A 114,924-nucleotide genomic window follows, 5' to 3' on the forward strand; every position below is an offset into this window, starting at 1 on the left:
TCGACGCCCACCTCGACACCTGGGACACCTACTTCGGCGCCGAGTACACGCACGGCACCCCGTTCCGCCGTGCGGTCGAGGAGGGCGTCCTCGACACCGAGGCGCTCTCCCACGTCGGCATCCGAGGCCCGCTGTACGGCAAGCAGGACCTCACGGACGACGAGAAGATGGGCTTCGGCATCGTCACCTCCGCGGACGTGTACCGCCGCGGCGCCGACGAGGTCGCCGACCAGCTGCGGCAGCGCATCGGCGACCGTCCGCTGTACATCTCCATCGACATCGACTGCCTCGACCCGGCGCACGCGCCCGGCACCGGCACCCCAGAGGCGGGCGGCATGACCTCCCGCGAACTCCTGGAGATCCTGCGCGGCCTGGCGTCCTGCAACCTGGTCTCGGCGGACGTCGTCGAGGTGGCGCCCGCGTACGATCACGCGGAGATCACGTCGGTGGCCGCGTCCCACACGGCGTACGAACTGACCACGATCATGTCCCGCCAGATTGCAGAGGCCCGCGCGAAGTGACTCACGACCACGACCTGGTGCTCCGCCCGACGCCGGCCCAGACGGAGGCCGCGTTGAACCCTCCGCCGGGCCGCCGCGGCGGGGACCTGGTCGTGGAGACCCTGGCCGCGCTCGGCGCGACGACCGTCTTCGGTCTGCCCGGCCAGCACGCCCTCGGCGTGTTCGACGCGCTGCGCCGCTCCGACCTGCGGTACATCGGCCTGCGGGTGGAGAACAACGCGGGGTTCGCGGCGGACGCGTACGGCCGGATCACCGGTGAGGCGGCGCCGCTGCTGCTGTCGACCGGCCCGGGCGCGCTGACCTCGCTCGCCGCGCTCCAGGAGGCGGCCGCGGCGAGCGCCCCCGTGCTGGCCGTCAGCAGCCAGGTCCCGACCGCGGGACTGGGCGGCGGCCGCCACGGCTACCTGCACGAACTCCCCGACCAGGCGGCCTCGTTCCGGGGCGTGGTGAAGTCGGTTCACACGGTCCGTACGCAGTCCCAGATCCCGTCCGCGATCGAGGCGGCCTGGAAGTCGGCGCTGTCGGCCCCGCACGGCCCGGTGTGGGTGGAGATCCCGCAGGACGTCCTGCTCGCCGAGACCTCGATCCCGGTGGTGACCGGGGGCGACGCCTTCCCCGACGAGCTGCCCCCGCGCCCCGAACTGACCGCCGTGGCAGCCCACTTGCTGTCCCGTGCCGCCCGTCCGGCGATCATCGCGGGCGGGGGAGTGGTACGGGCGGACGCGTCGAAGAAGCTGCGCCGGCTGGCGGAGACGCTTCAGGCACCGGTCGTCACCACCCCCGGCGGCAAGGGCGCCTTCCCCTGGACGCACCCCCTCTCGCTCCAGTCCTGGATGGAGGACCGCCACACCACGGACTTCCTGGAGGACGCCGACGTCCTGCTGGTGGTCGGCTCCGGCCTCGGCGAACTCTCCTCGAATTACCACACGTTCAAGCCGCGCGGCCGCGTCATCCAGATCGAGGCCGACCTCGGCAAGCTGGAGTCCAACCACCCGGCCCTCGGCATCCACGCGGACGCCCGCCTCGCGTTGCAGGCCCTGCTGGAGACGGTCTCCGAGCGCCGGGACCCGACGGCGCCGGAGCGCGTCCGCGCGCTCCTCGCGAAGGTCGCCGACCGGATCGCCGCCCAGGAACTCACCCTGGAACAGCAGGTACTGGCGTCGGTGCGCAAGGCGCTCCCCGCCGACTCGCCGTCCTTCTGGGACATGACGATCCTCGCCTACTGGGCCTGGTCGGCGTTCGACGCCAAGGGCCCCAACCACATGCACTCCGCCCAGGGCGCCGGTGGCCTCGGCTACGGCTTCCCCGCGGCGCTGGGCGCGGCCGCCGCCGACCCGACCCGCCCGGTGCTGGCGGTGTCGGGCGACGGAGGGGCCCTGTACTCGATCGCCGAGCTGGCGACGGCCCGGCAGTACGAGCTGAACGTCACCTGGCTGATTGTCGACGACGGCGGCTACGGCATCCTGCGCGCGTACATGGACGACACCTTCGGCGAGACCACCGGTACCGAGCTGACCCGTCCCGACTACGTGGCGCTGGCCGAGTCGTTCGGTGTGCCCGGCGTACGGACCTCCCCGGAGGCCCTGCAGGCGGACCTGGCGAAGGCGCTGGCCGCTCCCGGGCCCTCGGTCGTCGTCCTCCCGGCGGTGCTGCGGATGTTCGCGCCGACGCACCTGGGCTGACCAGCGTCAAAGGCGGCAGGCCCCGGAACGCTGGCCGAAAGACACTTGTCCCGGCAAAGAAAGTCCCATACGTTCACCCCCACCACTGCTTCACAGCATGGCCACATCAATTTCCTTGGCCACTTCAAATTTCATAAAGAGCTCTGGGGAGAGCTCAGGGGGAGAACAAGGGCATGACCAACCCTTGGTTCCGGCGGGCGCGTGCTGCCCGGACGTTCGGCGTGCTGCTCGGCAGCGCCGTCGTCCTGGGCACCCTGCCCGCCGTCACCAGCGCGGCCGAGGCCGCCCAGACCAGACAGACATCCGCCGAGGCGACCGCGTTCGCCCGGGCCGCGGCCACCGGGGACCCGGTGGAGATCCTTCAGCGACGCACCGAGGACGAGCTCGTCTTCGCCAATCCCGACGGCTCGCTCACCAGTGAGACCAGTGTCCAGCCGCAGCGGGTCCGGCGGGCCGACGGCGGCTGGGACGCGGCCGACGCGACCCTGGAGCGGCGCGCCGACGGAACCGTCGGCCCGAAGGCCGCCGTCGTCGACCTGACCTTCGCCGCCGGTGGCTCGCAGGACTTCGTCACCCTCGGCGAGGACGGGAAGTCCTTCACCCTGCGCTGGCCGAAACCGCTGCCCGAGCCCGTCCTGGACGGCGACACCGCCGAGTACCGCGAGGTGCTGCCCGGCGTGGACCTGCTGGCCAGCGCCTCGGTCACCGGCTACTCGTACGTCCTGGAGGTGAAGACCCCCGAGGCGGCCCGCAACCCCGAACTCGCGCGGCTGCGCCTGCCCGTGCGGACGAAGGGGCTCGACCTCGGCGCCGGTGCGGCCGGCGGCCTGGAGGCGGTGGACGCCTCCGGTGAGCGCGTCTTCGGCGGCCAGGCACCAAAAATGTGGGACTCCGCCAACACCGCCGCTCGGCTCCCGGCCGACGCGGTCGCCGCCTCCGGCACGGTAGCCCCGGCCCAGGACGCGCCCGACGCCGCCGCGAAGGTCGCCGACATGGGCCTCGACGTCTCCGCCGACGCGGTCACCGTCGTACCCGACCCCGCCGTGCTGACGTCCGCCGACACCGACTTCCCGGTCTACCTCGACCCGGAGGCCGGCATGTCCAAGAGCGAGTGGCTGTACGTCTCCAGCTCCCACCCGAGCACGGAGTACCACAAGTTCAAGGACGACGAGGGCGTCGGCCGCTGCTCGTACGACACCATCGGCGGCACGTACTACGTGTGCAGCACCTCGCCGTACACCAACCGCATGTACTTCCAGTTCTCCACCTCCGGGTGGCAGAACCGCACCATCTCCAAGGCGGTCTTCGAGGTCTACGAGACCTTCTCCTTCTCGTGCACCAAGAGCACCGTCAACCTGCACCTGGTGGACTCCGCCGGCGTCGACTCGGCCACCAACTGGAACAACAAGCCCAAGGACGGCGACCTGATGGTCGACCGCACGGTGGCCTACGGACGCGGCGACAGCTGCAGCCCCGACGCCCCGCCCAGCTGGGTCGACTTCCAGGACAGCAGCAAGGAGGACAACGAGAACCTCACCTCCACCGTGCGCAAGAAGGCCGCCGCCGGTGACCCGCTGGCCTTCTCGCTGCGGGCCGCCGACGAGGGCGACCCGAACTCCTGGAAGCGGTTCCGCGGTGACAACGCCAAGCTCGTCGTCACCTACAACACCACGCCGAGCAAGCCGTCCAAGGAGCGCCTGACCAACCCTGAGGAGAAGGCCTGCACCACGGACAACACCAAGCGTCCGTGGATCCGCGACGCCACCCCGACCATGGCGGTCAACGGCACCGACGCCGACTCCTACAGCGACGGCACCGGGCAGAACCTCACCGCCACCTTCCGCGTCTGGGACCAGGTCGCCGACCGGCCCATGGTCTACGAGGGCAAGGACGGACCGCAGAACGAGGGCGTGTTCGAGGAGAACATCCCCGTCCGTGAACTCGCGCACGGCCACGGCTACAAGTGGCACGCCCAGCTCTACGACGGCTCCACCGGCAAGCTGAAGGACTCCGGGTACTCCGAGTGGTCCGACTGGTGCGAGTTCGTCGTCGACGTGGAGCGGCCCGACACCAAACCGCAGGTGGAGCCGGTCGCCGGTGAGGAGAACCTCCCCGTGGGCGCCAAGCGGCACTTCACCGTCTCGGCCAACGGCAACTCCGACTCGATCTTCAAGAACGATGTCGAGTTCTACGAGTGGGACCTCGGCAACGACACCCCCGGCCGCAAGGCCACCCCGGCGAGCCTCGGCGGCAACGCCACCATCGAGGTGCCCACGTCCACCTTCGGGCCGAACGTCCTCTACGTGCGCAGCGTCGACCGGGCCGGCAACCGCGGCCCGCTGGAGAAGTACATCTTCATCGCCGACCGCGCCTGTGAGGACGCCCTCGCCGACTCCTGCGCCGCCGCGGTCTACGGCCTCGACCAGACCTCCGGCACCACCGCCCCCGACACCTCCGGCCACGACCGCACCCTGACGGTCAAGGGCGCCGACTGGGTCGCGGGCAACCACTCCGCCACCGACGCCGCCGACAAGGCCCTGCGCTTCAACGGCAGCAGCGACTACGCCACCGCGAACTCCGCCGTGCACACCGGGCAGGCGTTCACCGTCTCGGCGTGGGTGCGGCCCACCTCGCTCAGCGAGAACATCGCGGTGGTCAGCCAGGCCGGCAACAACGGCAACGGCTTCACCCTCTACTACTCGACCGCCTACAAGCGCTGGATCTTCGGCCGCCACATCTCCGACGCGGACGGCGCCAACGACGTCATCCGCGCCATGGCCTCCAGCGAGCGGCCGCCCACCGTCGGCAAGTGGACCCACCTGGCGGGCAGTTACGACCCGGCCGCCCGGAAGTTCACCCTCTACGTCGACGGCGAGGAGCAGGGCAGCGCCACCGTCACCGACGTCTGGAACGCCACCAAGGGCCTCAACATCGGCCGCGCCCAGTTCGGCGGCGTCTGGAACGACTTCTTCGCCGGTGACATCGACGACGTACGCCTGGTCCCCGGCCTGCTCTCGGGCGCGGAGATCTTCCGGCTCGCGAACGACTGACGGCTGCTGACCACAGCCGCTTCCCCGGGCGCCCGTAGCAACACCCTTCGGGCGCCCGGGACTTCACATCACAACGGGAGGGGAGCGCGCATGCGCTCAACACGGAGACATCACGCCCGAAAATGGGCGAAACATCTGGCCGCCGCGGTGTCGGCGGCCCTGACCCTGACCCTGCTCCAGGCGGCCCCGGCGCTCGGTGACGACGACGCCCGTGAGCAGCGGAGGCCCAAGACGCAGGACGTGCCCTCCACCCCGGTGGTGGAGGAGAACGGCCAGGTCACCCCGCTCAAGCACCTCGCCGGCTACGGGAAGTCCCAGCAGGCCAAGGCCAGTTGGCCCGAGCCCGGCAGTGCCACGGTCAGCCTCGGCCAGACCCGGGCGGCCCTCAGCGGTGTCCGCGCCGGCGGCCTCCCCGTGCGGATCGCCGCCCCCAAGTCCCGCGCGGCCACCACACCGACCCGCGCCAAGGTCGACCTCCTCGGCCACACCGCCGCCCGCAAGGCAGGCATCGACGGCCTGCTGCTGAAGGTGACCAGCGCGGACAACGCCCGTACGGCCAAGGCCACGGCCGCGGCCAAGCCGGGCAAGGTCTCCGTCCAGGTCGACTACGCCTCCTTCGCCCAGGCCTACGGCGGCGACTGGGCGCAGCGGCTGCGCCTGGTGGAGCTGCCCGCCTGCGCGCTGACCACCCCGAAGGCGGCCGCCTGCCAGGGCGTCACCCCGATCAGCACCAGCAACGACGTCCGCGCCCAGAAGCTCACCGCCGACGTCCCGGCCGGCGTCGGCGCCAAGGCCCCGCTGCTCGCGGTGTCCGCCGCGCCCTCCGGCAGCTCCGGCTCCTACACCGCGACCTCCCTCGCGCCCTCCGCGTCCTGGCAGGTCGCGGCCCAGACCGGCGCCTTCACCTGGCAGTACCCGCTGCGCGTGCCGCCCGCCGTCGCGGGCCCGTCCCCGCAGCTGGGCCTGGCCTACAACTCGGCGTCCACCGACGGCCGTACCGCCTCCAGCAACAACCAGACCTCCTGGGTCGGCGAGGGCTTCGACCTCAGCGCCGGCTACATCGAGCGGTCGTACCGCTCCTGCACGGAGGACGGCCACGACGAGGCCGGGTCGCAGAAGTACGACCTGTGCTGGCACTCCGACAACGCCACCATGAACTTCGGCGGCCGGGCCGGTGAGCTGGTCAAGAAGGACAAGGACGAGTGGCGTCTGAAGCAGGACGACGGCACGATCGTCCAGCGCAGGACCGACGGCTTCAACAACGACGACAACAACGAGTACTGGGTCGTCACCACCACCGACGGCACCCGCTACTACTTCGGCAAGGGCAAGCGCGAGGCCGCCGACACCGAGTTCACCGGCTCCTCCTGGGAGGCCCCGGTCTTCGGCGACGACAAGGACGAGCCCTGCCACAAGGACACCTTCAAGGAGTCCCGCTGCCAGCAGACCTGGCGCTGGAACCTCGACTACGTCGTCGACGTGCACGGCAACACGATGACGTACTACTACGGCACGGAGACCAACAAGTACGACACCGTGCGCGGCGACAAGGTCGTCTCCTACGACCGCGGCGGCTGGCTCAAGCGGATCGAGTACGGCGAGCAGGAGGGCAAGGAGAACTCCACCGCCGCTCCCGCGCGGGTCGTCTTCGACACCGCCGAGCGCTGCAAGGGCGCCGCCGCCGACTGTGAGCCCGGTGACCTGAAGGAGTCCACCGCCACCCGCTGGCCGGACGTGCCGTTCGAGCAGATCTGCACCTCCGACACCGAGTGCAAGGACCAGTGGTCCCCGACCTTCTTCTCCCGCAAGCGCCTGACGAAGGTCACCACGCAGGTCCTGAAGTCCGACGGCAAGACCTACGACGACGTCGACGAGTGGGAGCTGGCGCACAAGTACCAGAGCGCCGACACCACCCACTCCCCGTCCATGTGGCTGGAGTCGGTCACCCACTCCGGCAAGGACGGCGCGAACAAGCTCCCGAAGGTCACCTTCTACGAGCGGCAGGACGCCAACCGCGTCGACACCGGCGCCGACGACCGCCTGCCGATGTACAAGTGGCGCATCCGGGCCATCCAGTCGGAGACCGGCGGCACCATCTCGGTCAACTACAAGCCGACCGAGTGCACCCCGTCCAACCTCCCCACCCCCGAGACCAACACCAAGCGCTGCATGCCGTCCTTCTGGTCGAAGGAGGGCACCGTCGGGGAGAAGGAGGACTGGTTCCACAAGTTCGTCGTCGACACGGTGACCGAGGACGAGGTCACCGTCACCGGCCCGAACAAGGTCACCTCCTACGACTACTCGGGCGCCGCCTGGGCCTTCGACGACAGCGAGCTCGTCAAGACCAAGAAGAAGACCTGGAACCAGTGGCGCGGCTTCCGCTCGGTCACCGTGAAGACGGGTGACGAGAACAGCAAGCAGCTCCGCACCGAGACCACCTACCTCCAGGGCATGGACGGCGACCGCGAGAAGGAGTCCGGCGGCACCAGGTCCGTCACGGTCACCGCCTCCGACGGCACCAAGGTCCGCGACGACGCCCGCCACCAGGGCTTCCAGCTGGAACAGCGCACCTTCAACGGCTCCGCCGAGGTCAGCGCCACCGTCAGCACCCCCTGGAAGTCGGCCGCCACGGCCACCGAGGGCAGCGACGAGGCGACGTACGCGGCGGTGAAGTCGACCAAGACCCGCACCGCCCTCGACGACGGCAAGGTCCGCCGCGCCTCCATCGAGCACTTCTACGACTCCTACGGCATGCTGGAGCGCTCGTCGGACTCGGGCGACCTGTCCGACCCCGACGACGACACCTGCACGACGAACAGCTACAACCGCAACACCAAGGCCAACCTGCTCACGCTCCTCAAGCGCGTGACGGTGGTCCCGGTGAACTGCGACGACGGCGCCCCCTCCTACAAGGGTGAGGCCATCTCCGACGTCCGCACCTGGTACGACGACCCCGACACCTACGGCACCACGCCCACCAAGGGCGACGTGGTGCGCAGCGAGAAGGTCAAGGGCTACGCGGACGACGGCACCCCGCAGTACGTGACGACGTCGACCGCGAAGTACGACGCCCACGGCCGGGTCACCGACTCCGCCGACCAGCAGGGCAACACGACCAAGACGACGTACACGCCGACGACCGGCGGCCCGGTCACCGGCATGAAGGTCACCGACCCGGCCGGCAACTCGACCACCTCCACGGTCGACCCCCGCTGGGGCCTGGTCACCGCCACGGTCGACGCCAACAAGCAGCGCACCGACCTGGACTACGACGCCCTCGGCCGTCTGCTGAAGGTCTGGCTCCCGGGCCGCGCGAAGTCCGGGGACACCCCGTCCCTGGAGTACGGCTACCTGGTCCGCAACAACCTGCCCGTCGTCACCACCACCAAGTCGCTCCTCCCGAACGGCTCTGTCGCGGTCAGCCACCAGCTGCAGGACGGCCTGCTGCGCCCGCGCCAGACCCAGACCCCGGCTGCCAACTCCGGCCGTGTCGTCACCACCACCGAGTACGACTCCCGCGGCCTCGCCGTCAACGAGATCGGCCCGTTCTACAACTCCGCCGCCGTCGGCACGACCTTCGTGGGCGTGGCGGACGCGTCCGAGGGGACGCCCCGGGAGACGGAGACGGTGTACGACGGGGCGGGACGGGCGACCGACGAGATCTTCCGCGTGGCCGGCACCGAGAAGTGGCGCACGAAGACCACGTACCACGGTGACCACACGACGGTCGACCCGCCGGCCGGCGGCACGCCCACCGCGACGTACACCAACGCGCAGGGGCAGAAGACCAAGATCCTCGAGTTCAAGGCATCGTCGCCGACGGGCGCGGCGGACACGACGACCTACGACTACGACGCCGCGGGCCATGTCGCCGAGGTCAAGGACGAGTCGGGCAACGTCTGGTCGTACGAGTACGACGTGCGCGGCCGTCAGACCCGGGCCGTCGACCCGGACGCCGGCACGACCTGGATGACGTACAACGACCTCGACCAGCTGAAGACGATCCGCAACCAGCGCGACACCACCCTCACCTTCAGCTACGACAAGCTGGGCCGTCAGCGGTCGCTCTACAACGGCGACAAGAAGCTGACGACCTGGGAGTACGACAGCGCCACCGTCCCCAACGGCAAGGGACGCCTGGCGTCGGCCACCAAGTGGGTGGGCGACGACGCCTACACGAGTTCGGTCGACGCCTATGACGCGGGCGGCCGCGCGACGAAGACCTCGGTGACGATCCCCGCCGCCGAGGGCAAGCTGGCCGGCACCTACACCTCGACGGCGTCGTACAAGCCGGACGGCTCGGTCGACGAGGTCGGTCTCCCGGCGGTCGGCGGTCTCCCGGCGGAGACGGTCACCACCGGCTACACGGCGACCGGACTGCCGTCCTTCACCCTGGGCGACACCACCGACTACGCCCGCGAGTCCCGCTACTCCAACTACGGCGAACTCCTCCAGCTCACGCTGGGCACCGCCAGCGCCGACAAGTACACCTGGCTCACCAACACCTACGAGGAGGGCACCAGGCGCCTGGAGCGCGCCCGCATCGACCGGGAGATCGTCAAGACCCCCGACTCCGACATCACCTACGGCTACGACCCCACCGGCAACATCCGCAAGGTCGCGGACACGCCCGAGGGCAAGACCGCCGACGTCCAGTGCTTCACGTACGACTATCTGCGCCGTCTGACCGAGGCGTGGACCCAGACCGCCACCGCCTGCGAGGCGAGCGCCGGTGAGGCGACCGTCGGCGGCCCGGCACCGTACTGGCACTCCTACGCGTATGACGCGGCGGGCAACCGCACCGGTGAGGTCCGCCACGCCACCGGCACGACCGGCGACGCGGCGATCACGCAGTCGACGACGTACGTGCCGAAGGCCCAGGACGCCAAGGGCGGCACGCACGCCCACGCCCTGAAGTCGGCCGAGGCCCGCACGGCCACGTCGGGCTCGTCGGCGCAGGAGGTGACGGCGGCCCAGTCCTTCGCGTACGACGAGGCGGGGAACACCATCCGCCGCACGAAGGCGGCGACGGACCTCTCCCCGGCGGTCGACCAGAAGCTGGACTGGGACGAGGAAGGCCGCCTGAGCGCCGTCACCCCGTACCTGTCCGGCGACGCACTGGACGAGGCGAACAAGACCTCGTTCGTGTACGGCGCCGACGGAAGCCGCCTGCTCCGCAAGGAGAAGGGCGCCGTCACGCTCTACCTGGGCAGCCAGGAGATCCGCCTCGACACAGCGAAGAACTCCGTGTCGGGCACGCGCTACTACTCCCACGGTGGCCGGCAGATCGCCGTGCGCACGTCCGCCGGTGTGACCTGGCTGGTCGGCGGGCAGAACGGCACCGCCGAGATCGCCGTCAGGGCGTCCGACTCGGCGATCGTCCAGCGCCGCACCCTCCCCTTCGGCGAGGTACGCGGCACCAAGCCGGCAGCGGGCGCGTGGCCCGGTGACAAGTCGTTCGTGGGCGGCACGGCCGACGCGACGACCGGCCTGATCCAGCTCGGCGCACGCGCGTACGACTCGGCCGCCGGCCGCTTCGTGTCCGTGGACCCCAAGCTCAACCTCGCGGACCCGCAGCACCTCAACGCCTACGCCTACGGCCGCAACAACCCGTTGGCCTTCCCGGACCCGACGGGCCTGTACTGGGGCGAGTCCTGGATCAGCCCGATCGGCCACGGAGCCCTCGACGTCGTCGGCCTGGTGCCCGGCTTCGGCGAGCCCGCCGACCTGATCAACGGCCTCTGGTACACGGCCGAGGGCAACTACATCGACGCGGGTCTGTCCTACGCCTCGGCGATCCCGATCGCCGGGTACGGCGCGAGCGCGGCGAAGGGCGCGCGGTACGTCGACAAGGCCGTGGACGCGGTGGACGCCGCGACGGACACCGTCAAGGCCGCCGAGAAGACGAAGGACGCGGTCAAGAACGCCGAGAACGTCACGCCGCCGTCCACCCCCAAGCCCAAGCCGCCGCCCAAGCCGGCCCCGCCGGCCAAGCCCAAGCCGGCTCCGCCGACCAAGAAGGCCGACGGCCCGAAGAAGAGCGAGAAGCCGGCCGCCGACAAGCCCGCGAGGCCGAAGAAGGACGACGATCCGGACAACGTCTACATCTACAAGGCTCCGTACAAGGGAAAGACCAAGAAGATCGAGGAGGAGGGCTTCAAGCCCGAGGACTACCCGGGCCGCAAGGGCCAGAACCCGGACGGCCACGCCTACTTCGGCCTGGGCGACAAGGGGCTGGACGTCGCGGAGGACTACGCGGGGCGTGGTCCCTACGATGGGACGGTCGTGGAGATCAAGATCCCCAGGGCCGACTTCGACCAGCACTTCGAGAAGTTCGTCGGTTCGCACAACGGCGTTCCTCGCGCCGAGGTCGGAATCCCCAAGGAGATGTTCGGTCTCCTCAACTCATATCCGCTGAGAGTGATGGACGAGCTATGACCGACCCTGAGGTACCCGAGGCCGAGATGCGCCTCGTGGGGAGCGTCGTCGAGGGAGAGGCCACGGCTGTCTTCCCCTGGGGGGTCATCGTGGACCTGGGCCTGTCACGGGACGGCCTCATCGATGTCCTCTACATCGACGACGACGACAACTACCAGGTGGGTGACCGCGTGTCCTGTTACCTGGACGCCTTCGACGAGATGAAGAACAAGTTCATCCTGAGGCCCCCGGGGCAGGTACCGCTCGCGGAACGCCTGCGCAGGCTCGAGGAGCAGCGAGGTCTCTCCTCCTGACCTTCCGGACAACTGCGATCGCCGGGGAGCGCGTGTGACGAGCTCCCCGGCGAGAGCGACGACGAGGTGGACTGCGGGTGGGTGAGGAGAAGCTCGCGCGGTTCCTGCTGTCGCTGGACCGGTTCCAGAAGCAGCTCGCCGAGTTCATGCTCGGCCGTTACCTGGAGTTCGACTTCAGCGGCGACTCCGGGGAGGAAGACGAGAGCGAGACGGCACTCCTCCCGCAGGTCCTCCTCGACGTCGTGGACGGCACACCAGAGGTGACGCTCCACCACGGCATCACCTGGATGGATCTCACCCGGGACCTCGAGCCGAACGAGTACCGCCTCGCCGTGACCCTCGCCTTCACCGAGGCGGGGATCACGGCGGAGGCGCTCGTCCGGCTCGACCTGGAGCGGGACATGGGCGAGTGGCCGGCCGGGGTCCACACCCCGTACCGGCGGCACGCCGAAGGCCTGGACCTCGACGAGGCCTTGGCCTTCGTCGAGGCCCGGGTCGGGGAACTGTGCCGACGGTACGACGACGCGGCCCGGTTGGGCCTCGTTCGCCGGTGACTGCGGAGGAAGCGATGGGGGCGTTCAACATGGCTGTCGTGCCGCGGCTGCACGGGTGTCCGGGGTGTGGTGACGAGGGTCCGATGACCCTGCAGTTCCACTTCGGGCACACGTTCCAGGACACGTACCGCATCGGCGAACGCCTGAGGTGGGGCGGCAACGACAAGGGGACCCCGGGGCAGGAGCGGGCGGAGGTCATCGGGTATCAGGAGGCCTGCGGCACGTGCGGGCTCGACGAGGACCGGGAGTACGTGCTCGTCTTCGCCTCCGACGTGTTGACCGGGGAGCACCGGTACGCGTTGCCCGAGGACCTCGCGCGTCTCGGGTGACCGGGATACCGGGATGGCGGAGGGGCCCTGTCGGATTCGTCCGGCAGGGCCCCTCCTTTTGTCGTCTCGTGCGCTACCAGATCGCCTCGACCCACTCCGGGTGGTCGATGAACGGGTTGCGGTTGTGCTGGTAGGTGTCGTAGATGACCTGGTTGCGCTTCTCCTCGAAGGCGCTCGGCGGGTCCTCGTCGTTCCACTGCTTGAGCACGGAGAGCTTGCCGATGTACGGGTTGCTGCCGTTGTTGACCTTCTCGTTGGGCTCGAGGTCGGCGAAGCCGTCGCCGCCGTCGTACCGCACGGCCATGTAGAGGATCATGCGGGCCACGTCGCCCTTGTCGGCGTCGCGGGGCTCGAAGGAGTCGGAGTCGACGAGGCTGCCGCCGCCGCCCGTGACCGTGCTGCCGCCGTTGTCGAAGTCCAGGTTGCCGCGGATGCTGTTGACCTTGACGTCCGCGGGACGCAGGTGGTGCAGGTCCGTGCCGGGACCGGTGACCTCGCCGAAGTCGCCGTGGGACTTGGCCCAGACGTGCTCGCGGTTCCAGTCGCCGACGTCGCCGCCGTTGAGAGACTTGCTGCGGGAGACACCGCTGTACAGCAGGATCACGTTGTTGCTGTTGTTCGGGTCCTGGTCGGTGACCTTGAGGGCGTTCCAGACCGCGGAGTACGAGATCTTCGTCTGGCTGCTGATGATGGTGTGCAGGGAGGACTTGAGGCTCGTGCCCGTCTTGCCGATCGCGTTCTTGTAGTACGTCGTGTCGTACGCGGTCGTCGTGGCCGCGGCGGGGGTCGCGGTCAGGGCGGGAGCGGCGAGGCCGACCAGCACGGCGGCGGTCGTCAGCGCGACCGGCTTCCAGCGGCGGCGGGTGCGTGTCGCCAGCATAAGTGGGGTCCCATCTACGCGGGTTGAATGGAGGCGGCAAACGGGAGAGTGGCATGGACATGCGGTCATGTCCATGGAGTCGACGTGTCCATTGGGTGACGGGAAACGGCAAATCGGGGCTTGTCTACGCGAGTTGACGCAGCGGAACGGCCCCTGACCGGGAGTCAGGGGCCGTTGGGGGGCGGCTTCACGCCGGTGTCAGCTGACGTCCGACGCGTCCAGGCGGTAGATCGTCGACTGGTTGGCCGTGCTCGACGACGAACTCCCGCTGTAGTCGCTCTCCTTCACCGCCGTACCGTTCTTCTGCACCCACGCCGTGACCTCGGAGCTGACGTTCGACCCGCCGCCGGGGCCCCCGCCCATGCCGCCGCCACCGACCTGGATGTAGTGCAGCTCGCCGTTCTTCACCAGTTCCTTCAACTTCGCCAGGGTCATCGCCTTGTCGCTGCCGGACCAGCCCCACATGGAGATCACCGGCTCACCGCTGCTGAGGACGAGCTGCGCGGCGCTCTGCGAACTGGACACCGCGAGCAGCCACTTGGCGCCGTCCTGGTGCTTCTTCAGGTACGCGATCAGCTCACTGCTCGCGCCGCCCATACCGCCCCCGGGGCCACCGCCCATGCCGCCGCCGGCGCCCCGGCCGGGCTGGGCGTTGGGCGCGGTACCGCCCGCTTCGGCCGTGCCGCCGGGCAACTCACCGTTGCCGCCGCCGGGCTGCTGACCGCCGGGGAACCCGCCCTGCTGGCCTTGTCCGTCCTGCTGCTGGCCCTGCTGGCCTTGCTGGCCCGGCTGACCTTGCTGCCCGCCAGGCCCGCCGCCGTTCCCGCCCCCGGGGAACCCGCCCCGGCCGCCGCCGCCCCCGCCCATGCCGCCGCCTGTCGAGGGCCCCGCCGTCGGGTTCGTACCGCCCATGCCGCCGCCGCCCGACCCCGCTCCGTACGGCACCGACCAGGCGTACGCCGCCGGTCCCGCGATCGCCGCGACGATCGCCGCGGTCACCGACGCGGCGAGGAGCCGCACGCGCTGACCGGAGCGGAAGACGAACAGCCCCACGATCGCCAGCGCCATCACGACCCCGATGGCCGGCCACAGCCAGGTGTTCCAGCCGGAGGCCCGGCGCAGCAGCACGATCGCCCAGGCGGCGGTGACGCCGAGGGCGAGCGGCAGCACCCACGCCCACCGCTTGTCCGCACGGAAGGCACGCAGCAGCATCAGGCCGCCGCCCCCGCACAGCGCGGCGATACCGGGGGCGAGCGCCGTCGTGTAGTAGGGGTGCATGGTGCCCTCGGCCATCGCGAAGGTCAGATAGTGCAGGGCGGTCCAGCCACCCCACATGAGCAGGGCCGCCCGCGTGAGGTCCGTACGCGGGGCGCGCCCGCACAGCACCAGCCCGCCGACGAGTGCGATCGCCGAGAAGGGGATGAGCCAGGAGATCTGGCCGCCGAGGATCTCGTTGAACATACGGCCGATGCCAGCGGCCCCGGAGAAGCCGCCGCCCCCGCCTCCGCCGCCCCCGCCGTTGCCCTCGCCACCGAAGATCCGGCCGAGGCCGTTGTAGCCCGTGATCAGGTTCCAGGCGGTGCCGTCGGTCGAGCCGCCGATGTACGGGCGGTCGTCCGCGGGCACCAGGGACACGGCCGCGGCCCACCAGAAGCTGGAGACGGCCAGAACCACGCCCGCCAGCAGCAGATTGACGATCCGCTTCACCAACGTCGGCTTGGCCGCGTACAGATAGACCAGGAAGACGGCGGGCAGCGCGATGTAGCCCTGCAGCATCTTCGTGTTGAAGGCCAGCCCGAAGCAGGCGGCGGAGCCCAGCAGTGGCAGCAGCCTGCCGTCCCGCGCGGCCCGCAGCGCGAGGGACGCGCCGGCCACCATCAGGAACACCAGCAGCGTGTCGGGGTTGTTGTCCCGGTTGATGGCGACGGTGATCGGCGTCAGCGCCAGCACCAGCGCGGCGACCGTGGCCGCGCCGTGCCCCCACACCCGCTTCACGGACGCGTGCAGGATCCAGATCGTCGCGACGGCGACCAGGACCATCGGCAGCATCATCTGCCAGGTGCCGAAGCCGAACACCCGGCACGACAGCCCCATGACCATCAGCGCGAACGGTGGCTTGTCGACGGTCATGAAGTTGCCCGCGTCCAGAGAGCCGAAGAACCACGCCTTCCAGCTCTCGGTACCGCTCAGCACGGCGGCACTGTAGAAGCTGTTGAGGCCGGCCCCCGACAGGTTCCAGGAGTACAGCGCCGCCGCCAGGGCCAGGATCGCGATCAGCGCGGGCAACGACCAGCGCGGCGCCTTGTCCGGTGGCTCCGTCGCGGAGGCCGTCGGCTTCGACCAGCCGGGGGACACAGTGGTGCGGGGGTCTGGATCAGTGGCAGAAGTCACCACTGCACCGTGCAGGCGGCCACTGAGCGGGGGCTGTGCTCAACCTTGGCTCAGGCTGTGGGCTCCTCCGCGATGGCCCTGACGAAACGTACCCAGCACGCCCGAGGGATGACGAGGGCGGGGCCATGCGGGTTCTTGGAGTCCCGGACGGGTACGCCTGAGGGGTGCCCGTCCAGGACTTCGAGGCAGCTGCCGCCCTGGTCGTTGCTGTAGGAAGACTTCCGCCAGCCCTCCAGCGTTGCCGCATTCGGGATGCCTCGGTCAGTCATGGCGTTCGTACTCCCTTGCTGTTGCTCTGAGTAGCGCCAGGGATTCCTTGAGTGGAAGGGCGTTGCCCAGCGCGAAATCGTAGCGATGCTGCAGGTCCTGGACCACGGATGGGGTGTCGTGGAGCTTCCCCATGTGAAGGCCTTCGCCGTATGCCGTGGGCGGCTGGTCCTCGAACCACATCAGGGTGAGCATGTTGCTCAGGAGTGGATGGACGCCCAAGGAGAATGGCATCACATGCACCTGGATCCGGCCGCTCTCGCCGAGCTGCACGAGATGACCGAGCTGCTGGGCCATGACGTCCGGTCCGCCGATCTGGCGAAGTAGTACCGCCTCGTCCAGGAGCGCCCACACTACCGGCGTCACCGGATCGTCCAGGATCTTCGCGCGCTCAAGGCGTGTGACAAGGCGCCTGTCACATTCCTCTTCACTCACCCGAGGGAACGCCGTCCCCAGAACCGCACGCGCATACGCCTTCGTCTGAAGAATCCCCGGTACGAACGACAGGGCGAACTCTCGGATCATCACCGCCTGTTGTTCGAGTTGGCGGGCCGTCTCGAAGTAGTCGGCGACCGCCACGTCCTCCGCCGGCAGGAAGCTGCTCAGTACATCGCCCGTGTTCAGGGCCCTGTCGAGGCGTCTGGCGTCCTCCTTGGACGGGATGCGGCGGCCCGCCTCGATGTGCGCGATGTGCGAACGCGTCATCACCGTCATGTCGGCGAGCTGCTGCTGTGTCAGCCCCGCCGTTTCCCGCTGCTGCTTCAGCCAGTCACCGTACGTGCTGGTCATGGCCACCCCTTTGTGACAAATGACTGGTCACACCCGACCCTCTGGCGAGCCTAGACCGCACCGTCTCACTCTGTGAGTGGATCGCTACAGAACGCGAGACCCCCGCGACCGACGCGACCGGTCCGGGGGCGTGGCCATCAACGAGCCTCACGGAGTTGACGACATGAGTCACCGTATCGCCCGCCTCTTCGAACCACTGCTGCAACTCGTGCTTCCGGGCACCGGACGCCGTCGCCGTGCGGCCACCGTCCCGGCCGGCGCGTGCGCGTGCCCCACCTGCTCGTGTGCCGACGAACGCCCCGCCCGCCCGGTCGGCCCGCCGCCCCTGCGGGGCGAGGACAACGCGATGATCCGCCCCTACCTCGTCGCCCACGAGCGACAGGAGGAGGCCCGGCGGCAGCGGGCCCGGGGTCGGGCCATGTGGCTCGCCGTGCACGGCATCGACATCGGTCCGCGCGTCATCCACGGTGTGGAGGTGACCGCGTGATCGGCAGTCAGAGCGGAGCGATGCGGCTGTTGCCGTGGGCCAGTCCGGAGGGCAAGCCGTGTTACCTCGTCGGTGACGGGACCGGGCGCCTCTCCCGGCTCGCCGACACGGTCGAGGCCGTCCAACTCGGCATGGCGGGTGAACTCCTCGCTCACGCCGCCGACATGCTCGCCGACCGCAAGGTCACGTCCGCGCAACTCCGCTTCCTCGCGGCCCGTATGGCCGAGGCGCTGCGTGACGTCCACCGCATCGCGGAGAGCCGTGGCGCCCGCCTCGACGCACCCGAGCGTCACGATCCCGGCGACGACGGCACACCCGTACCGGAAGCCTGACCAACAGCGTTCGGCCAACGCTCAGACGGTGTGCGGCACGAAGAGGCTCAGACGGTAGGTCGTCGGCTGCTTCAGACGGCCGCAGAGGATGTCCACCCGTACCGCCGGCCAGTCGATCCGCTGGTCCGACGTCCGCAGACGGTGGAGGTAAGCGTGCCATTCCGACTCGTCCTGGGTCGTGAAGAGCACTTCCCAGTGGCCCGCGTCGGGCGTGAAGCGGGCGGCGGCCCGCTGTGCCTCGTCGTACCGCTGACGCTTCCTCTTGCGCTGCCCCGGCATCGGCCCAGCATCGCCGCACCGGGCAACCGCGGCAAGGGGATTGCCCGCCGCGAACAGACGTACAACTATCGGACACTCAGGCGAGTCAAACCCGCATGACTCGCCGCAGCCCTCACCGCACCCGCCTCATCAGCACAGCGCTCACCGCCGGAGCGTTCATATCCTGTGTGGCCGTCGCCGCGCCCGCCGCCGCGGCGCCCGCGCCGACCGTCGCCTGTACGTCCACGAAGGCGGCCCTCGCCACCAAGTTGAAGACCGACATCACGGCGGCCCTCGCCAACCGCAAGGGCACCATCGCCGTAGGCCTCTACGACCGTACGACGAACACCAACTGCACCCTGCGCGCCTCCACCGCCTTCGACTCGGCCAGCACCGTCAAGGTGACCGTCCTGGCCACACTGCTGTGGGACGCGAAGAAGCACAACCGCTACCTCACCGACCGTGAGACCACCCTCGCCAAGGCCATGATCACGCAGTCGGACAACGACTCGACCTCCACCCTGTGGCGGCAGTTGGGCCTGACGAAGATCAACGGTTTCCTCACCGCCGCCGGGATGACACAGACCAAGCCGGGCGCTGACGGCTACTGGGGCCTGACCCAGATCAACGTCACCGACGAGCAGAAGCTGCTCAAGCTCATCACCGCCAAGAACACCGTCCTCAGCGACAACGCCCGCGCCTACATCCTGAAGCTGATGGGCCAGGTCGTCTCCTCCCAGCGCTGGGGCACGCCCGCCGGGGCGCCGTCCACCGTCGCCGTGCACGTCAAGAACGGCTGGCTGCAGCGCGCCACGCACGGCTGGCGGGTGCACAGCCTCGGCACCTTCAACGGCGCCGGCCACGACTACATGATCAGCGTGCTGACCCAGGACAACAGCACCATGGACTACGGCGTCACCACCATCCAGAACGTCGCCAAGGCCATCCACAAGGCCTTGGTGCCGACCGCGTCCAGCGCCACGCGCTACACCCCGACCAGCACGCCCCGCGAGGCGTTCGTGGCGGTTCCGGAACAGGGCTGACGCTTCACGAGGCGGTCTCCCGCCGGTCACCGGACCGTCCTACGGTGACGCCCATGCGCCTGCGAACCGTACTCGCCAGCCTCACCGCCGGCCTGGCGGCGGCCACCTGCCTCTCTGCCGCCGGGCCGGCCGCCGCCACCCCGGGCGACCACACCTGTTCCCCCTTCGTCTCCATCGACCGCTTCTCCGACGCGCTCGACAAGACGACGTACGACGGCACCTTCGTCGGCAACCTCTCCGCCCTCGCCCTCGACCGGAACGGCTCGCTCGCGGCCCTCTCCGACCGCTCCGCCCTGTTCGACCTGGACGCGCGAACGCTCGCCCCGCGATCGGTGGCCGCCCTCGCCGACGAGAACGGCACCGGCCTCGACTCCGAGGGACTCGTCGTCGACCGGGACGGCACGCGTCTGATCACCTCCGAGACGGAGCCGTCGATCCGCCGGTACTCCCGCGACGGCCGGATCCTCGACCGCCTCCCGGTACCCGACGCCCTCCGCGTCGCCCCGGCCGGCCGCGCCCAGTCCAACGGCACCTTCGAGGGCCTGACCCTGCTGCCCGGCGGCCACACCCTGCTCGCGTCCATGGAGTACGCCCTCTCCGGCGACACGGCGGGCATCGTCCGCTTCCAGACCTGGCGGCGGACGTACGACGGACATTTCCGGCTCGGCCCGCAGTACGCCTACCGCACCGACACCGGCCTCGGCGTCCCGGAGGTCCAGGCGACCCCCGACGGCCGCCTGCTCGTCCTGGAGCGCGGCTTCACGGCGGGCGTCGGCAACACGGTCCGCCTCTACCTGGCCGACCCCCGGCACGCGACCGACACGAGCGGGATCGAGAACCTGACGGGCCAGGCCGGCGTCCGCCTGATCAAGAAGACCCCGCTCGCCGACATCGCCGACTGCCCCACCCTGGGCGCCACGGCGAAGCAGCCCCAGCCGAACCCGCTCCTCGACAACATCGAGGGCATGGTGATCACCGGCCAGAGCCGGGGCCGCCTCAAGGTCCTCCTGGTCAGCGACGACAACCAGAACGCGGCACAGACGACGCGGTTCTACTACCTGCGAGTACGCGTCTGAACCCGGCTCGGAGTGTTGCGGAGGGATGAAATCCGCTCCCATCCGCGTTGGTGCCTTCCGGAAGATCAGGCCGAAAAATCGGAGGGCACCGGCGTGGCAGCGCAACCGGGGGACAAACAGGGCTGGGCACGCAGGCTGGCCGGGTACGCCTGGCGCTACCCCAAGGACGTGGTACTCGCCCTCGGCTCGTCCCTCGGCGGCATGGCCGTCATGGCCGTCGTCCCGCTGGTCACCAAGGTGATCATCGACGACGTCATCGGCGCCCACACCCGCGACATGGCGCCCTGGGCGGGCGCCCTGATCGGCGCCGCCCTCCTCGTCTACGTCCTCACCTACGTCCGCCGCTACTACGGCGGCCGTCTCGCCCTCGACGTCCAGCACGACCTGCGGACGGAGATGTTCGAGACGATCACCCGCCTCGACGGCCGCCGCCAGGACGAGCTGTCCACCGGCCAGGTGGTGGGCCGTGCCACCAGCGACCTCCAGCTGATCCAGGGCCTGCTCTTCATGCTCCCGATGACCATCGGGAACCTGCTGCTCTTCGTGATCTCCCTGATCGTGATGGCCTGGCTGTCGCTCCCGCTGACGCTGGTCGCCCTCGCCGTCGCTCCCGCGCTCGCCTACATCGCCAAGCGCAGCCGGAACAAGCTGCACCCCGCCACCTGGTACGCCCAGGCCCAGGCCGCCGCCGTCGCGGGTGTGGTCGACGGCGCGGTGAGCGGCGTACGCGTGGTGAAGGGCTTCGGGCAGGAGGACCAGGAGACGGGGAAGCTCAGGGAGGTCGGGCGCCGGCTGTTCGCCGGGCGGCTGCGCACCATCCGGCTGAACGCGGTGTACACCCCCGCCCTCCAGGCGGTCCCCGCCCTCGGCCAGGTCGCGATGCTGGCGCTGGGCGGCTGGCTCGCCGTGCGCGGGAACATCACCCTCGGTACGTTCGTCGCCTTCTCCACGTACCTCGCGCAGCTCGTCGGCCCGGTCCGCATGCTCGCGATGGTCCTCACGGTCGGCCAGCAGGCCCGCGCGGGCACCGAGCGCGTCCTGGAGCTGATCGACACCGAGCCGTCGATCAAGGAGGGCACGAAGGACCTGCCCGCGGACGCGCCCGCGACCGTCGAGTTCGACGACGTGTCCTTCGGATACGAAGGCGCCTCCGGCACGACCAGTCCCGTCCTCGACGGGCTCAGCTTCCAGATCCGGCCCGGCGAGACCCTCGCCGTCGTCGGCTCCTCCGGCTCGGGCAAGTCGACGGTCTCCCTCCTCCTCCCGCGCTTCTACGACGTGACGCGCGGCGCCGTACTGATCGGCGGCCACGACGTCCGGGAGCTCACCCTCGACTCCCTGCGGGCCGCGATCGGGCTGGTCCCCGAGGACTCCTTCCTCTTCTCCGACACGGTCCGCGACAACATCGCGTACGGGCGTCCGGACGCGACGCAGGAGGAGATCGAGAAGGCCGCCGTCGCCGCCCAGGCGGACCGTTTCATCCAGGAGCTCCCCGACGGCTACGACACCAAGGTCGGCGAGCACGGCCTGACCCTCTCCGGCGGCCAGCGCCAGCGCATCGCGCTCGCCCGCGCCCTGCTCACCGACCCGCGCCTGCTCGTCCTGGACGACGCCACCTCCGCCGTGGACGCCCGCGTGGAGCACGAGATCCACGAGGCGCTGGGGCACGTCATGGAGGGCCGTACGACCCTCCTGATCGCCCACCGCCGCTCCACCCTCAACCTCGCCGACCGCATCGCCGTCCTGGACGCCGGACGCCTCGCCGACGTCGGCACCCACGAGGAGCTCCAGGAACGTTCCGCCCTCTACCGGCGCCTGCTGACCGACCCCGACGAGCTGGGCGGTGTCTCCCCGGGCCACGCCCTGCCCGCCACGCCCCCGGAGGACACCTCCGTACGGGACGAGCTGGACGCGGAGTTCGACGCGGAGCGGGGGGTGACGCCCCGACTGTGGACGGGCGACCGCGAGCCGAAGGACACCGCGCTCTCCGGTATGCCGGCCACTCCGGAACTGCTGGAGAAGGTCGACGCGCTGCCCCCGGCCACCGACACCCCGGACGTCGACGAGGCCCGCGCGGTCGCGTCGGAGGACTCGTACGGCCTGCGCAGGCTGCTGCGCGGCTTCGGGCTGCCGCTCCTGATCAGCCTCGGCCTCGTCGCCGCGGACGCCGGCATGGGCCTCCTCCTGCCCGTCCTGATCCGGCACGGCATCGACCAGGGCGTCACGCAGGTCGCCCTCGGCGCGGTCTGGGCGGCGTCCCTGCTCGGGCTGCTCACGGTGCTCGTGCAGTGGGCGGCGCAGATCGGTGAGACCAGGATGACCGGACGCACCGGCGAGCGCGTCCTGTACTCCCTCCGTCTGAAGATCTTCGCCCAGCTCCAGCGGCTCGGCCTGGACTACTACGAGCGGGAGCTGACCGGCCGGATCATGACGAGGATGACGACGGACGTCGACGCCCTCTCCACGTTCCTCCAGACCGGTCTGGTCACCGCGTTCGTCTCGGTCGTCACCTTCTTCGGCATCATGGTCGCCCTGCTGGTGATCGACCTCCAGCTCGCCCTCGTCGTCTTCGCCACGCTGCCCCCGCTGATCGTCGCCACGTACTTCTTCCGCCGGGCGAGCGTGAAGGCGTACGAGCTGGCCCGCGAGCGGGTCTCGGTCGTCAACGCGGACCTCCAGGAGTCGGTGTCCGGGCTGCGGATCGTGCAGGCGTTCCGGCGCGAGCGGGACGGCGGGCGCAGGTTCGCGGAGCGCAGCGACAGCTACCGGCAGGCGCGCATCCGGGGCCAGTGGCTGATCTCGATCTACTTCCCGTTCGTGCAGCTGCTGTCGTCGGTCGCCGCGGCCGCCGTGCTGATCGCGGGCGCGGGCCGGGTCGACGCGGCCACGCTGACGACCGGTGCGCTGGTGGCGTACCTGCTGTACATCGACCTGTTCTTCGCGCCCGTCCAGCAGCTCTCCCAGGTCTTCGACGGCTACCAGCAGGCGACGGTCTCGCTGGGCCGCATCCAGGAACTGCTCCAGGAGCCCACGTCCACGAAGTCGGCCGACGAGCCCCTCGACGTCCTCTCGCTGCGCGGCGAGATCGCCTTCGAGGACGTGCACTTCAAGTACGGCGACGAGGAGGAGGCTCTCACCGGGATCGACCTGCGCATCCCCGCCGGTCAGACCGTCGCCTTCGTCGGCGAGACCGGCGCGGGCAAGTCCACCCTGGTCAAGCTGGTGGCCCGCTTCTACGACCCGACGGGCGGCCGGGTCACCGCCGACGGCACGGACCTGCGCGCCCTCGACATCACCTCGTACCGCCACCGCCTCGGCGTCGTCCCGCAGGAGGCGTACCTCTTCCAGGGCACCGTCCGCGACGCCATTGCCTACGGGCGTCCCGACGCCACCGACGCGGAGGTCGAGGCGGCGGCCCGGGCGGTCGGCGCGCACGAGATGATCGCCACGCTGGAGGGCGGCTACCTCCACGAGGTCGCCGAACGCGGCCGCAACCTCTCCGCCGGCCAGCGCCAGCTCATCGCCCTCGCCCGCGCCGAACTCGTCGACCCCGACATCCTCCTCCTCGACGAGGCCACCGCGGCCCTCGACCTGGCCACCGAGGCCCAGGTCAATCAGGCGACGGACCGCCTCGCCGGCCGCCGCACCACCCTCGTCGTCGCCCACCGCCTGACCACGGCGGCCCGCGCGGACCGGGTCGTGGTCATGGACCACGGGAGGGTCGCCGAGGACGGTACGCACGAGGAGCTGCTGGCGCGTGGAGGGCACTACGCCGCGCTGTGGCGGACGTTCATCGGCGCACCGGAGGCGGAGGAGCCGGTGGCGGCGCCTCGGTGAGGTCAGGTGGGCGCCTCGGTGAGGTGAGGTGAGAGGGCGGAAGCCGGGGGCCCGGTGACGGTCGTGCAACCATCCGACATGTGTCCTGCGTCCGTACGTCTGTACGGGAAGAGTGGCGGCACGGGAGGGGCGCGGACCGTGGACAGTGGTGCGATACGGCGGTGGCTGGCGCTCGGGACGTCCGTGCTCACCGCGTCCGTCCTCCTCGCCCTCGCGTCACCGGCGGCCGCCCAAGCCGCCCCCACCCAGTGCCAGGGCCGCAAGGTCAGGACGCTCACCTTCTCCACCGGCTCGGTCCAGATCTACAAGCGGGGCGGCTACCTCTGCGCCGTCACGGTCCCCAAGGCCCCGGGCACCCGGCGCACCATGACGGTCAGTGTGCATGCGCGCGGCCTCGTGCCGGTGGTGGACTCGGGACGGTACGCGTACCGGGCGGGACCGGTCACCGTGTACGTCGGGCACCGGCGCGCGCTGGTCAAGGGCGAAGTGGGGCGGGGGTCGGTGAGCTCCGGCTGGACCCGTTTCTGACCTCCTGATTCCAACCTCCCCTGGTGTGAAGCGAGTTGCTCCGATAGCTTCCGGCGCACATCTGTTTCACAGGGAGGGTGCATGCGCAAGGCGCTCAGATGGCTGCTGGCGCTCACGGTGCTCATAGGCACGTTGAGCACGGCCGGAGCGGCCACCGCCGCCGAGCCGGAGGCCACGGACATCAAGGACCAGCTGCTCGCGATACCGGGCATGAGCCTGGTCCAGGAGAAGCCCTACACCGGCTACCGCTACTTCGTACTCAACTACACCCAGCCGGTCGACCACCGGCACCCGTCCAAGGGCACGTTCCAGCAGCGCATCACCGTGCTGCACAAGGACGTCTCCCGCCCGACGGTGTTCTACACCGGCGGCTACAACGTCTCCACGACCCCCAGCCGCCGCGAGCCGACCCAGATCGTCGACGGCAACCAGGTCTCCATGGAGTACCGCTTCTTCAACCCGTCGCGCCCCGACCCGGCCGACTGGTCCAAGCTGGACATCTGGCAGGCCGCCAGCGACCAGCACCGCATCTTCAAGGCCCTGAAGAAGATCTACGCGAAGAACTGGATCTCGACCGGCGGCTCCAAGGGCGGCATGACGGCGACCTACTACGAGCGCTTCTACCCGAAGGACATGGACGGCGTCGTCGCCTACGTGGCCCCCAACGACGTCGTGAACAACGAGGACTCCGCCTACGACCGCTTCTTCGCCAAGGTCGGCACCAAGGAGTGCCGCGACCGTCTGAACGCGGTCCAGCGCGAGGCGCTCGTACGCCGTGAGCCGCTGGAGAAGAAGTACGCGGCGTACGCCGCCGACAACGGCTACACCTTCACCACCATCGGTGGCCTCGACCGCGCCTACGAAGCCGTAGTCCTCGACTACGTCTGGGGCTTCTGGCAGTACAGCCTGCTCTCCGACTGCGACTCGATCCCGGCGAACGCGAAGACCGCGACGGACGACGAGATCTGGGCCTCGGTCGACACGATCTCCGGCTTCTCCGCCTACGCCGACCAGGGCCTGGAGACGTACACCCCGTACTACTACCAGGCGGGCACCCAACTCGGCGCCCCCACCATCCACTTCCCGTACATCGAGAAGAAGTACATCCGCTACGGCTACCAGCCGCCCCGGAACTTCGTCCCCCGCTCCATCCCCATGAAGTTCCAGCCCTGGGCCATGCGTGACGTCGACACCTGGGTCAAGCACAACGCCCGCCACATGCTCTTCGTCTACGGCCAGAACGACCCCTGGGGCGCCGAACCCTTCCACCTCGGCCGAGGCGCGAAGGACTCCTACGTCTTCACGGCGCCCGGGTTGAACCACGGGGCGAACGTGGCGGGCCTGGTCCCCGACCAGAAGGCCCTCGCCACGGCCCGAATCCTGGACTGGGCGGGCGTCCCCGCCTCCGCCGTGGCCCAGGCCAAGCCGCTGGCGAAGTTCGACGCGAAGCTGGACGTGCGGAACGTGGAGCGCGAGCCGAGTCTGCGCCCGTAACTCACAGCCGCGTGGCGCAGCCCACCGGCTTCTCCGCGTTGCCGAGCTCTACGTACAGGGCCGTGGACACCGGGCACTTGGCGCGGGTGTCCACGGCCTTCGTCACCCTGTACTCCGGGGTGTGCCCGCCCCCGCCGTCGCACGCGGTCTCCCGCACCCGGCCGTCGGCGAGGCCGTAGACGCAGTCGCCGACGATGGTGCGGGGGCCGCCCCCGCCTCCCGGGTCGCCGGGGTGCGGGGGCACCAGCCCGCGCATGCAGGCGTAGCCCCGCGGGATCGCTCCGTCGCCGTCCTCGTCGGAGGCGGTGGACTGTTCGCTGATGTGCAGGACGAAGTCGGTGGTGGCGGGGCAGGCGGGGCCGTCGCCCACCGTGCCGTCGTACCGGGCGACGACCCGTGCCGCGGCCCGCTCGCCGTCGCAGGGCACCTCGGTGAAGCTGGTCGTGCCGAAGGAGCTGCACTCGTCGACGCCGAGGAAGACGGCCCCGTAGCCGGAGGGGGTGCTCGTCGCGGCCGCCCGCTCGCCGAGTTCACCTTCCTGCCGCGGCGCGACCTCCTGGCAGCCGGTCAGCAGGGCGGCTAGCAGCACCGGCAGTGCGCGGGCCGCGCCCACGCTCCGTCTCTCACGCATCGCCGTCCCCCCAGATCCCCGACCAGCGTGACCCGCGGCGGCGGGCGCACGCCAGCGGTCCGGGGTGCTTTGCGCCCGTTGTGGATCGTACGCCCGTCACGAGGCGTACGTCCGGATACGCCCAACCGGATACGTCTAGTACGTCAGCCCGAACCCGAGGGGGTACAGCACCCGCGCCGGGTCGTCCGCCCGCTGCACCGGCACCGGCAGCCGTCCCCGCGGGGCGACCCGCCCGGCGATCACGCGGGCGGCCGCGCGCAGTTCGACGTCGGTCCAGGAGTAGGTCGCCAAGCAGGCCTTGACTGAGGGCAGTTGGGCCACGTCGTACGGGTTGCGGACCGCGATCGCCACCACCGGCTTCCCCGTGGTCAGCAACCGCTCCACCAGCGTCCGCTGGGAGCCGGCCGCCGAGACGTTGTACGTCCCCACGACCACCGCGTCCGCGTCGGCGGCCGCCGTCACCGCGCGGGTGATGGTCTCCGGGGAGGGCGCCGTGCCGGTGGACAGGGCCGTCGCCGTGAACCCGAGCTCGGTGAGGGCGGTCGCGAGGACTCCCGTCGGTGGGCCCGTGGTGCCCGAGGGGGAGGCCGGGTCGGCGCCCACGACCAGGATCCTGCGGTGCGTACGGCGCGACAGCGGCAACAGCGGACCCTCGTTGACCAGCAGCGTCGTCGTCCGCTCGGCGATCCGGTCCGCCGTCGCGAGGTGGCCGCGGGTACCGACCGTGCGTCCGACGCCGGACTGGCTGACGTACGGCCGGTCGAAGAGTCCGAGTTTCGCCTTCAGGCGCAGGATCCGCAGGATCGACGCGTCGAGCCGTGCCTCGGTGAGCTCGCCGTCCTGTACGGCCTTCAGGACGGCGTTCCACGCCACGTCCAGCCGGGGCGGGTTGAGGAGCTGGTCCACGCCCGCCTTGAGCGCCAGCACCGGCACCCGGTCGTCTCCGTACTTCGTCCGTACGCCCGCCATGTCGAGCGCGTCGGTCACCACCACCCCGTCGTAGCCGAGGCGTTCGCGCAGGATGCCGGTGAGGATCGGGCGGGAGAGGGTGGCCGGGTCGCCCATGGGGGTCCCCCCGCTCGAGCGAAGCCGAGAGTGGGGGACGTCCAGCGCCGGGACCAGGATGTGCGCGGTCATGATCGAGTCGATGCCGGCCGCGATCGCCGCCCGGAACGGCACCGCGTCCAGCGTCTCCCACACCTCACGGCTGTGCGTGATGACCGGGAAGCCGTAGTGGCTGTCGACGGCCGTGTCGCCGTGCCCCGGGAAGTGCTTGGCCGTCGCCGCGACCCCGGACGCCTGATAGCCCCGCACCTCCGCCGCGACGAGGCGGGCCACCGCGGCGGGGTCGGCGCCGAACGACCGTACGCCGATGACCGGGTTGGCCGGGTTGACGTTCACGTCCGCCACGGGGGAGTAGTCCTGACGGATGCCGATCGCGCGCAACTCCTCGCCCGCGATCCGTCCGAGGGTCCGCGCGTCGGCCGTCGACCCGCCCGCCCCGACGGCCATCGCCCCCGGGAAGAGCGTGGCGGGCCTGCCCACCCGGCACACGATCCCGTGCTCCTGGTCGGTGGAGACCAGCACGGGCAGCCCGCGCGGCCGTGCCAGGGACGCCCGCTGGATGCCGTTGGACAGGTCCGCGATCTGGTGCGGGTCCCGGGTGTTGTGCGCCCAAGTGAAGTAGATGACCCCGCCCACGTGGTACTTCTCGATCAGCTCGGTGGCGCTGCGGACGCCGAGCTCCCTGAGGTTGGCGTCGACGTCCGACTGGTCGGGCGCGGTGGCCGAGTGGCCGTACACGCGCGTGACGAAGAGCTGGCCCACCTTCTCCTCGAGCGTCATCCGGGAGATCAGGGCGCGGAGCTTCCGGTCGTCGTGACCGGCGACGGCGTGCGCGGTGCCGCCGACCGTCAGACCTGCGGTGACACCTGCGGACGCGGCGAGAACGGTTCGTCTGGAGGGCACGTGTGCTCCTTCCGGAGGTCATCCACTGAAGGAAACTGCCGAGAAGTCAGCAATAACCGGGAAGTTTCTACCGGTCAAGGGAGCGCGCGGGCACCGGCTGAGGGGTCGTCATCGGCGCGACCCGAGGGGTCTCGGCCGACCGTGGCTCATTCCGTGGACTTCGCCGCGCCGGAGGGGGCCGTGGGGCGATCATGAGGGCATGGCCCTCGTCGACATCCCCGGTTCCAAGTCCATCACCGCCCGCGCCCTGTTCCTGGCGGCCGCGGCCGACGGCGTCACCACCCTCGTACGGCCACTGCGCTCCGACGACACCGAGGGCTTCGCCGAGGGCCTCGTACGGCTCGGCTACCGGGTCGGCCGTACCCCGGACGCCTGGCAGGTGGACGGCCGCCCGCAGGGGCCCGCGGTGCAAGAGGCCGATGTGTACTGCCGGGACGGCGCGACCACGGCCCGCTTCCTGCCCACCCTCGCCGCCGCGGGCCACGGCACCTACCGCTTCGACGCCTCCGCCCAGATGCGCCGCCGCCCCCTGCTTCCGCTCACCCGCGCCCTGCGCGACCTGGGCGTGGACCTGCGGCACGAGGAGGCGGAGGGCCACCACCCGCTGACGGTCCGGGCCGCCGGGGTCGAGGGCGGGAAGGTGACGCTCGACGCGGGCCAGTCCTCGCAGTACCTGACGGCCCTGCTCCTGCTGGGCCCACTGACCCGCGAGGGCCTGCGGATCGAGGTCACGGACCTGGTCTCGGCGCCGTACGTCGAGATCACGATCGCCATGATGCGGGCCTTCGGGGCGGAGGTGACCCGCGAGGGCGACACCTTCGTCGTCCCGCCGACCGGCTACCGCGCCACGACCTACGCCGTCGAACCCGACGCCTCCACCGCGAGCTACTTCTTCGCCGCCGCGGCCGTCACGGGCGGCGAGGTGACGGTCCCCGGGCTGGGCGAGGGGGCCCTGCAGGGCGACCTGGGCTTCGTGGACGTCCTGCGGCGGATGGGCGCGCGGGTGTCGGTGCGGCCGGACGGCACGACGGTGCAGGGCACGGGCGAGTTGCGCGGCCTCACGGTCAACATGCGGGACATCTCCGACACGATGCCCACGCTGGCGGCGATCGCCCCCTTCGCCTCCGGCCCGGTGCGGATCGAGGACGTGGCGAACACCCGCGTGAAGGAGTGCGACCGCCTGGAGGCCTGCGCGGAGAACCTGCGGCGCCTGGGGGTGGAGGTGGCCACCGGCCCGGACTGGATCGAGATCAGGCCGGGAGCGGGGGCTCCTGCCGGAGGCGCGGAAATCACGTCCTACGGCGACCACCGCATCGTCATGTCCTTCGCGGTCACGGGACTCCGGGTGCCGGGAATCTCGTTCGACGACCCGGGGTGCGTACGGAAGACTTTCCCGGACTTCCACGAGGTGTTCGGAGGACTGGGGCGGGTGTTGGGGACATGAGCTACAAGCTGGAGGGGCCGGTTCTCGAGGGCGCGCTGGTGCGCCTGGAGCCGCTCGAACACCGGCACACGGCCGATCTGGCGGTGGCGGCGGAGGAGAACCGGGGGACCTACGAGTTCACCTGGGTGCCGAGGGCCCACGAGATCGGCGCCTACGTCGACGCCCAGCTCGCCCGCGCGGCGACGGGCCGGCTCGCGCCGTACGCCCAGGTGTCCGTCGCCACGGGGAGGGCGGTGGGTGCGACGTCGTACTGGGAGCCGCGCTGCTGGCTGGACGAGGACCGACTGGACGCCGTCGAGGTCGGGTTCACCTGGCTCGGCGCCTCGGCCCAGGGCACGGGCGTGAACGCCGAGGCCAAGCTGCTGCTCTTCCGGCACGCCTTCGAGGAGCTGAACGTGCTCCGGGTGGACCTCAAGACGGACGCCCGCAACGCCCGCTCCCGCGCCGCCATACAGAGCGTGGGCGCCCGCTTCGAGGGCGTCCTGCGCAACTGGTCCCGCTCGTGGGCACCGGGCGAGGAGGGCCGCCTGCGTGACTCCGCGATCTTCTCGATCACGGCGGACGACTGGCCGGCGTGCCGGGGGCCGTTGGAGGAGCGGGTGGCCCGGTTCCGGTCGTCGCGGGGCTGAGGCGCGGCGGGCGCCGGCCGGATCGTCAGACCAGCCAGCGGCCGTCACGCATCAACTCACGGTCGGGCAACTCGTTCGCCTCGCGCCAGGCCTGGATGCGGCGCGGAGTGATACGGAACCAGCTGTACCGGGTGGCCGACACCCGCGGGTCGAAGCCGGCACGCGCGGCGAACCGGTCCCCGCGTTCCCGCTCCAGTGCGTCGATCGCGAGGACCTCGACGTCGCCTTCGACCATGGACACGTCCCGGGTGTGGCCCAGCCCCAGTCGGACCACCCGGGTGATGGCCAGGTTGCGGCCGGTGGGGCTGTCCGTCGGGGTGGCCGCCCACAGGGCCTCGCCGTCCCAGTCGAAGGACAGCGGCACCAGATACGGCACGCCGTCCGCCGAGGCACTGGCCACCCAGACGTCCTCGTCGTGGGTGAGCCGGTGCTCGGTGTCGTGACGACGCTGGGCGCGGGAGCGGGGTTCGGCGTTCATCGGATCTGCTTCGCCTCCTGTTGGTGGTGGGCACGGTCGGTCCATGCCCTGCCGGACCCGACCGCCGTGGGCACAGCCTCCCCCGGCCGGGGCACGGGCCGAATCCGTGCCGGCCACGGAAACCGCCACGGATAATGACCCGGTGTCCACTCCAGTGATCTCGGCCCGGGAAACCGACGTGCTCACGCTGCTCGGGGAGCACCTCAGCAACGCGGAGATCGCCGCGCGGTTGGTCATCTCCGTACGCACCGTCGAATCGCACGTCTCCTCGCTGCTGCGCAAGCTGCACCTGCCGGACCGCCGGGCGCTCGCCCGGCACGCCGCCGCGAGCGCCCGCGCCGAGCAGTCGCGGTCGGCACCCGCGCTGCCGGCGCCGTTGACGGCGTTCATAGGCCGGGTGCGGGAGCGCCGGGAGCTGGCCGAGGCGGTGCGGGCGCACCGGCTGGTGACCGTGCTCGGCCCGGGCGGGGTGGGCAAGACACGCCTCGCGCTGGCGGTGGCGGCGGACGCGGCCGGTGACTTCGCCGACGGCGTGTGGTTCGTCGACCTGGTCCCGGTCACCGAGCCGGGCCGGGTGGGCGCGGCCGTCGCGGCGGCCGTGGGCGTGGGCGAGCAACCCGGCCACGGCATCGACGACGCGGTCCTGGCCGCGCTGGCGGATCGCGGTGCGCTGCTGGTGCTGGACAACTGCGAGCAGGTGCGCGACGGGATGGCGCCCTTCCTGGAGCGGCTGCTCGCGGCGTGTCCGCGGTTGCGGGTGCTGGTGACGAGCCGGGCCCGGCTGATGGTGCCGTTCGAGCGGGTCTTCCTCCTCCCGCCGCTGTCGCGGGACGGCGGCGACGAGTCGGAGGCGGTGGCCCTGTTCACGGACCGGGCGGCGGCGGTCGGCCTGCCGCCGGGCCCGGCGGCGAGCGACGGGGTCGTGGCCATCTGCGAACGGCTCGGCGGCATGGCGCTGGCGATCGAACTGGCGGCGGCGCGGTGGTCCACGCTCGGACTGGACGGCCTCGAAGCCGGTCTCTCCGATCAGCTGCGCATCCTCACCGGCGGATCCCGCGCCGACGACCGGCACCGGTCGGTGCGGGCGGTACTGGACTGGAGCCACGACCTGCTGGACCCGCGGGACCAGGCGCTGCTGCGCCGGGTGTCGGTGTTCGTCGCGCCGTTCACGGCCGAGGCGGCCGCCGAGGTCGCCGGGTTCGACGCGCCGGACCGGATCACCGTGGTCGACGGTCTCGGCAGGCTCGCCGAACAGTCCCTGCTGGCCGTGACACCGTCCGAAACCGGCACCCGGTACCACGCGTTGGAGACGATCCGGCAGTACGGGACGGAACGGCTCACCGAGGCCGGCGAGCTGATCGACGTCCGCTCACGCCACCTCGACTGGTGCCTGACCGGCGCGAACCTACTCGAGGGAGCCCCCGGCCCGGACTGGCGCGCCCGGTTCGACGCCGTCGCGGACGACCTGCGGGCCGGCCTCACCTGGGCCGCCGGCCGGCCGGAGCGGCGCGCGGACGCCCACCGTCTCGCCCTGTCCCTGGCCGAACTGGCCTTCTCCCGCAACCTGCTGGGCGAGTCCCAGCAGCACTACGAGCAGGCGGCCGGGCTCGCCGATGCCGCCGCCGGCGCCGCGGCACTGCGGCAGGCCGCCGCGGTGGCCGGGTGCCGCAGGCTCGGCGACGACATGTTCCGGCTGCACCGTGCCGCCGGGGAAGCAGCGCGCCGGGCCGGGGACAGCGTCGGGGCCGGCCGCGACCTGGCGACGGCCGCCACCGTCGCGTACCGCTTCTCCACCTCGTTCACGCGGATTCCCCCCGTGGACGAGGTGACCGTCATGCTCAAGGAGGCCCGGAAGCTGGCCGGTGACTCCCCGGGCGCCGAGGCGGCCCTCGTGCTGGCCGAGGCGGCGGTGTTCGCGGACGCCTACGGCGCGCTTCAGGGAGAAACGGAGAACACCGTCGAGGAGACGGTCGATCGCGCCGAGCAAGCCGTCGGGCTCGCCCGTGGCGCGGGCGACCCGGTGGCGGAGTCCGCCGCCCTCGACGCGCTCTCCGGCGCCCGGAGCTGGGCCGGTGACGCCTTCGCCGCCGCGGCCGCCGCCCGGCGCCGGATCGACGTCCTGGCGTCTGTGCCGCCCGCCCCTGCCAGTGCGCACGAGCTGACGGACGCCCTCGCCATGGCGGCCGGAACCGCCCTCGGTGTGGGTGAGCTGCCGCAAGCCCGGCGGTGGGGCGGGCAGCTCGCCGAACACCCTCTGCTGGCCGAGGCGGGCCACCACGCCACGGCCTGGATCCTGACCGCGGACGCCTTCGCCGGTCATGCCGACGAGGTCCGCACCCGCAGCGTGAGGTTCCTCGACGCCTGGGAGCACAGTGGCCGCCCGCAGTCGCTCTCCCTCGGCGCCGCGGCGGCGTCGGTCGCCATGATCCACGGGCTGCGCGGCGATCACGGCGCCCGGTCGGACTGGCTCGCGATCGCCGACCGGGCGGACACGGCGCCGGAGCACCGCCATGGCTACGGCGCGGTCTTCGACACCACGGTCCTGCTCCACCACGGGGACGTGCACACGGCGCTGGAGCGGGTCGCGCCGAAGCCGGACCAGGTGTGGAAGTGGGTGTGCTGGATCTGGCTGCACTGGTACGTGGCGCTCCGGGCGGAGACGGCGGTGCTCGCCGGGCACCCGGACGCCCGGGCCAGGATCGACGCCGCCCGGACCGTGGTCGCCGGGAATCCCGTCGCCACCGCCCAACTGGACCGCGCAAAGGCGCTGCTCGACGGTGACCTGCCGGGTCAACTCGCCGCCGCGGCCGCGTTCGAGGCGGCCGGCTGCCCCTACCAGTCCGCGCGCACGCTGCTGCTCGCCGGGGGCGAGCACGCCACCGCCGGCACGGCCGCTCTCACCGGCCTCGGTCTGAGGCCCGTCCGGTAGCCACCGGACGGGCGGGCGCCGTCAGCTCACCGCCTGCTTCACCAGCGCGGCGATCCGCGCCTCCACCTCGTCCGTCACCTCGGTCAGGGCGAAAGCGGTCGCCCACATGCTGCCCTCGTCCAGCTTCGCCGCGTCGTTGAACCCGAGCGTCGCGTAGCGCGCCTTGAACTTCGCCGCGCTCTGGAAGAAGCAGACGACCCTGCCGTCCAGGGCGTAGGCGGGCATCCCGTACCAGAGCTTCGGCGCGAGGACCGGGGCGTTGGCCTTCACGACGGCATGCACGCGCTCGGCCATGATCCGGTCGGAGTCCTGCATCTCCGCGATCTTCGCGAGTACGTCCCGCTCCGCCTCCGCCGCCTTGTCCGCACGCGAGCCGCGGCGCGCCGCCTTCTTCTGCTCCTGGGCGTGCTCCTTCATCGCGGCCCGCTCCTCGGCCGTGAACCCCTCGTACGTGCTGTTTTCGGCGCTGGCCATGATCACTCCTGTGGTCGTCGTCTCTGGTCACAGCCTCCCCCGGCCGGGCACGGTCCGCCTCCGTGCCGACCACGGAAACCACCACTGAGCACGGTCACGGATCGGGCGTCACAGCCGTCTGCCGTCGACCGTCGGACCACGAGGCCGTCTTCGTCGGCCGGTTCGTCCTGAACCATCAGACCGGCCACACCCGGCTGCGGTCAGCGGTCTATGAGCGGCCGGAACGGTTCGAGGGAGAACGGTGCCTCCACCGGCAGCTCGAAGAACGCCGGTGCTCAGTGCTCGTCCCGGCCGTCCCCGCCCCGTAGCTCCGGTGTGCTCGTGCCGACGTAGGCGATCGCGAGGACGCAGAGCAGGCCACCCGTGACGAGGGAGGTCGCGCCGGAGGTCCAGCCGGCGATCAGGCCGGCGCGGAGGTTGCCGAAGTGGGGGCCCGCCTGGCCGACTATTTGTTCGGCGGCGGTGACGCGGCCCAGGAGGGCATCGGGGGTGCGGGTCTGGACGATGGTGCTGCGGGAGACCACGGAGGTGGCGTCCGCCGCACCGGCCACCACCAGGAGGCCGAGGCCCAGCCATGGGCTGGTCGTGAGGCCGAAGAGGGCCAGGGCGGCGCCCCAGGTGGCCGCGCCGCAGAGCATGACCAGGCCCGGCCGGGCGAGGCGGGTGACCGGGCCGGAGAAAGCCGTCGCCGTGACGCCGCCGATGGCCAGGGCGGAGAGGAAGAGGCCCAGCGTGCGCGGGTTGTCGTTGAAGCGTTCCGCGTTGACGAGGGGGAAGAGACTGACCGGCATGGCCAGGACGGTCGCCGCGAGGTCGGTGATGAGCGCACCCCGTACCACCCGATGGCCCGTCAGGAAGCGCAGGCCGTCCAGCACGCCGTGCAGCCCCGCCCGCGACGGCTCGCCCTCCGGCGGCAGCGCGGGCAGGCCGAAGGCGCCGTAGAAGGCGAGGCCGAAGCTCAGGGCGTCCAGGAGGTAGCAGACACCGATGCCGGTCCAGCCGAGCAGCAGGCCGCCCAGCGCCGGGCCCGCCAGCATCATCGCCTGGGCCGTGACCTGGTTGAGCGCCAGGCCCGCCGCCACCTGGTCCTTGGGCAGCAGACGGGGCACGAACACACCCGCCGCCGGGCCGCCCACCGCCCCGAAGCAGGACTGCGCGGCGACCAGCGCCAGCACCCCGACCACCGGTACGCCCCCGGTGAAGCCCTGCACCGCGAGGAGCACGGAGCAGGCCGCCTGGCCGACGGTCGCGACCAGGAAGATACGGCGCCGGTCCCCACGGTCCGCCCACGCACCCGCGAACAGGCCGAAGACCACCATGGGCAGCGCCTGCGCCAGCCCCACCGCGCCGCTCCACACCGTGCTGTGGGTCATGTCCCAGACCTGGTACATGACGGTGACCATGGTCATGAAGCCACCCAGCACGGACACCGTGCGCCCGATGAGCAGCCGCCGGAACACGGGGGAGGTGCGCAGGGGCCGGACGTCGATCAGGGTCCGGGAGAGGCTCATGAGGGCATGGCGGGGCGCGGCGGCGAGGGCGGGTTCACGGCGCGGAGGCTAACCCGCGCCGACAGCCCCCGGCCAGCGAATTACCGCAGGTGCGGGCCCCGTCCGCGATCCACCGCGGGGCAGCCCTGGCCGGCGATCCGAAGCAGGTGCGGGCCCCGGCCGGCGGTCTACCACAGGGCGTAGGTCCCGGCCGGCGGTCTACCACAGGGCGTAGTTCCCGGCCGGCGGTCTACCGCAGGGTGCAGGCCCCGCCCCCTACGCCGACTCGTTCAGCAAGCGCGCCAAGTGGTCCCGCCCCGCCCCCAGCAGATCCTGCAGCGGTGCCGCGTCCTCGTACCACCGCTTCTCGTACTCCCAGCACAGCCAGCCGTCCCAGCCGTGCCGGGAGAGGACTTCCACGGACTCGGCGAGGGGGAGGACACCGGCGCCCAGGGGGAGCGGGGTGGTGTCGGTGGCGGAGGCGATGTCCTTGACCTGGACGTAGCCGAGGTGGGGGGAGAGCGCCGCGTACGTCTCCGAGGGCTGCTCGCCGCCCAGCCAGGTGTGCATGACGTCCCACAGCGCGCCCACGTTCCGGTGGCCCACCAGGCCCAGGACGCGCATCGCGGCGGCGCCCGTGCGGTGCGAGTCGTGGGTCTCCAGCAGGATGCGTACGCCGAGGTCGGCCGCGTACTCGGCGGCCGTGCCCAGCCGCCGCGCGGCGACGGCGTCGGCCTCCTCGGAGGACTGTCCGGGGTCGGCGCCGGGGAAGACACGGATGTAGGGCGCGCCCAGGTCGCGGGCGAGGTCCAGGAGGCGGCGCACCTCCTCGATCACCGGGTTGTCGTCGCCGGGCGCGGCCACGCGCGCGTACCCCGCGATGCCGAGGACGTCCACCCCCGCCGCCTTGAACTCGGCGGCCACGTCGGTTCGTCGGGCGAGGTCGAGGCCGGGATGGACCGGCTCCTCCGGATGCGCGCGCAGTTCCACGCCGTGATAGCCGTGGGTGGTCGCGAGTCGCAGGACGTCGGAGAGGGGGAGGCCGGGTACGCCGAGGGTGGAGAACGCCAGTTTCATGGTCACTACTGTCACTCGGTTGTGCTGTGCAGGTCCAGCCGCCAGTCCTGGCCGTTCAGATCTTGACCGAAGGAGCGGTGCGGTTTCTCGGCGACGAGGACGAAGCCGTGGCGCTGGTAGATGCGGCGGGCGGCGCCGAGGATGTCGTTGGTCCACAGGACGATGTCACGGTAGCCCGCCACCCGCGCGAAGTCGACGAGCGCCCCGACCAGCCGGTCCCCGATGCCCAGGCCCCGTGCGTCCGGTTCGACGAGCAGGAGCCGCAGCCGCGCGGTGCCGGGGGCGTCGTCCCGGACGCACATCACGCAGCCGACGGCCCGCCCGCCGACCTCGGCGATCCAGGCCCGCTCCAGGTTCGGGTCGTGGTCCTCGGCGAAGTCGGCGACGATCCGGGCGACCAGTCCCTCGTAGTCGGCGTTGAAGCCGTACTCGGAGGCGTAGAGGGCCGCGTTCCGCTCGATGATCCAGCCGAGGTCGCCGGGGGCGGGCTCGCGCAGTACGACGTCCTCGGCGGTCGGTGGCCGGTGGCCGCCGCCGAGGATCGTACGAATCGTGCGCATCGCCTCCGCGAGCCGCGGCCGGTCGCCGGGGGCGACGCCTTCCAGCAGCTCGCCGACGCTCTCCCGGGCCCGCTCGTCGAGCAGCCCGGCGGCGTCGCGGCCCCGCTCGGTGAGGATGATCCGACGGCGTCTCGGGTCCTTCTCGGACGGGGCGCGCTCGACGAGGTCGTCCTCCTCGAACTTGTTGAGGATGCGGGTCAGGTAGCCCGAGTCGAGCAGCAGCGTGCTCCGCAGGTCGGCCGCGTCCGTACCGTCGCGAGGGGCGTGCGCGAGCTCGTACAGGACGCGGGACTCGGTGAGGGTGTAGGGGGCGTACAGGTGGCGGCCGTAGTCGAGGGCGCCGATGACGTTGGTGTAGAAGCGGTTGAAGGCGCGGATGTCCTGGACGGTCATGCTCAACCCCGATCCCCGATCCCCGGATCCCTGATCGCTGACTCAGTCAGAGATGTTGTCGGGGCCGAGCTTAGGCGCCCGGCCGCGCCCCGGCTACCCCTCGGCGCTCGCGCTGTCCGCGGCCGCCGGGCGGTAGACGCACACCTGGGTGCCCGTCTTGGCGGTCGCCGTCGAGACCAGCTCCAGCGGCTGCTTCGCCCCGTCCGCCGGGAAGATCGACTTTCCGCCGCCGAGCAGCACGGGCATCCGCATGAGGATCAGCTCGTCGACGAGACCTTCGTGCAGGAGGGTGCGTACGAGGCTGGGGCTGCCCATGACGAGCAGGTCCCCGCCCTCGGAGGCCCGCAGCTCACGCACCCGCGCGACGGCCGCGTCACCGGCGATGAGGGAGGTGTTCTCCCAGCTCAGGTCACCTTCCGTGAGGGTCCCGGACACGACGTACTTCCGGATCGAGTTCATCCGGTCCGCGAACGGGTCCCCGGCCCGCTCCGGCCACGCCCCCGCCATCGCCTGCCACGTCCGCCGCCCGAACAGCAGCGCGTCGGCCTTCCGCAACGCCCCGTCGAAGGCCCCGCCCACGACCTCCGGGTCGAAGAACGGATGGGTCCACCCGCCGTGCGCGAACCCGCCGTCGGTGTCCTCCTGGGGTCCGCCGGGCGCCTGCACGACCCCGTCGAGACTGATGAACGCACTCACCACAACGCGCATGCCACTCACTCCACTTTCAACAGTTCGTCCGGCTCCCGCCGCCGCTCGGGCGGCTACCGCAATGAAGACAGACGTACGGCCCGGAAGTCATCGGCGAACCGCGAGGAAACCCGACGAGTTTTCGTCACGCCGCGTCGGCGACCGTCTTCGGCGCCGACAGCGCGGGCGGCCTCCCCTCGGTCCACACCGGGCTGACCGTCACCCGGCCGAAGCGCCAGCCGGCCGGGGTGCGGTGGAGGTCGGCGGTGTAGTGGCCGCCGACGGTGAACAGGGTGCCGTCGGCGTGGAGGCCGGAGGATGTCACGTTCGCGGGTCCGGCGGTGTCTTCATGGCGAACAGGCAGCAGACAGGCAGCCGAACAGGCCAACACACCGCACGTACCGCACGCACAAGGAGATCACCATGGCGCCACGCGTCCCGAAGGCCGAGCTTCCCGCGGACCTCAAGGAGAACATGATCAAGCAGCTCGGCGAAGTGCCCGAGCCCGTCGAAGTGGTGTGGCACAGCCCCGACGTCGCCACGTCCAATCTGGAGTTCTCGGCCAGGCTGGCCGCGTGGGACGCGGCCGACGCGAGCCTCAAGTCGTTCGCGCACATGGCCGTGGCGTCGCAGGTGGGCTGCAGCTGGTGCCTCGACGTCGGCTACTTCCAGGCACAGAACGAGAACCTCGACCTCAGCAAGGCGAGCCAGGTGCCGCGCTGGCGGGAGTCGGAGGTGTTCACCCCGCTGGAGCGGGACGTCCTCGAGTACGCCGAGGCCATGACGAACACCCCGCCGACCGTCACCGACGAGCTGTACGCGGGCCTGCTCGACCGGCTCGGCCCCGCCGCGATGGTCGAACTCACCGCGTACATCGCCTTCGTCAACATGGCGACCAGAAACAACAACGCCAACGGCATCACGTCGCAGGGCTTCTCCGAGGCCTGCGAGATCCCGCTGGCCGAGCGCCCCCAGCCGTCCGGCGCGGCGACGACGGCATGACCCAGGACCCGTTCGTCACCCATCGCAGCCTGCTGTTCACGGTCGCCTACGAGATGCTCGGCTCGGCGGCCGACGCGGAGGACGTGCTGCAGGAGTCCTGGCTGCGGTGGGCCGACGTCGACCGGGCACAGGTGGGCGACCCGCGGTCGTACCTCGTCCGCACCGTCACGAGGCAGGCGCTCAACCGCCTGCGGACGCTGTCGCGCAGCCGTGAGGACTACGTGGGCGAATGGCTGCCGGAGCCGCTGCTGACCAGCCCTGATGTCGCCGAGGACGTCGAACTCGCGGAGAGCGTCTCGATCGCGGTGCTGACCGTGCTGGAAACGCTCGCGCCGACGGAGCGGGCGGTGTTCGTGCTCCGCGAGGTCTTCGAGATGCCCTACGGAGAGATCGCCGAGGCGGTCGGGAAGTCCGCGGTCACGGTGCGGCAGATCGCCCGGCGAGCCCGTGAGCACGTCGCGGCGCGGCGGCCCCGCATGGAGGTGAGCCGCTCGGAGCAGCAGGCCGTGGTGGAACGGTTCCTGGCCGCGCTGCGCACCGGGCAACTCCAGGAGCTGCTCGATGTCATGGCACCGGACGTCATCCTGATCGCCGACGGCGGCGGGTTCGCGGCCGCCGCTCCGACTCCGGTGCACGGCGCCGATCTCGTGGCGAAACTGCTCACGCGCGCGGGCCGGGCCGCGTTCCGGACCACGACGGTGTGGCTCAACGGCGCGCCCGCCGGCCGTATCGAGAGCGACGGCCGGCACGCCGCGGTGAGCCTCGTGGTGGACGACGGACGGGTCACCCGGATCTACGCGACGGCGAACCCGCAGAAGCTGACACGGCTGGAGGAACCGGCCGAGCTCTTGAGGTGAGCCCGCACGTCACCGTCGTTCGAAGCCGAAGGAGCAGGAGGAGCCATGCCGACAGCCAGGGCAGCAGCAACGGACAACAGCGCGGTACTCAGCCGCATGCACGACGCCGTGAATACCGGCGACTTGGAGGTCATCGCGAAGACCATCGACGAGATCGTCGCGCCGGACCTGCTCTTCCACGCGCCGGTACCGACCGGTGCGACAGGGGCGCAGGCACTCAAGCAGGTGTGGGTGACACTCCTTCGGGCGTTCCCCGACCTGCACGTCGCGGTCGAGGATGTGATCACCGAGGGGGACAAGATCGTCGCCAGGAACACGGTGACCGGGACCCATCTGGGCGCGTACGGGGACCTTCCGCCGACCGGCAGGTCCGTCAGGTACGGCGAGATCTTCGTCTTACGCTTCGCGGGCGGTCGGATCGCCGAGATCTGGGGGGTGGTGGACGTCATGTCACTGATGCGACAGCTCGGCGGGATTCCCGGAGGCTCTTCGTGACGGCCCCTGATTCCCGCCCGTCCGGCGCTTGAGGGCGAGGCCGTACAGGCCGAAGCGGGGCTGGGTTGTCCTGGGCGGCGACCCCCAGGACACCTCAGCCTCCACTCCCTCAGCCCCGAGGCCCCCCGGAAGACCCCCGAACCATCAACTCCCCCCGCACCACCGCGATCCCCCCGGGCGGCGGCTCCTCGCGCCCCATCGCGATCCGCCCGGCGCGGGCGCCCGCCTCCGCCAACGGCAGCCTGACCGTGGTGAGCGAAGGCACCGCGTCGATGCTGAACGGAAGGTCGTCGAAGCCGGCCACCGACACGTCCTCCGGGATCCGCAGCCCGGACTCCCGCAGCGCGGCGCACGCGCCCAGGGCGACGGAGTCGTTGGCGGCGACGACCGCCGTCAGGGTCGGGTCCCTGCGCAGCAGCTCCAGGGTCGCCTCGTAGCCGGACCGTCGGTCGTAACGGCCGTGGACCGTCCACCGGGGGTCCTCCTCGATGCCCGCCGCCGTCAGCGCGGCCCGGTGCCCCTCCAGCCGGTGTCGTGTCGTCGTCCGCTCCTCGGGGCCGGCGATGTAGCCGAGGCGCCGGTGGCCGAGTCCGATGAGGTGCTCGGTCAACTCCCGTCCGCCGCCGCGGTTGTCGAAGGTGATCGCGATCGCCCGGGTGTCCGGAGCGGGCGGCCGCCCGCACAGCACCACGCGGGTCCCGGCGTCCGCCAGTTTCCGCAGTTTGGACGTCATGGCCGCCGCGTGCGGCTCGTCCTCGATCGCGCCGCCGGTCAGCACCACGGCCGCCGCCCGCTGCCGCTGGAGCAGGGTCAGATAGGTCAGTTCGCGTTCCGGGGAGCCCCCGGTGTTGCAGACGACCGCGAGTCTCTCCCCGCCCGCGCGCCCGCCGGGACCGCCGATCTCCGACTGGATCGCGCCGGCCATGATCCCGAAGAACGGGTCGGCGATGTCGTTGACCAGGATGCCGACCAGGTCGGACGTGGCCGCGGCCAGCGAGCTCGCGGGGCCGTTCAGCACGTAGTCCAGCTCGTCCACCGCCCGCAGCACCCGCTCCCGGGTGGTCGCCGCCACGGGGTAGTTGCCGTTCAGTACGCGCGACACCGTCGCGGGGGAGACCTGGGCGCGGGCCGCCACGTCCGCCAGGGTCACCGTCATCTCGTCGTCCTCCGGTCGCGCATCTAGTCGTACGTCGTCGTACGCCCTCACACGCCCTCGTAGACAAGCCGCTTCGCGGGCATGGTTCCGGGCGTGTCAAGCAATGTCGAAGCAATGTCGAGCAGACCATACGGCCAAGAACCCCGGTTGTTCGCCCCCTCGAACAACTCGGAGTGGACACGGTCTTGTCTGGACCGCTGGTCAGAGGCTAGCTTCTCACTAGATAGAAAGCGCTTGCTGTAACGCTCATCAGTAGGGGCGTACGCGGCGCGCACATCCGCGTACGACGCTGCGTACGACACCTACGAAGGGACAGCCGTGACACGCAAGACGGTGCGTATCGCCATGAACGGTGTGACCGGGCGCATGGGCTACCGCCAGCACCTGGTCCGCTCCATCCTGGCCATGCGCGAGCAGGGCGGCCTCGATCTCGGCGACGGCACCGTGCTGTGGCCGGAACCGATCCTCGTCGGCCGCCGGGAGCACGTGCTGAAGGCGCTCGCCGAGCAGCACGGCCTGGAGCACGTCTCGACGGACGTGGACGCGGTCCTCGCCGACCCGACCGTCGACATCTACTTCGACGCCCAGGTCACCTCCGCGCGCGAGGAGGCGATCAAGAAGGCGATCGCGGCCGGAAAGCACATCTACACGGAGAAGCCGACGGCGACCGGTCTGGAGGGCGCCCTCGAACTCGCCCGCCTCGCCAACGAGGCCGGCATCAAGCACGGCGTCGTCCAGGACAAGCTCTTCCTCCCCGGCCTGCTCAAGCTGAAGCGCCTCATCGACGGCGGCTTCTTCGGCCGGATCCTCTCCGTCCGCGGCGAGTTCGGCTACTGGGTCTTCGAGGGCGACTGGCAGGCCGCCCAGCGCCCGTCCTGGAACTACCGCGCCGAGGACGGCGGCGGCATCGTCGTCGACATGTTCCCGCACTGGGAGTACGTCCTGCACGAGCTGTTCGGCCGGGTGAAGTCCGTCCAGGCCATCGCCACCACCCACATCCCGCAGCGCTGGGACGAGAACGGCAAGCCCTACGACGCCACCGCCGACGACGCCGCCTACGGCATCTTCGAGCTCGACGGCGGCGCCATCGCCCAGATCAACTCCTCCTGGGCCGTCCGCGTCAACCGCGACGAGCTGGTCGAGTTCCAGGTCGACGGCACGGAGGGCTCGGCCGTGGCGGGGCTCAGGAACTGCCGTGTCCAGCACAGGTCGGCGACCCCCAAGCCGGTCTGGAACCCGGACATCCCCGCCACCGAGGTCTTCCGCGACCAGTGGCAGGAAGTGCCCGACAACGCGGACTTCGACAACGGCTTCAAGGCCCAGTGGGAGCTGTTCCTCAAGCACGTCTACGCCGGCGCCGACTACCACTGGGACCTGCTCGCCGGCGCCCGCGGCGTCCAGCTCGCCGAGCTGGGCCTGAAGTCCTCGGCCGAGGGCCGCCGCCTCGACGTACCGGAGATCTCGCTGTGACCATCCAACTGCCCGACGGCAAGGGCGGCCTGCGGACCTACGAGCCCCGCACGGAGCCCCTCGCCGTCACCACCGGCGCCCCCTTCACCTCGCGTACGGTCTTCTCGGCGGCGCACGTCGTCGCCGACCCGTTCGCCGACACCACCCCCGACTCGCCCGCCGCCGTCGACTGGGACGCCACCCTCGCCTTCCGCCGCCACCTGTGGTCCCACGGACTCGGGGTCGCCGAGGCCATGGACACCGCCCAGCGCGGCATGGGCCTGGACTGGGCGGGCGCGGCCGAGCTGATCCGCCGCAGCGCCGCCGAGGCCAAGGCGGTCGGCGGTCTCATCGCGTGCGGTGTCGGCACCGACCAGCTCACCGGCCCGGCGACCCTCGCCGAGGTCCGCGCGGCCTACGAGGAACAGCTCGCCCTCGTCGAGGCCTCCGGCGCGCAGGCGATCCTGATGGCCTCCCGCGCCCTCGCGGCGGCCGCCCAGGGCCCCGAGGACTACCTGGAGGTCTACGGCCACCTGCTGCGCCAGTCCTCCGAGCCGGTGATCCTGCACTGGCTCGGCCCGATGTTCGACCCGGCGCTCGACGGCTACTGGGGCTCGTCCGACCTGGACGCGGCGACGGACACCTTCCTGGAGGTCATCGCCGCGCACCCGGACAAGGTCGACGGCATCAAGGTCTCGCTGCTGGACGCCCAGCGCGAGATCGACCTCAGGCGCAGGCTGCCGCAGGGCGTGCGCTGCTACACGGGCGACGACTTCAACTACCCCGAGCTGATCGCTGGCGACGAGAAGGGCTTCAGCCACGCCCTGCTCGGCATCTTCGACCCGCTGGGCCCGCTGGCGGCGGAGGCGGTACGGGTCCTGGACACGGGCAACGTGGCCGGCTTCCGGGACCTCCTCGACCCGACCGTCGACCTCTCCCGCCACCTCTTCCAGGCCCCCACCCGCTTCTACAAGACGGGCGTGGTCTTCCTGGCCTGGCTGGCGGGCCACCAGTCCCACTTCACCATGGTCGGCGGCCTCCAGTCGGCCCGCTCCCTCCCGCACTTCGCCCGCGCCTACGAACTCGCCGACGGACTGGGCCTCTTCCCGGACCCGAAGCTGGCGGAGGAGCGGATGAAGAACCTGCTCGCGCTGTACGGGGTGACCCAGTGACCGGTGACCTGACCCGCTTCTCCATCAACCAGATGACGGTGAAGCAGCTGTCGATGCCCGAGCTGGCCGCCGCGTGCCGGGAGCTGGGCATCGGCAACGTCGGCCTCTGGCGCGAGCCGGTGGCGGAGTACGGCCTGGAGGCGACGGCGAAGCTGGTCCGCGACGCGGGCCTGACGGTGACGACGCTCTGCCGGGGCGGCTTCTTCACGGCCATCGACCCGCAGGAGCGTGCCACCGCCCTGGCCGACAACCGCCGCGCCATCGAGGAGGCGGCGACGCTGGGCACGCAGGTGCTCGTGCTGGTCTCCGGCGGCCTGCCGGCCGGTTCGAAGGACCTGCGTGGCGCGCGGGAACGCATCGCGGACGCGCTGGCGGAGCTCGGCCCGTACGCGGAGCAGCACGGCGTACGGCTGGCCATCGAGCCGCTCCACCCGATGTACGCCTCCGACCGCTGTGTGGTCTCCACCCTCGCCCAGGCCCTGGACATCGCCGAGCGCTTCCCGGCGCACCAGGTGGGCGTGACGGTGGACACCTACCACATCTGGTGGGACGACACGGCCCCGGAGCAGATCGCGCGGGCGGGTGCGGGGGGCCGTATCCACACCTTCCAACTGGCCGACTGGACGACCCCGTTGCCCGAGGGCGTCCTCACCGGCCGAGGCCAGATCGGCGACGGCGCAATCGACATGCGGGAGTGGCAGCGCTACGTCGAGGCCGCGGGCTACACCGGTCCCATCGAGGTCGAGCTGTTCAACGACGGCCTGTGGGCCCGCGACGGCCGCGAGGTGCTGGCGGAGACAGCGGCGCGGTTCGTGGAGCACGTGGACCGCTGACGTCCGGGGTGGCCGGCCGTCCCCACACTGTGGACGGCCGGACCCCGCCGGCATCCGGTCAGCCGAACATGCCGGGCTCGTAGTCCCCGGCGGGCTGCTGGACGATGACGTTCACACGGTTGTACGCGTTGATGACGGCGATGAGGCACACCAGGGCGGCCAGCTGGTCCTCGTCGTAGTGCTTGGCGGCGTTCGCCCAGGCCTCCTCCGTGACGCCCCCGGCCGCGTCCGCGATCCGGGTGCCCTGCTCCGCCAGCTCCAGCGCGGCGCGCTCGGCGTCCGTGAACACCTTGGCCTCCCGCCAGGCCGCCACCAGATGGAGACGCTGCGCGGTCTCCCCGGCGGCCGTGGCGTCCTTGGTGTGCATGTCGGTGCAGAAACCGCAGCCGTTGATCTGGCTGGCCCGGATCTTCACGAGCTCCTGCGTGGCCGCGGGCAGTGTCGAATCGCCGATCACCTTGCCCGCCGAGTTGATGTGCCGGAAGACCTTGGCCGCGACCGGGTTGCCGAAGAGGTTCAGACGAGCGTCCATCGTGGGCTCCTGCGAAGTGGTGGTTGGTTACACCGCATTGACGGAGCAGCTCGCCGAGATGTGACATGCCGCCGCGAGATCTTTCCGGCGGACGTGACCGGGTGGAGCCGACAGCGGCCAGAAAAAGAAAAAGGGCAAGGAGAGTTCTCTCCTTACCTGTTTCAGGTTATAGCACACTGGGGGGCTTGCGGCAAGGCCCGGGTCACGACGCAGAATCGTCGGCCGAGGCCAGCGGAGGTAATCGCGAATGAGCGAGCAGTACGTGTTAAATCTTCAGGAGATCGACGAGACGCAGGTCGCGGTCGTCGGCGGCAAGGGCGCGCACCTCGGCGAGCTGTCGAGGATCGACGGAGTCCGTGTGCCGGGCGGCTTCTGCGTGACGACGGACGCCTTCCGACGGATCATGGCGCAGGCGCCGTCGATCGACGATCAGCTGGACCAGCTGTCGCGCCTGAACCCCGACGACCGGGAGGCCATCCGCACACTCAGCGCGCAGGTCCGCCGGACCATCGAAGAGATCGCCGTCCCGGACGATCTCGCGACGGCGATCACCCGCGAGCTCGCCCGGCTCGGCGAACAGGCCGCCTACGCCGTCCGGTCCAGCGCGACGGCGGAGGACCTGCCGACGGCCTCCTTCGCGGGCCAGCAGGACACCTACCTGAACGTCGTGGGGCCGACGGAGATCCTCCGGCACATCAGCCGGTGCTGGGCCTCGCTGTACACCGAGCGGGCCGTGACCTACCGCCGGCGCAACGGCATCGACCACCGTACGGTCCACATGGCCGTGGTCGTGCAGCAGATGGTCTTCCCGCACGCGTCCGGCATCCTGTTCACGGCCGACCCCGTCACGGGCAACCGGAAGGTCGCCACCGTCGACGCAGGCTTCGGCCTCGGCGAGGCCCTGGTCTCCGGCCTGGTGAACCCGGACGTATTCAAGGTGCGGGACGGCGAAGTCGTAGCCAAGACGATCGCCGCCAAACACCGTGCCGTGCACGCCCTGCCGGCCGGCGGCACGCGGGAAGTGGCGATCGACTCGCGGCGGCAGGAGGAGCCCGCGCTGACGGACGCGCAGGTCGTGCGGCTCGTGCGGCTCGGGCGGCGGATCGAGGCGCGTTTCGGCCGCCCGCAGGACATCGAATGGTGCCTGGTCGACGACGACTTCCGGATCGTTCAGAGCCGGCCGATCACCACGCTGTTCCCCGTCCCCGAGACCGGCGACCAGGAGAACCACGTCTACGTCTCCGTCGGTCATCAGCAGATGATGACCGACCCCATGAGGCCCCTGGGGCTCTCCATGTGGCAGCTGACGGCCATGGCGCCGATGCTCGAGGCCGGCGGGAGGCTGTTCGTCGACGTCACCCGGCGCCTGGCCTCGCCCGCGAGCCGCGCCGGCCTCCTGGACCTCATGGGGAAGGGCGACCCGCTGGTCAGGGACGCGCTGGAGACCGTCCTCGACCGCGACGACTTCGTCCCGTCCCTCCCGGACACGGGCCCCGGCGGGCCGCCGGCCGGTGCCGGGCCCGCCCCGATCGAGACCGATCCGGCCATCGTCACCGAGCTGATCGAGCGCAGCCAGGCGTCCGTCGCCGCCCTGGAGCGCGACATCCGGACGAAGACCGGACCGGCGCTGTTCGACTTCCTGCTGGAGGCCTTCGAGGAACACAAGCGGGTTCTCCGCGATCCCCTGAGCATTCAGGTGATCATGGCGGGGATGGAGGCCACGTGGTGGCTCAACGACAAGCTGCTGGAGTGGCTGGGCGAGAAGAACGCGGCTGACACGCTCACGCTGTCCGCCCCCGGCAACATCACGTCGGAGATGGGACTGGAGCTGCTCGACGTCGCGGACGTGATCCGCCCGCACGCGGAGGTGGTGGCGTTCCTCCAGGACGTCGAGGACGAGGACTTCCTGGACGAGCTGGCGAAGGTCACGGGCGGCGGAACCGCAGCGCGCGACGCCATAGAGGCCTACCTCGACCGGTACGGCATGCGCTGCGTCGGCGAGATCGACATCACGAGGCCGCGGTGGCGCGAGCGCCCCACCACACTCGTGCCCGCGATCCTCGACAACGTCAGGAACTTCGAGCCGGGCGCCGCCGAACGACGCTTCGAACAGGGGCGGCAGGAGGCGCTGAAGAAGGAACAGGACGTGCTGTCCCGCTTGCGGGTCCTGCCGGACGGGGAGCGGAAGGCCGACGAGGCCAAGCGGATGATCGACCGGGTCCGCACCTTCATCGGCTACCGGGAGTACCCGAAGTACGGCATCATCAGCCGCTACTTCGTCTACAAGCAGGCCCTGCTGGCGGAGGCCGAGCGCCTCGTCCAGGCCGACGTGCTCGCCGACAAGGAGGACATCTACTACCTCAGGTTCCAGGAACTCCACGACGTCGTGCGCTCGAACCAGGTGGACCACCGGCTCATCCAGCAGCGCAAGGACGCGTTCCGGTCGTACCACGCGCTCACACCGCCCCGGGTCCTCACCTCGGACGGCGAGGCCGTCACCGGGGCGTACCGGCGCGACGACGTGCCGGCCGGTGCCCTGGCGGGCCTACCGGTCTCCGCCGGGACCGTCGAGGGACGGGCCCGCGTCGTCCTCGACCTGGCGGACGCCGATCTCGAGGCGGGCGACATCCTGGTCACGGCCTTCACGGACCCCAGCTGGTCGCCGCTGTTCGTCGGGATCGCGGGCCTGGTGACCGAGGTGGGCGGCCTGATGACCCATGGCGCGGTGATCGCCCGGGAGTACGGCCTGCCGGCCGTCGTGGGCGTGGACCGGGCCACCCGGCTGATCCGGGACGGGCAGCGGATCCGCGTGCACGGAACCGACGGGTACGTGGAGATCCTGCCCTGAAAAAAATTCCGGCAAGAAACCGGAATGAAGGTGCAACCCTTTCCCCGTCGACGGTGTCATACATGGCGTCAGAACTTCTGGAGGGGGATCCGGGGGGATCGCGGGGGTTCTGATCGCGGAGGGGAAAGCAGAGGGGGCCCGGTCTACGGACGGGGCCCCCTCGAAGTTTCCACAGGCGTCGCTCAGAAGAAGACGCCACACCTCAGCAGCACGTTCGCGTACGGCCGAGCCTCCCCCGTCCGCACCACCAGCCGAGCCCGGGCCGACAGCTCCTTCAGCCGCTCGTGCGACACCAGCGCCAGGTCGGGAAAGTGCCCGTCCAGCAGTGCGGCCGCCCCGGGATTCGCCGCCCGTACCTCCTGCGCCGCCGTCGCGCCCTCCACCACCAGCTCGCTCAGCAGCCCCTCCAGCACCTCCGCGAAGGACGGCACCCCGGCCCGGAACGCCAGGTCCACCACTCGAGGGCCGTCCGGTATCGGCATGCCCGCGTCGCACACCAGCACCCCGTCCCCGTGGCCCAGTTCGGCCAGCGCACCGCAGAGGTGCCGGTTCAGGATTCCGCCCCGCTTCACAGCCCCTCGCCCTCCGCCGGCCCCTCGACCTCGGCCGCCGTGGGGAACGACTCCTGCGCACCCCGCCGCGTCACCGCCGCCGCGCCCACCCGCGCCGCGTAGGAAGCCGCCTCCGACAAGGAAGCCCCCGCACCCAACCGCCAGGCCAGCGCCGCCGTGAACGCGTCGCCCGCACCCGTCGTGTCCACGGCGTCCACCTTCACCGACGCCACCCGGGTGACACCCGCCGACGACGCCACGAGCGCCCCCTCCGCGCCCAGGGTCACGACCACCGAGCGCGGCCCCTTCGAGAGCAGCAGCCGCGCCCAGTCCTCGGGCCGGTCGCTCACGCGGGCCTCGCCCAGAATCACCCTCGCCTCGTGCTCGTTGACGATCAGCGGGTCGCAGGCCGCGAGGACCTCGGAGGGGAGCGGGCGCGGCGGGGAGGGGTTCAGGACGAAGCGGCTCCCCTCGGGCAGACTCTGTACGACCTCCACCACCGTCTCCAGCGGGATCTCCAGCTGCGTCGAGACGACGCGCGACGCGTGGAACAGGCCGGCCGCCGCCCGGACGTCCTCCGGCGTCAGCCGGCCGTTCGCGCCCGGCGACACCACAATGCTGTTGTCGCCCGACGGGTCCACCGTGATCAGCGCGACGCCGGTCGGCGCGCCGCCCACCAGGACGCCCACCGTGTCGACGCCGGCCTCCCGCTGGGAGTCCAGCAGCAGCCGGCCGTGCGCGTCGTCGCCGATCCGGGCCAGCAGGGCCGTACGGGCGCCCAGGCGGGCGGCGGCGACGGCCTGGTTGGCGCCCTTGCCGCCCGGGTGGACGGCCAGGTCGGAGCCGAGCACCGTCTCCCCGGCCCCGGGCCGCCGCTCGACTCCGATCACCAGGTCGGCGTTGGCCGACCCTACGACCAACAGGTCGTAGTCGTACATGAGTTGACTCCCCTGTGTACGTGCCTGTGTCCGCACCTGTGTACGTGACTGTCTGCGTGACGGAAGGCGGGCGGTCGTCGTGACCCGCCCGCCCCCGCGTCGATGTCAGCCGCTGAAGCCGGCCACGTTCTCCTTCGTGACCACCTTCACCGGCACCTTCACCGTCTGCTCGACCTTCTTGCCCTGGAGCGCGCGCAGCGCGTTGTCCACGGCGATCTTCCCCAACTGGCTCGGCTGCTGCGCAACCGACGCGTACAGCGTGCCTGCCCCGACCGCCTTCAGGCCGTCCGGCGTGCCGTCGAAGCCGACGACCTGGACGGACTTCCCGGCCTTGGAGCCGAGTGCCTTGACCGCGCCGAGGGCCATCTCGTCGTTGGCGGCGATGACGCCCTGGACGTCCGGGTGGGCCTGGAGCAGGTTCGACATCACGTCGAGGCCCTTGGTGCGGTCGAAGTCGGCGGGCTGCTGGGCCACGACCTGGATGCCCGGGTAGGCCTTCAGCCCCTTGGCGAAGCCCTCGGCGCGCTCCCGGGCGGCGGAGGTGCCCGCCTGGCCCTGGAGGATGACGATCCTGCCCTTGCCGCCGAGCTTCTCCGCGATGGACTTGGCGGCGAGCTCACCGCCCGCGATGTTGTCGGAGGCGACCAGCGCGTCCGTGGTGGCCTGGTTGACGCCACGGTCCACGGCGATGACCGGGATCTTCGCCTTGCCGGCGGCCCGTACCGACGGCGCGGCCGCGTCGGAGTCCACGGGGTTGACGACGATCGCGTCCAGTCCGGAACTGGTGAAGTTCTGGAGCTGGTTCGCCTGCTGTGAGGCGTCGTTCTGGGCGTCCGTGACGGTCAGGTCCACGCCCAGCTTCTTCGCCTCGGCCTGGGCGCCCGCCCGGATCTGCACGAAGAAGGGGTTGTTGAGGGTGGACAGGGACAGGCCGATCCTCGGGTTCGTCGCGGCCGAGGAGCCGCCGCTGTGCAGGAAGGAGGTCGCGCCCACGACGGCCACGGTGACCACGGCGGCCAGCGCGTACGTCGCCGCCTGCTTGCCCTTGCCGCCCGAGGAGGTGCCCGCGGCCATCGGGGTCGCCCCGGCCTTGCGGCGCAGGGTGTCGAGCAGCACCGCCAGCGCGATCACCACACCGATGACGACCTGCTGCCAGAACGCGGACACGTTCAGCAGGTTGAGGCCGTTGCGCAGCACCGCCAGGATCAGCGCGCCGATCAGCGTGCCCGACGCCTTGCCCGTACCGCCCGCGAGGGACGCCCCGCCGATGACGACGGCGGCGATCGCGTCCAGCTCGTAGCCCTGCGCGGCCTGCGGCTGCGCGGAGGACAAGCGGGAGGCGAGCACGATGCCCGCGGCGGCGGCGAACAGGCCGGACAGCGCGTAGATGGCGAGCTTCTGCTTCTTCACCCGCAGCCCGGACAGGCGGGCCGCCTCCTCGTTGCCGCCGATCGCGTACATCGAGCGTCCGATGTAGGTCCGCCCGAGCACGAACGCGGTGAGCAGGCCCATGACGACCATCACGAGCACCGGCACCGGCAGCCAGCCGCCGAGGGTGTCACCGAGGTGGGAGACCGAGTCCGGGAACGGGATCGGGGAGCCGTCGGAGATGACCAGCGACAGACCGCGGCCCACCGACAGCATGGCGAGCGTCGCGATGAACGGCGGCAGCTTCCCGTACGCGATGAGGAAGCCGTTGACCAGGCCGGCCGCGATGCCGGTGGCGACGGCCAGGAGCACGGCGAGGAAGACCGGCACGCCGTGTGAAGTGGCGCTCCAGGCCAGGACGGTGGCCGACAGGGCCGCCACCGAGCCGACCGACAGGTCGATGCCCGCCGAGACGATCACGAAGGTGACACCGAAGGCGAGGATGGCGGTCACGGCCGCCTGGACGCCGATGTTGAGCAGGTTGTCGGTGGTCAGGAAGTCCCCCGACAGCGCCGACAGCGCGATGACGAGGACGATCAGAGCGGTGAGCGCTCCGTTGTCGAGGAGCAGGCGGCGCACCGCCGCGGCGCCACCGGCGCCCGTGGTGCTCTTGAGCGTGTCAGCGGCCACGGCCGGCCTCCGGTTCAGTGGTGGTGGGTGTGCTTACGGCGAGCGCCATCACGGCGTCCTGAGTGGCCTCGGCGGCGGTGAGTTCGCCCGCGATGCGGCCCTGGGCCATCACCAGCACCCGGTCGCTCATGCCGAGCACCTCGGGAAGGTCGCTGGAGATCATCAGGACGGCGGCGCCCTGGGCGGTCAGCTCGTTGATCAGCTGGTAGATCTCGACCTTGGCGCCGACGTCGATGCCGCGCGTGGGCTCGTCGAGGATGAGGACCCTGGTGTCGGCGAGGAGCCACTTGCCGATGACGACCTTCTGCTGGTTGCCGCCGGACAGGGTGCGTACGTGCTGGCCGAGTCCTGCCATGCGGACGCCGAGCTGCTCGGCGATCCGGGCGGCCGCGTCACGCTGGCCCTTGAGGTCGACGAGTCCGCCGCGGGTGGCGGACCGCAGGGTGACGAGCCCGAGGTTCTCCTCGACGGAGGCGTCCAGGACGAGCCCCTGGCCCTTGCGGTCCTCGGGCACGAGCCCGATCCCGGCCGTCATGGCCGCGTTGACGTCGTGCCGCCGCACCTGGGCGCCGTCGACCTTCACGTCGCCCTTGTCGTAGGGGTCGGCGCCGAACACGGCCCGGACGACCTCGGTGCGGCCCGCTCCGACGAGCCCGGCGATGCCGACGACCTCACCGGCCCGCACCTCGAAGCTCACGTCGTGGAAGACACCGTCGCGGGTGAGTCCCTCCACGGTCAGCAACGCGGCTCCGGTGTCCGGCCGTTCGCGCGGGTACTGCTGCTCGATGGAGCGCCCCACCATGAGGCGTACGAGCTCGTCCTCGGGCGTGGTCGCGGGGACCTGTCCGACGCTTTTGCCGTCGCGGATGACGGTGACGCGGTCGCCGAGGGCGGCGATCTCCTCCAGGTGGTGCGTGATGAAGACGACTCCCACGCCGTCCTCGCGCAGCGTGCGCACGATGGCGAAGAGCTTCTCCACCTCCTCGGAGGTGAGCACGGCGGTCGGCTCGTCCATGATCAGCACGCGGGCGTTCAGGCTCAGCGCCTTCGCGATCTCCACCATCTGAAGCCGCGCGATACCCAGTTCACGCACCCGCGCGCGGGGCGACACGTTCACGCCGACGCGCTCCAGCAGCTCGGCGGCCTCGGCCTCCATCCGCTTGCGGTCGATCATCCCGAGGCGGCGGGGCTGCCGTCCCAGGAAGATGTTCTCGGCGACCGTCAGATCGGGAACCAGGTTGAACTCCTGGTAGATGGTGGCGATCCCGAGGCGTTCGGAATCCTGCGCTCCGGCGATGCGGACCTCTTCGCCGCCGACCAGGATGCGTCCGGCGTCCGGCGTGTACGCACCCGACAGCATCTTGATGAGCGTGCTCTTGCCGGCGCCGTTCTCACCGAGCAGCACATGCACCTCGCCGCGGCGCAGATCGAAGTCGACGCCGTCGAGCGCGACCACGCCGGGGAAGGACTTGCGTATGCCCTCGATGCGCAGCAACTCGTCCGGGTTGCTCACGACTTGCTCCTTCTTACGGGGGACTGCGCAGCGGGGGACTGCGCGGGGGACGACTCGGGGGGAGAGTCGAGGGGCGCCGGCTCGCCGCACGAGCGGCGTACGACGAGACGGGCGGGGAGGGTGACGGACTCGCCGGGCCGCCCCTCGATGCGGTCGACCAGCGCACGCACCGCGGCACGCCCCAGTTCGCCCGTGGGCTGGGCGATCGCGGTGATCGGCGGGTCGGTGTGCACGAACCACGGGATGTCGTCGAACGCGGCGAGCGCGATGTCGTCGGGAACACGCAGCCCACGCGCGCGTACGGCGTCCAGCGCGCCCAGCGCCATCAGGTTGTCCGCGGCGAAGACGACCTCGGGCGGCTCGGGCAGGTCGAGGAAGCCGTCGGTGACCCGGCGCCCGCTCTCGGCCTGGAAGTCGCCCTGGCCGATGTAGGCCTCCGGGAGCCCGAGACCGTACGCGGCCAGCGCCGCGCGGAAGGCCTCCACGCGCTCCCGCCCGGTCGTGGTCGCCGCGGGCCCCGCGATGATGGCGAGCCTGCGGTGCCCCAGGCCGTGCAGATGCGCGACCAGATCCCGTACGGCCGCCTGCCCGTCCGACCGGACGACCGGCACGTCCACGCCCGGGATCCACCGGTCCACGAAGACCATCGGCGTCCCCCCGCGCGCCGCGTCCAGCATCAACGGCGAGCCGCCGTCGGTGGGGGAGACGAGGAGACCGTCGATCCGGCGGTCCAGCAGGTTGCGTACGTGGTGGTCCTGGAGGTCGGGACGCTCGTCGGCGTTGCCGATGATGACGCTGTAACCGAGCGCGCGGGCCTCCTCCTCGACGGAGCGGGCCAGTTCCGTGAAGTACGGGTTCATGACGTCGCTGATGACCAGCCCGAGGGTGTGGGTCTGGTCGGTGCGCAGCGAACGGGCGACGGCGTTCGGGCGGTAGCCCAGCGTCTCGACGGCGGCCAGCACGCGTGCGCGTGCGTCGTCGCTGACGGACGGGTGGTCGTTCAGGACGCGCGACACCGTGGCGACCGATACACCGGCCGCGGCAGCGACGTCCTTGATGCTCGCCATCGCCTGTCCACCTCCTTGTGGAACTCGTGGAATCGTTTACATCGACGACATGGAGGATTGGAATCGATTACACGCCGGTAATCAACCCCTCCCTCCCATCCCGAGACCCGATCGTGATGCGCTCCCTGGCCCTCGGGCGGCGGCCCGGGACTGTCGGTGCCGGGCGGTACCGTCGGATCATGTCCAATCAGGCGGGGGGCTCCACGGGCGAGCCGCGACTGGCCGTGCTCGAAGGCGTCCTGGAGCGGATCACGTACGCCAACGAGGAGAACGGCTACACGGTCGCCCGTGTCGACACCGGCAGGGGCGGCGGCGACCTGCTCACGGTCGTCGGCGCGCTGCTCGGCGCCCAGGTCGGTGAGTCCCTGCGCATGGAGGGCCGCTGGGGCTCGCACGCGCAGTACGGAAAACAATTTCACGTGGAGAACTACACGACGGTCCTCCCGGCCACCGTCCAGGGCATCCGGCGCTACCTCGGCTCGGGCCTGGTCAAGGGCATCGGCCCGGTCTTCGCCGACCGCATCACCCAGCACTTCGGCCTGGACACCCTGACCATCATCGAGGAGGAGCCGAAGCGGCTCATCGAGGTCCCCGGGCTCGGCCCCAAGCGCACGAAGAAGATCGCCGACGCCTGGGAGGAACAGAAGGCGATCAAGGAGGTCATGCTCTTCCTCCAGACCGTCGAGGTGTCCACGTCCATCGCCGTGCGCATCTACAAGAAGTACGGCGACGCCTCGATCTCCGTGGTGAAGAACCAGCCGTACCGCCTGGCCTCCGACGTCTGGGGCATCGGCTTCCTCACCGCCGACAAGATCGCCCAGTCCGTCGGCATCCCGCACGACAGCCCGGAGCGCGTCAAAGCGGGCCTGCAGTACGCGCTGTCGCAGTCCGCCGACCAGGGCCACTGCTTCCTGCCCGAGGAGCGGCTGATCGCGGACGCCGTCAAACTGCTCCAGGTCGACACCGGCCTTGTCATCGAGTGCCTCGCCGAGCTGGCGCAGGTCCCCGAGGACGGCGGCGACCCCGGTGTCGTACGGGAGAAGGTGCCGGGCCCGGACGACGGCACCCCGGTCACCGCCATCTACCTCGTCCCCTTCCACCGCGCCGAACTCTCCCTCTCCGCCCAGCTGTTGCGCCTGCTGCGCACCGGGGAGGACCGGATGCCGGGCTTTGGGCAGGTGGCCTGGGACAAGGCGCTGACCTGGCTGAAGGGACGTACGGGCGCCGACCTCGCGCCCGAGCAGGAGGCCGCCGTCCGGCTCGCCCTCACCGAGAAGGTCGCCGTCCTCACCGGTGGCCCCGGCTGCGGCAAGTCCTTCACGGTCCGCTCGATCGTGGAGCTGGCCCGCGCCAAGAAGGCCAAGGTGCTGCTCGCCGCCCCCACCGGCCGGGCCGCCAAGCGCCTCGCCGAGCTCACCGGCGCCGAGGCGTCCACCGTCCACCGGCTGCTGGAGCTCAAGCCGGGCGGTGACGCGGCCTACGACAAGGACCGCCCGCTGGACGCCGACCTGGTGGTGGTCGACGAGGCGTCCATGCTGGACCTGCTCCTCGCCAACAAGCTGGTCAAGGCCGTCCCGCCGGGCGCCCATCTGCTCTTCGTCGGGGACGTCGACCAGCTGCCCAGCGTCGGCGCCGGCGAGGTCCTGCGCGACCTGCTGGCCGACGACAGCCCGATTCCCGCCGTGCGCCTGACCCGCGTGTTCCGCCAGGCCCAGCAGTCGGGCGTGGTGACCAACGCCCACCGGATCAACTCCGGGCAGCACCCGGTCACGGACGGCATGAAGGACTTCTTCCTCTTCGTCGAGGACGACACCGAGGAGGCCGGCCGGCTCACGGTCGACGTGGCCGCTCGTCGCATTCCGGCCAAGTTCGGCCTCGACCCGCGCCGGGACGTACAGGTCCTGGCCCCCATGCACCGGGGTCCCGCCGGCGCCGGCACCCTCAATGGCCTGCTCCAGCAGGCCATCACGCCCGGCCGGCCCGACCTGGCGGAGAAGCGGTTCGGCGGGCGGGTCTTCCGCGTCGGCGACAAGGTCACGCAGATTCGCAACAATTACGAGAAGGGCACCAACGGTGTCTTCAACGGCACCGTGGGCGTGGTCACCTCGCTCGACCCGGTCGAACAGCGCCTGACGGTGCTGACGGACGAGGACGAGGAGGTTCCGTACGAATTCGACGAACTGGACGAGCTGGCCCACGCGTACGCGGTGACCATTCACCGGTCGCAGGGAAGTGAATATCCCGCCGTGGTGATCCCCGTCACCACGGGCGCCTGGATGATGCTTCAGCGGAACCTGCTCTACACGGCGGTCACCCGGGCGAAGAAGCTGGTCGTCCTGGTCGGTTCGCGCAAGGCGATCGGGCAGGCCGTGCGCACGGTGTCGGCGGGACGGCGCTGCACGGCACTCGACTTCAGACTTTCCGGCGCCTGACCCCTTGCCACCTGCGCCCGGTGACGGCAAGGGTGAGGATCACAAAAAATGATCGATCAAATGAGTCACGAAGGTCACAGAGCACTTCCGGTTGGGGAACGGAGGGGGCAGGATGAGCGGGTTGGCGGCACTGAGTGCCGCCGATAAGCCCAATGGCCGACCCCGAGTGCACTCTCCTGCGCCAAATGGGGGATGGTAGAGACAGTCAGGGCAACCTCGAAGAAGAGGCACAACGTCGGTGAGGGATGACGTGAGCGACAACTCTGTAGTAGTGCGGTACGGCGATGGCGAGTACACCTACCCGGTGATCGACAGCACCGTCGGCGACAAGGGCTTCGACATCGGGAAGCTCCGCGCCCAGACCGGTCTGGTCACCCTGGACAGCGGCTACGGCAACACCGCCGCCTATAAATCCGCCATCACCTACCTCGACGGCGAGGCCGGCATCCTCCGGTACCGCGGCTACCCGATCGAGCAGTTGGCGGAGCGCTCCACCTTCCTGGAGGTCGCCTACCTGTTGATCAACGGCGAGCTGCCGACGGTCGACGAGCTCTCGTCCTTCCAGAACGACATCACACAGCACACGCTGCTGCACGAGGACGTCAAGAACTTCTATAAGGGCTTCCCCCGCGACGCCCACCCGATGGCCATGCTTTCCTCGGTCGTCTCCGCGCTGTCCACGTTCTACCAGGACAGCCACAACCCGTTCGACGAGAAGCAGCGCAACCTCTCGACGATCCGTCTGCTCGCCAAGCTTCCGACGATCGCCGCGTACGCGTACAAGAAGTCGATCGGTCACCCGTTCGTCTACCCGCGCAACGACCTCGGTTACGTCGAGAACTTCCTCCGTATGACCTTCTCGGTCCCGGCGCAGGACTACGAGCTCGACCCGGTCGTCGTGTCCGCCCTGGACAAGCTGCTCATCCTGCACGCGGACCACGAGCAGAACTGTTCGACCTCGACGGTCCGCCTGGTCGGTTCCTCGCAGGCGAACATGTTCGCCTCGATCTCCGCCGGCATCTCCGCCCTGTGGGGCCCGCTGCACGGTGGTGCCAACCAGTCGGTGCTGGAGATGCTCGAGGGCATCCAGGCCAGTGGCGGCGACGTCGACTCCTTCATCCGCAAGGTGAAGAACAAGGAGGACGGTGTCCGCCTGATGGGCTTCGGCCACCGGGTCTACAAGAACTTCGACCCGCGCGCCAAGATCATCAAGGCCGCCGCGCACGACGTCCTCTCGGCCCTCGGCAAGTCCGACGAGCTGCTGGACATCGCCCTGAAGCTGGAGGAGCACGCGCTCTCCGACGACTACTTCGTCTCGCGCAGCCTCTACCCCAACGTCGACTTCTACACCGGCCTGATCTACCGCGCCATGGGCTTCCCGACCGAGATGTTCACGGTCCTCTTCGCCCTCGGCCGCCTCCCGGGCTGGATCGCCCAGTGGCACGAGATGATCAAGGAGCCCGGCTCCCGCATCGGCCGCCCGCGCCAGATCTACACGGGTGTGGTGGAACGCGACTTCGTGCCGGTCGAGCAGCGCTGAGCGCATCTTTTCCAGGCCCCGTACCCGACTGTCGGGTGCGGGGCCTCCTCGTGCTCGATGCCGTGGGCATGCGCGCGCAGACATGCTTCATGTGCGCGGAGAACAGAAAGCGCCCTGGCGTCGGTCCCCCCACGGGCCGACGTCCAGGGCGCCTTCCCATGTCCCGGTGCGGATTCCCCCCACGGGATCCGGCCGGGCGTCTATGAGACCAGCGCCTGAATCGCTGTTTGAGCAGAACGAGCAAAACTCGCCGTACTGCTCGGTGTGCGGTCTGCCGGGACAGCGCACGCAGGGAGGGCCGCTCAAAGCTTCCCGGTGTACGTGTCCCGGCAACGCATCTCTGAGGAAGTCCCCCAAGACATCCCCAGATGCCAGTCGGCGCCCCCCAAGACGCTTCCTGACATCGCCAACTTAGACCTTCGAACCCCTTCGATGGTTACGTTCACATCACTGTGATCTGCGTCTCTTGCATTTGTCCCGTTAGATGCGCAAGAGGCTCGGTATGAAAATCGAGACCCCAGCGTAAGGATGATGCGCGAGCCTTGTGAAGAGCTTATGTGAGGCTCGCGCCGGACTCCAGGGGGCTGAGGCCCCCGGCTGCCCGAAACGCGGGGGTAACCGCAGGTAACGCTGGGTATGGCTCAACGAAACGTACGCAGACGGAGACTGTTCGTCACCACGAACACCGAAGAGAACGCCATCGCCGCCCCCGCGATCATCGGGTTCAGCAGTCCCGCCGCGGCCAGCGGCAGCGCGGCCACGTTGTATCCGAAGGCCCACACGAGGTTGCCCTTGATCGTGGAAAGCGTCCGCCGCGAGAGCCGGATCGCGTCCGCGGCCACCCGAAGGTCCCCGCGCACCAGCGTCAGATCGCTCGCCTCGATCGCCGCGTCCGTCCCGGTCCCCATCGCGAGCCCCAGGTCGGCGGTGGCGAGCGCGGCCGCGTCGTTGACGCCGTCGCCGACCATGGCCACGGTCCGCCCCTCGTCCTGCAGCCGCCGTACGACGTCGACCTTGTCCTCGGGCAGTACCTCGGCCACCACCCGCTCGATCCCCACGGCCTCCGCCACGGTCTCGGCCACCGTTCGGTTGTCGCCGGTCAGCAGCACCGGGGTGAGCCCGAGCGCGCGCAGCTCGCGGACCGCCTCGGCGCTGGTCTCCTTGACGGCGTCGGCGACCGCGAGGACTCCGCGGGCTTCTCCGTCCCAGCCGACCACGACGGCGGTACGGCCGCGCCGCTCGGCCTCGTCCCTCGCGCGGGCCAGCTCCCCGGGGAGCGCGTCGGTGTACTCGGCGAGCCGTCCCACGGCCACCTCGTGGCCCTCCACGCGGCCGCGTACGCCCCGCCCGGGCACGTTCTCGAAGTGCTCGGCGCCCGGCAGCGTTCCCGCGCGCTCCTCGGCGCCGGTGGCCACCGCCCGGGCGACGGGGTGCTCGGAGGCGTGCTCCAGGGCGCCCGCGAGCCGCAGCACCTGCTTCTCGTCGGCGCCCTCGGCCACGTACACCTCCTGGAGGGTCATACGGCCGGTCGTCACCGTGCCGGTCTTGTCGAGGACGACGGTGTCGACGCGACGCGTGGACTCCAGGACCTCGGGGCCCTTGATGAGGATGCCGAGCTGGGCGCCGCGTCCGGTGCCGACCATCAGGGCGGTCGGTGTGGCCAGCCCGAGGGCGCACGGGCAGGCGATGATCAGTACGGCGACGGCGGCGGTGAAGGCGGCGACCGTGTCGTGGGTGAGGCCGAGCCAGGCGCCGAAGGTGGCGGCGGTGATCAGCAGCACCACCGGCACGAAGACCGCGGAGATCCGGTCGGCGAGCCGCTGCACCTCGGCCTTGCCGTTCTGCGCGTCCTCGACCAGCTGCGCCATCCGCGCGAGCTGGGTGTCGGCGCCGACCCGGGTGGCCTCGACGACGAGACGCCCGCCGGCGTTCACGGTCGCGCCGGTGACGGCGGAGCCGACCGTCACGTCCACCGGCACCGACTCGCCGGTCAGCATGGAGGCGTCGACGGCGGAGATCCCCTCCGTGACGGTGCCGTCGGTGGCGATCTTCTCGCCGGGCCGTACGACGAAACGGTCCCCGACGGCCAGCCGGCTCACCGGGATCCGCACCTCGCGCCCGTCCCGCAGCACGGCCACGTCCTTCGCCCCGAGCTCCATCAGCGCCCGCAGCGCCGCGCCCGCGTGCCGCTTGGAGCGGGCCTCCAGGTAGCGGCCCAGCAGGATGAAGGCGGTGACTCCGGCGGCGACTTCGAGGTAGAGGGTCGAGGAGGCGTCCGTACGGGAGACGGTGAGGTCGAAGCCGTGCCGCATGCCGGGCATGCCCGCGTCGCCGAAGAACAGGGCCCACAGGGACCACAGGAAGGCCGCCAGCGTGCCGATGGACACGAGGGTGTCCATGGTCGCGGCGGCGTGCCGGGCGTTCGTCCAGGCGGCCTTGTGGAAGGGCAGGCCGCCCCAGACGACGACGGGCGCGGCGAGGGTGAGGGAGAGCCACTGCCAGTTGTCGAACTGGAGCGCGGGGACCATCGCCAGCACGACGACCGGGAGGGACAGCAGGGCGGACACCGCGAGGCGCCGGCGCAGGGCCCACAGTTCGGGATCCTCGTCGTGGCCCGCGGTGTGGCCCTGGTCTCCTGCCGGGGCTTCCTCGCGCGGCGGTTCGGGTTCCTCGGCCGTGTACCCCGTCTTCACCACCGTCGCGATCAGGTCGGCGACCTCGGTTCCCGGCGGGTAGCTGACCTTCGCCTTCTCCGTCGCGTAGTTCACCGTGGCGGTGACGCCCTCCATGCGGTTGAGCTTCTTCTCGACGCGGGCCGCGCAGGAGGCGCAGGTCATCCCGCCGATGTGCAGCTCGACCTCGGCGGCCGGGGCGGCTGTGGGGACCGTGGTGGTGGTGCTGGTCATGTCCGGACTCCAGGCGACGGACCGGATCGTGCGGAACCAGTATCAGCTGGTCGGCACGGTCCGGACGGGGCAGAGAGCGAGATTTCTCAGGCCTGTCCGACGAGTTCGAAGCCGGCCTCGTCGACCGCGGCACGCACGGCGGCCTCCTCGAGCGGCGCGGCGGAGACGACGGTGACCTCACCGGTGGAGGCGACGGCCTTCACCGAGCTGACACCGGGAAGCTCGGAGATCTCGCCGGAGACCGCGCCCTCGCAGTGGCCGCAGCTCATTCCGCTCACCTTGTAGACGGTGGTGACGGTTCCCTGGGTGTCGGTCTGGGCGGTCATGTCGTTACTCCTCATCGGGGCATATGGGGCCGACGAGGCCCACGAGGGGGCTCGCGCTCCTCACGTTATACCCCTAGGGGGTATTTCTCCAAGAAGTCAGGGGCGCGTCCGTGCCGCGCGGCCCAAGCGGTCGCCGACCAGCGGGCCCAGGTAGCGGATCAGTGCGTTCTTCAGCTCCTGGACGTACGCCTCGCGTTCGGCGCCCTCGTGCCCCAGTGCCAGTTCCAGGCCCGCCTTGTACAGCCCGAGACACATGTTCGCGGTGCGGACGAGGTCGGCCCGGGGTGCGTCGGGCAGGAACGACGAGAGGAGGCCCTCTATGCGGGCGAGCAGGGTCGCGTGCAGGGCGTCGTGCTCCTCGGTGATCCGGCCGGGGATGTCGGGGCCGTGCATCAGCGCGAAGAAAACGGGGTGTTCGCAGTTGAAGGCGATGAAGCGGTCGACGGCCGCCCCGACCGCCTCCTCCAGAGGGGTCGCGGGATCGACCGGGGCGAGTGCCTCGCCGTACGTGTCCCGCATCTCGTGCATGAGGCGGTCGCCGAGCTCGATGGCGATCGCTTCCTTGTTCGGGAAGAACTGGTACAGCGTGCCGGGTGAGACGCCCGCCTCGCGGGCGATGGCGTTGGTGCTGGCCGCCGTGTAGCCGGTGGTGGTGAAGACGGTCGCGGCGGCCTCGAGCAGCTGGGCGATCCGGCGCTCGCCGCGCGCCTGTCTGCGGCGCGGCTGTGTCTTCTCCTGACCGTCGGACACGTCGCCGGCCTTGTTGTCGGACACGTTGTCGGACACGCGTTATCCCCAGATCTCCGAACGTGATTGACAAATACGAGTGGACGCTCGCATTCTGGAGAAACGCGAGCGATCTCTCGTGTTTGCCAGTCTATGGCAACGGCGGATCCATGCCGCCTGCCCGCGGGGGCGCACGGGAGCACGGATCAGGTGAAGGGGACACCGCACAATGACCGAAGTCAACAGGCCGCCCCGCGTCGGAGGCTGGACGCGCCTCGTGACCGCCCGCCCCCGGTTGTCGCTGCTCGCGGCCCTGGTGCTCACCGTGCTCGCCGTGCTGGCCGGCAGCGGCGTCGCCGACCGGCTGGGCAGCGGCGGCTGGGAGGACCCCGACGCGGAGTCGACGTACGCCACCAAGGCGCTGGAGCGCGAGTTCCCCGACTCCCAGCCCAACCTCCTGCTGCTGCTCGACGCGGGCGGCGCCTCGGTGGACGATCCGGCGGTCGCCGCGGAGGCCGACCGCCTCACCGCGCGCCTGTCGGGGGAGAAGGGCGTCACGGGCGTCGGTTCCTACTGGCAGTCCAAGGCACCTGCCCTGCGCGCCCAGGACGGCCACGAGGCGCTGATCGCCGCCCGCATCACCGGTGACGAGAAGACCATGGGCGAGACCCTGGACCGCATCGCGCCGCAGTACCGCGGCACGCGGGGACCGGTGGACGTCAAGGTCGGCGGCATCGTCGCCGTGCGGCACGAGATGCAGACGATCATCCAGGAGGACCTCACCCGCGCCGAGATGATCGCGCTCCCGATCACGCTGGTGCTCCTGGTGATGGTCTTCGGCAGCGCGATCGCGGCCCTGCTCCCGCTCGCCGTAGGCATCGTCGCCATCCTCGGGACCAACGCGGTGCTGAGCGGTCTCGCGGAGTTCACCGACGTCTCGATCTTCGCGATGAACCTCACCACCGCCCTGGGCCTGGGTCTCGCCATCGACTACGCCCTGTTCATCGTCCGCCGCTTCCGCGAGGAACTCGCCACCGGCGCCGACACCCGGGCCGCCGTGGCCACCACCCTGCGCACGGCCGGCCGCACGGTCCTGTTCTCCGCGCTCACGGTCGCCGTCTCCCTGGCGGCGATGCTCGTCTTCCCGCAGTACTTCCTGCGGTCCTTCGCCTACGCCGGCACCGCGGTCGTCCTGCTGGCCGCCGGAGCCGCCCTGATCCTGCTCCCCGCGGCGCTGATGCTGCTCGGCGACCGGGTCAACTCCCTCGACCTGCGCCGCCTGCCGCGCCGCGGCAAGCCGAAGCCCGGCGACACCGGTGACACCGACGCCACCGCGGACACGCAGGGCACGGAGGGCACCGCCTGGGCGCGTGCGGCGAACCTGGTCATGCGCCGCGCCCCGTTCTTCGCGGTGGCCACCACCGCCGCCCTGATCGTCCTCGGACTGCCGTTCCTGGGTGTGAAGTTCGGCACCGCGGACGACCGCCAGCTGCCCTCCTCCGCCGAGTCCCACACCGTCCAGCAGCACATCAGGGACGGCTTCCCGGGCAGCCCCGGCGGCGGACTCGAAGTGCTCGCCGAGGGCAAGGCCACACCGGCGCAGTACGCCGCCTACAAGAAGCGGGTCGCCGCCCTTCCCGAGGTGGTGCGCGTCGACGGCCCCCTGGTGAAGGGCGACGCGGCGTACTTCACCGTGCTGCCCAAGGGCGAGTCCGTCGACGACGCGGCGCAGCGCCTGGTGGGCGACCTGCGCGAGACGAAGGCCCCCTTCGACACCAAGGTGACCGGGGCCGCGGCCGTCCTCGTCGACTCCAAGCACGCCATAGGCGGCCAACTGCCCTGGGCCGCCGCCTTCATCGCGATCGTCACGCTGCTGCTGGTCTTCCTGCTGACCGGCAGTGTGCTCATACCGATCCAGGCGGTGATCCTGAACGCGCTCAGCCTGACCGCGATGTTCGGCGCGGTGGTCTGGGTCTTCCAGGACGGCCATCTCTCCGGCCTGCTCGGCTTCACCAGCACCGGCTCCATAGAGACGACCCTGCCCGTCATCATGTTCTGCGTCGCCTTCGGCCTCTCCATGGACTACGGCGTGTTCCTGCTCTCCCGCATCAAGGAGGAGTACGACCACACCGGCGACCACGCCCGCGCGGTCCGCCTCGGCCTCCAGCGCACGGGCGGCCTGATCACCGCGGCCGCGGTCATCCTGGCGGTCGTCATGGTCGCCATCGGCACCTCACGCGTGACCAACACCAAGATGCTCGGCCTCGGTATCGCCCTGGCCGTCCTCATGGACGCCATGGTCGTCCGCAGCCTTCTCGTCCCCGCGATCATGCGGCTCACCGGCCGCGCCACCTGGTGGGCCCCGGCCCCCCTGCGCCGCTTCCACTCCCGCTTCGGCCTCAGCGAGGGCGAGTCCATACCGTCCACGGACGCCACCCCGGCCCGGGACAAGGTCACGGCACACGGCTAGGGCCTGTCCGGCGGAGCAGGTCGCAGGAAACCCACGGCGACCCATCAGCGCAGGTGAGCGGGGCCTGGGGTGTCCAGCTGCAAGGCGGAGGAGGGAGTCGACGCGGCGCGTCGGCGACCGACGACAACGCGGCAGATGGGCGTGCCAGGCCCCGCGTCTGCGGCATGATCCGCCGGACAGGCCCTAACGTTCCGCCGGAAGCGGCGATCTCCGGCCGACCGGAGGAACCGACGTCAAGCGGGGAGTGGAGGACGGGCGCATGCGGGCTGTGGTGTTCGAGCGGTACGGGGAACCGGCCGAGGTACGGGACGTGGCCGACCCCCGGCCCGCGGAGCACGGTGTCGTGGTCCGTGTCGAGGCGACCGGCCTGTGCCGCAGCGACTGGCACGGCTGGATGGGCCACGACCCGGACATCACCCTCCCGCACGTTCCCGGCCACGAACTCGCCGGTGTCGTGGAGGTGGTCGGCGACCGGGTCACCGGGTGGCACCCCGGCGACCGCGTGACCGTCCCCTTCGTCTGCGCCTGCGGCGGCTGCGGGGCATGCGCGGCGGGAGACCAGCAGGTGTGCGAACGCCAGACCCAGCCCGGTTTCACCCACTGGGGCTCCTTCGCCCAGTACGTGGCGCTCGACCATGCCGACGTGAACCTGGTGGCGATCCCCGACGACCTGTCCTACGCCACCGCCGCCTCGCTCGGCTGCCGGTTCGCCACGGCGTTCCGCGCGGTCGTGCAGCAGGGCCGGGTGGCGGCGGGGGAGTGGGTGGCCGTCCACGGCTGTGGCGGTGTCGGTCTCTCGGCGGTGATGATCGCGGCGGCATCGGGCGCGAGGGTCATCGCGGTGGACGTCTCACCCCGAGCCCTGGACCTGGCACGCCGGTTCGGCGCGGCGGAGTGCGTCGACGCGACGACCACCCCGGACACCGCACAGGCGGTCCGCGACCTGACCGGCGGCGGCGCCCACCTCTCCCTGGACGCCCTCGGCGCCCCCACCACCTGCGCCGCCTCGGTGAACGGCCTGCGCCGCCGAGGCCGCCACGTCCAGGTCGGTCTCCTCCCCTCACCCGACGGCCTGACCCCCGTCCCCATGGCCCGCGCGATCGCCCTGGAACTGGAACTCCTCGGCAGCCACGGCATGGCCGCCCACACCTACCCGGCCATGCTGGAACTCGTCCGCTCCGGCGTCCTGCGCCCCGACCTCCTGGTCACGTCCTCCATCCCCCTGCCCGCGGTACCCGCCGCACTGGCGGCGATGGGCACGGCACCGGGGACAGGGGTCACGGTCATCGAACCGTGGAGCTGAGGGCACGCCCGAGGGCGTCAGTCCTGTCTGCGCCCCCGGTTGCCCGGCCGGGACGCCACCCAGGCGCGGACGGTGTCGGCGTACCAATAGGGCTTGCCGTTCTCCACATGATCGGGCGGCGGCAACAGCCCGTGCTTGCGGTACGACCGCACGGTGTCCGGCTGCACCTTGATGTGCGCCGCGATCTCCTTGTACGACCACAGCCTTCGGTCGGTCATGAGGTGCACCTCCCTGCTGATCAGCAAGCCTGTGCACCGTTGAACGACAGGGGGTGAGGAGAGGGGAGGGCCTGTGGACGGTATGTGACAGAAACCGGACTTTTGTGACGTACGTGACGTCGGCGGAACCCCCGGAGGGCTACGCCCCGCACGACCTCAGAAACGCCCGGGTCCGCTGCGCGATCGGCAACGGCCTGTCCGGCTCGCACGGATACATGTCCTGCTCGACGATCGCGAACAGATCGACATCCAGCTTCGCCGCGGCCTCCAGCACCGGCCCCAACTCCGGCACCCCCGCCGGCGGCTCACACATCACGCCCCGCGCGACGGCCGGCCCGAACGGCACCTGGTTGGCCCGCACGTCCGCCAGGATCTCCGGGTCGACCTGCTTGAGGTGCAGGTAGCCGATGCGCTCACCGTAGGTCTCGATGAGCTTGACGCTGTCGCCGCCGCAGTAGGCGTAGTGCCCGGTGTCGAGACAGAGCGACACCAGGTCGGAGTCCGTGCCGTCCAGGAACCGGACGACGTTCTCCTCGCTGTCGATGTGGGTGTCGGCGTGCGGATGGACGACGATCCGCAGCCCGTACCGCTCCCGCACCTCCTTGCCCAGCCGCTCGGTCAGCGAAGTGAGATTGCGCCACTGCTCGGGCGTCAGCGTGTCCGGCTCCAGCACCTCGCCGGTCTTGTCGTCCCGCCAGAAGGACGGGATGACGACGAGGTGCTTGGCGCCCATCGCCTGCGCGAGGACCGCGTTGTCCGCGACGTGCGCCCAGGTCTTCTCCCAGACGGCCTCGCCGTGGTGCAGCCCGGTGAAGACCGTGCCGGCCGACACCTTCAGGCCACGCCTGGCCGTCTCCTCGGTGAGGACGGCGGGATCGGTCGGCAGATAGCCGTAGGGGCCCAGCTCGATCCACTCGTAGCCGGACTGCGCGACCTCGTCGAGGAAGCGCTGCCAGGGCACCTGGGCGGGGTCGTCCGGGAACCAGACACCCCAGCTGTCGGGGGCGGATCCGACGCGGATACGGGAAAGGCCGGAAACTGAGGACTGAGGTGACAACGACGTCATGGCCGCCAGAGTGCGGTCTCACGAGAGGGGTGTCAAGGGCTGGTCCGAATGTCTGGACAAAGGATTGACAGGGCGTACCGCGCCGGACTACAAAGCCGTGGAGAGCCGATACCGAGGCGCACCGGCCGGGCGGGACGAAGGGAAGTCGATGGCGTACGACCTGATCACCATGGGGCGGATCGGAGTGGACCTCTATCCGCTGCAGACGGGCGTGCCACTCCCGCAGGTCACGACCTTCGGGAAGTTCCTGGGCGGCTCGGCGAGCAACGTGGCGGTCGCCGCGGCCCGGCTCGGCCGGTCCACCGCGGTGATCACCCGCACCGGCGACGACCCCTTCGGCACCTACCTCCACGAGGCGCTGCGCGGCTTCGGCGTCGACGACCGCTGGGTCACCCCGGTCGCCGGACTGCCGACCCCGGTCACCTTCTGCGAGGTCTTCCCGCCGGACGACTTCCCGCTGTACTTCTACCGCAAGCCCAAGGCGCCCGACCTGGAGATCGACGCCCACGAGCTCGACCTCGACGCCATCCGCGAGACCCGGATCTTCTGGGTCACCGGCACCGGCCTGAGCGAGGAACCGAGCCGTACGGCGACGCTGGCGGCGCTCGCCCACCGCGCGAAGGCCGGCACGACGGTGTTCGACCTCGACTGGCGTCCCATGTTCTGGTCCGAGCCCGACGCCGCCCGCCCCTTCTACGCCGAGGCCCTGAAGCACACCACCGTGGCCGTCGGCAACCTCGACGAGGTGGAGGTCGCCACCGGGGTGCGCGAACCCCGGGCCGCCGCGCAGGCGCTGCTGGACGCCGGTGTCGAACTCGCCGTGGTCAAGCAGGGCCCCAAGGGCGTCCTGGCCGTCAACAGCAAGGGCGAGTCCGCCGAGGTTCCGCCGCTGCCGGTGAACGTCCTCAACGGACTCGGCGCCGGCGACGCCTTCGGCGGCTCCCTCTGCCACGGTCTGCTGGAGGGCTGGGACCTGGAGCGGATCATGCGGCACGCCAACGCGGCCGGCGCCATCGTCGCCTCCCGCCTGGAGTGCTCGTCCGCCATGCCGACCCCCGACGAGGTGGCGGCCGCGCTCACCGCGGGGGCGGTCCTGTGACCGTCGACGTCTCCGAACTCGTCCGCCTGCGCGCCCACCGCCCCGAGGCGATCGCCGAGGCGGCGGCCCGACGCCCCCGTCGGCCGCTGCTGGGCGACAACGGCCGCCTGATGATCGTCGCCGCCGACCACCCGGCCCGCGGCGCCCTGGGCATCGGCGACCGCAAGCTCGCCATGGCCAACCGCGCCGACCTGCTGCGGCGCCTCTGCCTGGCGCTGTCCCGCCCCGGCGTCGACGGCGTCCTCGCGACCGCCGACATCCTCGACGACCTGCTGCTGCTCGGCGCCCTCGACGGCAAGGTCGTCATGGGCTCGATGAACCGCGGCGGCCTCCAGGGCGCCGTCTTCGAGCTCGACGACCGCTTCACCGGCCACCGCGCCGAGGACATCGAGCGGCTCGGCTTCGACGCGGGCAAGCTGCTGCTGCGGATCGACTACGACGACCCGGGCTCCCTCACCACGCTGGAGACCACGGCCCGCGCGATCGACGACATGGCCGCGCGCCGGCTCCCCCTCTTCGTCGAGCCGTTCATCAGCCGCCGCACCCCCGAGGGCCGCCTCAGGAACGACCTGTCCGCCGAGGCCGTCACCAAGTCCATCGCCATCGCCTCGGGCCTGGGCGGAAGTTCCGCCTACACCTGGCTGAAGGTCCCGGTCACCGACAACCCCGACGACATGGCCGAGGTCATGGAGACGTCCACGCTGCCCGCCGTGCTGCTGGGCGGTGAGGTCGGCGGCACCGCTGAGGACCAGGACGGGGCGTACGAGAAGTGGCGCGGCGCGCTTCAGCTGCCCACCGTGCGGGGCCTGGTGGTCGGGCGCTCGCTGCTCTACCCGGCGGACGGGAACGTGGCCGCCGCCGTGGACACCGCCGTAGGACTGTTGTGAGGGCAGCATGAGCAACGACCTGTACATCGCGCGCGGGAGCACCGCGGACGCGAACCACGTCCTCGACATCGACCCCAAGCGGGCCGGGTGGGCGCACAGCAGCCTGCGGATCGTCGAGCTGGAGCCGGGCGGTACGCACACCTTCACCACCGGTGACAGTGAGTGGATCGTGCTTCCGCTGCAAGGCGGTTGTACCGTGCAAACAGGGGATGAAGAATTCCAACTCCTGGGCAGGGAAAGCGTGTTCGCGTCGGTCTCCGACTTCGCGTACGTGCCCCGTGACGCCCGGGCCCAGATCGCCTCCGGCGCGGGAGGCCGCTTCGCCCTGGCAGGAGCGAAGTGCGAGCGACGACTCCCCGCCCGCTACGGCCCCGCGCCGGAGGTCCCCGTCGAAGAGCGCGGCAGCGGCACCTGCGCCCGTCTGGTGCGCAACTTCGCCTCCGCCGACGCCTTCGACTGCGACAAGCTCATCGCCGTCGAGGTCATCACACCCGGCGGCAACTGGTCCTCGTACCCGCCGCACAAGCACGACGAGCACCGGCCGGGCGTGGAGGCGGAGCTGGAGGAGATCTACTACTTCGAGATCGACGGCCCGAACGGTTTCGGCTACCAGCGCGTGTCCCCCTCCCGGGAGGGCGGATCGGACGTCCTCGCCGAGGTCCGTTCCGGCGACGCCGTACTCGTCCCCGACGGATGGCACGGCCCGTCCATCGCCCAGCCCGGCCACGCCATGTACTACCTGAACGTCATGGCCGGGCCCGGCGAGACGCGGGAGTGGCGGATCTGCTTCCACCCGGACCACACGGAGGGTTACCGATGACGACCCGGCTGACCGTCGCGCAAGCGCTGGTTCGTTTCCTCGCCGCCCAGTACACGGAGCGCGACGACGTACGGCAGCGGCTGATCAGCGCCACCTGGGGCATCTTCGGCCACGGCAACGTGGCGGGCCTCGGCCAGGCGCTCATCGAGTACTCCGACGACATGCCGTACCACCAGGGCCGCAACGAGCAGTCCATGGTGCACGCGGCCGTCGGCTACGCCCGCCAGTCCAACCGCCTCTCCACCCACGCGGTGACGACGTCGATCGGCCCGGGCGCGACGAACCTGGTCACGGGTGCCGCCCTCGCCACGATCAACCACCTCCCGGTGCTGCTCCTCCCCGGCGACACCTTCGCCACCCGCCCCGCCGACCCGGTCCTCCAGCAGCTCGAAGTGCCGTACGCGGGCGACGTGTCGGTCAACGACACCCTGCGCCCCGTGTCGAAGTACTTCGACCGCGTCACCCGCCCGGAGGCCCTGATCCCGGCGGCCCTCCAGGCGATGCGGGTGCTCACCGACCCGGTGGAGACGGGCGCGGTCACCCTCGCCCTCCCGCAGGACGTCCAGGCGGAGGCGTACGACTGGCCCGACGAGTTCTTCGCCGAGCGCACCTGGGTCGTACGACGCCCCGGCGTCGACCCGACAGAACATGCCGAGGCGGTCCGCGCGATCCGCTCGGCGAAGCGGCCGCTGCTGATCGCGGGCGGCGGTGTCCACCACAGCCGTGCCGAGGAGGCCCTCGCCGAGTTCGCCGAGGCCACCGGCATCCCGGTCGCCTCCACGCAGGCCGGCAAGGGCTCCCTGCGCCACGACCATCCCCAGGACGTCGGCGGCATCGGCCACACCGGCACCGCCACGGCCGACGAACTCGCCCGCCTGGCGGACCTCGTGATCGGCGTCGGCACGCGCTACACCGACTTCACGACCGCCTCCGGGACGCTGTTCGAGAAGCCCGAGGTGCGCTTCCTCAACCTCAACATCGCCCCCTACGACGGCCACAAGCTCGGCGGCCTGCCCCTGGTCGCGGACGCCCGCAGCGGCCTCCAGGAGCTCACCGAGGCCCTCCAGATGCACGGCCACCGCGTCGCCGACTCGTACGTCGGCGAGTACACCCTCGACAAGGAGACCTGGGAGCAGCGCGTCGACGCCTGCTACGAGGCCGAGGAGCCCGACGTGCGCCCGACGCAGCCACAGGTGCTGGGCGCGTTGGACGCGATCGTCGACGAGACGGACGTGATCATCAACGCGGCCGGCTCGCTCCCCGGCGACCTGCACAAGCTGTGGCGGGCCCGCTCCCGCGACCAGTACCACCTGGAGTACGGCTACTCCTGCATGGGTTACGAGATCCCGGCGGCGATCGGCGTGAAGATGGCCGCCCCCGACCGGCCCGTGTGGGCGCTGGTCGGCGACGGCACGTACCTGATGATGCCGACGGAGATCGTCACGGCCGTGCAGGAGGGGATCGCGATCAAGCTCCTGCTCGTGCAGAACCACGGCTACGCCTCCATCGGCGGCCTGTCGGAGACGGTGGGCGGCGAGCGGTTCGGCACCGCGTACCGCTACACCTCGGAGGACGGTACGTACACGGGGGCGCCCCTGCCCGTCGACCTCGCCGCCAACGCGGCCAGCCTCGGCATGCGCGTGCTGCGCGCCAAGACCGTCCGCGAGCTGCGCGCCGCCCTGGCGGAGGCGCGCGACGCCGACACTCCCACTTGTGTCTACGTCGAGACCCAAACGGCAGACACAGTGTCGGGCGCGCCTCCGGCGCAGGCCTGGTGGGATGTACCTGTGGCCGAAACCGCGACCCGAGCGTCGGCGGTGAAGGCCCGTGAGCTGTACGAACGGCACGTCTCTACCCGACGCCGCCATCTGTGAAGGAGCACTCGGTCATGACGAAGATCGTCAACCACTGGATCGGCGGCAAGACCGTCGAAGGCGCGTCGGGTACGTTCGGGCCGGTCACCGACCCGGCGACCGGCGCGGTCACCACGAAGGTCGCGTTCGCCACGGTCGACGAGGTGGACGCCGCCGTCGCCGCCGCGAAGGACGCCTTCTCCACCTGGGGCCAGTCCTCGCTGGCCCAGCGCACGTCCATCCTCTTCAAGTTCCGTGCCCTGCTGGACGCCAACCGGGACGCGATCGCCGAGCTGATCACCGCCGAGCACGGCAAGGTGCACAGCGACGCGCTCGGTGAGGTCGCGCGCGGACTGGAGATCGTCGAGCTGGCGTGCGGGATCAACGTGCAGCTGAAGGGTGAGCTGTCGACGCAGGTCGCCAGCCGTGTGGACGTCTCCTCGATCCGCCAGCCGCTCGGTGTCGTCGCGGGCATCACGCCGTTCAACTTCCCGGCCATGGTGCCGATGTGGATGTTCCCCATCGCCATCGCGACCGGCAACACGTTCGTGCTGAAGCCGAGCGAGAAGGACCCGTCGGCGTCGATCAAGATCGCCGAACTGCTCGCGGAAGCCGGTCTGCCGGACGGTGTCTTCAACGTCGTCCACGGTGACAAGGTGGCCGTCGACCGCCTCCTGGAACACCCGGACGTCAAGGCGGTGTCGTTCGTCGGCTCGACGCCGATCGCCCGCTACATCCACACCACCGCCTCCACGAACGGCAAGCGCGTCCAGGCCCTGGGCGGCGCCAAGAACCACATGCTGGTCCTGCCGGACGCCGACCTCGACGCGGCGGCCGACGCGGCGGTCTCGGCCGCCTACGGCTCGGCGGGCGAGCGCTGCATGGCCATCTCGGCCGTGGTGGCGGTCGGCGCGATCGGCGACGAGCTGGTGGAGAAGATCCGCGAGCGCGCCGAGAAGATCAAGATCGGCCCCGGCAACGACCCGACCTCCGAGATGGGCCCGCTCATCACCAAGGTCCACCGCGACAAGGTGGCGTCCTACGTCGAGGGCGCGGCGGCCGAGGGCGCCGAGGTCGTGCTCGACGGCACCGGCTTCACGGTGGACGGCTTCGAGGACGGCCACTGGATCGGCATCTCGCTGCTCGACAAGGTGCCCACCACCGCGAAGGCGTACCAGGACGAGATCTTCGGCCCGGTGCTGACCGTGCTGCGCGTCGACACCTACGAGGAGGGCATCTCCCTCATCAACGCCTCGCCGTTCGGCAACGGCACCGCGATCTTCACCCGGGACGGCGGCGCGGCCCGCCGCTTCCAGCTGGAGGTCGAGGCCGGCATGGTCGGCGTCAACGTCCCGATCCCGGTCCCCGTCGGCTACCACAGCTTCGGCGGCTGGAAGGACTCGCTCTTCGGCGACCACCACATCTACGGCAACGACGGCACGCACTTCTACACCCGCGGCAAGGTCGTCACCACCCGCTGGCCCGACCCGGCCGACGCCCCCGCCGGCGTCGACCTCGGGTTCCCGCGCAACCACTGACGCGCACCCGCGGGCAGGGCGGGGGTCACCGGATCGGGCGGCGTACTCCCGCTGCTGTACACCGGGACACCCCCGTCCCCCCGGGGGATGGCGAAGTGTTCAGACCGGGGGCGGCATCCGTTGTCGATGGCGGCTCGTACCGTTGACGCATGGATCTTCGACTGCCCGCCCTGCGAGGGCTGCGGAAGCCGCGGCGGCTACTGGCCGCCGCGGCGGCCGTCGTCGTCCTCGCCGGTGCCGGGACCTGGACGGCCGTCGCCTCCGACGGGACGCCGCCGGTGCACCGCAGCGACCGGGTCATGGCGGTGAACGGGGTGCGCATCGACACCTCGTACTTCACCTCCGGCGCCGACGGCCGCCGTCCCGCCGTCATGCTGGGGCACGGCTTCGGCGGCAACAAGGACGACGTCCGCAAGCAGGCAGAGGACCTCGCCCGGGACGGGTACGCGGTCCTGACGTGGTCGGCGCGCGGCTTCGGCCGGTCGACCGGGAAGATCGGGATCAACGACCCGAAGGCCGAGGTCGCCGACGTCTCGAAGCTCATCGACTGGCTGGCGAAGCAGCCCGAGGTCCGCCTCGACAAGGCGGGCGACCCGCGCGTGGGCCTGGCGGGCGGCTCCTACGGCGGCGCGATCTCCCTGCTGGCCGCCGGGTACGACGACCGGGTGGACGCCATCGCCCCGTCGATCACGTACTGGAACCTCGCCGACGCGCTGTTCCCGAACGGCGTGTTCAAGAAGCTGTGGGCCGGGATCTTCTTCAACAACGGCGGCGGCTGCCAGAGGTTCGAGCCCGCGCTGTGCGCGATGTACGACCGGGTCGCCGAGTCCGGCACCCCGGACGCCGCCGCCCGCAAGCTGCTGGAGGAGCGCTCGCCGTCCGCCGTGGGCGACCGCATCAAGGTGCCCACGCTGCTGATGCAGGGCCAGACCGACTCACTCTTCCCGCTCGGCCAGGCCGACGCGGCCGCGAAGGCGATCCGCGCCAACGGAGCTCCCGTCGACGTCGACTGGATCGCGGGCGGACACGACGGCGGCGACATGGAGGCCGACCGCGTCCAGGCCCGCGTCACCGCCTGGTTCGACCGTTACCTCAAGGACGACAAGGGCGCCGACACCGGCCCGGCGTTCCGCATCACCCGCACCGGAGGCGTCGACTCCACCGACGGCCAGGCCCAGACGCGGGGCGCGAGCGACGACACCTACCCCGGCCTGGAGAGCGGCGAGCGGTCCATCGCCCTCACCGGCCGCGAGCAGCGCTTCGACAACCCGGCCGGCGCCGGCCCGCCCTCCGTCTCCGGCCTGCCCGGCCTCGGCGGCGCCGGCGGCCTCTCCCAGCTGTCGTCCCTCGGTGTCGGCATCTCCCTCGACTTCCCGGGCCAGTTCGCGGCCTTCCAGTCGGCGCCCGTCACCGACGACCTCCGCATCACCGGCTCCCCGACCGCCACCCTCCACGTGAAGTCGACGAGCGACGACGCCGTCCTCTTCGGCAAGGTCTACGACGTCGGCCCCGACGGCGCCCAGCAGGTGCTGCCCTCCCAGCTGGTCGCACCGGTCCGCGTCGAGGGCGCCAAGGCCGGCAAGGACGTGACGATCACGCTCCCGGCGATCGACCACGAGGTCGACAAGGGCCACCGCCTCCGCCTGGTCCTCGCTTCCACCGACCTCGGCTACGCCTCCCCGGCCGCCCCGGCGACGTACACCGTCTCCCTCAAGGGCGACCTGAACGTCCCGACCGCCCCCGGCGTGAGCACCGCGGCCGCCGCGCTCCCGGCCTGGGTGTGGTGGCTGCCCCTCGCGGGCGCCGTCGCCGCCCTCGCCCTGCTGCTGACCGGTCGCCGCCGCACCGCCACGCCCGTCCCCGACCCCGCGCTCGCCGAAGTCCCGCTGCAGATAACGGACCTGAGCAAGCGGTATGCCCGCTCGGCGGACCGGTACGCGGTGCGGGACCTGTCCTTCCGCGTGGAGAAGGGCCAGGTCCTCGGACTGCTCGGCCCCAACGGCGCCGGCAAGACCACGACCCTGCGCATGCTGATGGGCCTGATCGGGCCCGACGGCGGTGAGATCCGCGTCTTCGGCCACGCCATCCGGCCCGGCGCGCCCGTGCTGTCCAGGGTGGGCGCCTTCGTCGAGGGCGCGGGCTTCCTGCCGCACCTGTCCGGCCGGGAGAACCTGGAGCTGTACTGGCGGGCCACCGGCCGGCCGGCGCAGGACGCCCACCTCGACGAGGCCCTGGAGATCGCCGGCCTCGGCGACGCGCTCGCCCGCGCGGTGCGCACGTACTCACAGGGCATGCGCCAGCGACTGGCCATAGCCCAGGCCATGCTGGGCCTGCCGGACCTGCTCATCCTCGACGAGCCGACCAACGGCCTGGACCCGCCCCAGATCCGCGAGATGCGCGAGGTGATGATCCGCTACGCGGCCGCGGGCCGCACGGTGATCGTCTCCAGCCACCTGCTGGCGGAGGTCGAGCAGTCCTGCACCCACCTCGTGGTGATGGACCGCGGCCGCCTCGTGCAGGCCGGCCCGGTGCGTGAGATCGTCGGCTCCGGCGACACCCTGCTCGTCGGCACCGCCACGCCCGTGGAGGAGCCCCTCACCGAGAAGGTCGCCGCGCTGCCCGGCGTCGCCTCGGCCGTCCGCACCGACGACGGACTCCTGGTCCGGCTCGACGCCGACGGCAGCGCCCAGCGCCTGGTCGCCGAACTCGTCCGGCTCGAGGTGCCCGTGGAGTCGGTGGGCCCCCACCGCCGCCTGGAAGACGCCTTCCTCACCCTGATCGGAGGTTCCGCATGAGCACGCCCACCGTCGCCGACGTGGCCTCCGGCTACCGCGCGGCCCACACCCTGCCCCTGCGGGTCGAGCTGCTGCGCCAGCTGAAGCGGCGCCGCACCCTGGTCATGGGCGCGATCCTCGCCGCCCTGCCGTTCGTCCTGGTCGTCGCCTTCGCCATCGGCGGCGACCCGGGCGGGGGCAACGGCCGCATCACCCTCATGGACACCGCGACCGCGTCCGGCGCCAACTTCGCCGCGGTCAACCTGTTCGTCTCGGCGGGCTTCCTGCTCGTCATCCCCGTCGCCCTGTTCTGCGGCGACACCGTGGCCTCGGAGGCCGGCTGGTCCTCCCTGCGCTATCTGCTGGCCGCGCCCGTGCCGCGCGCCCGCCTGCTGTGGTCCAAGCTCGTCGTCGGACTCGGCCTGAGCCTCGCCGCGATGATCCTGCTGCCCGTGACGGCGCTCGCCGTCGGCACGGCCGCCTACGGTTGGGGCCCGCTCGAGATCCCCACCGGCGGCGCGCTGGACACCGGGACGGCCGCCCAGCGCCTCGCGGTGGTCGTGGCGTACATCTTCGTCTCCCAACTGGTCACCGCGGGTCTCGCGTTCTGGCTGTCGACGAAGACCGACGCACCGCTCGGCGCGGTCGGCGGCGCGGTGGGCCTCACCATCGTCGGCAACGTCCTGGACGCCGTGACGGCCCTCGACCAGTGGCGCGACTTCCTGCCCGCGCACTGGCAGTTCGCCTGGGCCGACGCCGTCCAGCCGCATCCCGAGTGGTCGGGCATGATCCAGGGCACCGCGATTTCCGTGACGTACGCGCTGGTGCTGTTCGCCCTGGCGTTCCGGGGTTTCGCCCGCAAGGACGTGGTGTCGTAGCCGGATCTCTCCTGATGGGGCGCAGTCCAACCGGGTGAAGCTGCGAAACCAATTCCCATGCGTCGGGTTTGCTGAAGCAGGACGGCAGCGACGCCATGGGAAAGGAACGTGCCGTGGACAAGAAGGCCATAGCCGCAGCGGCGGCCACCGCCCCCCTCGTCAGTACGCCGGCGACGGCCGCTCCCGCAGCGTCTGCTGTGGACTAGCGACAACGGACCCCGATTCCTCAGCCCGGGCCGTCAACGGTGACGCGTGAAGAAGAGCATTGCTTTTGTCACGGGCGCCATCCTGGCCCTGGGCATGACCGGCCCTGGACGTCTGTCTCCGTCAACAGGGCGGGTTTTCCCCATTCTTCGAGCAGGAAGGCAATCACCTTGCGAAAGACCCTGAGCAGGGGCGTGTTCGCGGCGGCCGCAGCCACCGGCATTCTGTCCCTGTACGGCAGCCCCGCCCTCGCCGACACGGACGCGTCGGCAGTCGCCAAGGATTCTCCCGGTGTGCTGTCCGGGAACGCCGTGCAGGTGCCGATCGAGGTGCCGGTGAACGCGTGCGGCAATAGCGTCGCCGTGATCGCGGCGTTCGACGCCGCGCTCGGCAACTCCTGCGAGAACACCTCGTACGGCTACGGTGACTACGGCGTCGAGGAGTACACGCCCCCGTCGCCCAGCGCGAGTCCGACGCCTCCGCCCACCAGCAAGCCCACTCCGCCGCCCACGCGCATCAGCGAGACGCATCGTCCCAAGCCCGCGCCCACGAAGAGCAGCGAGGCGCCGCCCATGACCAGCGTCGAGCAGCCCGTCGAGCCGCCCCAGCTGGCCGAGACCGGCAACGGTGCCCTGTGGGCGGCTTCGGCCGCCAGTGCCGCGCTGATCGGGGGCGGGGCGATGATGTACCGCCGCGGCCGCGCCAACTCCTGACCTGCTCCTTGGGGCCGGACGCAACCGGCCCGGCCCCCGGGCGGGCGGTGCATCCCGTCGTCGTCACCGCCTGCCCGGCCCGCGCCGGACGGGCGGTGACGACCGCCACCGGCGGCCGCACACGGGCGGGCCGCCGACGACTTCCTCGCCGTCAGCGGCCCTGGTCCGTCTCCCGGTTCCCCGTCAGGGGCGTACCGGCGCCGGCGACTCGTTCCGGCGGCTGCCTCCCGGTACGGGGACCGTTCCGCCCATCGGGGTCGTCCTGAGCCGACGGCGTACGCCTCGGACGAGTGTCGCCGCCGTGAAGGTCGCGCCGTGGACGAAGCGCATCGCCGGGCCGAAGCCCCCGGCGGTCACCAGACCCGCGAGGAACAGCCCCGGGTGGGAGGACTCGAAGTCCCGCCCGACCGCGGGGGAACCGTCGGGCAGGGCCGCCAGCGACCCGCGCAGCTCGGCGGAGAGCAGTCCGATCCGGTCGCAGCGCGGCCGGAACCCCGTGGCGGCGATGACGTGTTCGGTCTCCAGGGTGTGCAGGGCGCCCTCACGGCTCACCGTGTCCAGCCGTAGGCCGCCCGGCACGGCACTGGCCGCGGCGACCTCGTGACCGGGCAGCACCTCCACCACGCCTTCCACCCGGTCCCGCACCCACCACGCGCCCGCAGGGCCCAGCGCCGTGGTCGCGATGCGCGTCCGGGTCGGCTCCGGCAGACGCCGGAAGAGGTTGGGGCGCTCGGAGTAGAACCAGTTCTTCCACCCGGGGCCGAGGCCGCTGTGCGGGGAGCGGACCGACTGCCACACGGGGCGCTCCCAGGGCGGCGGCACATCGTTCCACACCAGCCGGTCCGCTCGCGCCAGCACCCGCACGCGGGTGCCCTGTTCGGCGAGCAGCGCCGCGGTCTCCAGGGCCGCCTGGCCACCGCCGATGACCGTGACGTCCTTGCCGCGGAACTGGTCGAGTTCGCTGTGGTGGCTGCTGTGCGTCACCAGGGAGGGGTGCAGTCCGCGCAGTGCCGACGGCACCTCGACGAACGGCATCACCCCGACCGCCAGCGCCACCGCCCGCGTGCGCAGCTCCTCCCCGTCCTCGGTGACCACGGCGAACCCGTCAGGGCCGGACGCCACCCGGGTCACCATGCGCTCGTCCACCCCCGGTACCGCGTGCCGCGCGAACCATAGGCCGTACGACGCGAACGCCTCGACCGGAATCGGCTTCGCGTGACGTGCGGTCAGGCCCTGCTCCGCGCAGTAGGCGCCCAGGTGCCAACGCCCGGCCGGGTCGGAGAGGTTGGACGCCCACGGTTCCGACTTCAGGAACATGCCACGGGGCATGTTGTCCCGCCAGCACGCCATGGGCCGGCCGAACACGCGCATGTTCAGCCCGGCGGCCGCGGCGTGGGAGGCGATCGACAGACCGTACGGGCCTGCACCCACCACCAGAAGGTCGTACATCATCAACTGCTCGCTTTCTCGTTGTCGACAGAGGAGGGCGAGGCCGCCCGCGGGATCGGCCGTGGCGTCGGCGCCACAGTCGTCGAGCCCAGCCGTTCACACACCCGCCGGGACACGTGACGGCACCACTGGGCCCACATCGCCCATCCGGGAACGCGGTCGTCCCGGGCGTACCAGGCCAGTTCGCGCCCGGCCGGCGCCGGACGCAGCGCGGCGAGCGGGGCGTAGTTCTCCACCACGAACTCCCGCCCGGCCAGGGGCGCCCCGGCCGGCAGCGGACGGCCCGTCAGGTCCAGGTGCAGGGCGCGTACGACGTCCAGCCCCGCGCTGTCCGCGAAGAGCCGGAACTGGGCGCCGGGGCGCGGGTTGAAGTCGAGCAGGTGATAGCCGCCCGTCGCGCCGCAGCGGCGGAAGTCGAGGTCGAAGATGCCGCGGTAGCCCAGCTCGCCGATGAGCCGCTCGGCCAGCTCCCGCACCTGCGGGTTGGGCGTCCAGCAGCCCACCGCGGTCAGCCCCGCCCCGCGCGGCCAGGCCAGTTGTTTGCGGCCCGGCCCGCCCGCGCGCACGGCACCCGAGCGGTCGGCGTAGCCGTGGAAGAACCAGTCCCGGTCCTTTCCCGGCGGCAGGTACGCCTGCAGCAGCAGCCGGCTGCCCGCCTCCTCGGTGCGCAGGTACAGCTCCCGGGCCTCCTGCTCGGAGCGGACCAGCACCGTGCTGCGCAGCCCGCTGCCGACAGGCAGCAGCCAGGGCCGGCTCCACTTCGCCACCAGGGGGAGTCCGAGCCGGCGCGCGTCGTCGGCGGCTCGCGCCGGACTGTCCGGGACCAGCGTCACCGGGTGCGGGATGTCCGCGGACGCGCACACGGCGGCCAGCTCCGCCTTGTCGGCGACGCGTTCGGGCAGCGTGCCCGGCATCGTCGGCAGCAGGTAGGAGGGCGTGAGTTCGTCCCGCATCCGTCCCGCGGCGATGGCGCTCGCGTCGTCCATCGGGATCAGGACGGCGGGACGCGCGATCCGCTCGGCCACCCGGCGCAGCGCGACGAGGATGTCGTCCGCGGACGCTCCCGGAAGGGGCGGGGGATGCATCCGCCGTACATAACGCGACGCGTGGACGGGACTTCTCGCCGAATCGGCGACGACATGCACCTCCACTCCCGCCCTTCCGAGCGAACGGACGGCCCCCAGAGTTCCGTGGTGAAAGGGGTTCCGGTCGATCCGCAGCAGGACGGCGGGGACGCGGGTGTCGAGAAGCGACACGAATTCTCTCTTTCTCGGATCGGCTCACCCGTGCGGGTGAGCGCAGTACTCGAAAGCCCCAACGGCAATGGCGTCATTGCCTTTTCTGTGCCTGACTTCATATGACTGCTCGTCAATAAGAAAACCGAGGCAAAAGGCCGATGACAGCGAAGAATGCAGACATGGCCCCACGGCACAAGCGGGTCCGGGTCCGCTGGCTGGCCGCGGGCGCGGTGGCGGTCGCCGTGTCGGCCGCCCTGGCGTACGGCCCCCCGGCGGGGGTGCGGGTGGTGCGAGCCGACGATCCTCGCCCTCCGGCGCCGACCCCGACGACCACCCCGGAGCCGGGCAGGGAGGCACCGCCCTTCGGCGCCTTCCTCAAGTCCGACGCCCGTGGTGTGGCCCGCATGGCACAGTTCAGCCACTGGCTGGGCGGTGCCGAACTCCGCGTCGGACACACCTACCTGCCCGGCAACCGCTGGAGTGACATCGAGGGCGACATCGGCTTCCTGGACGCGTGGGCGCACTGGCGCAACCAGAAGGCCGACCGGATGCTCGTCCTCAACGTCCCCATGCAGGCGCGCAACGAGGAAGGCGTCCCCGACGACGAGGTCCGGCAGCTGGTGCGCCAGGGCGCGGCCGGGGAGTTCGACCACCACTTCCGCGCCCTCGCCGAGCGGCTGGTCCGGCTGGACGTGCCGGACGCGGTCCTCGTGCTCGGCTGGGAGATGAACGGCACCACGTACACCCATCGCTGCGGGCCGGACCCGGAGGCCTGGAAGACGTACTGGAACAGGATCGTCACCACCATGCGCGCGGTGCCGGGCCAGAGGTTCAAGTTCGACTTCACGCCGACCCGCGGCCTCGACGACGTGCCCTGGACGCAGTGCTATCCGGGGGACGACACGGTCGACGTCATCGGTATGGACTCCTACGACCAGCCGACCGGGATGTCGTTCGACGAGCAGGTACGAGAGCCCTACGGCCTGCAGAGGCATGTGGATTTCGCGAAGGCCCACGGCAAACCGGTCTCGTATCCCGAATGGGGGCTCTTCCGCAACGGCGACAACGTGGAGTACATGCGGCGCATGCTCGCGTGGATGGACGAGCACAGGCCGCTCTACAACACGCTGACCGACTACTGCCCGCACGGCGTGTGGCAGTGCGACGCCAACCCCATGTCGTCCCACTTCTACCGGTCCGCCCTCTTCGGCCGTCCGGTCGAGGCGACCCCGACTCCCACACCCACGCCCACCCCGGAGCCGACCACGCCCACCGCACCCGACGCGCCGGCGCCCTCGGAGGACTGCACGGAGCTGGACCTGGGCGACTGGGTGGAGTACTGGATCGGCGGGAAGATCTGCCTCCCCGACTGGTGGTAGGGCATCGAAACCCCACCCGTCGGCGACGAGTTCGGGTGAGGGACCGGTCGGGGACACCGTCGTCACCGCTGTCCACGGGCATCGGCGGCGGCGGCCGGGCCGGGCACCGAGGCGGCGGGCGCGGGGTCGTCGTCCCGGCCGGTCCCCCGCGGCCGCGCCAGCAGGACCAGGCCGCACAGCAGTCCACCCGCACTCGCGCCCACCAGACCCGTCACCGCCGGCGACGCGGACGTCGGCTCGGTCGGTTTCACCGCCCGCGAGAACTGCACGAGCCGGACCTGGGTGCTGCTCTTGCTGTGCTCCGCGTGCCGGGTCAGCGCGCGGGAGACCGCGTCGGCCATGTCGACGGCGAGGTCGGATCGCGAGGAGGTGGCCGAGATGGCGACCATCGGCGCGTCCGGCGAGGTCGCCGAGCGCACGCTGTGCTGCAGCGTGCGCACCGGCACGCCCGCCCACACCTGCGCGTCTCCGAGCACCGCGAGCTGCGTGGCGACCCGGCCGTACGCCTGCGCGAAGCCGAGGGCGGAGTCCGGGGTGGACTTCGCGGTGGGTACGGCGATGACGTAGCTGGTGGCCGTGTACGTCGGGGGTTTGACCATGCCGTACGCGCCGCCGAGCAGACCCCCGACGAGGGTGCCGGTGGCGAGCACGGACCAGGACGGCAGCCTCCTGACACGGGCCAGGGACAGGCGGCGCTGACGGGTCGGAGTGTCGGTCATGACGGGCTGGCTCCCAGAGGTGAGCGGGACGACGAGGAACGGGACAGCGCTGCCGCGTACACGTCCATGAGGCGGGCTGCGCTGCGGGTGATGCTGTAGGGGTGCGCGACCTCCGGCGCCGTGCGCGGCCGAAGGCCGGCCGCGCGGACCTCGGCGATCGCGTCGGCGTACGCCTGGAGCCCGCCGCGCACCCGCCGGGCATCGGCGGTGGCCGACGGCGGCAGGTCCTCGAGCGCCGGACAGGAGGCGTAGAGCACGGGCAGGCCGGCCGCCAGCCCCTCCACGACGGCCAGACCGAAGGCCTCGTCCGTGGACGGGGACGCGAGCAGGTCCATGGCGGAGGTGAGCGAGGGCAGGTCGGGACCGTGCGAGTCGTCGGGGACGTAGGGGCGTTCGCCGGTGAACAGGACGCGGTCGGCCACGCCGGCCTCGTGCGCCGTGCGGCGCAGGACGTGCTCCTCGGGGCCGCCGCCCACCAGCATCAGCCAGTGGTCGTCCGGGAGCCGGGTGAGCGCGTGGACGAGGACGTCGAACCGCTTGCCCCGGGTGAGCCGTCCGACGCCCCCGACGACCCACGCGCCCTCCGGCAGGCCGAGGTGCCGACGGGTGCGTTCGCGCCGTTCCTCGTCGAAGCGGAAGCGGTCCAGGTCGATGCCGTTCGGGACGACCTCGATGCGGGGCGCGGGCACGCCCCAGCGCGTCAGGCGGTCGGCCACCGTCGGGGAGACGGCGACGGTCGCCGAGCCGAGCCGCTCGCTGGCCAGGTACAGCGCGCGCACCCCGGCGGTCAGCCTGCGGCCCTCCATCTGGGAGTCGCCCAGGGAGTGTTCGGTGGCGACGACCGCGCGGACCCCGGCGATGCGTGCGGCGAGCCGGCCGTAGACGCAGGCCCGGTACAGGTGCGTGTGCACCAGGTCGTAGCCCCCGGCGCGGATCAGGCGGACCAGGCGGGGGAGCGCGGCCAGGTCGCGGTTGCCGCCCATGCCGAGATGCGTGACGCGGACGCCGTCCGCGACGAGGCCCTCGGCGACCGCACCGGGGTTGGTGAGCGTCACGACGTCGCAGTCGACGGGCAGGTGACGCAGCAGCAGACGCAGCTGCTGCTCGGCCCCGCCGACGCCGAGGCCGGTGATGATGTGCAGAGCCCTCACGTCACACGCCCTCCACCTGACGTCGGCGCAGCCGGTGCAGCCGGTGCTTGAGGTACAGGCGCAGACCCTTGTCGTTCTGGCCGACGTGCACGCGCGGCAGGGCGTGCGGACCGGTCAGCGGGCCGGGGTCGATGGCACAGGCGTAGGTGTAACCCGCTTCCCGTACGGCCTCGACGGCGCGGGCGTCGACCGTGCCGTACGGGTAGCAGAAGCCGTCGACCCAGGCGCCGGTCAACTGCGTGAGCAACGCGCGGCTCTCGCCGACCTCGGCCCGGAGGGTGAGGTTGTCCGCCCGGGTGAGGTCGACGTGCGTCAGCCCGTGCGAGCCGATCTCCACGCCCTCGGCGGCCGCCTGCCGGATGCCGTCCGCGGTCAGCAGCGGCTTGCGTGGGCCGAGCGGGTCCCAGGCGTTCTCGCCGCCGAGCCGCCCGGGCAGCACGAAGAGGGTGGCGCTGCAGTCCCAACGGTGCAGCACCGGCAGGGCCTCGGTGACGAAGTCGGCGTACCCGTCGTCGAAGGTGAGTCCGACCAGGCCCCGCCCCAGCCCTCGGGCGCGGGCGGCGAGCAGCTCGGCCACGGACACGCCCCGCAGCCCGCGCCGGCGCAGCCACGCCAGCTGCCGGTCGAGCCGCTCGGGCGTGACCGTGATGCGGTACGGGTCGTCCGAGCAGTCGCCCACCGAGTGGTACATGGCCACCCAGGGGATCGGGGCCGGGCGTGCGGCGGGGAGTCTGCCGGTGTCGACGGATTCAACGGAAGCGACCATGTGTGAGCCTTCGTGTGACGGCGCTCGCGGAGCGCAGTGCGGATGCGAAGCCCTGGGCGCCCAGGGCCCAGGTGAGCGGGACGAAGACGGTGGTCACGGTGAGGCAGCCGGCCGCGAGACCCGCCACCGGCGACTCCGGCCGGCCGGCGACGAACGCCCCGGCGGCGGTGGCGACGACCGCGGCGCACACGGACCTGCTCAGCTCGGCCAGCACCTGCGGGAGGCGGATCGAGACGCCGTAGGGGCTGTTCTGCCGCGCCGTTCGCAGGCCGACGAGCATCAGGGCGGCCGTGACGGTGATGCCGAGGGCGTTGGCCGCGGCGATCCCCGCCACGCCCCAGACGCGCACGGTCGCGACGCCGATCACGGACGTCACGGCGATGCCCGCGGTCATCACGCAGACGGGATACCAGGTGGGCCGACCCGCCGAGAAGTACGAGCGGACCAGGGCGCCCACCAGCGTCTGGCCCAGCAGTCCGAGGGCGTACACCCGCATGACGTCCGCCGTCGCCGCGGTGTCACTCGCGGTGAACGCGCCCCGCTGGAAGAGCAGTTCGACCATCTGCGGGGCCGCGGCGATCACCGCGCACATGCCCAGCAGCACCAGGCAGGAGGCCAGCGCCAGATCCCGCTCCACGCGGCTGCGCGCCCGTTCGGTGTCGCCGTCCGCGAGTGCCCGTGCCACCACCGGGAAGGTGACCGTGCACACCATCAGCGACAGCGTCATCGGGATCTGGGCGACCTTCTGCGCGTAGTTGAGGTGGGAGATGGCACCGGCGGGCAGCGAGGAGGCCAGGAAGCGCTCGACGAGGACCTGCGACTGGCGGCACAGGGCGAAGAGGAGTACGGCGGCGACCAGGGCGACCTGCATCGGCCGCCCTTCGGCATCGGACCCGGTCCCGCAGGGGGTCGGCCCGCGCGACGCCAGTTGCCGCCACAGCGACGGCAGTTGCACCACCACCATCAGACAGCCGCCCGCCGCGACCCCGACCGCGGCGGACCGCACGCCCCAGCGGTCGCCGAACAGGAACATCGCGGCGACGATGCCGGTGTTGTAGGCGACGTAGATCGCCGCGGGCGCGAGGAAGCGGCGGTGTGCCCGCAGGGCGGCGCTGCAGTACCCGGCGAGCCCGAAGGCCAGCACACAGGTCGCCGTGAGCCGGGTGCAGTCGGCGGCGAGGCGGGGGTCGGGCAGCCCGGGCGCGAGGGCCCGGACCAGGTAGGGAGCGCTGCCGGCGACCAACGCGGCCACCGTGGCGAGGGCGAGGCAGAGGCGGGGCAGGGTGGCGGCGACCAGGGCGCGGACCGGGTCGCCCGGAGCGCCGCGGGCCCGGCGGGCCAGAGCCATGCTGAACGCCGGGATCAGCGCGATGGCCAGACCGTCCTCGATGAGCAGCGTGGCGGCGAACTCCGGGACGGTCCACGCGACCAGGAAGGCGTCCGTGTCGCTCCCGGCGCCGAACAGCCGCGCCAGCGCCTGGTCGCGCACCAGGCCGAGCAGTGAGCCGGCGATGGACAGCGACGCCGTGACGAGCGCGGCCCTGGCGAGGAACCTCCCGGAGGCCGGGGAGGTCGGGTCGGCGCCCTCCGCGGCCTTGGTGGCGGCACGCGCCGCGGGTACGGTCGCCGCGACCTCGGTTTCGGACCCCGGGGGTTGTGAAGGCACTACCGTCATCGCGCCACGGCCTCCTCGACGCGCTCCCGCACTCCGCACCGAGGCTCGTCCACCCGCTCGTGGCCGGCCAGCGCCCACCAGGTGACGAGCCCCAGGCCCACCGCGGTCAGCACGGTCGAGGGGCCGCCGATGTCCCCGTACACGAAGTCGGTCAGCAGCCAGACCAGCAGCCCGCAGGCGACGAGCGCGCAGTCCAGTCCCGGCCCCCGGGCGCGGACGCGCAGCAGCCTCCGCAGCCCGCACACCAGCAGCGCCAGCCAGCTGCCGGCCAGCCCCAGCAGCCCGATGAGGCCCTGCTCGCTCAGCACCAGCAGGTACATGTTGTGCGGCGACAGCAGTGGCTGCCTCGAGTACGTCACTCCCGCGCCCTCGATGTCGCTGGCCGACGACAGCGCCAGGGTGGCGTGCCCGTCCCGGTACTCGGGAAAGCTCTTCATCCCGACGCCGGTCAGGGGGTGTTGACGCCACATGTCGGTGGCGGACGCCCACAGGGTGTAGCGGTCGACGACGGACTGGTCGGGGGTGTCGGCGACCTGCGTGATGCTGTCGATCCGCTGCTGCAGCAGCTCCGAACCGACGCCGAGCCCGCCCACCAGGACCACCCCCGCGGCGGCCACGGCCGCGGCCACCTTCAGCGCGCGCCGCAGCCCGACCAGGGCCAGCTGTACGGCGCAGGTCAGGGCGGTCGCGATCCAGGCGCCCCGGCTGAAGGAGAGGGCGAGCGGCGACAGCAGCGCCAGAGCGCACCCGGCGGCGGTCGCCCGCTGCCGTACCGACGCCCGGCCCAGTGCGATCCCGACCGCGCACACCAGGCCGAGCGAGACGACCGTCGCCATGCCCATCACGTCATGCGGCCCGAAGGTGCCGACGGCCCGGATGTCCGCGCCCTGGTAGGAGGCGCCGGTCCGGGTGACGTACTGGTGGACGCCGAGGGCGCCCTGGCACAGCGCGAGTCCCACGAACGACCAGGCCACCAGGCGGAAGTCGGCCCGGTCACGGATCAGCAGGAGCACGGCCGCCGGGACGAGCACGAAGATCTGCAGATAGCGCCCCAGGCCGGCGAGCCCTGCCTGGGGCGAGGAGGCCCCCACGGCGGCGAGCGCGAGCCCCACGACCGGCAGGCACAGCACCACGGCCGCGGTGGGCGACAACGGGCCGCGCCGTTCGCGCAGGAGACGGATCACGCAGTACACCACCGCCAGCCCCGAGACCGCGTCGGCGGGCCCCGCGCCGTCCCGCGTCAACGGCAGGGCCAGCAGGACGGGCACGGCCACCACGGGCAGGACCGGCGTCAGCGCGGCGGCCCGGCGCGCGAGCGGTGTCAGGGCGTGGCTCACGGTTTTCAGCTCCCCGTCGGGCGCACCAGCGTGGCCGCGGTGCGCAGCAGGATGCAGACGTCCTGCCACAGCGACCAGTCGTCGATGTAGGCGTTGTCGAACCGGCAGCGGTCCTCGATCGAGGTGTCGCCGCGCAGGCCGTGGATCTGGGCGAGGCCGGTGATGCCGGTCCGCATGCGGTGGCGGGCCGAGTAACCGGGGTGGGTCTGGCTGAACTGCCCGACGAAATAGGGACGTTCGGGCCGCGGCCCGACCAGGCTCATGTCGCCTCGGAGCACGTTCCACAGCTGGAGCAACTCGTCGAGCGAGGTGCGCCGCAACATACGGCAGAACCAGCGCATCTCGTTCTCGTTGGCCACGCTCCACCGGGTCGCCGACTCGCGCTCGTCGACCGGGCGGTGCGTACGGAACTTCAGCAGCGTGAACGGCTTCCCGTTCCTGCCGATGCGCTCCTGCCGGAACACCACACCCGGCCCGTCGCTGACCCGAAGCATCACCGCGAACGCCAACAGCAGCGGACTGACCAGCAGCAACAGCGTCCCCGACACGAGGACGTCGAGCATCCGCTTGCCCGCGCTGTCGCGGCGCACCGGGGACAGGTCCAGACGCCGGCAGGTGAACCCCGCCAGCCGCTCCTTCGTCGTGTACGACGGGGAGACGGCGTCCACCTCCCAGACCACGCACCCCGACTCGGCCAACGTGCGCAGCAGCGCCCCCTGTTCGGCGCGCACGGAGGGGTGGACGGTCAGGACCGCCTGCACCCCGTTCTGGATGACCGCGCGCTCGACCTCCTCGCCGGTCGTCAGGACCGGCAGGCCCTCGGTGCCGTCCGGCTGCTCGGCGACGATCCCCACCGGCCGCACACCGCACCGCGGGTGGCGCAGCACGGCGGCGGCCACGCGCTGCGCGGTCGCCGTCGGACCGACGACGAGCGCGGTCTGCGGGTGGCGCAGCAACCTGGCGCGTCTTCGCCCGTGCACCACCGCGCGCAGCACACAGCCCGCCGCCGCCTGCACGGCGATGCCCGCCAGCACGGTGCGGACGGACAGGGCGTGCTCCGGCCGGTACGCCGCCGAGAGCACCGAGAGGGCCAGCCAGACCACCGCGATGCGGCCGCACACGGTGGGCAGTTCCTCCAGCAGCCCCGGCACCGGCGGCCGGCCGTCGCGGGGGCGCAGCAGCAGCGACGCGACGATCAGCAGGCTGACGAGCAGCGGATGACGCTCGGCCTCGGCGAGCGCCAACGTGCCCGACAGGGCGGCGACACCGTCCGCGAGGAGCAACGGGACCGGTGAGGCCGACCGGGCCGGGCGCCGCGGGGCGGGGAACCGGGAACCCGTGGTGGTCTCCCGTGGCGGCATGACCGAGACTGCTGAGAACCCGTGGTCCCGTGGCGGGACGCCGGGGGAGGGGACGGTATGTTCGGCGGTCACGAGTGGATCGACTCCCTGTCCTGGGTGGGCTCGACGCGCTGTGGCGTCTGGTTCGCCTCGGCGCCACAGCCTGTGTCGAGTGGTTGACCGTGGTCAGAGCCCGGGTCCGAACTCCGGACGGGCGCGCGCCACCCGGCACGCATGCTCGTCGCGTCGCCCGAAGCCCCTGGTAGCTCCGCTGCGAGGTCCTTCCGGCGCCTTGCGATCGCCCGGACCAGACGCCGCGCGCTGATCCGGCCGTGGTTCGGACCCGGGCTCGTGGCGCCGAGGGCCTCGGCGGGCTCGACCGCTCGGGACGGCCGCGCCCTTTCGGTTGTGGGCCACGTGCCGAGCAGGTCGCGGTAGAGGTCCGCGACCGCGTCTGCGGTGTGCCGCACGTCGTGGGTGGCCAGCACGTGCCGGCGGCCGCGGGTGCCGAGCGATGCGCGCAGCGGCGGGTCGAGCAGCAGCTCCGTGACGGCTTCGGCCAACACCGCCGGTTCCTCCGGCGGGACCAGGCACCGGGCGGTGAAGGAGGACGGCAGGCTCTCGTGGGCACCGTCGACGTCCGTGACCACCACGGGCCGCCCGCAGGCCATCGCCTCAAGCGGGGCCAGGGCCATGCCCTCCCAGCGGGACGGCAGGACGACGAGATCGGCAGCCTGGTACCAAGGGGCGGCGTCGGCGACGGCTCCCGCGAACAGCACGGACTCCGGGGCGTCTTCGCGAAGTCGCTCGCGGTCCGGCCCGTCGCCGACCAGGACGAGGCGGGCGTCGGGCACCCTGCGCACGACGGCTTCCCACGCCCGCAGCAGGACGTCCTGCCCCTTCTGCCGGCACAGCCGCCCCACGCACACGGCGAGCGGCACCGCCGGGTGGATGCCGGCGAGCGGTGCGAGCCCGGCCCGCACGGCGCCGGCGTCGGCGGGGTGGAAGCGCTCGGGGTCAATGCCGTTGGGGACGACGGTCCATCGGCCGTTGATGTCGGCGCGTACGCCGGTCGCCCGCTCCGCCTCGCTCACACACACCACCCGCGTGGCCCAACGCGCCCCCCATCGCTCCCATCTGAGCGCCAGAGCCGCGGTGCCCCCGTCGACCGCCTCGAACGACCAGGCATGCGGCTGGAAGACCGTCGGAATCCGTCCGCGCACCGCGAGCCTGCCGACGAGACCGGCCTTCGCGCTGTGCGCATGCACCAGATCGGGGCGTACCTCTTCGATCACCCGTGCCAGGTGCCGTACCTCCCGCATGAGCGACGGACCCGGCGACCGCGTCGCGGGCCAGTGCCGTACCTTCGCGCCGAGCGCCCGCAGTTCCGCGGTGAGCGCGCTGTCCGGGCAGGCCACGGTGACGTCCAGACCGGCCGCCAGCTGTGCCCGCACCAGGTCCGTCACGACGCGCGCGACCCCGCCGTCCACCGGTTGGGTGAGGTGCAGAACCCGCGGCCGAGAGGCGGTGGGTGACAGGTGCATATGCGCGGCTTTCTCGCTCACGAAGGTGCTCGGGGCGGGCGACAATGCGCTCACCGCTGGGCGTCGACGGCGACGAAGAGCACACCGGCCCACGCCGCGTCCTGCTGGGACTGGAGCCGGAAGGTCGCCTGGGCACCGGCCGTTTGCAGGCCTTTGTCGAGGTCGAACACGTCGGAGTCGTAGCCGAGGGTGTGGGTGTACGCGGGCACCCGTGCCGCATCCGCTCCGGGCTCACTGATGGTGGAGTTCAGGACGTCGTCCCGGGGGTTGGCGGAGTTGCTGAGGACGGTGGAGGCGGACGCCGTCGTCAGGGTGAGCGAGTCGCCGGTGGTGCCGCGGTCGCCGTTGTACGCCACCAGTCCCACGCGGCCCCCCGCGCCGGCGGGAAGGTCCAGGTCCTGCAGCCGGATCTCCTGCCCGCCGGACCGCAGCGGTGTGAAGCCGTCCCAGATCGAGAGGCGCCGCAGCGGCTCCGCCGCGTTCTCGTACGCCACCACCAGCGTCCAGCCGCCCCATGCCCCGGCCGCCGACTTGCCCATGGCGACGTTGACCTGCGCCACGGTGTACATGCCCGGCCCGGACTCCCGCACCATTTGCGTGACCTCCGCCGAGGCCTGGAAGGCGTCCGCGCCGTCCGCCACGCGGTGTCCGACGACCGTGTCCGCGAGGAGCTCCTTGTACTCCCCGCCGGGTTCGGCGATCAGCACCCGCCCGTTGTCCTCCGGGGGCTTCTGTTCGCCCACGCGCAGGTTGCCGCCCCAGTACAGGCGCGCGTACGTCACCCGGGAACCGGCGGGCAGGCGGACCTCCGCACGGGAGGAGTTGTAGGTGTTCGGGTCGTTGTCGACGTCGCTGTAGAACATGTCGAAGTCGCCGTTCACCCCGCGCCCGCCGCCCTGCACGTCCCGGCACGAAGGTGGCGAGCCCGGCACGCAGCTGATGGAGACGTTGGCCGCCCGCACGATGCCACCGTGCTGGTGCGCCCGGTACCGCTGGGTGAACGCGATGCTGTCCGCCTCCGGTGCGGGCGGTGCGACCCTCGCGGCAGCGGGGGAGCCGCCCGGTGCCCACATCGCGGCAAGGGCGAGGACGCCCACGGTTGCACGACGAAGCGGCGGACCCAGGGAATGGCGCATGACCGTCGGTGCCCTTTCGCAGCAGGTGGGGGGTGACAGCAGCGGCACGAGCGCGAGGTGTCCGCGCTGAGGAGTGCGCTACGCGGTTCGCACTCTAACCATCGACCGGATAAAGACGGCTATATTCGATGAAATCCGACAAGTGTGTCGGAATCGTGAAACCAGCGTCTTCCTCCCCGGAGTTCCGTGACGGAGGTCGGCCGGTTCCGTTCCCTCGAACGCGGGTCGCGGCGCAGCAGTCCTGACGTGACGTCTGGGCAGGCTGGACGCGGCAGCAGAGGGAAGCATCGGATCACTAAAAGCGTATGATCGGTTGCGGAAAGTGATGGGTGCTTGCACGGTGGGCTCAAGATCCAACGCCCGTCGAGAGGACCCACCATGCCCACTCTGCCCGCGTGGCGCGTCGCGTCCAGCGCACTGTGCGCCGCCCTTCTGGTCGGGATCACCGGCCCCGCCGCCGTGGCGGCCGACCCGGCTCGAGAGCACAGCCATGCGGCATCGCCCCACGTGCGGTTCTTGAGCACGGACGCGGTTCTCGCGCAGGCCAGAACAATCAACGGGGGCGAGCTCACCCCGGTCGCCGACCTGCTGCAGGCAGTATTTGGAGCGGACCACGGCCGACCGCCCGTCGCCGATGCCAGGAAACTGGGAGCTGCCGCGAAGGCCGCCCTCGCCAAGGCGGCCGCCAAGGCTCCGGCGGCCTTGGTCACGCCGAAAACACCTGCCCCGGGGATCGGCGTGCTGCTGCCGGCTCCCGCGGTGCCCGCCGCGCCCGCCGTCGCTCCCGCGAGCGACGACCCCGACACCGTGGAGAACGAACTGGACGCCGTGGACGAAGCGCTGGACACCGTGGAGGAGGCGCTGGACGACCTGGAGGACGCCGTCGACAGCCTCCTGGACGCGATCACCTCCGGTGACGAGGACGAGGTTCTTCCGACAGCGGACGACCTGCTGACCGAGCTGGCGGACCTCATCGACGCCCTGACCGGAGGCGGCCTGCCTCTGCTGCCGACGCTGTCCGGCACGTCGACACCGACGTCGTTGGCACCGACGTCGTTGGCACCGACGTTGTTGGCACCCACGTCGTCGACACCGGAATCGTCGACACCGGATTCGTCGACGGAGGTGTCGTCGACGCAGGTCACCTCCGTGTCGGGCGACGAGCTTCCCACGATCACGATGTCGAATTCGGTGCTGCTGCCGGCCTCGTGAGCGTCGTGCGGCAGGGCTTTCGCCCGCCCGGTCGTGGTGCCGCCTTCCAGGGCCGGCACCACGACCGCTTGCTGCTCCTCGGTCTGTCAGAGATCTCATATGAGGACTTGCAATCTTCGGCACCTCCGGTTTCCGCCCAGGCCGCGGCTCGTTAGGTACGACGACAGAAGCTCGCCTCCGGCGACCTGCGTCGCCGAAGAAAGGAACACGATGAAGTCCCTGAAGGCTGCCGCCGTCCTTGCCGGGTCCTTGATCGCTGCCGCCGGGGCTGCCACGCCCGCGTCCGCCCACAACGCCCCCGCCCTGGCGCCCACCGGCCAGAGCGCCCCCGACGTGGCGGCCACCGACCTCAGCGGCGCCGTGAACACCAGGCTCCCCCTCAGCCAGTCGGCCATGCTCGGGAGCAAGGAGTCGGTGGTCCGCGCGGCGAAGGAGGCCGCGACCGTGGTGAACGACGCCAAGCCGGTGCACGGCAACCTGTACCTGTAAGGCTGAGACCACGTCACACGGAGGCGGCCCTCGGTGGAGTTCGAGGGTCGCCCCTCCGTATGCCGGACGGTGACGCCGGCTCTGTTTCTGGACGCCCCACCCACGGCCCCCGACCCGCACGACTTCGCTCTGTCCACGCGGCGGTGACCGCGCGGGACGTTCGGCGGTTATCGCTACGACAACCGGACCGAACGAGGGGTGAAGCATGGGTGTTGGTATCGACGGGGTGCCGGTGGGTGCCGAGATCGGAGCGACGGGCCCGGTGCGGCCCGGACCGGCGGGGACAACACGGCGTGATGTGGCGCGCGGTCTGCGCGCCTGCGCGCTTGCGGCCGCCCTGGCCCCGGTGGCCGGAGCCCTCCCGACGCAGCCCCCCGGATCCGGGCCGGGGCGGGCCCCGGACGACACCGTCTTCGCCCAGACCTACCGCGGCCACCGCATCCGTGGTGCGTGGACCCCTGCGCACGGTGCAGGCGAGGACGGCTGGTGGCAGGTCACGGTCGACGGCCGCCCTCTGCATCTGATGCGCCGTGCCGACGGCACCTGGCTGAGCATGGTCGACCACTACTGCTCGTACCGGACACCGCTCGAGGCCGCCCGAGCCGCTGTCGACGAACTCGGCCCCGGCCGGCTGCTGCGCGACCTGGCCCCGGGAAACCCGCACAGGGGGGACCGGCATGGCGTACGTGCGTAGGGACGTCGGCACGCTCACCGGGGCCGAGAAGCGCCGGTTCGTCAACGCGTTGTTGGAGGTCAAACGGCGGGGCGAGTACGACGCGTTCGTGCGGACGCACATCGAGTACTTCTCGCCCGACGGCGAGCAGGGACTGCGCGTCGCGCACATGGCGCCCTCCTTCCTGCCGTGGCACCGCCGGTTCCTGCTGGATCTGGAGCGCGCGCTACGCCGGGTGGACTCGTCGGTGACCGTGCCGTACTGGGACTGGACGCGCGAGCGCACCACCACCTCCGCGCCCTGGACGGCCGACCTCCTCGGTGGCAACGGGCGCCGTTCCGACCACCAGGTGATGACCGGTCCGTTCGCCCATCGGGAGGGCAACTGGACCATCAAGGTGGGCGTGACCGACGAGGTGTTCCTCACCCGGGACCTCGGTCACCCCCGCGACCCGATCGATCTGCCCACGAAGGGCGACCTGGAGCAGGCGCTGGGGGACCCGGCCTACGATGTGGCGCCCTGGGACTCGACGGTCACGCGAGGCTTCCGCAACAAGCTGGAAGGCTGGGGAAGCGGCCGGGGCAGCACCTCCTGGCACAACCACAACCGGGTGCACCGCTGGGTCGGCGGGGCCATGCTCGGCGGCGCCTCCGTCAACGACCCCGTCTTCTGGCTGCACCACGCCTTCATCGACCTGCAGTGGTACCGCTGGCAGCGCCGGCACCGCGGGGCGCGCTACCTCCCCGCCACACCGCCGGGCCCCGACGATGAGCAACACGAGCGGATCGTGGCACGGCACCAGAAGCTGCCGCCGTGGGACGAGACGCCGAACGAACTGGAGGATGTCGGCCGGATCTACCGGTACGCATGAGGTGAGGCGGGTTCATGGGGAGAGCCCCGGCGCTCGAGGGCGCCGGGGCTCTTGGGTGAGGACGACTGATGTCCTCTCGGGTGAGGACGACAGATGTCAGTGACGGCTGCTGCGGCCGTAGTGGGCCTTCTTGTCGTCCTTCTTCTTGTCGCCGTTCTCGCAGAAGTTGCCGACGGCCGGGTTGAGAGCACCGATCACGGTGACGGTGTTGCCGCACACGTTGATCGGGGCGTGGATCGGAACCTGGACCACATTGCCGGACAGGACGCCGGGCGAACCGATCGCCGCGGCCTCGGCGCCGGCGTCCGCCGAGGCGAGACCAGCCCCACTGAGCACCACGGCACCCGTTCCGAGAGCGACAGCGCCAACCTTCGCGATGCGAGACATCACGTTCTCCTTAGTGACTCGGTAAGTGCGGCAGCAGAACACGCGGCCGCACTGCCCCTTCAACGCGAGGGCCTGGGATTGGTCACGACGGCCATCTCCGGATCACTCCTTTGCTGTGAGCCCTTGGCGGCGCTGCGATGGGATTTTTCAGGAAACTTACGACACCGGGCGTTTCGCATGGAAAAAGAGGTCTCCGCAGCCTACGTTTGCAACTGAAGGTGACCGGGCCGTCACGGCTTGTGTCCACTCGAGAAACGGAGAGGTAATGCGTAAGTACCAGAAGGCTGCGGTCGTCGCGGCCATGCTCGGCAGCGTCGGCTTCCTCGGCGCGGGCATCAGCCACGCCTCGGACGGCGACGGCAAGTTCAAGCTGGACAACAAGCAGAACCAGTCGTGCGAGCAGAACGACTCGACCACGGGCCTCGTCAACATCGACGACGTCAACGTCAACGTCGCCGCCCTCCTCGGCCTGGCCCAGCAGGACAACAGCGAGCGTGAGTCCCTGACCTGCTCGCAGAGCTTCACCCTCGGCAAGAAGTGATCACTGATCGCTGATCGGGTGATCTAGGCAGGTCCCGGAGCTCGCACCATGTCCGAGCTCCGGGGCCTGCCAGCTTGCGTTTTGCCGGGCCGTAACGGAAGGAAGGGGACGGATGTCCAGGTCGAAGAAGACCGCGTCTGTGGCGGCGGGAGCCCTCAGGGGCCTCACTCTGATCGGTGCAGGAGCCGTCCGGCCCTCGCCGAGGCCGGCCCCGGTGGGTGCGTCGACGACGGCGAGGGCCGGATTCACTGCATACAGGAGGTGGAGGGCGTTGACGCGCCCGATGTGTGCGTAGTGGCGCAGGTGTGCACTTTTCCAAAAAACTGACGTGGCTGGGCGTTTCGCGTGGCAATGGCCGTAAACGCAACCTACAGTTGGCAACCGTGAGTGACCGATCCATCACGGATCGTGTCGATTGAGAACGGAGCGGTAATGCGCAAGTACCAGAAGGCCGCAGTCGTCGTGACCATGCTCGGCAGCGTCAGCTTCCTCGGCGCCGGCCTCGGCCACGCCTCGGACGGGGGCGAGAAGGTCAAGCTCGACAACAAGCAGCACCAGACGTGCGAGCAGAACGACTCGACCACGGGGCTCATCAACATCGACGACATCAACGTCAACCTCGCCATCCTGGGCCTGGCTCAGCAGGACAACAGCGAGCGCGAGTCCCTGACCTGCGCCCAGAACTTCTCCCTCGGCAAGTGATCACTGATCAGGTGATCTAGGCAGGTCCCGGGGCTCGACCAGGTGTCCGAGCCCCGGGACCTGCCGCCTGGCATTTTTGCCGGCCCAAGCATCCGGAGCGACCCGCCGTCAGCCACGAGGGGTCGACCGCAAAGGAAAAGACAGATGCTCAATTCGAAGAAGATCACAGCGGCAGCGGCAGCCGGAGTCCTCGGGGGCTTCGCTCTGATCGGTGTCGGGGCCGTCCAGGCCTTCGGCCATGCCGGCCCCGGCTCGTGCGTCGACGACGGCAAGGGGCACGTTCGCTGCGTGGAAGTGAACGAGTACAAGGTCACCACCGACAAGCTCGGCAACGTCCACGTCGTCAACGAGTCGACGCAGAGCTGCCCGAGTTCACAGAGCCAGGTCACCTGCGTCAGCAACGTCGTCGTCCCCGGCAAGAAGTCCTGACGCGCCCCAGGCAGCCGCGGCGCCCCTGTTCACGCCGGCTACCCGTCACGTGAGCCAAGTCGCACAGAAGAGGATGGCCGGGACCCGAATTCGGGTCCCGGCCATCCTCTTCTGTCTTCTGGCTGTCAGAGCCGGTCACCAGCCGCTGCAAGCCGCCGTCGAAGCGCCGGCGCCCCCCGCCCCCTGCTCCCGGAGCAGGGGGCGGGTCACTCATCGGCGCCCTGTCGCACAGGCCAGGTCGGCATGGGGCGACTCCATGGGGTTGCAGTACGGCAGGTCGCCGATGGGGCGGTCGGTGCAGAACCGGCCGATCAGGTCCGACGCCTCCTGCATGCGTTCGACGGTGACCAGGTGATCGGCTTCCTTGATCGTCGTGAACCGTGCGGCGGGCATCGTCGCGGCCACCTCGCGGCCCATCTGAGGGGTGCACAAAGTGTCGTACTCCCCTGTGAACACCAGGGACGGCACATCGGGAAGGGGCAGAGGCTCGTAGCAACCGTGCGTCACGAGCCTCGTGTTGTGCTCGACCGCTTTCCTGATCTCCTCCGGCGTCTGGTTCATGAACTGCCGGTGGAGAAGGCGTGCCACGGCCGCGTGCTTGCGGACCTGGCCGGCAGCCGGGTTCGACATGAACAGCCGTACGAGTCCGTCCGCGGCCTCCGAGATCTCGCCCCGCTCGAGCGCGCGCGACAGACGCGGCACGGCGTCGGTGTAGATCTCGGGAAGACGCTTCGCCGCGCCGCAGAAGACGATGCGACTGACGAACTCGGGATAGAGCTGGGCGAAGCGGAGGCCGACGACTTCCCCGAAGCAGCCGCCGAAGAGATTGACTTGCGGCATGCCGGTCTCCACCAGCATGTGCTTGACCGCGGCGGCGAGGAAGTCGATGCCGTATGGGGCAGGCAGGAAGTCCGAGCTGCCGTAACCGGGTAGATCCACGGTGATCAACGTGCACAGTGGGGCCAGCCACTTCTCGTGTCGCTGCCATGAGTATCTGTCCTGGGACGAGCCTCCGAGCAGCAGCAACGGAGCCGTCTGCGGGTCGCTTTGGTGGACGATACGGCAGTCGTACGCGAAGCCCTCGAAGACGAGGCTCCGCTCCTCCGCCTGCTCCGATGCTGGAGGAACAGGCTCGCGACGACTCATGTTGGAGGAGTCCTGGGCGATGGCGACGGCAGTGCGCATGAGCGGCTCCGGGGTGGATGGAACTGCAATGAACCGTTCCAGAGTTACCAGAAAACCCGCCATCTGGATGTAATCACTGCTTTGTGGGCGATTCTGGTAAAACAACCCAGTGGTCGAAGTCGGCCAGGGGGAATCCCGTCCTGTGGGCCGGTTGAGGACCTCGTTGCGCAATGCCGCCTGGTCTGGGTGCGCCTGGGCGGGGGCTTCGCCGGAGTCGTCGGCGGGGGTGACGGCGGCCCACGGGCTGCAGCGCCCGCAGGGAGGCGCTTGGTCTGCGCGTGCCGTGCGACCGGGCCACGAAGAAGCCCCACCGGCATAGGTGCTGGTGAGGCTGGGTTTGCGCCCCCGGCAGGACTCGAACCTGCGGCCAAGCGCTTAGAAGGCGCTTTCCGGGTGGGGTGTCACACCCCTGCTGGCCTGCTTCTCTTCTCCTGCTCGGTGTCTCATTGACCTGACTTCGGCACGGATTCGACAGGCAGGGCAGGCCGGTTGGTACTGCCGCCCCTGGACGACTCGACAACCGTCGACCGAATTAACCCGAATGCCAACGCTGTCGGCCGGGCAGCTGCCGTGCCGACGGTAGCGGCCTGGTACAGCCAGTGTGCGCTGGTTGACCGAACAGGAGAGGCAGAAACTGCAGCAGATCGTGCGCGGGGGCAGCACCAGTTCGGTGCGCTACCGGCGCGCGTTGATGCTGCTGGCCTCGGCCGGCGGGAACCGGGTCCCTGTGATCGCGCAGCTGGTCCAGGCCGACGAGGACACCATCCGGGACGTAATCCACCGGTTCAACGAGATCGGCCTGGCCTGTCTGGACCCTCGTTGGGCGGGAGGCCGTCCCCGCCTTCTCAGCCCTGACGATGAGGACTTCGTCGTCGAAACGGCTACCACCCGCCCGACCAAGCTCGGCCAGCCCTTCACCCGCTGTTCCATTCGCAAACTCAGCGGCTACCTGCGGAAAGTACACGGCCGCGTGATCCGCATCGGACGCGAGGCATTACGGTGCCTGCTCGCCCGCCGCGGCATCACCTTCCAGCGGACCAAGACCTGGAAGGAGTCCCCCGACCCCGAGCGCGACGCCAAGCTCGACCGCATCGAGCACGTCCTGGAGCGCTTCACCGACCGCGTCTTCGCCTTCGACGAGTTCGGCCCACTCGGCATCCGCCCCACCGCCGGGGCCTGGGCCGAGCAAGGACACCCGGAGCGGCACCCCGCGACCTACCACCGCACCCACGGCGTCCGGTACTTCCACGGCTGCTACTCCGTCGGCGACGACACCCTGTGGGGCGTCAACCGCCGCAAGAAGGGCGCCGCGAACATCCTGGCCGCGCTGAAGTCGATCCGCGCGGCCCGCCCTGATGGCGCCCCGATCTAGGTCATCTTGGACTACCTATCCGCCCACAAGGGCGACACGATCCGGCGCTGGGCGAAGAGGAACCGGGTCGAGCTGTGCTTCCCCCCCGACTTACGCGTCTTGGGCCAACCCGATCGAGGCCCACTTCGGGCCACTGCGGCAGTTCACCGTCGCCAACTCCCACTACAGCAACCACACCGTCCAGACTCGCGCCCTGCACGCCTACCTGCGCTGGCGCAACACCAACGCCCGCCATCCAGATGTGCTCGCGGCCCAGCGCAGCGAGCGAGCCCGCATCCGCAGCGAGAAGGGCCTGCGCTGGGGCGGACGATCGGCGAAAGTCGAGTGACCCTACCAATGGCACCGGCGACGCTGACGCCATGACCAGTTCTGCACTGCCTCGACTGCTTCGACCGCGTGCTCTGAGGCCCGGAGATCTCGTTGTCATCGCATCGCTGTCCGGTCCGCTGCCAGCCGCCTACGGGCCCAACATCGAGCAGACGGTGGTCGTGCTCGAGCGGATGGGATTCCGCGTGCGCCGGGCTCCGCTACTCGAAGTAGGACGCCGCCATTGGTGGAGCGCGGCCACGCCGGCGGAGATCGCCGGGGAGCTCAATGGTCTTCTGCGGGATCCTGAAGTGCGCGCGATCGTCGCGAGTGACGGCGGCCAGACCGCGCTCGGCTACCTTGACCTGATCGACGTCGAGGCGATCAGGGCCGACCCCAAGCCGATCGTCGGCTACAGCGACATCTCGCTGCTGCATCTGGTGCTCTATTCGCGCACGGGTCTGGTCGGGTTCCATGCCGACATGGCCGTCCCTGGCTTCGGCGGACACTGGCAGTCTGCGCCCGTGGCGCGCCAAGCGGAACTCGAGAAGCTCTACTCCAGGTTGCTGACCGGTACCGAGGCGATTGGTGCGCTGCCTGCGAGCCCGTCGTGGGAGTGTTGGCGTCCTGGACGTGTCGAAGGTCGGCTGATCGGCGGGGTGATCAATCGCATCGTGCTGGCGCAGGCGACGCGTTTCGCGCTGCCGCTCGAATGGTTCGACGGTGCAGTGCTGTTCTGGGAGGAGATGGGCGGCTTGGCATCGCACGTGTGGAGCTATCTGCAGGTGATGCGACACTGCGGCATCCTCGATCGGATCTCCGGCATGGTCGTGGGCGTTCCGCGCGAGATCAGTGGACTCGAGCCCGGCGCGTCTCCTACTCTGCCCGAGATCGTCCTCGACGTCCTCTGCGACCGTGACATCCCGGTCCTGGGCAACGTCGAGTTCGGGCATGCCGGCCCGAATCTACCGATGCCAGTCGGCATCCGCGTCGGCCTCGATGCGCAGCAGCGGACGTTGTCGCTGCTCGAGCCGGCGGTAGAGCCGCACGCGATGACGGGACCGGTCAGCTGAGCACTGCGGATAGTGAGCCGACGGCCCCGGCAGCACCCTCTGGGGCCAACTCACGCCTTGGTGACCGCCGCTCTGGGTCGCTTGTCCGGCCTGTAGGGGGCCGAATACCTGGTGGCTCGTGTTGGATCAGAAGCTCAGCTCCTGACGTCAGGGATCACCAGCCCGGTGAACGTATGCGGTCAGAGCACTAGGCCGGGACGCGGGGGTGCCGGAGTGGTGCTCCGGCCTGGTGGAGACTGGCGAGGGCCAACCGGTAGGAGGCGATCAACCCGGTCTCCACGTACTCCACGCCCAGGTCCCCGCAATGGCGCCGGACGATGGGCCGGGCCTTGCGCAGGTTGGGGCTGGGCATGCTGGGGAACAGGTGGTGCTCGATCTGGTGGTTCAGCCCGCCCAGTGCGATGTCGGTGAACCTGCCGCCGCGCACGTTGCGTGAGGTGAGCACCTGGCGGCGCAGGAAGTCCGGGCGGTCCTCGCCTGTCAGGATCGGCATGCCCTTGTGGTTCGGAGCGAAGAGGGAGCCGAGGTAGACGCCGAACAGGCACTGGTGGACGGCGAGGAAAGCGATCGCCATACCGAGGGGCAGCAACCAGAACAGGACGGCCAGGTAGAGCGCGAAGTGCGCGAACAGCAGGGCGCCGTCGAGCGCTCGGTGCTTGAGCGAGCGATTGGCCAGCGCCCGCACGCTCGACACGTGCAGGTTGAAGCCCTCCAGCGTGAGGAGCCGGAAGAACAGGAACGCCTGCCAGTGGCCGATCAGGCGGGGGAGCCCGGTGGCGACCCGGGCCTGGTCCTGGGTCCAGACCAGCAGGTCGGGGTCGAGGTCGGGGTCGAGGTCCTCGTGGTTGGGGTTGGTGTGGTGGCGGGTGTGCTTGTCCTGCCACCACCCGTAGCTCATCCCGATGCCGGCGCCGGCGATCCGCCCGGATGCTTCGCTGGCCCGGCGGCGGCGGAACACCTGGCGGTGGGCCGCGTCATGAGCGAGCAGGGCGACCTGGCCGAAGACGACGGCCAGGAAGGCGGCGACGGTCAGGGTCCACCAGCTGTCACTGATGAGCGCGACGGCGGCCCACCCACCGACGTAGAGCCCGGCGACGACGGTGATCCGCAGTGCGTAATAGCCGGGACGGCGCCCCAGCAGGCCGGCATCAGCGATCTTCCTCGACAGCCGGGCGAAGTCACTGGCCGGGCGTCTCCGAGGGTGGGGGGCGTACCGCGGTGTTTGTGGTCATGTTGCTGAAACTCTCTCCGAAGGAGGCAGATGGTCAGACGCCGCCTTGGGAGTTGCTGAGACCGGCCCACAGGCAAGGGATGCGCTTCTGCCGTTGCGGATGTACATCCGCGACCGCGGAGCAAGGACGACGTCTGCTTCGTCTGTCGGCGGCAGCGCGGGCCCTTCGTCTGCATGCGGGTTCCCTGCCAGGCAGGTCTCACACCGTGGCAGGACAGGAATGTGGAGCGGTCCGCGCACTTTCAGGGAAGAGCCGGGGACGGCTGGTGAAGGGGGGCTGGCTGATCACTGAGGGGCACTCATCACGGTGACCGGAGAGGTCCGTCGCCAGGCCGCGGTTTCCGTGATGAGGACGGCGACGGTGACCGGGCCCGGGGTGCCAGTGGTGGCTGCCTCGGCCACCGCCTCCCGGACGGCGCGGGCGACTTGCAATGGATGGTGTCCGGGGCCCACCGCGAGGTGAACCTCGATGTGTCGGCCAGGTGGATCATCATGGTCCTCCACCCTGACCGGGCGGCTGCCCAGCACGGCGGTGAGGTGGGCGACGCCCGGCACACCCGCTGCGACGTCCGCCAGCTCCCCGACGAGTCCCCGCATGGACCCTGTTCCGGCCACCGGGGGCGAGCTCCGCGCGGCCGCAGCCTCCGGCGTGGGCCTCATGGCCGTCGCCGCGGTCCGAGACGCCACGCCTGCCTCCGGGACCTCACGGAGATCCATTACGCGCATGTCAGCCGTCACCGTGGCCAGCCCGAGCCGTTCCGTGGCCGTGCCCAGCAGTGTGCTCCGCAATTCGTCGGCGGTCTCCGGCAGCGGCCGCACGAGGGATGCGGTGAAGGCGGCCTCAATGGTGAGCGGGCCAGGCGGTAGCGCGCTGGCCGGCGGACGGACGGCCGGTTCGGACACGGGTTGGAGCGGTGCCGACCCGATGCGCAGGGACTCCAGTCGGACACCGGGGACCTCGGCGGCAGTGCGCCCGAGGGCCTGGACGGCCGCTTGCTCGGTGATCCACGTCCCGTCGTCGGGCCCGCCGAGCGGGAGCAGCCGGCCCAGGCCAAGCTGGCTTCGTACTGTCTGCGTCCACGCCTCGGACACTGGCCTCTCACCCTTCTTCTCCACGGCCGCGGTTCTCTTCCCGCGGCGCTCTGCCCGGAGTGTCCGCGAGAACTCGAGGCAGGCGCCTCAGGCCACTCGTCGGACCACCCCGTCTCACGCTCTACAGCCGGGCAAAAGGTACTAAAAGGACTATTATCCTAGTAATTGGTGCTCTGTGGCCTCGTGAGGGAGGAATATCCCGATGACTGAGAACACCGGCGTCAGGATCGGCGCTGCGCCCGGTTCTCGTGGCCGGACGACCATCGCCGATGTGGTGGTGGAGAAGATCGCCGGAATGGTGGCACGGGACGTACGCGGCGTCTATGCCCTGGGCAGCGGATTCGCCCGCTCGATGGGATCCATGCGGGAGCGGATGCCCGGCGCCGGCAGCGGCAAATCCGCCACGCGCGGGGTCAGTGTCGAGGTTGGAGAGCTGCAGGCGGCCATCGATCTGGAGCTCGTCGTCGACTACGGCGTCTCGATCACGGACGTGGCCGCCGCGGTGCGGGAGAACGTGATCTCCGCCGTGGAGCGGATGGCGGGTCGGGAAGTCGTGGAAGTCAACATCATGGTCAGCGACGTGAAGCTGCCCGACGAGGAGGAGGAAGGGGAGGAGCGGCAGCGGATCCAGTAGCCGGGGCGGCAGCCCGCATGAGTGAAGGAGTGCGAAATGAGCAGGGCCGTGGTGGGCTTGATGGCCGGAATGGCGCTGGGTTTCGCCGCGTATTTCGGCAACTTCTGGGCTTTCCTGCTGGTGCTGGGGTTGGGTCTCGTCGGTCTCGTCATCGGGCGGTTCACGGAGGGTGATCTCGAACCGGGCGACTTCGTCCGCCGCCGGGACCGGCAGGAGCGGATCCGCGATGACCGGCGACAGGCTCGGGGAGACTGGCGGCGGTGAGCGGGGAAGCCGATGAGCGTCCGGGTGTCCCCCGCGGGGAGCGCGGGGCGACCGCCGTCACCGACCGGGTCGTCGCGAAGATGGCGGCTCGGGTGGCGCGCGAGGCGCTGAGCCGGTTCGCCGAGTCGGCCGGCCACGTACCACCCGGCCGCCGGACGCCACACGTGAGCACATCCGTGCGTCGGGCGCCGGAACGGACCAGCGCAGGACGGGACGCCGAGGCCGCCGACGGACGGCAGGCGATGCTCGGCGAGGCACGGCTGCACATCACCGTCGAGCTCGGCTATCCGTCCGACATCGGGGCGCAGTGCGCCGCGGTGCGCCGGGAGGTCACCGAGCGGATCAGAGCATGGGCCGGCATGGAGGTGTCCGACCTCGCGGTCTCGGTCGGGCAACTGCACTCGGCGCATACGCGGCACACGGACCGGGAGAGGGTGCGATGAGCGCGAAGACCTCGCGGCAGCCGACGGGTGAGAGCGACCTCTCCTCCGGTCCGGGACAGGCGGCTCCGTCCGCCGACGGCACCTCGGGAGCGGCCGAGAGTGCTACGAATACGAAGGTGATCGACGGATCAGGCCGGTCGGCGCACCGTTTCTGGTCGTCGCGGCGGATTCCCGCGGCCTTGGCAGCCCTGCTGTCCGCCGCGGCCGTCGGATTTCTCCTGTACGACGTGGTCGCGGTGCGGGCAGGCCGGAATGCGATGCGTTGGCGGCGGCGGCTCGCCGAGGAACTGGCCACACGGCCCCTGGACGACGTCTGGATGATCGTCGGGGCCGCGGTGGCGATGGCACTCGGCCTGTGGCTTTTCCTGCTGGCGGTGACGCCGGGACTGCGCAGGCTGCTGCCCATGCGGCAGCCAACCGGCATCCCCGGGACAGAGGACGTCCGAGCCGGGCTCGACCGCCGCGCGGCCGCCCTGGTTCTGCGCGACCGGGCCATGCAGGTGCCCGGTGTCCAATCGGCACAGGTCGATGTCGGACGCCGGAAGGTCAAAGCGCGGGCACGGGCACATTTCCGCGATCTTGAGGAGGTTCGCTCCGACCTGGACGCCGAGCTGGGCGAAGCCGTGACGTCCTTGGGCCTGGCCCGGCAACCCACACTGGCCGTGCGCGTCCGGCGCCCCAAGAAGGGCTGAGGTGATCCTATGCTCAAGACGGTGAACCGGGTGCTGCTCGCGCTTCTCGGCCTCGGACTGTTCGCCCTGGGCGGTGGCGTGCTGCTGGGCGCACTGGACCTGCAGCGCCACTGGGATTTCGACGTGCCGGGCTGGTGGCCCTTCCGTGGGCCGGACGATGTGGTGCTGGGCGCCTGGGGACGCACCCGGTGGCGGGACGAGGGCTGGTGGTGGCCGACCGTGATCGCGGTGCTCGCCGTGCTGCTGGCCCTACTGCTGTGGTGGCTCATTGCGCAACGCAGACACCGCCTGGACCGTGTCCTCGTCGACAGCGAAGACGGCGCCGCGGCCCGACTCGACGGCCGCACGCTGGAGAGGGTCATTGAGGAAGAGGCACAAGCCTTGGACGGGGTCTCGCGGGCTCATGTCAGGCTGACGGGCCGACGTACCGCTCCGACCGCACGCGTACGGCTGCTGCTGGAGCCTCACGCGGACCCGGCGCGGACTCTGGGGCAACTGAGCCGCGAAACACTCGCACACGCACGAGACTCGGCCGGCCTGGACCGCCTCCCCTCGAAGGTCCGACTCCGGGAAGCCCGCCACCGCGCCGAACGCGCCACCTAAGGGCTGTCCCGTAATCCCTGGTGGATCAGCGTGCGGCGTCAGATGCGGTGCATCGCAAGGCGGAGGGACGTCCGCATACTGGATGTATGCGGACGTTCCGACAACGCGGCGAGGTGCCGTAGCTGTCGTCGCGCGCCCGCCAGGGATTACGGGACAGCCCTTAGTGCCGTGGCCGGCTATGCCCGATCGACTAAGCAGTGGTCCGGCGGCTCGAAGCCCGACATGGTACGGCCACGCTTCTCACGGCGGCCGGAGTCGCGCCGCTAGTCATCATGGAGATCCTCGGGCACAGCCAGATCAGTTTCACGATGGACGTGTGCACGCACGTCGTGCATGACACCCAGCGGGAGGTCATCAGCCACATGGACCGCCTTTTCAGGCGCCGCCGACCGGCCGCCTGACAGCCGCGGGTGACGGCGTGTTCGTGCGGGAGAGGTATGAAATCGCTTTTGCTCGGCGTGAGGAACGTAACGAGTTGACATCCGGAGAAATGGCAATTTTAGCAAGGTTCTCACTCAAATCCGTGAAAACTTCTTACGTCAGAGAGTGAGTCTTGTCGGTTGGGTCCGACTGCCATTCGTCGTTGGTGTCGACGCCAGGAATCGTGTCAAGGATGCCGGAAGCTCCACGAAGTCCAGCGCCAATTCCACGGCCAAGACCTGGTTCGCCCCTGCCGCCGTTGCGCTCCGCTCTTCGTGAGTGGGCGTTCAACACGAACCGCCACCCCGCCGCGCCCCGAGACGTCGCGGCCATTCTCAGGTGGGTTGAGCGGAACTCCCTTCCTGACTCGGCCTGGGAGGATCCGGAGAAGGTGGACCAGGTCCTGCGCGTCATCGACACCCGCCTCGACGGCAAGCCGGCGGCGGCCTGGTCCCGGAAGCGCAACCGCCGAATCCTCAACGTCGCCATGAAGTACGCCATCCGGCGGCGCATCCTGCGGGCCAACCCCCTCCCCAAGGGCAAGGAGTCGACGGGCGCCACGAAGACCACGAACGCCGTGGACAAGCGGTCCTTGCCGAATCCCGAGCAGGCGGCGGCGATCCTCGACTGGATACGGCGCCGGCCGCGCGGTGGTGAGCGGCTCCATGCCTTCTTCGCCACGCTGTACTACTGCGGCCTGCGACCCGAGGAAGCCGTAGCCATGCGCGTCGAGGATGTGACACTGCCCGAGCCCGGTGCTGGCGACCAGTGGTGCGAGTTGCTGATCCACACGGCGACTCCGGAGGTCGGGAAGCAGTGGACCGACACGGGGGAGATCCACGAACAACGCGACCTGAAAGGCCGTGCGGAGGGTGAGACGCGCACTGTGCCGGGGCACCCTGCCCTGACGCGCATCCTGCGGCAGCACATCGCGGACGAACAGCTTCAGCCGGGTGATCTGCTGTTTCAGGGCGAGTCGGGCGGCATCCTCGCCGGTTCCGTCATCCGCCGGGCGTGGCGCAACGCCCGTAAGGCCGTGCTGCCCCCGCACGTCTTCGAGTCGCCCACCGGGCGGCGCGTGTACGACACCCGGAACACGCGCCTGACGAAGTGGCTCAACGACGGCATCCCGCCCGCCCAGGTGGCCGAGTGGGCCGGGAACAGCGTTGCCGTGCTCCTGGCGACCTACGCCCGATGCATCGAGGGCCAGCTGCCTGACCTTAAGAGGCGGCTTGAAGCTGCGGGAGATCTCCCCGAGCAGCCGTCCGCCAGCTGATCTCTCGGCTGATCCGTCGGCCCAGAACGTCGACACGTATTCGACACAGCCACCCGCGAAAACCCGGTGACAGCCGGACAGCCCCGGAGTCTGCCCTTGATCATCGAGAGGGCGTCCGGGGCTTCGCTGTGTCCAGTGTCACCCGCCCTGACCAGCAAAAAGCCCTCCCCAAGGGGAGGGCGGAGACTTGCGCCCCCGGCAGGACTCGAACCTGCGGCCAAGCGCTTAGAAGGCGCCTGCTCTATCCACTGAGCTACGGGGGCCGGTGTGGTGGCCTCGTGCATGGTGCCCGGTGTGGGCTGATCCGTGACGTTGCCGGGGACAAGGATAGGGCTCCCGGATCCTTGTCCCTGTTGCTTCCCCTCCGTGGCTCAATGTGGAGGTTCGGTGAAGCGGTCCTGATAATCGCAGGCAGGTACGAATCGTGCACCGCTTTTGGCGTCTGGCGCCTCGGGTGTTGTCCACTCGTTATGCCTGCGCTGCAGCCTTGCCCCAGTCGTCCCTTCTGTCCGCTGATCCGGCCGCCGATTCGCCCCCTCTTCCGGCACCTCGTGCACCCCTGGTCCACTTCCTGTTCCGCCTACCGGTTCCCGTCGGCGCGCTGACATGCCTATACGCTTCAGAATTCCCCTAAAATTGGGCATTCTTCGCATGTGGTGACCTTGAACGTACGGCCCCAGCTGCTCGACGCTCTCTCCGCCCTGCGCGAGCGTGTCGCCGCCGCACGCTTCCCGCTGCCGCTGGCGGGGGCTCCACGCGCGCGTGCCAACCGCGACGAACTCCTCGCCCAGCTCGACGACTACCTGGTGCCCCGGTTGAAGGAACCCGAAGCGCCATTGCTGGCTGTCGTGGGCGGATCCACCGGTGCCGGCAAGTCGACGCTGGTCAACTCCCTCGTCGGCCGCCGCGTCAGCGAGGCGGGCGTGTTGCGGCCCACGACACGGACGCCGGTACTGGTCTGCCATCCGGAGGACCAGCACTGGTTCAGCGGCATGCGTGTCCTGCCCGACCTCACGCGCGTGTGGGTGCCCCACCAGGACGCCGGCGAGGATCTGCTGCTCCCGGGCGAGGACCCCTCACGCGTGCTGCGGATCCAGACGGTCGACACCCTCCCGCCCGGCCTGGCCGTCCTCGACGCCCCCGACATCGACTCCCTCGTCGCCGACAACCGCGTCCTCGCCGCCGAACTGCTCTGCGCGGCCGACATCTGGATCATGGTCACCACGGCCGCCCGCTACGCCGACGCCGTTCCCTGGCACCTCCTGCGCACCGCCAAGGAGTACGACGTCACCCTCGTGACCGTCCTCGACCGCGTGCCCCACCAGGTCATCTCCGAGGTCTCCCGGCAGTACGGCGCCCTGCTCACCAAGGCCGGACTGGGCGACGTACCACGCTTCACCGTGCCCGAACTGCCCGAGTCGGCCTGGGGCGCGGGGCTGCTTCCGGCCACCGCCGTGGCGTCCCTGCGCACCTGGCTCATCCACCACGCCCAGGACCCCACGGCCCGCCACCAGGTCATGGCCCGTACGGCCCACGGCGTCCTCAATTCCCTCAAGTCCCGCATGCCCGAGCTGGCCAGCGCCGCCGCCGCCCAGTACGCGGCCGCCCTACGCCTCACCGCCGCCGTCGACGCGGCGTACGACAGCGAGTACGCGCGCCTGCGGGCCCGGTTGCAGAACGGCGCCGTGCTCGCCGGTGACGCCCTCAAGCGCTGGCGCGCCTTTCCCCTCGACTGCACCGCAGGCGAACTCCTCGACGCGCTCGTGGAGAGCCTGGCCACCCTCCTGCTGTGCGCCGTCACCGCCGCCGACGAGCGCGTCGACGACGCCTGGCGCCGCGAACCGGCGGCCGCCGCCCCGGGGCTGGTGGACCGCGCGCCGTCGCAGGAGAGCGCCGAGCACCGCATCGGGATGGCCGTACGACGGTGGCGGCGCGAGCTCGAGGAGTACGCCGAGGACGAGGTGCGCCACCTCGACCGCAGCGTCGTGCCCGACCCCGAGGTGATCGCCGCGCTCGTCGCCACCGCGCTGCTGGGTGGGCGCCGGGCGCGTTCCACCGGCGAGCAGCTCGCCCAGCGGATCGGCCCGCACGGCGCGCTGCGCTTGCGGGACCTGGGTGGGCGGCTGCTCGCCGAGCACCTGGACCGGGTGATCCACGTCGAACGTGAACGCCGCCTCGCCCCGCTCGACGGCCTCGACGTCCACGCCGAACCCCAGGCCGAACTCATCGCCGCGCTGTCCGTACTGCAGAAGGAGAGGTGAGCGGTGACCGCCGTCGCCGATCAGGACCAGGCCGACCACGACCACAGGGGCCACAGCGATTACGAAGGGGACAGTGAGCACAGTGAGCACACCGCCCCCGCTGACACCGGTGACACTGCTGACACCACTGTCCCCGCCGGCGCCCCCACCCCCGCTGACACCACTGTCCCCGCCGGCGCACCCGACTCTCCTGACCCCGTAGACCACAGCAGCCACACCGCAGAGCGCCCCGCACCCGGGGGAGCGTCCTCCACTGACGGAGCGTCCTCCAGTGACGAGGAGAAGCCTCCGCACGCGCGCGTGAAGGGCGACGGTGACCCTGCCCGTCGTAGGCGGCTCTGGGGCCGTACCGGCTCCGCGAGGCGTACGGACGCCGGCGGCTCCGACGGTCCCGAGGGCGCCGTCGGCCGTACGGACTCCACCGGCGCCTGGGACGACGGGCTGATCGCGCGGAGGGTCAGCGAGAGCGCCGGGGCGCAGCAGGCCGTAGCGGCTGCCGCGGAGCCGCGGGTGAACGAGCGGCAGGAGACGGCGGCGCTCGCGTACGACGGATACCTGCGGACCCGGCTGGACGCGTTGCGCGAGCTGGTGGGGCTGTCGCGGACCCGGCTGGACAGCAGGACGCTCGCGGAGGCGGGCCGCGTCCTGGACGAGGCGACCGCGCGGCGCAGGCTCTCCGGGCAGCACACCGTCGTCGCCATCGCGGGAGCGACCGGAAGCGGCAAGTCGCAGCTCTTCAACGCGCTCGCCGGGGTGACGATCTCGGAGACGGGCGTACGGCGGCCGACGACCGCGGCGCCCATCGTGTGCAGTTGGAGCGACGGCGCTGCGAGCCTCATCGACCGGCTCGGCGTCCCGGGCCGGCTGCGCCGCCGCCCGGTGCAGAGCCCGGAGGCGGAGGCCCAGCTGCGCGGGCTCGTCCTGATCGACCTGCCCGACCACGACTCGGCGGCCGTGCAGCACCGCGAGCACGTGGACCGCATCCTGGCGCTGGTGGACGCGGTCATCTGGGTGGTCGACCCGGAGAAGTACGCCGACGCGATCCTCCACGAGCGCTACCTGCGGCCCATGGCCGGGCATGCCGAGGTCATGTTCATCGTCCTCAACCAGACCGACCGGCTGCCCGGGGAGGCCACGGAACTGGTCCTCGACGATCTGCGGCGGCTCCTCGACGAGGACGGGATCCCTCTGGGGGAGTACGGCGAACCCGGCGCGACCGTGCTCGCGCTGTCCGCGCTCACCGGGGACGGCATCGGGGAGCTCCGGGAGGCACTGGGACAGTTCGTGGCGGAGCGGGGTGCCCCGGTGCGCCGGCTCTCGGCCGACGTGGACGCCGCCGCGTGGCGGCTGCGGCCCGTCTACGTCACCGGGCGGCGTACGGGGCTCAGCGAGGAGGCGCGGGACGAGTTCGCCGCGCGGCTCGCGGACGCGGTGGGTGCCACCGCGGCGGGCGAGGCGGCCGAGCGGGCGTGGCTGCGCAACGCCAACCGCGCGTGTGGGACGCCGTGGCTGCGGCTGTGGCGCTGGTACAACGACCTGCGCGAGCCCGCCACGGGCCGGGTGCTGTCGCGTGGCCAGGCCGACGAGGAGGCCACGGCGCGTCAGCGCGTCGAGCAGGCGGTACGTACGGTGGCCGACCGGGCCTCGGCGGGGCTGCCGGTGCCGTGGGCCCAGGCGGTGCGTGAGGCGGCCGTACGCGGCTCCCAGGGGCTGCCGGAGGCGCTGGATGAGCTGGCGGCGCGGGCCGGTCTGCCGCCGGGGCGTCCGCCGCGGCCCGGCTGGTGGCCGGTGGCCGTCCTGGCCCAGGCGTCGATGACGCTGCTCCAAGTGGTCGGCGGGCTGTGGCTCGTCGGGCAGATCGTGGGGGTCATGTCGCCGAACCTGGGCGTTCCGGTGCTGCTGATGATCTGCGGCATCGTCGGCGGGCCGCTCGTCGAGTGGAGCTGCCGGATGGCGGCGCGCGGCCCGGCTCGGCGGTACGGCCAGGACGCGGAGCGGCGCCTGAGAGAGGCGGCGGCGGGGTGCGGCCGGGCCCGGGTACTGGATCCGGTGGCCGCGGAGCTGTTGCGGTACCGGGAGGTACGGGAGCAGTACGCGAAGGTCACGGGGGTGGAGGCGGCGACCGCGACGAGGTGAGTCGGGGCTTCGCGGCTCAGGATCGGCTGGGGTGATCCCCGGCGGGGGCGGCGGAGCTTCACTCGTTCAGGTGGCGGACTTGTCCACAGGTGGGCGGCGGTCCACAGGGCTCAGCGGGCTCGGCCCGGCGGAGGCAGTCTGACTGCAGCCGTACGGGACGGGCCCGTACGCGTTTCCGCCCGGTCCGAACGTCCGGGCAGGGGAGGGGTTCGCGATGAACGAGACGATGGTCTGCGCGGTGGGCAACGTGGCGACGCGGCCGGTGTACCGGGAGCTGGCGGCGGGCCCGTCGGCGAGGTTCCGGCTGGCGGTGACCTCGCGGTACTGGGACCGGGAGAAGAACCTGTGGACCGACGGCCACACCAACTTCTTCACGGTGTGGGCGAACCGCCAGCTCGCCACGCATCTGATGGCGTCGGTGGACGTCGGTCAACCCGTCATCGTGCAGGGCAGGTTGAAGGTGCGCACGGACACACGGGAGGGGCAGAACCGGACCTCGGCCGACATCGAGGCGGTGGCCATCGGCCACGACCTCACCCGGGGTACAGCGGCCTTCCGTCGAGCGAACAGGCCGGAGGCGCAGACGAACACCCCGTCACAGCCCGAGCCCAACTGGGAGACGGCGCCCGGTGGTTCTACGACGCCCGCCCAGCCCGCCACGGAACCCGTCGCGGAACCTGCCGCAGTGACGTGATGTCAGAAACCGCCCGGAGCTGACCGAACTGCGGCTTATCGATGAACGCGCACGTCACAAGGCGGTTGATTTGTCGATAAGCCCTGCTCGCGGGCGGACTTGGGGATAACGATTCCGAGTCGGATCGGTTATCGGACGAGATCATCGGGAGGCCGCGGTTCACCGCGTCCCTAGGATGCCCGACAGAGCACATGAGGCTCTTGAGGCTCGTGATCCTGCTGGTGGGGCCCCACACCCACGCCAACGCGTCCTGCGCGAAAGGGAATTCTGTTGTTTGCTTCGGTCTCCGCGCTGTCCGCGCCGTCCGCGCACGGGCGAGGGGCGGCTCGACTCGCCGCCGCGACGCTCGTGTCCGGACTCCTCGCCGTCGGCGTGCTGGCCGGCGCGGGCTCGGCCGCCGCCGACGAGACGACGCAGACCCAGGGCGGGGCGACCGCCACCATAGGCGGCCTGAAGACCTACGGCACCGCAGTGATCCATGACGCCGGCGGGGACCAGGAGGTCTCGGCGGGCCTGTTCGAGATGTCCGTCGAGGGCGGCGGCACCCTCCAGACGTACTGCGTCGACCTCCACACGCCCACGCAGCGGGACGCCAAGTACCACGAGACGCCATGGAGTGGCACCTCGCTCGGTACCAACAAGGACGCCGGCAAGATCAGTTGGATCCTCCAGCACTCCTACCCCCAGGTGAACGACCTCGCCTCACTCGCCGGGAAGGCGGGCATCGGCGGCGGCCTCAGCGAACAGGACGCGGCGGCCGGCACCCAGGTGGCCATCTGGCGCTACTCCGACGGCGCGGACGTGGACGCCCTCGACCCGGAGGCGGAGAAGCTCGCCGACCACCTCTTCAAGAGCGCTCGCGCCGTGCCGGAGCCCAAGGCGTCACTGACCCTCGACCCACCCGCCGTCTCCGGCCGCCCCGGCGAACTGCTGGGCCCGGTGACGGTGCACACCAGCGCCGAGGGCGTCAC

Annotated in this window: 94 protein-coding genes, 2 tRNA genes and 3 pseudogenes (2 of these 99 cut by a window edge); 57 read left to right on the top strand and 42 right to left on the bottom strand. The window is 71.0% G+C overall.

The features are described 5' to 3' along the window. The 7 genes from speB to ACGFNV_RS31270 form a co-directional block, all read left to right on the top strand. Positions 1-521 carry the 3' portion of an agmatinase gene (gene speB, locus ACGFNV_RS31240; protein WP_393626982.1) on the top strand. 448 nt of this gene lie to the left of the window's left edge, so 521 of the gene's 969 nt are visible here — the last part of the coding sequence; its start codon lies beyond the left edge, outside the window; the stop codon is at positions 519-521. Further along, positions 518-2,203: a thiamine pyrophosphate-binding protein gene (locus tag ACGFNV_RS31245; protein WP_393626984.1), complete on the top strand. Its 1,686-nt coding sequence runs from the start codon at positions 518-520 to the stop codon at positions 2,201-2,203. The genes speB and ACGFNV_RS31245 overlap by 4 nt, the downstream gene beginning before the upstream one ends. A 173-nt stretch (positions 2,204-2,376) precedes the next feature. Continuing rightward, the gene (locus tag ACGFNV_RS31250) at positions 2,377-5,253 is read left to right on the top strand and encodes a LamG-like jellyroll fold domain-containing protein (RefSeq protein WP_393626986.1); all 2,877 of its coding nucleotides are present in this window, start codon (positions 2,377-2,379) and stop codon (positions 5,251-5,253) included. Between the two features lie 90 nt (positions 5,254-5,343). Beyond that, on the top strand, positions 5,344-11,691 hold the full coding sequence (locus tag ACGFNV_RS31255) for an RHS repeat domain-containing protein (RefSeq protein WP_393626988.1): 6,348 nt from the start codon (positions 5,344-5,346) through the stop codon (positions 11,689-11,691). Then, positions 11,688-11,984, top strand: coding sequence for a S1 RNA-binding domain-containing protein (locus ACGFNV_RS31260; RefSeq protein ID WP_393626990.1), 297 nt, complete (start codon positions 11,688-11,690; stop codon positions 11,982-11,984). Before ACGFNV_RS31255 ends, ACGFNV_RS31260 begins: the two co-directional genes overlap by 4 nt. 77 nt (positions 11,985-12,061) lie before the next feature. Further along, positions 12,062-12,538 carry a hypothetical protein gene (locus ACGFNV_RS31265; RefSeq protein ID WP_393626992.1) on the top strand — a complete coding sequence of 159 codons (477 nt, stop codon included), beginning with the start codon at positions 12,062-12,064 and terminating at the stop codon, positions 12,536-12,538. Positions 12,539-12,621: 83 nt separating this feature from the next. Continuing rightward, entirely contained in the window at positions 12,622-12,867 is a 246-nt protein-coding gene (locus tag ACGFNV_RS31270; RefSeq protein WP_393626993.1) for a hypothetical protein, read from the top strand. A 73-nt stretch (positions 12,868-12,940) separates the two neighbouring features. Here the strand turns inward: ACGFNV_RS31270 and ACGFNV_RS31275 are convergent, their stop codons facing one another. The 4 genes from ACGFNV_RS31275 to ACGFNV_RS31290 all read right to left on the bottom strand — a co-directional run bounded on the left by ACGFNV_RS31275 (position 12,941) and on the right by ACGFNV_RS31290 (position 17,194). Further along, on the bottom strand, positions 12,941-13,747 hold the full coding sequence (locus ACGFNV_RS31275) for an endonuclease I family protein (RefSeq protein WP_393626995.1): 807 nt from the start codon (positions 13,745-13,747) through the stop codon (positions 12,941-12,943). A gap of 198 nt (positions 13,748-13,945) precedes the next feature. Next, the gene (locus tag ACGFNV_RS31280; protein WP_393626997.1) at positions 13,946-16,138 is read right to left on the bottom strand and encodes a glycosyltransferase family 39 protein; all 2,193 of its coding nucleotides are present in this window, start codon (positions 16,136-16,138) and stop codon (positions 13,946-13,948) included. A 50-nt stretch (positions 16,139-16,188) separates the two neighbouring features. Then, positions 16,189-16,407, bottom strand: coding sequence for a DUF397 domain-containing protein (locus ACGFNV_RS31285; RefSeq protein WP_393626999.1), 219 nt, complete (start codon positions 16,405-16,407; stop codon positions 16,189-16,191). Further along, complete coding sequence (locus tag ACGFNV_RS31290) at positions 16,400-17,194, bottom strand: Scr1 family TA system antitoxin-like transcriptional regulator (RefSeq protein WP_393627001.1); 795 nt, start codon at positions 17,192-17,194, stop codon at positions 16,400-16,402. The genes ACGFNV_RS31285 and ACGFNV_RS31290 overlap by 8 nt, the downstream gene beginning before the upstream one ends. 163 nt (positions 17,195-17,357) lie before the next feature. Between ACGFNV_RS31290 and ACGFNV_RS31295 the strand changes: the two genes are divergently transcribed. After that, positions 17,358-17,681 carry a hypothetical protein gene (locus tag ACGFNV_RS31295; protein ID WP_393627002.1) on the top strand — a complete coding sequence of 108 codons (324 nt, stop codon included), beginning with the start codon at positions 17,358-17,360 and terminating at the stop codon, positions 17,679-17,681. A 20-nt stretch (positions 17,682-17,701) separates the two neighbouring features. Continuing rightward, on the top strand, positions 17,702-18,013 hold the full coding sequence (locus ACGFNV_RS31300) for a hypothetical protein (protein ID WP_393627327.1): 312 nt from the start codon (positions 17,702-17,704) through the stop codon (positions 18,011-18,013). A 21-nt stretch (positions 18,014-18,034) separates the two neighbouring features. On the opposite strand, the gene ACGFNV_RS31305 is transcribed toward ACGFNV_RS31300, so the two are convergent. Next, entirely contained in the window at positions 18,035-18,292 is a 258-nt protein-coding gene (locus ACGFNV_RS31305; protein ID WP_393627004.1) for a hypothetical protein, read from the bottom strand. A 95-nt stretch (positions 18,293-18,387) separates the two neighbouring features. On the opposite strand from ACGFNV_RS31305, the gene ACGFNV_RS31310 reads away from it, so the two are divergent. The 5 genes from ACGFNV_RS31310 to ACGFNV_RS31330 all read left to right on the top strand — a co-directional run bounded on the left by ACGFNV_RS31310 (position 18,388) and on the right by ACGFNV_RS31330 (position 26,249). Continuing rightward, positions 18,388-19,314: a serine hydrolase gene (locus tag ACGFNV_RS31310; RefSeq protein WP_393627006.1), complete on the top strand. Its 927-nt coding sequence runs from the start codon at positions 18,388-18,390 to the stop codon at positions 19,312-19,314. A 53-nt stretch (positions 19,315-19,367) separates the two neighbouring features. After that, entirely contained in the window at positions 19,368-20,390 is a 1,023-nt protein-coding gene (locus ACGFNV_RS31315) for an esterase-like activity of phytase family protein (RefSeq protein WP_393627008.1), read from the top strand. Between the two features lie 93 nt (positions 20,391-20,483). Next, positions 20,484-24,227: an ABC transporter ATP-binding protein gene (locus tag ACGFNV_RS31320; RefSeq protein ID WP_393627010.1), complete on the top strand. Its 3,744-nt coding sequence runs from the start codon at positions 20,484-20,486 to the stop codon at positions 24,225-24,227. Between the two features lie 138 nt (positions 24,228-24,365). Beyond that, on the top strand, positions 24,366-24,755 hold the full coding sequence (locus tag ACGFNV_RS31325; protein ID WP_393627012.1) for a hypothetical protein: 390 nt from the start codon (positions 24,366-24,368) through the stop codon (positions 24,753-24,755). A gap of 81 nt (positions 24,756-24,836) precedes the next feature. Next, complete coding sequence (locus tag ACGFNV_RS31330) at positions 24,837-26,249, top strand: S28 family serine protease (protein ID WP_393627014.1); 1,413 nt, start codon at positions 24,837-24,839, stop codon at positions 26,247-26,249. Position 26,250: 1 nt separating this feature from the next. On the opposite strand, the gene ACGFNV_RS31335 is transcribed toward ACGFNV_RS31330, so the two are convergent. Both ACGFNV_RS31335 and ACGFNV_RS31340 read right to left on the bottom strand, forming a co-directional pair. Continuing rightward, complete coding sequence (locus ACGFNV_RS31335; RefSeq protein WP_393627016.1) at positions 26,251-26,880, bottom strand: hypothetical protein; 630 nt, start codon at positions 26,878-26,880, stop codon at positions 26,251-26,253. A 135-nt stretch (positions 26,881-27,015) separates the two neighbouring features. Continuing rightward, on the bottom strand, positions 27,016-28,848 hold the full coding sequence (locus tag ACGFNV_RS31340; RefSeq protein ID WP_393627018.1) for a glycoside hydrolase family 3 protein: 1,833 nt from the start codon (positions 28,846-28,848) through the stop codon (positions 27,016-27,018). A gap of 199 nt (positions 28,849-29,047) precedes the next feature. On the opposite strand from ACGFNV_RS31340, the gene aroA reads away from it, so the two are divergent. Next, positions 29,048-30,292, top strand: a complete 1,245-nt coding sequence (gene aroA / locus ACGFNV_RS31345; protein WP_393627020.1) for a 3-phosphoshikimate 1-carboxyvinyltransferase — start codon at positions 29,048-29,050, stop codon at positions 30,290-30,292. Beyond that, a complete protein-coding gene (locus ACGFNV_RS31350; RefSeq protein ID WP_393627022.1) occupies positions 30,289-30,921 on the top strand; it encodes a GNAT family N-acetyltransferase in 633 nt (210 codons plus the stop codon). Before aroA ends, ACGFNV_RS31350 begins: the two co-directional genes overlap by 4 nt. Before the next feature lie 25 nt (positions 30,922-30,946). Here ACGFNV_RS31350 and ACGFNV_RS31355 read toward each other — a convergent pair whose 3' ends face one another. After that, positions 30,947-31,399 (bottom strand): pyridoxamine 5'-phosphate oxidase family protein, encoded by a 453-nt coding sequence (locus tag ACGFNV_RS31355; protein ID WP_393627024.1) that lies wholly within the window; start codon positions 31,397-31,399, stop codon positions 30,947-30,949. Between the two features lie 142 nt (positions 31,400-31,541). Between ACGFNV_RS31355 and ACGFNV_RS31360 the strand changes: the two genes are divergently transcribed. Beyond that, on the top strand, positions 31,542-34,328 hold the full coding sequence (locus tag ACGFNV_RS31360) for an ATP-binding protein (protein WP_393627025.1): 2,787 nt from the start codon (positions 31,542-31,544) through the stop codon (positions 34,326-34,328). A 21-nt stretch (positions 34,329-34,349) separates the two neighbouring features. Here the strand turns inward: ACGFNV_RS31360 and ACGFNV_RS31365 are convergent, their stop codons facing one another. The 6 genes from ACGFNV_RS31365 to ACGFNV_RS31390 all read right to left on the bottom strand — a co-directional run bounded on the left by ACGFNV_RS31365 (position 34,350) and on the right by ACGFNV_RS31390 (position 39,334). Then, positions 34,350-34,802 carry an iron chaperone gene (locus ACGFNV_RS31365; RefSeq protein ID WP_393627027.1) on the bottom strand — a complete coding sequence of 151 codons (453 nt, stop codon included), beginning with the start codon at positions 34,800-34,802 and terminating at the stop codon, positions 34,350-34,352. Between the two features lie 275 nt (positions 34,803-35,077). Continuing rightward, positions 35,078-36,313 carry an MFS transporter gene (locus ACGFNV_RS31370; RefSeq protein WP_393627029.1) on the bottom strand — a complete coding sequence of 412 codons (1,236 nt, stop codon included), beginning with the start codon at positions 36,311-36,313 and terminating at the stop codon, positions 35,078-35,080. 255 nt (positions 36,314-36,568) lie between these two features. Further along, positions 36,569-37,369 (bottom strand): sugar phosphate isomerase/epimerase family protein, encoded by an 801-nt coding sequence (locus tag ACGFNV_RS31375; RefSeq protein ID WP_393627031.1) that lies wholly within the window; start codon positions 37,367-37,369, stop codon positions 36,569-36,571. An 11-nt stretch (positions 37,370-37,380) separates the two neighbouring features. Next, the gene (locus ACGFNV_RS31380; RefSeq protein ID WP_393627033.1) at positions 37,381-38,322 is read right to left on the bottom strand and encodes a GNAT family N-acetyltransferase; all 942 of its coding nucleotides are present in this window, start codon (positions 38,320-38,322) and stop codon (positions 37,381-37,383) included. A 93-nt stretch (positions 38,323-38,415) separates the two neighbouring features. Continuing rightward, complete coding sequence (locus ACGFNV_RS31385; RefSeq protein WP_393627034.1) at positions 38,416-39,030, bottom strand: dihydrofolate reductase family protein; 615 nt, start codon at positions 39,028-39,030, stop codon at positions 38,416-38,418. A gap of 124 nt (positions 39,031-39,154) precedes the next feature. Beyond that, complete coding sequence (locus ACGFNV_RS31390; RefSeq protein WP_393627036.1) at positions 39,155-39,334, bottom strand: hypothetical protein; 180 nt, start codon at positions 39,332-39,334, stop codon at positions 39,155-39,157. 98 nt (positions 39,335-39,432) lie between these two features. Here ACGFNV_RS31390 and ACGFNV_RS31395 point away from each other — a divergent pair, with 98 nt between their 5' ends. Genes ACGFNV_RS31395 through ACGFNV_RS31405 form a run of 3 tightly spaced genes read left to right on the top strand, consistent with a single transcriptional unit; the run spans position 39,433 to position 41,363 of the window. Next, positions 39,433-40,011 carry a carboxymuconolactone decarboxylase family protein gene (locus tag ACGFNV_RS31395; protein WP_393627038.1) on the top strand — a complete coding sequence of 193 codons (579 nt, stop codon included), beginning with the start codon at positions 39,433-39,435 and terminating at the stop codon, positions 40,009-40,011. Further along, positions 40,008-40,868 (top strand): RNA polymerase sigma-70 factor, encoded by an 861-nt coding sequence (locus tag ACGFNV_RS31400; RefSeq protein ID WP_393627040.1) that lies wholly within the window; start codon positions 40,008-40,010, stop codon positions 40,866-40,868. The genes ACGFNV_RS31395 and ACGFNV_RS31400 overlap by 4 nt, the downstream gene beginning before the upstream one ends. A 45-nt stretch (positions 40,869-40,913) precedes the next feature. Beyond that, positions 40,914-41,363: an ester cyclase gene (locus ACGFNV_RS31405; protein WP_393627042.1), complete on the top strand. Its 450-nt coding sequence runs from the start codon at positions 40,914-40,916 to the stop codon at positions 41,361-41,363. Positions 41,364-41,472: 109 nt separating this feature from the next. Here ACGFNV_RS31405 and ACGFNV_RS31410 read toward each other — a convergent pair whose 3' ends face one another. Then, positions 41,473-42,519 carry a LacI family DNA-binding transcriptional regulator gene (locus ACGFNV_RS31410; protein WP_393627044.1) on the bottom strand — a complete coding sequence of 349 codons (1,047 nt, stop codon included), beginning with the start codon at positions 42,517-42,519 and terminating at the stop codon, positions 41,473-41,475. A gap of 318 nt (positions 42,520-42,837) precedes the next feature. On the opposite strand from ACGFNV_RS31410, the gene ACGFNV_RS31415 reads away from it, so the two are divergent. The 3 genes from ACGFNV_RS31415 to ACGFNV_RS31425 are packed head-to-tail and all read left to right on the top strand — an operon-like array spanning position 42,838 to position 45,973. Then, positions 42,838-43,989, top strand: a complete 1,152-nt coding sequence (locus ACGFNV_RS31415; protein WP_393627046.1) for a Gfo/Idh/MocA family protein — start codon at positions 42,838-42,840, stop codon at positions 43,987-43,989. Beyond that, positions 43,986-45,140, top strand: coding sequence for a dihydrodipicolinate synthase family protein (locus ACGFNV_RS31420; RefSeq protein WP_393627047.1), 1,155 nt, complete (start codon positions 43,986-43,988; stop codon positions 45,138-45,140). The genes ACGFNV_RS31415 and ACGFNV_RS31420 overlap by 4 nt, the downstream gene beginning before the upstream one ends. A gap of 32 nt (positions 45,141-45,172) precedes the next feature. Further along, on the top strand, positions 45,173-45,973 hold the full coding sequence (locus ACGFNV_RS31425) for a sugar phosphate isomerase/epimerase family protein (RefSeq protein ID WP_393627329.1): 801 nt from the start codon (positions 45,173-45,175) through the stop codon (positions 45,971-45,973). Positions 45,974-46,031: 58 nt separating this feature from the next. Here the strand turns inward: ACGFNV_RS31425 and ACGFNV_RS31430 are convergent, their stop codons facing one another. Further along, positions 46,032-46,505, bottom strand: coding sequence for a carboxymuconolactone decarboxylase family protein (locus tag ACGFNV_RS31430; RefSeq protein WP_393627049.1), 474 nt, complete (start codon positions 46,503-46,505; stop codon positions 46,032-46,034). Between the two features lie 247 nt (positions 46,506-46,752). Between ACGFNV_RS31430 and rph the strand changes: the two genes are divergently transcribed. Then, positions 46,753-49,353, top strand: a complete 2,601-nt coding sequence (gene rph / locus ACGFNV_RS31435; RefSeq protein WP_393627051.1) for a rifamycin-inactivating phosphotransferase — start codon at positions 46,753-46,755, stop codon at positions 49,351-49,353. A 182-nt stretch (positions 49,354-49,535) separates the two neighbouring features. Here the strand turns inward: rph and rbsD are convergent, their stop codons facing one another. From rbsD to ACGFNV_RS31460, 5 genes are all read right to left on the bottom strand, one after another. After that, the gene (rbsD, locus tag ACGFNV_RS31440; protein WP_393627052.1) at positions 49,536-49,925 is read right to left on the bottom strand and encodes a D-ribose pyranase; all 390 of its coding nucleotides are present in this window, start codon (positions 49,923-49,925) and stop codon (positions 49,536-49,538) included. Further along, positions 49,922-50,842 (bottom strand): ribokinase, encoded by a 921-nt coding sequence (locus ACGFNV_RS31445; RefSeq protein WP_393627054.1) that lies wholly within the window; start codon positions 50,840-50,842, stop codon positions 49,922-49,924. The genes rbsD and ACGFNV_RS31445 overlap by 4 nt, the downstream gene beginning before the upstream one ends. Before the next feature lie 105 nt (positions 50,843-50,947). Next, positions 50,948-52,900, bottom strand: a complete 1,953-nt coding sequence (locus ACGFNV_RS31450) for a substrate-binding domain-containing protein (RefSeq protein ID WP_393627056.1) — start codon at positions 52,898-52,900, stop codon at positions 50,948-50,950. Continuing rightward, the gene (locus ACGFNV_RS31455) at positions 52,890-54,413 is read right to left on the bottom strand and encodes a sugar ABC transporter ATP-binding protein (RefSeq protein ID WP_393627058.1); all 1,524 of its coding nucleotides are present in this window, start codon (positions 54,411-54,413) and stop codon (positions 52,890-52,892) included. The genes ACGFNV_RS31450 and ACGFNV_RS31455 overlap by 11 nt, the downstream gene beginning before the upstream one ends. Beyond that, entirely contained in the window at positions 54,410-55,480 is a 1,071-nt protein-coding gene (locus ACGFNV_RS31460; RefSeq protein WP_393627060.1) for a LacI family DNA-binding transcriptional regulator, read from the bottom strand. Before ACGFNV_RS31460 ends, ACGFNV_RS31455 begins: the two co-directional genes overlap by 4 nt. 179 nt (positions 55,481-55,659) lie before the next feature. On the opposite strand from ACGFNV_RS31460, the gene ACGFNV_RS31465 reads away from it, so the two are divergent. Together ACGFNV_RS31465 and ACGFNV_RS31470 are read left to right on the top strand one after the other, a co-directional pair. Continuing rightward, a complete protein-coding gene (locus ACGFNV_RS31465) occupies positions 55,660-57,912 on the top strand; it encodes an ATP-dependent RecD-like DNA helicase (RefSeq protein WP_393627062.1) in 2,253 nt (750 codons plus the stop codon). A gap of 250 nt (positions 57,913-58,162) precedes the next feature. After that, entirely contained in the window at positions 58,163-59,452 is a 1,290-nt protein-coding gene (locus tag ACGFNV_RS31470) for a citrate synthase (RefSeq protein ID WP_393627064.1), read from the top strand. Between the two features lie 641 nt (positions 59,453-60,093). Here the strand turns inward: ACGFNV_RS31470 and ACGFNV_RS31475 are convergent. From ACGFNV_RS31475 to ACGFNV_RS31485, 3 genes are all read right to left on the bottom strand, one after another. Continuing rightward, positions 60,094-62,358 carry a heavy metal translocating P-type ATPase gene (locus ACGFNV_RS31475; RefSeq protein ID WP_393627066.1) on the bottom strand — a complete coding sequence of 755 codons (2,265 nt, stop codon included), beginning with the start codon at positions 62,356-62,358 and terminating at the stop codon, positions 60,094-60,096. An 86-nt stretch (positions 62,359-62,444) separates the two neighbouring features. Further along, complete coding sequence (locus tag ACGFNV_RS31480; protein WP_133926153.1) at positions 62,445-62,684, bottom strand: heavy-metal-associated domain-containing protein; 240 nt, start codon at positions 62,682-62,684, stop codon at positions 62,445-62,447. A 96-nt stretch (positions 62,685-62,780) separates the two neighbouring features. Then, positions 62,781-63,434, bottom strand: a complete 654-nt coding sequence (locus ACGFNV_RS31485) for a TetR family transcriptional regulator (protein ID WP_393627331.1) — start codon at positions 63,432-63,434, stop codon at positions 62,781-62,783. Between the two features lie 205 nt (positions 63,435-63,639). Here ACGFNV_RS31485 and ACGFNV_RS31490 point away from each other — a divergent pair, with 205 nt between their 5' ends. Together ACGFNV_RS31490 and ACGFNV_RS31495 are read left to right on the top strand one after the other, a co-directional pair. Beyond that, positions 63,640-65,880: an MMPL family transporter gene (locus ACGFNV_RS31490; RefSeq protein WP_393627069.1), complete on the top strand. Its 2,241-nt coding sequence runs from the start codon at positions 63,640-63,642 to the stop codon at positions 65,878-65,880. Positions 65,881-66,139: 259 nt separating this feature from the next. Further along, entirely contained in the window at positions 66,140-67,183 is a 1,044-nt protein-coding gene (locus ACGFNV_RS31495) for a zinc-dependent alcohol dehydrogenase family protein (RefSeq protein WP_393627071.1), read from the top strand. Positions 67,184-67,200: 17 nt separating this feature from the next. Here ACGFNV_RS31495 and ACGFNV_RS31500 read toward each other — a convergent pair whose 3' ends face one another. Both ACGFNV_RS31500 and ACGFNV_RS31505 read right to left on the bottom strand, forming a co-directional pair. Beyond that, the gene (locus tag ACGFNV_RS31500; protein ID WP_133926156.1) at positions 67,201-67,401 is read right to left on the bottom strand and encodes a MerR family transcriptional regulator; all 201 of its coding nucleotides are present in this window, start codon (positions 67,399-67,401) and stop codon (positions 67,201-67,203) included. Between the two features lie 139 nt (positions 67,402-67,540). Further along, positions 67,541-68,467, bottom strand: coding sequence for a sugar phosphate isomerase/epimerase family protein (locus tag ACGFNV_RS31505; RefSeq protein WP_393627073.1), 927 nt, complete (start codon positions 68,465-68,467; stop codon positions 67,541-67,543). 148 nt (positions 68,468-68,615) lie between these two features. On the opposite strand from ACGFNV_RS31505, the gene iolC reads away from it, so the two are divergent. The 8 genes from iolC (at position 68,616) to ACGFNV_RS31545 (ending at position 79,233) form a co-directional block, all read left to right on the top strand. After that, positions 68,616-69,566, top strand: coding sequence for a 5-dehydro-2-deoxygluconokinase (gene iolC / locus ACGFNV_RS31510; protein ID WP_393627075.1), 951 nt, complete (start codon positions 68,616-68,618; stop codon positions 69,564-69,566). Beyond that, positions 69,563-70,453, top strand: a complete 891-nt coding sequence (locus tag ACGFNV_RS31515) for a deoxyribose-phosphate aldolase (RefSeq protein ID WP_393627077.1) — start codon at positions 69,563-69,565, stop codon at positions 70,451-70,453. Before iolC ends, ACGFNV_RS31515 begins: the two co-directional genes overlap by 4 nt. 7 nt (positions 70,454-70,460) lie before the next feature. After that, complete coding sequence (iolB, locus tag ACGFNV_RS31520; RefSeq protein WP_393627079.1) at positions 70,461-71,273, top strand: 5-deoxy-glucuronate isomerase; 813 nt, start codon at positions 70,461-70,463, stop codon at positions 71,271-71,273. Next, positions 71,270-73,147, top strand: a complete 1,878-nt coding sequence (gene iolD, locus ACGFNV_RS31525) for a 3D-(3,5/4)-trihydroxycyclohexane-1,2-dione acylhydrolase (decyclizing) (protein WP_393627080.1) — start codon at positions 71,270-71,272, stop codon at positions 73,145-73,147. The genes iolB and iolD overlap by 4 nt, the downstream gene beginning before the upstream one ends. 14 nt (positions 73,148-73,161) lie before the next feature. Next, on the top strand, positions 73,162-74,664 hold the full coding sequence (gene mmsA, locus ACGFNV_RS31530; RefSeq protein WP_393627082.1) for a CoA-acylating methylmalonate-semialdehyde dehydrogenase: 1,503 nt from the start codon (positions 73,162-73,164) through the stop codon (positions 74,662-74,664). A gap of 149 nt (positions 74,665-74,813) precedes the next feature. After that, the gene (locus ACGFNV_RS31535) at positions 74,814-77,459 is read left to right on the top strand and encodes an alpha/beta fold hydrolase (RefSeq protein ID WP_393627084.1); all 2,646 of its coding nucleotides are present in this window, start codon (positions 74,814-74,816) and stop codon (positions 77,457-77,459) included. Then, entirely contained in the window at positions 77,456-78,316 is an 861-nt protein-coding gene (locus ACGFNV_RS31540) for an ABC transporter permease (RefSeq protein ID WP_393627086.1), read from the top strand. The genes ACGFNV_RS31535 and ACGFNV_RS31540 overlap by 4 nt, the downstream gene beginning before the upstream one ends. A gap of 374 nt (positions 78,317-78,690) precedes the next feature. After that, complete coding sequence (locus ACGFNV_RS31545) at positions 78,691-79,233, top strand: chaplin (RefSeq protein WP_393627087.1); 543 nt, start codon at positions 78,691-78,693, stop codon at positions 79,231-79,233. 183 nt (positions 79,234-79,416) lie between these two features. Here the strand turns inward: ACGFNV_RS31545 and ACGFNV_RS31550 are convergent, their stop codons facing one another. Together ACGFNV_RS31550 and ACGFNV_RS31555 are read right to left on the bottom strand one after the other, a co-directional pair. After that, on the bottom strand, positions 79,417-80,682 hold the full coding sequence (locus ACGFNV_RS31550; RefSeq protein WP_393627333.1) for an NAD(P)-binding domain-containing protein: 1,266 nt from the start codon (positions 80,680-80,682) through the stop codon (positions 79,417-79,419). A 2-nt stretch (positions 80,683-80,684) separates the two neighbouring features. Beyond that, the gene (locus ACGFNV_RS31555; RefSeq protein ID WP_393627089.1) at positions 80,685-81,938 is read right to left on the bottom strand and encodes an ATP-grasp domain-containing protein; all 1,254 of its coding nucleotides are present in this window, start codon (positions 81,936-81,938) and stop codon (positions 80,685-80,687) included. 161 nt (positions 81,939-82,099) lie between these two features. Here ACGFNV_RS31555 and ACGFNV_RS31560 point away from each other — a divergent pair, with 161 nt between their 5' ends. Continuing rightward, the gene (locus tag ACGFNV_RS31560; RefSeq protein WP_393627091.1) at positions 82,100-83,299 is read left to right on the top strand and encodes a glycoside hydrolase family 26 protein; all 1,200 of its coding nucleotides are present in this window, start codon (positions 82,100-82,102) and stop codon (positions 83,297-83,299) included. Positions 83,300-83,361: 62 nt separating this feature from the next. Here ACGFNV_RS31560 and ACGFNV_RS31565 read toward each other — a convergent pair whose 3' ends face one another. From ACGFNV_RS31565 to ACGFNV_RS31600, 8 genes and pseudogenes are all read right to left on the bottom strand, one after another. Further along, positions 83,362-84,018, bottom strand: a complete 657-nt coding sequence (locus tag ACGFNV_RS31565) for a lipopolysaccharide biosynthesis protein (RefSeq protein WP_393627093.1) — start codon at positions 84,016-84,018, stop codon at positions 83,362-83,364. Further along, the gene (locus tag ACGFNV_RS31570) at positions 84,015-85,169 is read right to left on the bottom strand and encodes a glycosyltransferase (protein WP_393627095.1); all 1,155 of its coding nucleotides are present in this window, start codon (positions 85,167-85,169) and stop codon (positions 84,015-84,017) included. The genes ACGFNV_RS31565 and ACGFNV_RS31570 overlap by 4 nt, the downstream gene beginning before the upstream one ends. A gap of 1 nt (position 85,170) precedes the next feature. Continuing rightward, positions 85,171-85,935 (bottom strand): polysaccharide deacetylase family protein, encoded by a 765-nt coding sequence (locus ACGFNV_RS31575; RefSeq protein WP_393627097.1) that lies wholly within the window; start codon positions 85,933-85,935, stop codon positions 85,171-85,173. After that, a complete protein-coding gene (murJ, locus tag ACGFNV_RS31580) occupies positions 85,919-87,610 on the bottom strand; it encodes a murein biosynthesis integral membrane protein MurJ (RefSeq protein ID WP_393627099.1) in 1,692 nt (563 codons plus the stop codon). Before murJ ends, ACGFNV_RS31575 begins: the two co-directional genes overlap by 17 nt. Further along, on the bottom strand, positions 87,607-88,947 hold the full coding sequence (locus tag ACGFNV_RS31585; RefSeq protein WP_393627101.1) for an O-antigen ligase family protein: 1,341 nt from the start codon (positions 88,945-88,947) through the stop codon (positions 87,607-87,609). Before ACGFNV_RS31585 ends, murJ begins: the two co-directional genes overlap by 4 nt. Positions 88,948-88,952: 5 nt before the next feature. Next, positions 88,953-90,380, bottom strand: a complete 1,428-nt coding sequence (locus ACGFNV_RS31590; RefSeq protein WP_393627103.1) for an exopolysaccharide biosynthesis polyprenyl glycosylphosphotransferase — start codon at positions 90,378-90,380, stop codon at positions 88,953-88,955. A gap of 272 nt (positions 90,381-90,652) precedes the next feature. Next, positions 90,653-91,831 (bottom strand): annotated as a pseudogene (locus tag ACGFNV_RS31595) (glycosyltransferase family 4 protein); the annotation flags it as partial. Positions 91,832-91,881: 50 nt separating this feature from the next. Beyond that, positions 91,882-92,967 carry a DUF3344 domain-containing protein gene (locus ACGFNV_RS31600; protein ID WP_393627105.1) on the bottom strand — a complete coding sequence of 362 codons (1,086 nt, stop codon included), beginning with the start codon at positions 92,965-92,967 and terminating at the stop codon, positions 91,882-91,884. 378 nt (positions 92,968-93,345) lie between these two features. Between ACGFNV_RS31600 and ACGFNV_RS31605 the strand changes: the two genes are divergently transcribed. The 4 genes from ACGFNV_RS31605 (at position 93,346) to ACGFNV_RS31620 (ending at position 96,212) form a co-directional block, all read left to right on the top strand. Beyond that, complete coding sequence (locus ACGFNV_RS31605) at positions 93,346-94,179, top strand: hypothetical protein (protein WP_393627107.1); 834 nt, start codon at positions 93,346-93,348, stop codon at positions 94,177-94,179. Between the two features lie 210 nt (positions 94,180-94,389). After that, positions 94,390-94,668 carry a hypothetical protein gene (locus tag ACGFNV_RS31610; protein WP_393627109.1) on the top strand — a complete coding sequence of 93 codons (279 nt, stop codon included), beginning with the start codon at positions 94,390-94,392 and terminating at the stop codon, positions 94,666-94,668. 205 nt (positions 94,669-94,873) lie between these two features. Then, positions 94,874-95,362, top strand: a complete 489-nt coding sequence (locus tag ACGFNV_RS31615) for a tyrosinase family oxidase copper chaperone (protein WP_393627111.1) — start codon at positions 94,874-94,876, stop codon at positions 95,360-95,362. Continuing rightward, the gene (locus ACGFNV_RS31620) at positions 95,346-96,212 is read left to right on the top strand and encodes a tyrosinase family protein (protein ID WP_393627113.1); all 867 of its coding nucleotides are present in this window, start codon (positions 95,346-95,348) and stop codon (positions 96,210-96,212) included. The genes ACGFNV_RS31615 and ACGFNV_RS31620 overlap by 17 nt, the downstream gene beginning before the upstream one ends. 96 nt (positions 96,213-96,308) lie before the next feature. Here the strand turns inward: ACGFNV_RS31620 and ACGFNV_RS31625 are convergent, their stop codons facing one another. Then, a complete protein-coding gene (locus tag ACGFNV_RS31625; protein WP_393627115.1) occupies positions 96,309-96,599 on the bottom strand; it encodes a chaplin in 291 nt (96 codons plus the stop codon). A gap of 265 nt (positions 96,600-96,864) precedes the next feature. Here ACGFNV_RS31625 and ACGFNV_RS31630 point away from each other — a divergent pair, with 265 nt between their 5' ends. From ACGFNV_RS31630 to ACGFNV_RS31640, 3 genes are all read left to right on the top strand, one after another. Further along, positions 96,865-97,140: a hypothetical protein gene (locus ACGFNV_RS31630; RefSeq protein ID WP_393627116.1), complete on the top strand. Its 276-nt coding sequence runs from the start codon at positions 96,865-96,867 to the stop codon at positions 97,138-97,140. A gap of 432 nt (positions 97,141-97,572) precedes the next feature. Next, positions 97,573-97,842, top strand: coding sequence for a hypothetical protein (locus tag ACGFNV_RS31635; RefSeq protein WP_393627118.1), 270 nt, complete (start codon positions 97,573-97,575; stop codon positions 97,840-97,842). A 144-nt stretch (positions 97,843-97,986) separates the two neighbouring features. Then, positions 97,987-98,271 carry a hypothetical protein gene (locus ACGFNV_RS31640; protein WP_393627120.1) on the top strand — a complete coding sequence of 95 codons (285 nt, stop codon included), beginning with the start codon at positions 97,987-97,989 and terminating at the stop codon, positions 98,269-98,271. Between the two features lie 210 nt (positions 98,272-98,481). On the opposite strand, the gene ACGFNV_RS31645 is transcribed toward ACGFNV_RS31640, so the two are convergent. Both ACGFNV_RS31645 and ACGFNV_RS31650 read right to left on the bottom strand, forming a co-directional pair. Then, the gene (locus tag ACGFNV_RS31645; protein WP_393627122.1) at positions 98,482-99,627 is read right to left on the bottom strand and encodes an alpha/beta fold hydrolase; all 1,146 of its coding nucleotides are present in this window, start codon (positions 99,625-99,627) and stop codon (positions 98,482-98,484) included. 169 nt (positions 99,628-99,796) lie between these two features. Next, positions 99,797-99,873: transfer RNA gene (locus ACGFNV_RS31650), tRNA-Arg, on the bottom strand. A gap of 274 nt (positions 99,874-100,147) precedes the next feature. Between ACGFNV_RS31650 and ACGFNV_RS31655 the strand changes: the two are divergent. Further along, a pseudogene (locus tag ACGFNV_RS31655) lies at positions 100,148-101,156 on the top strand (IS630 family transposase). Between the two features lie 31 nt (positions 101,157-101,187). Further along, on the top strand, positions 101,188-102,207 hold the full coding sequence (locus ACGFNV_RS31660) for an LD-carboxypeptidase (protein ID WP_393627124.1): 1,020 nt from the start codon (positions 101,188-101,190) through the stop codon (positions 102,205-102,207). A 187-nt stretch (positions 102,208-102,394) separates the two neighbouring features. On the opposite strand, the gene ACGFNV_RS31665 is transcribed toward ACGFNV_RS31660, so the two are convergent. Both ACGFNV_RS31665 and ACGFNV_RS31670 read right to left on the bottom strand, forming a co-directional pair. Continuing rightward, positions 102,395-103,375, bottom strand: a complete 981-nt coding sequence (locus ACGFNV_RS31665; protein WP_393627334.1) for a fatty acid desaturase family protein — start codon at positions 103,373-103,375, stop codon at positions 102,395-102,397. A gap of 348 nt (positions 103,376-103,723) precedes the next feature. After that, entirely contained in the window at positions 103,724-104,530 is an 807-nt protein-coding gene (locus ACGFNV_RS31670) for a hypothetical protein (RefSeq protein ID WP_393627125.1), read from the bottom strand. A 202-nt stretch (positions 104,531-104,732) separates the two neighbouring features. Between ACGFNV_RS31670 and ACGFNV_RS31675 the strand changes: the two genes are divergently transcribed. The 7 genes and pseudogenes from ACGFNV_RS31675 (at position 104,733) to ACGFNV_RS31705 (ending at position 108,862) form a co-directional block, all read left to right on the top strand. Further along, positions 104,733-105,164 (top strand): Asp23/Gls24 family envelope stress response protein, encoded by a 432-nt coding sequence (locus ACGFNV_RS31675; protein ID WP_393627126.1) that lies wholly within the window; start codon positions 104,733-104,735, stop codon positions 105,162-105,164. Positions 105,165-105,200: 36 nt separating this feature from the next. Beyond that, positions 105,201-105,428 (top strand): hypothetical protein, encoded by a 228-nt coding sequence (locus ACGFNV_RS31680; RefSeq protein ID WP_030967540.1) that lies wholly within the window; start codon positions 105,201-105,203, stop codon positions 105,426-105,428. Continuing rightward, positions 105,425-105,871, top strand: a complete 447-nt coding sequence (locus tag ACGFNV_RS31685; protein WP_393627127.1) for an Asp23/Gls24 family envelope stress response protein — start codon at positions 105,425-105,427, stop codon at positions 105,869-105,871. The genes ACGFNV_RS31680 and ACGFNV_RS31685 overlap by 4 nt, the downstream gene beginning before the upstream one ends. Further along, complete coding sequence (locus ACGFNV_RS31690; RefSeq protein WP_393627128.1) at positions 105,868-106,563, top strand: DUF6286 domain-containing protein; 696 nt, start codon at positions 105,868-105,870, stop codon at positions 106,561-106,563. Before ACGFNV_RS31685 ends, ACGFNV_RS31690 begins: the two co-directional genes overlap by 4 nt. Positions 106,564-106,572: 9 nt before the next feature. After that, positions 106,573-107,166: an alkaline shock response membrane anchor protein AmaP gene (gene amaP / locus ACGFNV_RS31695; RefSeq protein ID WP_393627129.1), complete on the top strand. Its 594-nt coding sequence runs from the start codon at positions 106,573-106,575 to the stop codon at positions 107,164-107,166. A 197-nt stretch (positions 107,167-107,363) separates the two neighbouring features. Further along, positions 107,364-107,567, top strand: a pseudogene (locus ACGFNV_RS31700) (site-specific integrase); the annotation flags it as partial. 410 nt (positions 107,568-107,977) lie between these two features. Beyond that, positions 107,978-108,862, top strand: a complete 885-nt coding sequence (locus ACGFNV_RS31705; RefSeq protein ID WP_393627130.1) for a tyrosine-type recombinase/integrase — start codon at positions 107,978-107,980, stop codon at positions 108,860-108,862. Positions 108,863-109,052: 190 nt separating this feature from the next. Here the strand turns inward: ACGFNV_RS31705 and ACGFNV_RS31710 are convergent. After that, positions 109,053-109,125 (bottom strand) — tRNA-Arg (locus ACGFNV_RS31710). 390 nt (positions 109,126-109,515) lie between these two features. Here ACGFNV_RS31710 and ACGFNV_RS31715 point away from each other — a divergent pair. The 4 genes from ACGFNV_RS31715 to ACGFNV_RS31730 form a co-directional block, all read left to right on the top strand. Beyond that, the gene (locus ACGFNV_RS31715) at positions 109,516-111,123 is read left to right on the top strand and encodes a dynamin family protein (RefSeq protein ID WP_393627131.1); all 1,608 of its coding nucleotides are present in this window, start codon (positions 109,516-109,518) and stop codon (positions 111,121-111,123) included. A gap of 300 nt (positions 111,124-111,423) precedes the next feature. Then, positions 111,424-113,259 carry a YfjP family GTPase gene (locus tag ACGFNV_RS31720; RefSeq protein WP_393627132.1) on the top strand — a complete coding sequence of 612 codons (1,836 nt, stop codon included), beginning with the start codon at positions 111,424-111,426 and terminating at the stop codon, positions 113,257-113,259. A 214-nt stretch (positions 113,260-113,473) separates the two neighbouring features. Then, positions 113,474-113,953, top strand: coding sequence for a single-stranded DNA-binding protein (locus ACGFNV_RS31725; RefSeq protein ID WP_393627133.1), 480 nt, complete (start codon positions 113,474-113,476; stop codon positions 113,951-113,953). Positions 113,954-114,223: 270 nt separating this feature from the next. After that, on the top strand, positions 114,224-114,924 hold the beginning of the coding sequence (locus ACGFNV_RS31730) for a Cys-Gln thioester bond-forming surface protein (protein WP_393627134.1). Its footprint extends 721 nt past the window's final position; 701 of the gene's 1,422 nt are visible here — the first part of the coding sequence; the start codon lies at positions 114,224-114,226; its stop codon lies beyond the right edge, outside the window.

Origin of the sequence: Streptomyces sp. NPDC048751, from assembly GCF_043198595.1 — a bacterium.
Classification (GTDB): domain Bacteria; phylum Actinomycetota; class Actinomycetes; order Streptomycetales; family Streptomycetaceae; genus Streptomyces.

Excerpts from the sequence above, each read along its gene's own strand:
- ACGFNV_RS31250 (WP_393626986.1), top strand. The coding sequence starts at position 2,377 with ATGACCAACCCTTGGTTCCGGCGGGCGCGTGCTGCCCGGACGTTCGGC.
- ACGFNV_RS31255 (WP_393626988.1), top strand. The coding sequence starts at position 5,344 with ATGCGCTCAACACGGAGACATCACGCCCGAAAATGGGCGAAACATCTG.
- ACGFNV_RS31260 (WP_393626990.1), top strand. The coding sequence starts at position 11,688 with ATGACCGACCCTGAGGTACCCGAGGCCGAGATGCGCCTCGTGGGGAGC.
- ACGFNV_RS31270 (WP_393626993.1), top strand. The coding sequence starts at position 12,622 with ATGACCCTGCAGTTCCACTTCGGGCACACGTTCCAGGACACGTACCGC.
- ACGFNV_RS31275 (WP_393626995.1), bottom strand. The coding sequence starts at position 13,747 with ATGCTGGCGACACGCACCCGCCGCCGCTGGAAGCCGGTCGCGCTGACG.
- ACGFNV_RS31285 (WP_393626999.1), bottom strand. The coding sequence starts at position 16,407 with ATGACTGACCGAGGCATCCCGAATGCGGCAACGCTGGAGGGCTGGCGG.
- ACGFNV_RS31290 (WP_393627001.1), bottom strand. The coding sequence starts at position 17,194 with ATGACCAGCACGTACGGTGACTGGCTGAAGCAGCAGCGGGAAACGGCG.
- ACGFNV_RS31295 (WP_393627002.1), top strand. The coding sequence starts at position 17,358 with ATGAGTCACCGTATCGCCCGCCTCTTCGAACCACTGCTGCAACTCGTG.
- ACGFNV_RS31300 (WP_393627327.1), top strand. The coding sequence starts at position 17,702 with ATGCGGCTGTTGCCGTGGGCCAGTCCGGAGGGCAAGCCGTGTTACCTC.
- ACGFNV_RS31305 (WP_393627004.1), bottom strand. The coding sequence starts at position 18,292 with ATGCCGGGGCAGCGCAAGAGGAAGCGTCAGCGGTACGACGAGGCACAG.
- ACGFNV_RS31310 (WP_393627006.1), top strand. The coding sequence starts at position 18,388 with ATGACTCGCCGCAGCCCTCACCGCACCCGCCTCATCAGCACAGCGCTC.
- ACGFNV_RS31315 (WP_393627008.1), top strand. The coding sequence starts at position 19,368 with ATGCGCCTGCGAACCGTACTCGCCAGCCTCACCGCCGGCCTGGCGGCG.
- ACGFNV_RS31330 (WP_393627014.1), top strand. The coding sequence starts at position 24,837 with ATGCGCAAGGCGCTCAGATGGCTGCTGGCGCTCACGGTGCTCATAGGC.
- ACGFNV_RS31335 (WP_393627016.1), bottom strand. The coding sequence starts at position 26,880 with ATGCGTGAGAGACGGAGCGTGGGCGCGGCCCGCGCACTGCCGGTGCTG.
- aroA (WP_393627020.1), top strand. The coding sequence starts at position 29,048 with ATGGCCCTCGTCGACATCCCCGGTTCCAAGTCCATCACCGCCCGCGCC.
- ACGFNV_RS31350 (WP_393627022.1), top strand. The coding sequence starts at position 30,289 with ATGAGCTACAAGCTGGAGGGGCCGGTTCTCGAGGGCGCGCTGGTGCGC.
- ACGFNV_RS31355 (WP_393627024.1), bottom strand. The coding sequence starts at position 31,399 with ATGAACGCCGAACCCCGCTCCCGCGCCCAGCGTCGTCACGACACCGAG.
- ACGFNV_RS31365 (WP_393627027.1), bottom strand. The coding sequence starts at position 34,802 with ATGGCCAGCGCCGAAAACAGCACGTACGAGGGGTTCACGGCCGAGGAG.
- ACGFNV_RS31370 (WP_393627029.1), bottom strand. The coding sequence starts at position 36,313 with ATGAGCCTCTCCCGGACCCTGATCGACGTCCGGCCCCTGCGCACCTCC.
- ACGFNV_RS31375 (WP_393627031.1), bottom strand. The coding sequence starts at position 37,369 with ATGAAACTGGCGTTCTCCACCCTCGGCGTACCCGGCCTCCCCCTCTCC.
- ACGFNV_RS31380 (WP_393627033.1), bottom strand. The coding sequence starts at position 38,322 with ATGACCGTCCAGGACATCCGCGCCTTCAACCGCTTCTACACCAACGTC.
- ACGFNV_RS31385 (WP_393627034.1), bottom strand. The coding sequence starts at position 39,030 with ATGCGCGTTGTGGTGAGTGCGTTCATCAGTCTCGACGGGGTCGTGCAG.
- ACGFNV_RS31395 (WP_393627038.1), top strand. The coding sequence starts at position 39,433 with ATGGCGCCACGCGTCCCGAAGGCCGAGCTTCCCGCGGACCTCAAGGAG.
- ACGFNV_RS31400 (WP_393627040.1), top strand. The coding sequence starts at position 40,008 with ATGACCCAGGACCCGTTCGTCACCCATCGCAGCCTGCTGTTCACGGTC.
- ACGFNV_RS31405 (WP_393627042.1), top strand. The coding sequence starts at position 40,914 with ATGCCGACAGCCAGGGCAGCAGCAACGGACAACAGCGCGGTACTCAGC.
- ACGFNV_RS31410 (WP_393627044.1), bottom strand. The coding sequence starts at position 42,519 with ATGACGGTGACCCTGGCGGACGTGGCGGCCCGCGCCCAGGTCTCCCCC.
- ACGFNV_RS31425 (WP_393627329.1), top strand. The coding sequence starts at position 45,173 with ATGACGGTGAAGCAGCTGTCGATGCCCGAGCTGGCCGCCGCGTGCCGG.
- ACGFNV_RS31430 (WP_393627049.1), bottom strand. The coding sequence starts at position 46,505 with ATGGACGCTCGTCTGAACCTCTTCGGCAACCCGGTCGCGGCCAAGGTC.
- rph (WP_393627051.1), top strand. The coding sequence starts at position 46,753 with ATGAGCGAGCAGTACGTGTTAAATCTTCAGGAGATCGACGAGACGCAG.
- ACGFNV_RS31445 (WP_393627054.1), bottom strand. The coding sequence starts at position 50,842 with ATGTACGACTACGACCTGTTGGTCGTAGGGTCGGCCAACGCCGACCTG.
- ACGFNV_RS31460 (WP_393627060.1), bottom strand. The coding sequence starts at position 55,480 with ATGGCGAGCATCAAGGACGTCGCTGCCGCGGCCGGTGTATCGGTCGCC.
- ACGFNV_RS31465 (WP_393627062.1), top strand. The coding sequence starts at position 55,660 with ATGTCCAATCAGGCGGGGGGCTCCACGGGCGAGCCGCGACTGGCCGTG.
- ACGFNV_RS31475 (WP_393627066.1), bottom strand. The coding sequence starts at position 62,358 with ATGACCAGCACCACCACCACGGTCCCCACAGCCGCCCCGGCCGCCGAG.
- ACGFNV_RS31480 (WP_133926153.1), bottom strand. The coding sequence starts at position 62,684 with ATGACCGCCCAGACCGACACCCAGGGAACCGTCACCACCGTCTACAAG.
- ACGFNV_RS31490 (WP_393627069.1), top strand. The coding sequence starts at position 63,640 with ATGACCGAAGTCAACAGGCCGCCCCGCGTCGGAGGCTGGACGCGCCTC.
- ACGFNV_RS31495 (WP_393627071.1), top strand. The coding sequence starts at position 66,140 with ATGCGGGCTGTGGTGTTCGAGCGGTACGGGGAACCGGCCGAGGTACGG.
- ACGFNV_RS31500 (WP_133926156.1), bottom strand. The coding sequence starts at position 67,401 with ATGACCGACCGAAGGCTGTGGTCGTACAAGGAGATCGCGGCGCACATC.
- ACGFNV_RS31505 (WP_393627073.1), bottom strand. The coding sequence starts at position 68,467 with ATGACGTCGTTGTCACCTCAGTCCTCAGTTTCCGGCCTTTCCCGTATC.
- iolC (WP_393627075.1), top strand. The coding sequence starts at position 68,616 with ATGGCGTACGACCTGATCACCATGGGGCGGATCGGAGTGGACCTCTAT.
- iolB (WP_393627079.1), top strand. The coding sequence starts at position 70,461 with ATGAGCAACGACCTGTACATCGCGCGCGGGAGCACCGCGGACGCGAAC.
- iolD (WP_393627080.1), top strand. The coding sequence starts at position 71,270 with ATGACGACCCGGCTGACCGTCGCGCAAGCGCTGGTTCGTTTCCTCGCC.
- mmsA (WP_393627082.1), top strand. The coding sequence starts at position 73,162 with ATGACGAAGATCGTCAACCACTGGATCGGCGGCAAGACCGTCGAAGGC.
- ACGFNV_RS31535 (WP_393627084.1), top strand. The coding sequence starts at position 74,814 with ATGGATCTTCGACTGCCCGCCCTGCGAGGGCTGCGGAAGCCGCGGCGG.
- ACGFNV_RS31540 (WP_393627086.1), top strand. The coding sequence starts at position 77,456 with ATGAGCACGCCCACCGTCGCCGACGTGGCCTCCGGCTACCGCGCGGCC.
- ACGFNV_RS31550 (WP_393627333.1), bottom strand. The coding sequence starts at position 80,682 with ATGTACGACCTTCTGGTGGTGGGTGCAGGCCCGTACGGTCTGTCGATC.
- ACGFNV_RS31560 (WP_393627091.1), top strand. The coding sequence starts at position 82,100 with ATGGCCCCACGGCACAAGCGGGTCCGGGTCCGCTGGCTGGCCGCGGGC.
- ACGFNV_RS31565 (WP_393627093.1), bottom strand. The coding sequence starts at position 84,018 with ATGACCGACACTCCGACCCGTCAGCGCCGCCTGTCCCTGGCCCGTGTC.
- ACGFNV_RS31575 (WP_393627097.1), bottom strand. The coding sequence starts at position 85,935 with ATGGTCGCTTCCGTTGAATCCGTCGACACCGGCAGACTCCCCGCCGCA.
- murJ (WP_393627099.1), bottom strand. The coding sequence starts at position 87,610 with ATGACGGTAGTGCCTTCACAACCCCCGGGGTCCGAAACCGAGGTCGCG.
- ACGFNV_RS31600 (WP_393627105.1), bottom strand. The coding sequence starts at position 92,967 with ATGCGCCATTCCCTGGGTCCGCCGCTTCGTCGTGCAACCGTGGGCGTC.
- ACGFNV_RS31605 (WP_393627107.1), top strand. The coding sequence starts at position 93,346 with ATGCCCACTCTGCCCGCGTGGCGCGTCGCGTCCAGCGCACTGTGCGCC.
- ACGFNV_RS31610 (WP_393627109.1), top strand. The coding sequence starts at position 94,390 with ATGAAGTCCCTGAAGGCTGCCGCCGTCCTTGCCGGGTCCTTGATCGCT.
- ACGFNV_RS31615 (WP_393627111.1), top strand. The coding sequence starts at position 94,874 with ATGGGTGTTGGTATCGACGGGGTGCCGGTGGGTGCCGAGATCGGAGCG.
- ACGFNV_RS31620 (WP_393627113.1), top strand. The coding sequence starts at position 95,346 with ATGGCGTACGTGCGTAGGGACGTCGGCACGCTCACCGGGGCCGAGAAG.
- ACGFNV_RS31625 (WP_393627115.1), bottom strand. The coding sequence starts at position 96,599 with ATGTCTCGCATCGCGAAGGTTGGCGCTGTCGCTCTCGGAACGGGTGCC.
- ACGFNV_RS31630 (WP_393627116.1), top strand. The coding sequence starts at position 96,865 with ATGCGTAAGTACCAGAAGGCTGCGGTCGTCGCGGCCATGCTCGGCAGC.
- ACGFNV_RS31635 (WP_393627118.1), top strand. The coding sequence starts at position 97,573 with ATGCGCAAGTACCAGAAGGCCGCAGTCGTCGTGACCATGCTCGGCAGC.
- ACGFNV_RS31640 (WP_393627120.1), top strand. The coding sequence starts at position 97,987 with ATGCTCAATTCGAAGAAGATCACAGCGGCAGCGGCAGCCGGAGTCCTC.
- ACGFNV_RS31660 (WP_393627124.1), top strand. The coding sequence starts at position 101,188 with ATGACCAGTTCTGCACTGCCTCGACTGCTTCGACCGCGTGCTCTGAGG.
- ACGFNV_RS31675 (WP_393627126.1), top strand. The coding sequence starts at position 104,733 with ATGACTGAGAACACCGGCGTCAGGATCGGCGCTGCGCCCGGTTCTCGT.
- ACGFNV_RS31680 (WP_030967540.1), top strand. The coding sequence starts at position 105,201 with ATGAGCAGGGCCGTGGTGGGCTTGATGGCCGGAATGGCGCTGGGTTTC.
- ACGFNV_RS31690 (WP_393627128.1), top strand. The coding sequence starts at position 105,868 with ATGAGCGCGAAGACCTCGCGGCAGCCGACGGGTGAGAGCGACCTCTCC.
- amaP (WP_393627129.1), top strand. The coding sequence starts at position 106,573 with ATGCTCAAGACGGTGAACCGGGTGCTGCTCGCGCTTCTCGGCCTCGGA.
- ACGFNV_RS31725 (WP_393627133.1), top strand. The coding sequence starts at position 113,474 with ATGAACGAGACGATGGTCTGCGCGGTGGGCAACGTGGCGACGCGGCCG.